This is a genomic window from Streptomyces filipinensis (assembly GCF_014649495.1).
In the GTDB taxonomy this organism is placed as follows: Bacteria; Actinomycetota; Actinomycetes; order Streptomycetales; family Streptomycetaceae; genus Streptomyces; species Streptomyces filipinensis.
Genome location: NZ_BMTD01000003.1, coordinates 170,977 through 285,863, shown reverse-complemented (window position 1 = coordinate 285,863; position 114,887 = coordinate 170,977). Strand labels below are relative to the sequence as shown.

The following is a 114,887-nucleotide window of genomic DNA, read 5'->3' as shown; positions in this document are numbered from 1 at the left end:
CCATCTGGATCTGCGGGTGGAACTCGAAGACGTCGGGCGCGTTCTTCGTGAGCAGGGTGGCGAAGAGCTTGCTCTCGTAGTCGGCACTGGTGATCCACTGGGTGGTCACGTTCGCCTTCTCGTACGCGGCGGCGTAGCGCTTGACCGCCTGCTCCGTGCCCGCCTCACCGTAGGCGTGGAACATCTGGGTGAGCTGCGTGCCCGATCCGCTGCCCGCGCCCCGGCCGTTGTTGCCGCCGCACGCGGCGAGCGGCACGGCGACGGCCAGACCGACGGCGGCCCGGAGTATCGAACGGCGGTCCCAGTTGCTGCTGCTCACTGCCGACATGCTGACGTCCTTGTCTGTCGAAACGCGGCTGACGCTGGGGCGGGACGCTAACCTTCGGCTAAGGCTTCGGCAAGGGGTTGGACGAAGTCGGTGCGAAGCGTTGTGTCCGGTTCGGCATCCCGAACGACCGGCGGGGGAAAGGCAGATGAGGGCCGCGGGGCCAGTGGAGTGACCGGCGGCCCCCGGCCGGGGAAGGAGGGAGGGGCCCGGTGACGGCCGGCGCGGCCGAGGCCGTCAGCGGCAGGGATGTCCAGCGGGGCGCGGCACGTCCATCCCGTCCGTCGTCATGAAGGCGGCGCGGTACGGCTCCGTGCGGGGGCGGTGCGCTTGGGAGTGCCCTTGCTGGGGGCCTGCCGCTGCCCGACGGACTGCAGCGCCCCTTCCAGCGCGAAGGTGGCCGCGCCGAGGGACACCGGGTCGGTGGGGATCGGGGAGAGGACGATCTCGGTCGCTGCCAGCGGCCGGCGCAGCGCGTGCCGTGCGACGGCCTGGCGGACCTCGCCGAGCAGGGGCTCGCCCAGCCGGGCGGCGACCCAGCTGCTGAGCACGACCACTTCGGGGTTGAGCAGATTGATCAGGTCGGAGATGCCCGCGCCCAGGTAACGGGCGGTGTCCCGGACCGCCTTGACCGCCACCGGGTCGTCCGCGGCGACCGCGCGGGCCAGCGCGTCGATGGTGGCCGTCTGGTCCTCGGGGTGCAACAGCGCGGAACGCGGGCTCAGTTCGCGCAGGTTCTGCATGATGCCGGGGGCGCCGACGTACGTCTCCACGCAGCCGTTGTTGCCGCAGTGGCACAGCCGTCCGTCCAGCACGAGGGTGGTGTGGCCCCACTCGCCGGCGCTGTTGCTCACGCCCCGGTGCAGGCCGCCGCCGAGGGCGAGACCGGCGCCGACACCCGTGCCCAGATTGACCACGACCGCGTCGCCCCGGCCCCGCGCGGCCCCGAACCACAGCTCGGCCACCGCGCAGGCGCGCAGCGGGTTGTCCAGGTGCAGGGGGTACGCGATGTGCTCGGCCAGGAGGTCGAGCAACGGCACGTCGTGCCAGTCCCAGTTGGGGGCGTACTCCGCGACGCCGGTGTCCCGGTCCACCTGGCCCGGCACGCTCACCCCGACGCCGAGCACCCGGGCCGCCTCGATGCCGGCCTGTGCCACCACCGAGCCGACGGCGGCGGCCACATGACCGACCACCTGCTCCGGGCGGCTCTCGCCGGGCCGCATGTCCTCGTCGGCGCGGGCCAGCACGTTCAGCGCCAGGTCGAACAGCTCGACATGGACGTACGTCTCCGCGATGTCGACGCCGATCAGCGCGCCCCCCGACGCGTTGACGGCCACCAGGCCGCGGGGCCGGCCGCCGGCCGAGTCCTCGAACCCGACCTCGGTGATCATGCGGAGGTCCAGCAGCTCGCCGACCAGCGTGGCCACCGTGGCGAGACTCAGCCCGGTGGCGGCGGCCAGGTCCTGCCGGGAGGTGGGAGACTCGGCGATGATCTGGCGCAGCACCTCGTAGCGGTTCGCGGTGCGGATGTCACGTGATGTGCGCTTCACGCGGCTGCCCCTCCCGTCCCGTCCAGGCCAGGCCGGGGCGACATCGGCACCGGCGCGGGCGCCAGGCTATGGGCTCGGAGGGACTTTCGACAAGGGTTTTGGAAAAGGGTTGTAGAAAGTCCGGCCGCGCCGCGCCGGTCCAGCTGGCCGTCAGCCGTCAGCCGTCAGCCGTCAGCCGTCAGCCGCCAGCCCTCCGCCCTCAGCCGTCAGTCGTCCAGGAGATCCCGCACAAAGGCGTTCGTGAACTTTCCGGCCGGATCCAGCGAGCGGGCCAGGGCCCTGAAGGCGGCGAGACGTGTATACCGTCCACGGACGACCGCCGACGGGATCTCGTACACCTTCCCCCAGTGCGGACGCGGAGCGAACGGCGCCAGCGCCTCCTCCAGCCGGCGCACCACCGGCAGCACGGCCGCCTCGTCCCGCACCCAGGTGAAGTGCAGTGCCACCGAGTCCCGTCCGTGCGCGGGGCTGAGCCACTGTGCGTCGGCGGCGACCGTCCGCACCTCGCAGGTCTGCAGGACCCCGGCGACCGTCGACCGGATACCGTCGACCGCGGACAGCGCGTCCATCGCGGCCGGCCTCGGCAGCAGATACTCCGACTGGATCTCCTCCCCGCTGCTCGGCGTGAACTCCGCCCGGAAGTGCGGCAGTCGTTCGTGCCACGGGCCCGGCACGCCCAGCTGCCCCGTGCAGTTCCCCGCGGGCATGCCCGGCACCGGGTGCAGCGGCGTCTTCGCGGGCGCCGCCCACGGAAAGCGGACCGGCGGCTGGTCGGTGCGCCGCTTGACCCACACCTGCCGAAAGCCGGGCTCACGCCAGTCGGTGAACAGGCTGACGCTGTATCCGGCGGCGGCGACGGCGGCGAAGTCCAGCCCCTCCAGCGGGAGTTCCGTGAACACGTGCTGCTCCACCTCGTACGCCGGCTCCAGGGCGAGGGTGAGCGCGCGGACGACGCCGAGAGCGCCGAGCGAGGTCACGGCTCCGTCGAACCGCGCGTCCCCCCGCCCGATCGTCACCGTCGAGCCGTCCGCGACGACCAGTTCCACCTCGCGCACGGCCGAGGCGAGTGGCCCGTTGCCGACCCCCGAACCGTGGGTGCCGGTCGCCACCGAACCGGCGACCGAGATGTGCGGCAGGGACGCCATGTTGGGCAGCGCGAGCCCGTGGGCGTGGACCGCGCGGGCCAGTTCGGCGTAGCGCACCCCGCCGGACACCCGGACCGTGCGCGCGGCCGTGTCGACCTCGATCACCGGCGGCAGCCCGGCGGTGGACAGCAGTACGCCGTCCGGGCCGGGGTCGGCGATCCGGTTGAAGGAGTGCCCGCTGCCCAGCACCCGCACCCGCGCACTGCCCGCCACCAGCGCCGCGAGGGCGTCCAGCGTGTGCGGACGGTGGAAGCCCCGCGCGGTGTACGTGATGGTGCGCGCCCAGTTGGTGACCGTCCCGGCGGTCCCGGCCGTCCCTGTCACAGTTGCGTCCCTCCTGGCGAGTGCGTGTGGGCCGACCCTCTCACCCGCCCTGACCGAGGAGGGAGGCCGTCTGCGGATTTCGTCGCATTCGATGGTCTTGCCAGGCGTATACAGAATTTCACTGGCCGATCGTCTGCGGAATCGGTACCGTCGCGCTTCATGATCGAGGAACCGCTTCCCGCCCGGCTGCCCGTCACCGACCGCACCCGTCACCGTCGCCTGCGCGAGCAGGGCAGCCGGGAGCGGGCGGAACTGGAGGCGATCCTCGATGCCGGGTTCGTCTGCCATCTCGGAGTGCTGGTCGACGGCCGGCCGGTCGTCGTGCCCACGGTGTACGGGCGGGACGAGCGACGGCTGTATCTGCACGGGTCCGTCGCCAGCCGCAGCCTCGCCGGGGACACCCCCGTCTGTGTGACCGTCACCCACGTGGACGGACTCGTGCTCGCCCGGTCCGTCTTCGAGCACGGCGTCAACTACCGCAGCGCCATGATCCACGGCGTGGCCCGCAAGGTCACCGACGGCGAGGAGAAGCTGGCCGGCCTGCGCCTGCTCACCGAGCATTCCGCGCCGGGCCAGTGGTCGTACGCCCGCCGCCCCAGCCGCAAGGAGCTGGCGGCCACCACCCTCCTCGCCCTCTCCCTCGAAGAGGCCTCCGTCAAGATCCGCACCGGCGCCCCGGACGACGGCGACGGCCCCGACGCGTCCCTCGGCCTGTGGGCCGGCGTCCTGCCGCTGACCACCGTCTGGGGCGTCCCGGAGCCCGACCCGGCGCTGCCGGCCCGCACCGCCGTACCGGAACACATCGCACGCCGTGCGGGGACCCGGCACGGCTGAGGTCCGGGCGGGGGCATACGGTGTGAGACGTACGCCTGAACCGGGAGGAGACAGACGGATGGGCAGTCGTACCGCGCTGGTCGAGGATCTGATGGAGCGGTTCCCGCAGGTGCCGCGGGAAGCCGTCTTCAAGGAGGACCTGCTCCGCGGCGGCGTCGCCTTCGAACCGTCCGCCCTCAGTGACAACGAGGGCGGCGAGGTCAAACCGAAGTCGTACTTCATCTTCTCCTTCGACCACGGCACCCTGCCCGAACTCGGCGAGGCGGCGCTCAGGCGCCCGCCGGAGGAGATCATCCTCACCGGCGGCCCCTACGACCTGCGCCGCACCGTCGTCTCCGTACGGGTGAACCCCGCCTCGCCGTACCGGGTGGCCGCCGACGACGAGGGGCTGCTCGGGCTCTACCTCGACGGGAAGCGGATCGCCGACGTCGGCGTGCCGCCCATGCCCGAGTACTACCGGCACACCCTCTCCAACGGGAAGTCCGTGATGGAGGTCGCCCCGACCATCCAGTGGGGCTATCTCATCTACCTGACCGTCTTCCGCGTCTGCCAGTACTTCGGCGCCAAGGAGGAGTGCCAGTACTGCGACATCAACCACAACTGGCGCCAGCACAAGGCGGCCGGGCGGCCCTACACCGGCGTCAAGGACGTGGAAGAGGTCCTGGAGGCGCTGGAGATCATCGACCGGTACGACACGGCCAAGGCGTCCACCGCCTACACCCTGACCGGCGGTGCCATCACCAAGACCGTCGCCGGACGGGACGAGGCCGACTTCTACGGCCACTACGCCAAGGCCATCGAGGAGCGCTTCCCGGGCCGCTGGATCGGCAAGGTCGTCGCGCAGGCGCTGCCCAAGGCGGACGTGCAGCGGTTCAAGGACTACGGCGTGCAGATCTACCACCCCAACTTCGAGGTGTGGGACCGCCGGCTGTTCGAGCTGTACTGCCCCGGCAAGGAGCGGTACGTCGGCCGCGACGAGTGGCACAGGCGGATCCTCGACTCGGCGGAGATCTTCGGGGCGCGCAACGTCATCCCCAACTTCGTCGCGGGCGTGGAGATGGCCGAGCCGTTCGGCTTCACCACCGTCGACGAGGCGATCGCCTCCACCACCGAGGGCCTGCGCTTCTTCATGTCGCACGGCATCACGCCCCGCTTCACCACCTGGTGCCCGGAACCCACCACGCCGCTCGGCAAGGCCAACCCGCAGGGGGCGCCGCTGGAGTACCACATCCGGCTGCTGCAGGCCTACCGGCAGACGATGGAGGACTTCGGGCTCTCCTCCCCGCCCGGCTACGGCCCGCCCGGACCCGGCCGTGCGGTCTTCTCCGTCAGCTCCTTCATGGACAGCCTGCCCGCCGGCGAACCGGTGGCGGACGCCACGGAGGCAGCCGCCGAGGTGTGATCGCGCGCCGGACCGGTGAGCACGGCGGCGCCGCCGTCCGTACAGGAGGGCGCAGCTGGGGGTCCGTCGCGTCACGCGTCCGCACCGCCACCATCGGTAACCGGATGTGAACAGGCCGCTTGTCAGTTGTGTCGGGGACGTGAAAGGCTCGGTGCCTGCCGCGAGGTTTCCTGCAACTCTCTTCCTCCTTTGGTGAGTTGACCTCGCTCGTGGATGCAGGAGTCCCATGTCCGACCTGCCGACCCCCCAGGACGCCACCGAGACCGCGCTGTTCTCGGAGGGCTGGGACGCGGTGCTCAGCTACGCGGACCTGTGCACCTCCGGGTCCCTGACGGCCCATCAGCTCGCGACCGAGGCGTTCACCCGCGGTATGCGCGAGGTCCGCGCCGCCGCGCGCACCCATGTGCGCGGCGCGGGCCGGCGCACGGCACGGCTGCCCACGATCCCGGCCCTGCTCACCGCCGTGCGCGACACCGCGGCCGGGTGGGAGGCCGACGGACAGGGTCACCGGCTCGACCCCGACCTGAGGCTGTGGCTCAACTCCGGGCGGGCCGCCCGGTTCTCGGGCCCGCCCCTGGAACGCCCGATCGCGCTGCGCGCCCTCAGGGACATGCAGGAGGCCGACGCCTCGCTGCTGTGGCTGGCCGAGGTGGAGGCGCTGCCGCTGCCCGCCGTCGCCCGCCGGCTCGGCCTGGACCCGGCCACCGTCGCCGACGAACTCGGCCAGGTCCGCACCCTGTTCCGGGACCGCTGCCACCGCGCCCACCTCGACACCCCGATGGGCGCGCGGTGCCGTTCCTACGCCCGCCTGCTGGACGCGGTCACCCGTTCGCCGGCCGCCGACGCCCCCGACGACCTCTCCCGGCACCTCGCGACCTGCGTGCGGTGTGCCGAGGCCGCCGCCTGTCTGCGGCTGCACGGCGGCGGGCTGCCCGCCGCGCTGGCCGGCGGCGTCGTCGGCTGGGGCGGCCTCGCCTACCTGGAACGCCGCCGCCGCGCCGCCGAGGTCCGCCTCGGCGCGGGCCGCCCCGGCGGCCCCGACCCCGCGGGCGGCGATCCGCGGGAGGGCACCGGCCGCAGCCGCGTCCTGCGCGGCGGCCTGCTCGCCGCCGCCGTGCTGCTGTCGGCACTGGCCCTCGGCGTGTCGATGATGCCGTTCGGCGGCTCCGGCGACGACACCGCCGCGGCCCCCGACGACCGGCAGCCGGTCGCCGACCCCAGCGTCTCCCGCCCCACCACCCGGCCGGCCTCGTCACCGCCCGCCCCCGCCGCCACGCCCTCCGCGCCGCGCACGACGGCCGGATCGCACCGTACGGAGCCCGACCCCGAACCGCAGGGCGCCTCCTCGGCCACGTACCGGCCCGGACCCGGCCCCCGGACCAGCGCACCCGGCGCCACCTGCCGGGTCGCCTACCAGCTCGTCAACCAGTGGCCCGACGGCTTCCAGGCCACCGTCACCGTCACCACCGACAAGGCGCTCACCGGCTGGCGGGTCGCGTGGAGCTTCCGCGACGGCCAGCAGGTCGGCCAGATGTGGGACGCCACCGCCCGGCAGGACGGCTCCCGCGTCATCGCCACCGCCGCCGACTACAACAGGACCGTCGCCGCGCACGGCAGCCTGTCCTTCGGCTTCATCGGCAGCCGGCAGGACGTGAACCGTTCTCCCCACGGTTTCACGCTCAACGGCACGGCCTGCGCGGGCGGTTGAGCACCGGCGCGAATAATGCTTTGACGCGTGGGCCCGCCCGCGGGCTACAGTTGCCGGGCACGCCGAGGTGGTGTGCGCGGACGCGAGCGGGACGAAGGAGGTGTCGACCGATGGCTGTCACTGCGCTGGGCGCTGCCCTCATCCAGGAACTCCTCAAGTCCACCTCCGTGGCCACCGGCTGAACCCACCGCGTCGTACGCGCCTGCCCGGGGCCACCCTGTGAAGGGTCTCCCTTGACTTCCACCTCTGCTGTGTCCTCCGCGCTGGCTCCCTACGGCTGGGACGCCGACTGGGCCGACGCGTTCGCCCCCTACGACGCCGAAGGGCTGCTGCCCGGCCGGGTGATCCGGGTCGACCGCGGCCAGTGCGACGTCGTCACTCCCGTGGGTACCGTCCGCGCCGACACCGAGTTCGTCGTGCCCCGCGACCCCATGAAGGTCGTGTGCACGGGGGACTGGGTCGCCGTCGACCCGGACGGTGACCCGCGGTACGTGCGCGCGTATCTGCCGCGCCGCACCGCCTTCGTGCGCTCCACCTCCTCCAAGCGGTCCGACGGGCAGATCCTCGCCGCCAACGTCGACCACGCCGTCGTCGCCGTGTCGCTCGCCGTCGACCTCGACCTCGGCCGCGTCGAACGCTTCCTCGCCCTCGCCTGGGAGTCCGGCGCCCAGCCCGTCGTCGTCCTCACCAAGGCCGACCTCGTGCCCGACCCGGTCACCCTGGCCCACCTGGTGGGGGACGTCGAGACGAGCGCGCCCGGCGTGCCGGTGCTGACCGTCAGCGCCCTGCACGGCGAGGGGCTCGACGTCCTCGTCGCGCTCGTCGGCTCCGGTACGTCCGTGCTGCTCGGCCAGTCCGGCGCGGGCAAGTCCACGCTGGCCAACGCCCTCGTCGGCGCGGACGTCATGGACGTGCGGGCCGCGCGGGACGTCGACGGCAAGGGCCGGCACACCACCACCACCCGCAACCTGCTCGCCCTGCCCTCGGGCGGGGTGCTCATCGACACACCCGGACTCCGGGGCGTCGGCCTGTACGACGCCGGGAACGGCGTCGGCCAGGTGTTCGCCGAGATCGAGGAACTGGCCGAGGGGTGCCGCTTCCACGACTGCGCGCACGAGAGCGAACCGGACTGCGCGGTGCGCTCCGCCGTGGAGAGCGGGCAGCTCGCGGTGCGGCGGCTGGAGAGCTACCGGAAGCTGGTGCGGGAGAACCAGTGGATCGTGGCGAAGACCGACGCGCGGGTCCGCGCGGAGCTCCGGCGGGACTGGAAGCGCAAGGGCGCCGAAGGGAAGGCCGCGATGGAGGCCAAGCGAGGGCGCTCCCGGTAGGGGCCCTGTGCCGCGGCCGGTCAGGACCGCGCGGTTCCCCGCACCTCTCAGGGCCGCGCGGTTCCCCGCACCCCTCAGGGGCGCGGGGAACCGGGGGTCCCGCCGCACACGACCCGCACCCGGCGCGGCGCGGACCCCGCCGCAGCCCGACGGCACGCCTTCGACGGCCCCAGCGCGAGGTCCGAATCCCGCTGGCTCCACCTCCCGGCCCCACCGCACACTGGAGTCGTGATGGACGAGGACACCGGGTACGAAGCCGTACGCAGCAGGGACGCCAGGTTCGACGGAGCCTTCTTCTTCGCCGTCGAGACCACCGGTATCTACTGCCGGCCCAGCTGCCCGGCGGTGACGCCGAAGCGGCGCAACGTGCGGTTCTTCCCGACGGCCGCCGCCGCACAGGGCTCCGGGTTCCGGGCCTGCCGGCGGTGCCGGCCGGACGCCGTGCCGGGGTCGGCGGAGTGGAACGTGCGGGCGGACGTCGTAGGTCGGGCCATGCGGCTGATCGCCGACGGGGTCGTGGACCGCGAGGGCGTCGCCGGGCTCGCCGCGCGGCTCGGGTACAGCGCCCGGCAGGTCCAGCGCCAGCTCACCACCGAGCTCGGCGCCGGGCCGGTGGCGCTCGCCCGGGCCCAGCGGGCGCACACCGCGCGGCTGCTCCTGCAGACCACCGACCTGCCGGTCACCGAGATCGCGTTCGCGTCCGGGTTCGCCAGCGTGCGGCAGTTCAACGACACCGTGCGCGAGGTGTACGCCTCGACGCCGACCGAGCTGCGGGCCGCCGCCCACCGCTCCCGGGGCACCGCGCGCACCCGGGGCGCCGGCCGGGCCACGCCGGGCGCCGGGATACCGCTGCGGCTCGCCCACCGCGGCCCGTACCAGAGCGGCGCCGTCTTCGACCAGCTCGCGCGGGAGGCGGTAGCCGGTGTCGAGGAGGTCTGCGGCGCGCCGGGCGGCCGTACCTACCGGCGCACCCTGCGGCTGCCGTACGGTACCGGGCTCGTCGCCGTCGAGGAGCGCACCCGGGCGTCCCGCACCGGCGCCGGCACCCGTTTGGGCGGCTGGCTGGACGCACGGCTGCACCTGACCGACCCCAGGGACCTCACCACCGCCGTGCAGCGGCTGCGGCGCCTGTTCGACCTGGACGCCGACCCGTACGCGGTCGACGAGCGGCTCGGCGCCGACCCGAGGCTGGGCCCGCTGGTCGCCGCCCGGCCCGGACTGCGCTCGCCCGGCACGGTGGACCCGCTGGAGCCCGCGGTCCGCGCCCTGGCCGGGAAGGAGGGTGCCGAGGAGCTGGTGCGCCGGTACGGCAAGCTGCTCGACGCGCCCTGCGGCAGCCTCACCCATCTCTTCCCCGAGCCCGCCGTGCTCGCCGAGGCCGAGCCCGGCGGACCGCTGGGCGCGCTGGCCGCCGCCCTCGCCGACGGCACCGTCCGGCTGGATCCGGGAGCCGACCGGGACGAAGCCCAGGAGGCCCTGCTCGCCCTGCCCGGCATGGACCCGGCGACCGTCGCCGCGATGCGCGTACGCGCCCTCGGCGATCCGGACGTCGCCCCGCCCGGCACGGAGGTGCCCGACGGCTGGCGGCCCTGGCGCTCGTACGCCGTCCAGCATCTGCGCGTGGCAGGGGAGTGGAGCCGATGACGACCGTGTACTGGACCCGGCTGGACGCCCCGGTGGGGCGGTTGCTGCTCACCGCCGACGCGGACGGGGCGCTCACCTCGCTGTCCGTCCCCGGGCAGAAGGGCGGCCGGACGGTGCGGGAGGACTGGCGGCACGACGGCGGGCCGTTCCGTGCCGCAGCGGACCAGCTCACCGCCTACTTCGCCGGTGAACTCAAGGAGTTCCGGCTGCCGTTGAGCGCGCACGGCACCGAGTTCCGGCAGCAGGTGTGGGCCGCGCTGGACGAGGTGCCGTACGGCGCCACCGTCACCTACGGACAGATCGCCGCACGGATCGGCGCGTCCCGCGCGGCGGTGCGCGCGGTCGGCGGAGCGATCGGCGCCAACCCGCTGCTGATCGTGCGCCCGTGCCACCGGGTCATCGGCGCGAACGGGGCGATGACCGGGTATGCGGGCGGAGTCGAACGCAAGGTGTGGCTGCTGACCCTGGAGGGCGCGCCCGCCGCCGGCACGCCCTAGGGCGGGTCCGCGGCCCCGAAGATCCGGTCCAGGTGGCAGGCGAGGACGGCGGTGGCGGAGTCCGCGTCCCGCCGGCCGACCAGGACGCTGGTGCCGATCCCCGCGGACACGGCCAGCAGCCCGACCGCCTCGGCGTGACGGAGGAGCCCCGCGTCCGCCGCCGACCGGCTGATGCCGGACTTCATGAACTCCGCCGGGCGCGGCCTGCCCGCGCCGCGCTAGACCCCCGGTCCGCTCCGCCTCCGGCCCCCGGCTGTGCACCCTCGCCACTGGGCCGACGGTGGCCCTGCGGCCGGGCCGTCGCGACGCCGGACACGCGCGCTCCGCCGCGCTGAGATCCGGTCATGACAGCAGCCAGGCACGCCCGCCCGCCCCGCGCTTCGGCTCCGCGCCCGGGGGCTTTCGGCGGGGGACCGGCGACGAGGCGGCGGAGATGCGGCCCGGCCCCCGCGGCTTGGGCAGGATCCGGCCGCCGCGCCACGTCCGTTGGGCCGAGCGGGTGGACCGCCGTCGAAGGTACGGTGGCGCGGCCCGGCCGTATGGCACGGTCTGCTCCGACGGACAACGGGGAAGGGCGGGTGCGGAGATGGCCGGGGTCGGACGGATCCTCGCGGTGCTGCTGCTGGCGATGCTGCCGGGGACGGCGACGCCCGCCGTCGCGGAGCCGGTGCCGCCGCCCCGGACCGGCGGTGGTACGGCGATGCCCGCCGTCGCGGAGCCGGTGCCGCCGTCCTGGACCGGCAGCTGGGAGACCGCGCCGTCGGGCACCACTCCCGCACTGCCCGGCGCCGCCGTCCGCAACGTCGTCCACCTGAGCGCCGGCGGCACGGCCGTGCGCATCCGGCTCAGCAACCGGTTCGGCACCGCGCCGCTGCAGCTCGGCGCGGTCACCGTCGCGCTGCGGGCGGCCGGTCCGAACGCCGTGCCGGGCAGCCTGCGCACCGCCACCTTCCAGGGCGCCCCGGCCGTCACCGTCCCGCCCGGCCAGGACGCGGTCACCGACCCGGTGCCGCTGCCCGTCCCGGCCGCCGCCGACCTCCTCGTCACCGTGTACACCCCCGGCGACAGCGGCCCCGCGACCTACCACCAGACCGCCCTGCAGACCAGCTACGTGGCCCCGGCCGGGGCGGGCCGGGCCGGCGACGAGGGGGGCGCCGCCTACACGACCGCCATCAGCCGCTGGTACTACGTCACCGGCGTCGACGTCCTCGGCGGCGCCGCGGGCAGCATCGTCGCGTTCGGCGACTCCCTCACCGACGGCAACGGGTCCACCCCCGACACCAACCACCGCTGGCCCGACCGGCTCGCCGAACAGCTGCGCGCGGACCGGCTCGGCGTCCTCAACGCCGGCATCTCCGGAAACCGCCTGCTGCACGACGGCGCCGGCCCGAACGCCCTCGCCCGCCTGGACGCCGACGCGCTGGACCGGGCCGGGGTCCGGGTCCTGGTCGTCCTGGAGGGCATCAACGACATCAAGGGCACACCGACGGCCGACGACGTCGCCGCGTACGCCGCCGCCTACCGCACGCTCGTCGCCCGCGCCCACGCCCGCGGCGTCCGGGTCATCGGCGTCACCCTCACCCCGTACCGCGGCTTCTCCGCCTACACGACCGCCCGGGAGGCGGTACGTCAGCAGGTGAACGCGTTCATCCGCACCGGTGGCGCCTTCGACGCGGTCGCCGACGCCGACGCCACCCTGCGCGACCCGGCCGACCCGACCCGCCTCCTGCCCGCCTACGACCCCGGCGACCACCTGCACTTCAACGACACCGGCATGGCGGCGGTCGCGGACACGGTCCGGCGGGTGCTCGGCGGAACGGGCTGAGGCGCCGGGGGAGGGTCCTCGTCGTGGCGGGCTTGTCGCGGCGGGGCGGCTCAGCCCCACAGCACCGCCCCCAGCCACGCCGCCGCGATCAACAGGCAGGCGAACAGCTCCGTCAGCACACTGGAGCCACCCGAACGCATCGTCGTGCGCAGGGAGGCCATCGCCTCACCGTGCCCGCCGAGACGGAGCCGCTCGTGCAGGTAGATCCCCGCCACGAAGCCCGGCAGCGCGCCCAGCACCGGCAGCAGCACGAAGCCGAGAAGGGCCCCGGCACCCGCGTACACCGCCATCCGCGGCGTGGCCCCGCTCTCGCGGAGCCGGCGCCTCGGCAGGGCCGCGCGCACGGCCAGCGACAGCAGCAGCACCGCCCCGGCGCCCACCAGGACGGCCCAGGCCAGCGGCCGTGGATCGGTCAGCGCCCACCACAGCACCGCGGCCCACACCAGCCACGATCCCGGCACACCGGGCACCAGCACTCCGCACAGGCCGAGCACGATGACCACGCCGACCAGCAGGAGTTCCCGCACTCCCATCTGCCCAGAGTGCCGGAGAAGCCGCGAAGCCGCAGGTCAAGGACGGGGCAGCGGGGGAGAGGAGGGGGAGGGAAGGGGATCCGCAGGGCACCCGCAGGACACCAGGAGCGGGTCATCCAGCCCCGCTCGTACGCGTGCCAGCCCAGCCGCAGCCGGGTCGCCACCCCGGCCAGCTCCATCAGCCGCCGCATCCTGCGCTGCACGGTCCTGAGGCCCAGGTCGAGCTGCTCGGCCACGCTCGCGTCGGTCAGCCCGGCCAGCAGCAGCGACAGCACCTCCAGGCCGGTGGCGTCGGGGCCGGCAGACGTCGCCGGGCGGTCCTCCCGTGGGGGGTGGGACCGCCCGGGGGCCATCTCCCGTGTCTCGCACGGCTGTTCAGCCCGTCACCCGACGCGCCGTCGGGCGCGGCCGGTGCGCCGGATTTTCCCGATGCCCCGTTTTCATACCGCCCGTGCGGTGGACAATGAGCGGCATGAGCCAGCAGGGGGGAAGGCCCGGCCGTCCTGAGGACGACTGGTGGGGACAGCTGTACGACGACTCCACCGAGGACACGGGGCCCACGGCGGCGCCCGATTCCCTGGACGACCGGTTCGCCTCCGCGAAGCGCACGGTGACGGGCCGGCCGGTCACGGGAGCGCCGTCCGGACCGGGTACGTGGGACGGCACCGCCGACGCGGGCGGCGGCACCGGCGGGCCGCCCCGACGGGACGACCCCCCTGGGCGGCCGCTCCCCGGCCAGGCCGCGCTACCGGCCCAGCGCACCCCCGAGCCCCAGAACCCGCCGGCACCCCCTGGTCGCACGGGGCAGGAGCAGGCCCCCGCCGCGCCGCCCGCGGGCCGGTACGCGGACGACGGGCTCGCGTCCGCGCCGCCCCCCGAGCCGCCGGACCCGGCGGCGGCCGCCGCGCCCCCCGCGGAGCGCATCGCGCCGGAGCAAGCGCCCCTCTCGCCCCCCGAGCCGCAAGACCGGCCGACGCACTTCCCCTCCCCACCCGCGCCCCTCCCCGCCACCACCCCCCACCCGCCGCAGCCCACGGCCCCCGCGCCCGCACCGGCTGCTGCGCCCGCCCCTGCGCCCCCCACCACTCCCCACCCGCCGCAGCCCAGCCCCGCCACGCCCCCGCAGGCTTCCGCGCCCCCCACCGCTCCTCACCCGCCAGAGCCCACCACCCCCGCGCCCGCCCCGGCTCCCACGCCCGCGCAAGCCCTGGCCTCCGTGCCCCCGCCCACCCTCGCGTCCCTCCCCCTCCTGTCGGCTGTCGCCCCGCCTCCCTCCGCGCTCGACTACGTGGGCTCCGGACCGCCCACCTACGATCCCGAGCCCACCGCCCTGCCGGGTGCGGATCCGGACGGACTGGCGGAACTGGTGGCGGACACCGTGCTGGACGGCGCCCGGTACGGGGCGTGCACACTGCGGGCCGTGTCGCTGCGCGGGGACTCGGCGCGCTACCGCGGCGAGCCGCGCCGGGACTCGCTGCTGACCGCCCGGTTCGGCACGGGGGAGCAGGCGCTGGTGCTGGTCGCGATGGCGACCGGGGTCCGGGGCACGCCGGGCGCGCATCTGGCGGCGGCCGAGGCGTGCCGGTGGATCGGGCGGGCCGTGGGCCGCAGCCATCACCGGCTCGCGGAGGACATCAGGGCCGCCCGCCGCGGCGACCTGAAGTCCGGACTGCACCGGCTGACCGACCGCAGCCTCGGCAGGCTCCGGGCGAGCGCCGCCGAGCAGGGCGTCGACCCGGAGGAGTACGCGGCGAGCCTGCGCTGTCTGCTGCTGCCCGCCGACCCCGACTGCCGTACGCGCGTGTTCTTCGGCGTCGGCGACGGCGGCCTGTTCCGGCTGCGGAACGGCGAGTGGCAGGACATCGAGCCGCGCCCCGCGCCCCACGACACCGGCGGCGCACCCGTCGTCGGCTTCGGCTCCCGGCCCGCAGGCGCGCCCGCCGAGACCCCCGAGGGCGACCGGCTCACCATGGACCTCGGCATCCCGACCCCGCCGAGCCCGTACGAACCGGCGCCCGAGCCGCCCCGCGAGCCGTTCCGGTTCCGCGCCTCGGTAGCCCGCCCGGGTGATGCGCTGGTGATGTGCACCGCGGGCCTGGCCGACCCGCTGCGCGGCGAGGCCGCTCTCCCCGCCTACCTGGCCCGCCGCTGGTCCGGCCACACCCCGCCGGGGCTCGCCGCGTTCCTCGCCGACGCCCAGGTACGGGTGAAGGGCTACGCCGACGACCGTACGGCGGCGGCCGTGTGGGAGGCGTAACCGCTTCCCCCGTGCTCCATGCCCAAGAGGATCGACGCCGCCACGGCGGCCGTGCTCGCCTGGCGGAGCCCATGCGGCTCGCCGGCGCGCTCAAGGACGCCCTCAGGCGCCGGGGACCGGCCCCGGTGGACATCGTCACCGATCCCGACGCCCTCTCCGTCCCGCCGAGGATCAGCGCCGAGATGGTCACCGGGTTCGCCCTGCCGGCGGGGCTCCGGGATCGTGCTGGACGGCGCGGCGGGCCGGATGCTCCGGACGGCCCGCGCCGCCCCGCGTAACGTGCCCCGCCCCTGAAGCCACCGGCGGAGGAGCGGATTTCGGCCACTTTCACGGCGTGTGACGGCGTGCCGACGGCCGGTGCCGGACGCATCTGCCTTGCCGTCCCGGGGCGTCCGTGGCGCCCAGCGCCGTACGGGAGGCCGGCGGACGGGGCGCGGCGCGGCCCGGCGGACGGTCCAGGCGCCGTACGGCCGTGGCCGAACCGCCGGTCATCGGGCATGTGCCAGGACTGCCCGGGTTCGTGCTGGGCAAGCATCCCCCGTGAACGTGTTCGACCAGGAGGGGCAGGGTCCAGCGGCGTGCGGGCGGGGGTCATGAAGAGTCAGGCACGAGGGGGCGGTCCCGCGGTCGTCGGGGGCTCCTCGGCGACGACGGGGGAAGAGGCCGACACCACCACGGAACACGCGCACCGGCTCCGGCGCAGGCTGGGGCGGGCGGATCTCAGGGCGGTGCCCGAGGCACGCCGGGAGTTGCGCGAGCTGTTGCGGCACTGGGGCAAACCGGGCCGCTCGGAGATCGCCGAACTGCTCACCAGCGAACTGGTCACCAACGCGCTCGTCCACACCGACGACGACGCGGTCCTCACGGCCGTCGTGGAGGCGGGCGGACTGCGGGTGGAGGTACGGGACTTCGTGTCCCGCAGACCGGACCTGAGAGGCCCGGACTCGGACGACGACACCCATGGGCGCGGCCTGGTGCTGGTGCAGTCCCTCGCGGACGCCTGGGGTGTACGGCCGCACGGGGTGGGCAAGTCGGTGTGGTTCGAGCTGGGCGCCGAGGCCGCGTGAGGCTTTTGCGGGAGGCGGGCTCATGGGTGCGGGTGAGTCGTGGCCGGTCGCGCCCACGCGGGGGAGGCGTACCGGCAGCAGAGCCCCGTGGCCCTGGGGGAGGTGCGGTTCCACCGCCCGGAGACGGACCGGGGGCGTGACCCGCGCGGTCACGCCCCCGGCCCCTCGAAGCGAGGGTGCTAGCCGAACTGCTGCTCCAGGTCCTTCAGCTTGCGCTCCAGGGAGTCCAGGCGCGGCAGGGCCATGGTGTCGTCCTCGGCGGTGAGGTCGACGGTCACCTGCTCAGCGGATCCGGCGCGGACCGGCTGCAGGGAGGGGCGGGCGCGTACGGGCAGCTGTTCCGCGCTGGATATGGCAGGCTCCGCGGTCGCCGGGGCGGGGCCACGCTCCACCGCCTGTACCTCGACCTGCCGTCCTCCGCGGCCGACGAAGCCCCGGTGCCCCCGGCTGATGGCCTTCAGCTGAGCCCGCTCGATCCGCTGCTGGTCGCGCCGGCGCTGCCGCGTCTCCTCCTTCTGCCGCCTGTCCTCGCGGGCCTCCTCGACGGCCTCGTCCAGGCTGCGCACGCCCTCCAGGAGCATCAGCGACCAGGCCCTGTAGGTCTCGCGGGGGGCCCGCAGCCAGCGGACGATACGGATCTGCGGCAGCGGGCGCGGCACCAGGCCCTGCTCGCGCAGCGCGGCCCGTCGGGTCTGCTTCAGCGCCCGGTCGAACAGGACGGCCGCCGACAGCGACATACCGGAGAAGAACTGCGGGGCGCCCGCGTGCCCGGCGCCCCGGGGTGCGTGCACCCAGTTGAACCACGCCGCCGCGGCGGCGAACAGCCACACGAGGATCCGGGAGCCGAGGGCCGCGTCACCGTGGCTGGCCTCGCGCACCGCGAGGACGGAACAGAACATCGCCGCGCCGTCCAGGCCGAACGGCACCAGGTACTGCCAGCCGTCGGTCAGTCCCAGGTTCTGTTCGCCGAAGCCGACGAGGCCGTGGAAGGAGAGGGCGGCGGCGACCGCCGCACAGCAGAACAGGAGCACATACGAGGCCGTGCCGTAGATGGCCTCCTTGCGTCTGCGGCGCTCCTCGCTGCGCTCCCAGGAGTCGTCCGAGCTCGCGTTCTCCCCGGAGGAGCGCTTGCCGCGCGCGAGCACCGCCACCGCCGCCAGCATCCCCAGGAGCAGTACGGCGCCCGGAAGCAGCCAGTTCAGCGATATGTCGGTCAGTCTCATCAGGGGTCCCTTGCATTGGGATAGGGCGTAACGCCCGCCATAGTGGCCCACTCCCGAGGGCCCTCAGGGGGTTTCGGGGCAAGAGGCCGCCAAGGAAGTGCAAGGGAATGCCCAGGGCGGCGTTCTGCTCGAACTGCCGCGTGAGGGGCGGGAGTTGAGTTCGAATAAGACTACCCGTACGGATGGTTCCCCGGATAGTTCCCGTGGCGGGTGGGGGAGTTGTGAAGCACCGCCGGTGATGATCTTACTGGCGTTGATCGTAGTGGTGGCCGGACCGCACCCGGCCCGGGGTGGGTGACCGGCGGCGGGCGGCCCCCGCGTGCGAAGGTAAGGCTGGCCTTACCGATACTGGGGCGAATTTGCACGGCCGCCTCGGGCGCCTAAGGTGCTTGACGGACCAGTGACAACCCGTCGTTAATGACCCAAGTGCCGACAAGCCCGCCAGGAGGAGCCGTGAAGCAGCGCGCACAGGGCTCCGCAGAGGTGGGGAGACCGCAGACGCCCGAGGACGCCCGGGTCCCGGCCCAGGCGCGACCGGCCGACGCCCCGGACGGCTTCCGGGAGTGGGACACCGCCCTGCCCGCCGCACGCGGCGAGCACACGCACGGTGAGCGGCCGATTCCCGGCCCGCGGCCGGTGCGGCGTTCCTCGGTACGCGCGCAGGTCCTGGACGCGCTGCGGACGGCGCTGGTCACCGGGGAGCTGAAGCCGGGCGAGGTCCACTCGGCGCCGGTGCTCGGCGAACGGTTCGGGGTCTCGGCCACGCCCGTGCGCGAGGCCATGCAGCAGCTCGCCCTGGAGGGCGCCGTCGAGGTCGTGCCCAACCGGGGGTTCCGGGTCGTCGAGCGGGGAGCGCGCGAGCTGGCCGAGCTGGCGGAGGTGCGCGGGCTCATCGAGGTGCCGGTGGTGCTGCGGCTCGCGCGGACGGTGCCGGGCGAGCGGTGGGCGGAGCTGCGGCCGCTGGCGGAGGAGACGGTACGCGCGGCTGCCGCCGGCTGCCCCGCGACGTACGCGGAGTCCGACCGGGCCTTCCACCGGGCGCTGCTCGCCCTGTCCGGGAACGAGCAGCTGGTGCGGATCGCGTCGGACCTGCACCGGCGGTCGCAGTGGCCGCCGGTACGGCGCGGCAGGGCCGACCTGGTGGCGGACGCGGCGGAGCACATGACCCTCCTGGACGCGCTGATCGACCGCGACCTGGACGTCGTCCGGGAGCTGGTGGAAGAACACTTCGCGGGCGCGACCTGAGCCGGTACGGCGGGCGTGCCCGGGTACGAGGGTCCGTCGTGGTCACTCACACCCACCCGGTGGGGGCCGCGGCTCGTCTGCGGTCTGGCGTCGCTGCACCCGCTGAGGCTCGCCAGGGGGTGCGGCGTGGGCGCGGCCGGCTTCCGGGCTCGGGCGCGGGCTGAGCGGGTGCGGTGGGCGTGGCGGGGTGCGTGGGTCCGTGTCGTGGGGTCGTGGATCCGTCGTGGGCGTTCGGGCCCGCCGGGTGGGGGCCGCGGCTCGTCTGCGGCCCCGCTGAGGCTTCCCGGGAGGTGCGGGGCCGCCGGACCGTGCCCCGGCGGTGAGGTGGCGCCCGCGCGTCCCTACGCCGTGGCCACCCCCGGAGCCGGCGGAGCCAACTGGCGGGCCAGCCACGTCGGTACCCCGCCCAGCAACCGGAACAACCGCCGGGCCTCCTCGCGCAGGCGGGACGCCTCCGGCTCGGACTCCGCGTCGGCCAGCGACGCCAGCGCGGGGGCCGTACCCACCAGGTAGCCCAACTCCTCGCGGATCCGCAGTGATTCGGCGAAGCCGTGCCGCGCCTCCGCCAACTCCCCGTCCCGCAGCGCGAGTCCGGCGAGATGGCGCCAGGTGAAGGACAGCAGCAGCGGGTCGGTGTGCGCGGCGGCGCCCGCGTGCGCCCGGCGGTACGCGGCGCGAGCCGCCTGCGGGGAGCGGGTCAGGTTCTCGGCGATCAGGCCCCGGCGGAAGTCCAGCAGGGCCCGGCCGGGCGCCCCCGGAGGGACCAGCGCCGCCGCCCGGCCCAACGCGGCCCGCGCCTCGTCCGCGCGGTCCCGGACGCCGTGCAGGGTGGCCGTGTAGGCGAGTTGGCCGCGTTCGCAGGCGGCGGCCCCCCGCTCGTCGTCGGTGTGGGCCAGTGCCTCCGCCGTCCGCAGGGCGTCCTCCGCCTGCTCCCAGCCCCGCTCGGTGTACAGACACCGTTCGACCAGCAGCGCGGCCCGCTGCAGGGCCGTGCCGGGGGAGTCGGCCGGCAACAGGGCCGCCGCGTCCGCCCAGCAGGCCCGCGAACGCAGCCGCCATACCGCGGTCTGGAGCGGATCGTCACCTGGGGTCGTTCCGTTACCAGACATGGCGGTATGCGCCACGTTGCCCTCCCCGAGCACGCCATCGAGCTGTTGAGTGGTGGCCGCATTCCAGCACCAATCGCGGCACCGGGCCAAGAGGGTGGGTGAAAATTTTCACAAAGTCGTGGGGCGCGGGCGTGACCGGGTTTGGCCGCCACACGCCCCCGCTGACCTCAGCTCATCCGCAGGGCCAGGAAGAAGTCCAGCTTGTCCTCCAGGCGCGAGAGGTCCCGTCCCGTCAACTGCTCGATCCGGCCGACCCGGTAGCGCAGCGTGTTGACGTGCAGGTGGAGCCGGGTGGCGCAACGGGTCCAGGAGCCGTCGCAGTCCAGGAACGCCTCCAGGGTCGGGATCAGCTCGGCCCGGTGGCGGCGGTCGTAGTCCTTCAGCGGGTCCAGGAGACGGGCCGTGAACGCGCGGCGGACGTCGTCCGGGACGAACGGGAGCAGCAGGACGTGGCTGGCCAGTTCCTGGTGGCCGGCGGCGCAGACCCGGCCGGGGCGGGCCGCCGCCACCCGGCGGGCGTGCCGGGCCTCCTCCAGGGCGCCGCGCAGGCCCTCCGCCGAGTGCACGGCCGCGCTGACGCCGAGGGTGAGCCGCCCGTCGTCGTTCAGGCCCGCCGACAGCGTCTCGCGCACCGACTGCAGCAGGGAGTCGGCCAGCAGGCCGGTCTCCGAGCCGTCGTGCTCGGAGGAGACCGCCGGGAGGGGGACGAGCGCGATGGCCTCGTCGCCGGTGTGCGCGACGGCGATCCGGTCCGAGGGCTCGGGACCGGTGGCCAGCGGGTCGACCAGCACCTCCTCCAGCAGCGACTGGGCGACGGGTCCGCCCTCGACCTCCCCGCCGTCCCACTCCACGCGGGCCACGACCACCTGCCAGTGCGGGGCCGCGCCGAGTCCGGGCAGCAGCACGGGAGCGGCCACCCGCAGGCGCGCGGCGATCTCGGCGGGCGCGGCACCCGTCTGCACCAGCTCCAGCACCTCCTGGGCGAGCCGGCGCCGCACCGTGCGCGCCGCGTCCCGCCTGTCGCGCTCGACCGCGATCAGCTGGGTCACGCCCTGCAGCAGGTCCAGCCGCTCCTCGGGCCAGTCCCCGGCGTCCGCCTCGACGGCCAGCAGCCAGTCCGACAGCACCGACTCGCGCACGTCGCGGGCGGCCTGCGGGGAGCGGCCGGAGGAGCGGATCGGGAACAGCGAGTACGTCGCGCCGCCCAGCAGGAGCCGGTGCGGGCCGCGACGGCCGGTGCGGGTGGCCGCGAGGTGCTCGGCGGCCAGCCTCGCGCAGATCTCCGCGGCCAGCGCCGGGCCCCCCACCTTGGAGCCGGCGATCAGCCGGCCGGTGGGGGAGAGCACCCAGGCGCGCAGGTCCAGGTCGGTGCCGAGCAGGTCCAGGACCACGTCCGGGCCGCCGCCCGCCGGGCCCGAGGTCATCATCCGCCGGTGCCGGTCCACGACGGCCGCCAGGTCCCCGGCACGCTCGCTGGAGACCTGCCGTACGACGTGCTCGGTGATCGTGGCGAAGGCCACCGACTCGTGCACCGCGAACAGGGGCAGCCGGTGCTTGACGCAGGCCAGCACCAGGTCGTCAGGGATGTCACCCAGCTCGGCCTCACCGGCCGCGAGCGCCGCCACCCCGGCCTGCACCAGGATCCGTACGAACGGCTCGGAGTCCCCCGCGTCCCGGCGCCAGGCCAGGCCGGTCAGCACCAGCTCGCCCCCGGAGAGGTACCGGCTCGGATCGCGCAGGTCGGTGGTCATCACCCCGCGCACCGAACGGTCCAGCTCCTCCTCGCCGCCGAGCAGCCGCAGGCCCAGCACATCGGTGTCCAGAAGTGCGCGCAGCCGCATCTCGTCGCCGCCGTTCTTTGTCTCGAAACCTACGATGGATCTTGGAGGGTGACGGGAGAAGGGCCCGGCACGGGCCGTACAGGGCACTCTCCGGGGTCTTCACGCTGTTTCCTGCGTTTCCCCAGGAAATCGGAGAGGTTACCGATGACCTCCGTTCATACGAATCTACAAGATGCCCACCGTGGCCAGCCAACTCCTTCATGGTTTCGGTGACTGACCGCACTGGAGTAAGGGGCGGTGTACTGAGTCCACTCCGCGTTAACAGCACATGAACGAGCCGGGCCCGCCGCACACGGATTGGCTCAATCTGCACGACCCACGAGACGAAGAAGAAGAGAGCCGGTCATGGACTTCCTTCGCCCCGCCAGCTGGGAGGAGGCGCTCGCCGCGAAGGCCGAGCACCCCACCGCTGTGCCGATTGCGGGTGGCACCGACGTGATGGTCGAGATCAACTTCGACCACCGCCGGCCCGAGTACCTGCTCGACCTCAACCGCATCGGCGACCTCACCGAGTGGGAGGTCGGCGAGGAGAGCGTACGGCTGGGTGCCTCCGTCCCGTACACCAGGATCATGGAGAATCTCCGTGCCGAGCTGCCGGGCCTCGCGCTCGCCTCGCACACGGTCGCCTCCCCGCAGATCCGCAACCGCGGCGGCGTCGGCGGCAACCTCGGCACGGCCTCGCCCGCCGGTGACGCCCACCCCGCACTCCTCGCGGCCGGCGCCGAGGTCGAGGCGGAGTCGGCGGCCCGCGGCACCCGCCTCATCCCGATCGACGACTTCTACACCGGCGTCAAGCGCAACGCGCTCCAGCCCGACGAGCTCATCCGCGCCGTGCACGTCAAGAAGGCCGACGGCCCGCAGCAGTACTCCAAGGTCGGCACCCGCAACGCCATGGTCATCGCCGTGTGCGCCTTCGGTCTCGCCCTGCACCCCGAGACCCGGACCGTGCGCACCGGCATCGGCTCGGCCGCGCCCACGCCCGTCCGGGCCAAGGCCGCCGAGGAGTTCCTCAACGCGGCCCTGGAGGAGGGCGGCTTCTGGGACAACGGAAAGATCATCACCCCGTCGGTCGCCAAGCAGTTCGCGGAGCTGTGCTCCGGCGGCTGCAACCCGATCGACGACGTCCGGGGCACCGCGAGCTACCGCCGCCACGCGGTCGGCGTGATGGCCCGCCGGACGCTCACCTGGACCTGGGAGTCGTACCGCGGCGCCCGCCGCGCATCTGAGGGAGCTGCGTAATGCGCGTCAACTTCACCGTCAACGGACGTCCGCAGGAGGCCGACGACGTCTGGGAGGGCGAGTCCCTGCTGTACGTCCTGCGTGAGCGGCTCGGTCTGCCGGGTTCGAAGAACGCCTGTGAGCAGGGCGAGTGCGGCTCCTGCACCGTGCGGCTCGACGGCGTGCCCGTCTGCTCCTGCCTGGTCGCCGCCGGTCAGGCCGAGGGCCGCGACGTCGTGACCGTCGAGGGCCTGGCGGACTTCGCCAAGCAGCGCGCCGAGGGCGGCTGCGCGAGCGGCGCCTGCGGCACGACGCTGCAGGACGCCCAGCAGTGGAAGGCCAAGGGCACCGACTCGCAGACCGGCGAGGGCACCGAACTGAGCCCCATCCAGCAGGCGTTCATCGACGCCGGCGCCGTCCAGTGCGGCTTCTGCACCCCGGGCCTGCTCGTCGCCTCCGACGAGCTCCTGGAGCGCAACCCGAACCCGTCCGACGCGGACATCCGTGAGGCGCTGTCGGGCAACCTGTGCCGCTGCACGGGCTACGAGAAGATCATGGACGCGGTCCGCCTCGCGGCCGCCCGCCAGTCCGAGGAGGTCTGACGATGCCCACCAACGGCGCCCCTACGAAGATCACGCAGGGCTCCCAGACCAAGGGCGGCATCGGCGAGTCCACGCTGCGCCCGGACGGCACCCTCAAGGTCACCGGTGAGTTCGCGTACTCGTCCGACATGTGGCACGAGGACATGCTGTGGGGCCAGATCCTGCGCTCCACCGTCGCGCACGCCGAGATCGTCTCGATCGACATCTCCGAGGCCCTCGCCATGGCGGGCGTGTACGCCGTCCTGACCTACGACGACCTGCCCACCGAGGTGAAGAACTACGGCCTGGAGATCCAGGACACCCCGGTCCTCGCGCACGGCAAGGTACGCCACCACGGCGAGCCGGTCGCGCTCGTCGCCGCCGACCACCCGGAGACGGCCCGCCGCGCCGCCGCGAAGATCAAGGTCGACTACAGGGAACTCCCGGTCATCACCGACGAGGCCTCCGCGACCGCGCCGGACGCGATCCTCGTCCACGAGAACCGCGACGACCACCACGCCGGGCACGTCCCGCACCCCAACATCGTGCACCGCCAGCCGATCATCCGCGGCAACGTGGAGGAGGCCCGCAAGCGGGCCGACGTGATCGTCGAGGGCGAGTACACCTTCGGCATGCAGGACCAGGCCTTCCTCGGCCCCGAGTCCGGCCTCGCCGTGCCCGAGGAGGACGGCGGCGTGCACCTCTACGTCGCCACCCAGTGGCTGCACTCGGACCTCAAGCAGATCGCCCCGGTCCTCGGCCTGCCCGAGGAGAAGGTGCGCATGACGCTCTCCGGCGTCGGCGGCGCGTTCGGCGGCCGCGAGGACCTGTCGATGCAGATCCACGCCTGCCTGCTCGCGCTGCGCACCGGCAAGCCCGTCAAGATCGTCTACAACCGGTTCGAGTCCTTCTTCGGACACGTCCACCGGCACCCGGCCAAGCTCTACTACGAGCACGGCGCCACCAAGGACGGCAAGCTCACGCACATGAAGTGCAAGATCGTCCTGGACGGCGGCGCCTACGCCTCCGCCTCCCCGGCGGTCGTCGGCAACGCCTCCTCGCTGAGCGTCGGCCCGTACGTCGTCGACGACGTCGACATCGAGGCCATCGCCCTCTACAGCAACAACCCGCCCTGCGGCGCCATGCGCGGCTTCGGCGCGGTCCAGGCGTGCTTCGCCTACGAGGCGCAGATGGACAAGCTGGCGAAGAAGCTGGGCATGGACCCGGTGGAGTTCCGGCAGCTGAACGCGATGGAGCAGGGCACGATCATGCCGACCGGGCAGCCGGTCGACTCCCCGGCCCCGGTCGCCGAACTGCTGCGCCGCGTCAAGGCGATGCCGATGCCGCCGGAGCGCCAGTGGGAGTCCAGCGAGGGCGCCGACGTACGGCAGCTGCCCGGGGGTCTGTCCAACACCACGCACGGCGAGAACGTCGTACGCGGCGTCGGCATCGCCGTGGGCATCAAGAACGTCGGCTTCTCCGAGGGCTTCGACGACTACTCCACCGCCAAGGTGCGCATGGAGGTCATCGGCGGCGAGCCGGTCGTGACCGTGCACACCGCGATGGCGGAGGTCGGCCAGGGCGGTGTCACCGTCCACGCGCAGATCGCCCGCACGGAGCTGGGCGTCACCCAGGTGACCATCCACCCGGCGGACACCCAGGTCGGCTCCGCCGGCTCCACCTCGGCCTCCCGGCAGACGTACGTCACCGGCGGCGCCGTGAAGAACACCTGTGAGCTGGTCCGCGAGAAGGTCCTGGAGATCGGGCGCCGCAAGTTCGGCTCCTACCACCCGGCCTGGGCGACCGCCGAACTCCTGCTGGAGGGCGGCAAGGTCGTCACCGACGGCGGCGAGGTCCTCGGCGACCTGGCCGACGTCCTGGAGGGCGAGGTCGTGGAGATCGAGGAGGAGTGGCGGCACCGGCCGACCGAGGCCTTCGACCTGCGCACCGGTCAGGGCAACGGACACGTCCAGTACTCCTTCGCGGCGCACCGCGCGGTCGTCGAGGTCGACACCGAGCTCGGCCTGGTCAAGGTCATCGAGCTGGCCTGCGCCCAGGACGTCGGCAAGGCGCTCAACCCGCTCTCCGTCGTCGGCCAGATCCAGGGCGGTACGACCCAGGGCCTGGGCGTCGCGGTGATGGAGGAGATCATCGTCGACCCGAAGACCGCCAAGGTCAGGAACCCCTCCTTCACGGACTACCTGATCCCCACCATCCTCGACACGCCGACCATCCCGGTCGACGTGCTCGAACTCGCCGACGACCACGCCCCCTACGGGCTGCGCGGCATCGGCGAGGCCCCGACCCTGTCGTCCACCCCGGCCGTCCTCGCGGCGATCCGGAACGCGACCGGGCTGGAGCTCAACCGCACTCCGGTACGGCCCGAGCACCTCACGGGGACCGCGTAACAACCCCACAGCTCTCCGGGCGGCGCAGGGAACGTCACACACTCCGCCGCGCCGCCCGGAGGAACCCCCTTTGAGTTCCGCACCGCTCGCGGTCCTTGAAGTCCCAGGAAATTCGTTCGTCTCGGGCCGTCCCCCGGGTCGTCCATTCCCCAAATCCCGTGACCGTCAGGGCGGTTGCACGGGTGCCCCTGTGAACCTTGGGAGATGGCACCATGACCCAGCAGTCAGTGGAGCCCACGAACACCGCCGAAGACGCGGGCGCGGGTTCGCGTCCGCCGGCCGGCAGGTCGTGGCTCGACCGGTACTTCCACATATCCGAAAGAGGATCCACCGTCGCGACCGAGGTCCGCGGTGGCGTCACCACCTTCATGGCGATGGCGTACATCCTCCTGCTCAACCCGGTGATCCTCAGCGGCGCGGACAAGTCCGGCGACTCTCTGGGGCAGAAGGCGCTCATCACGGCCACCGCGCTGGGCGCCGCGGCCACCACCCTCCTCATGGGCTGGGCCGGCAAGGTGCCGCTCGCCATGGCCGCCGGACTCTCCGTGTCCGGGGTGCTGGCCGGTCTGGTCATGGGGACCAAGGACCTGACGTGGGCCCAGGGCCTGGGCATGTGCGTCGCGTACGGCGTCGTGATCATGCTCCTGGTGGTCACGGGTCTCCGCGAGATGATCATGAATGCGATCCCGTTGCCGCTCAAGCACGGCATCACGATCGGCATCGGCCTGTTCATCGCGTTCATCGGTCTGGTCAAGGCCGGGTTCGTGCACGCCGGAACGGCGACCCCGGTCACGCTGGGTGCCAACGGTGAGCTGGTCGGCTGGCCCGTCCTGCTCTTCGCCGTCACGCTGCTGCTCATCTTCGCCCTGCAGTCCAGGAACGTTCCGGGCGCGATCCTCATCGGCATCGTCACCGGCACCGTGCTCGCGCTGGTCGTCAACGCGGCCGGCCTCGTCGACGACAAGTCCTGGGCCAACGGCGAAGGCCCCGCACTGCACGGCAGCGCCGTGTCGATGCCGGACTTCTCGCTCATCGGCAAGGTGTCCTTCGGCGGCCTCGGCGACGTCGGCTACATGACGGTCACCTTCATCGTCTTCACGCTCGTGCTCGCCGGCTTCTTCGACGCCATGGCCACCATCATCGGCATCGGCACCGAGGCCAACCTCGCCGACTCCCAGGGGCGGATGCCCGGCCTGTCCAAGGCGCTGTTCATCGACGGTGCCGGCGGCGCCATCGGCGGTGTCGTGGGCGGCTCCGGCCAGACCGTGTTCGTCGAGTCCGCGACCGGCGTCGGAGAAGGTGCCCGGACCGGGCTGGCCTCGGTCGTCACCGGTGGTTTCTTCGCCCTCTGCCTCTTCTTCACGCCGATCACGGCGATCGTGCCGCGCGAGGTGGCCTCGGCCGCCCTCGTCACCATCGGCGCGATGATGATGATGAACGCCCGCCACGTGGACTGGGGAGACCGCTCCGTCGCGATACCGGTCTTCCTGACCGTCGTCACCATGCCGTTCACGTACTCGATCACCCCCGGTGTCGCCGCCGGTGTGATCTCCTACGTCGTCATCAAGATCGCCCAGGGCAAGTGGCGGGAGATCGGCCCCTTCATGTGGGGTCTGACGGTCCTCTTCCTCATCTACTTCTCACTCCATCCCCTCCGGGCGGCCCTGGGCGTGCACTGACGCCCGGACCCTCCGCGCATCCCTTGACCTGATCAGGAGGCCGAACATGCTGGACATCGCCGACGAGCTGAACCGGTGGGTCGAGCAGGGACGTGACTTCGCCGTCGCCACCGTGGTGGCCGTCGGCGGGAGCGCGCCCCGGCAACCGGGTGCCGCGCTCGCCGTCGACAGCGCGGGCACGGCCATCGGTTCGGTCTCCGGCGGATGCGTGGAAGGGGCCGTGTACGAGCTGTGCCGGCAGGCGCTGGAGGACGGCGAGACCGTCCTGGAGCGCTTCGGGTACAGCGACGAGGACGCCTTCGCCGTCGGCCTGACCTGTGGCGGCATCATCGACATCCTCGTCACACCGGTCCGGGCGGACGGTCCCGCCCGGCCGGTGGTCGCATCCGCGCTGGCCGCCGCCGCCCGTGGGGAGGCGGCGGCGGTCGCGCGGATCGTGGAGGGACCGGCTCAGCTGCGGGGCCGGGCCCTCCTCGTCCGCCCCGACGGTTCGTACGACGGCGGGTTCGGCGCCCATCCGGAACTGGACCGCACCGTCGCCGCCGAGGCCGGCGCGTTCCTGGACGCGGGCCGCACCGGCACGATGGAGATCGGCGAGCAGGGCTCACGCTGCGGCGCGCCGCTCACGGTCCTGGTCGAGTCCTCCGTCCCCGCCCCCCGCATGATCGTCTTCGGCGCCATCGACTTCGCCTCCGCACTGGTCCGCGTCGGCAAGTTCCTCGGCTACCGCGTCACGGTGTGCGACGCCCGCCCGGTGTTCGCCACGCGCACCCGCTTCCCCGAGGCCGACGAGATCGTCGTCGAGTGGCCCCACACGTACCTGGAGCGCACCGAGACCGACGGCCGTACGGTCCTGTGCGTCCTCACCCACGACGCCAAGTTCGACGTCCCCCTGCTGCGGCTGGCCCTGCGCCTGCCGGTGGCCTACGTCGGCGCGATGGGCTCCCGCCGCACCCACCTGGAGCGCAACGAACGGCTCCGCGAGGTCGGCGTCACCGAACTGGAGCTGGCCCGGCTGCGCTCCCCGATCGGGCTCGACCTCGGCGCCCGTACGCCGGAGGAGACGGCCCTGTCCATCGGCGCCGAGATCGTCGCCGACCGGCGCGGCGGCAGCGGCGTCTCGCTCACCGGGGCGCACACCCCCATCCACCACGACACGGCGTCCCGGCGGCCCGTGCGGATCGGGTCGGTGGCCTGAGGGCCCGGCTCACGCCCGCCTGAGGAGCCGGTTCGCCGCCCGGCCGAACATCACGCGCGCGGTGCGTTCCAGTACGCCGTCGAAGGCACGCGGCAGGAACCGCACCCGCAGCTCCTCCCGCCACACCACCCGGCTGCGGCCCCCGGGTCCCGCGAGGACCTCGATCTCCGCCCAGCCCCGCACGACCCGGCCGCGTTTCTCCAGGCGGCACAGGCCGCCCTCGCCGTCGGTGGGCGGCCGCCAGACCGTCACCTCCATGACGTCGTCGACGGCCAGCGGACCGAGGCCGGAACGGGCCACGAACCGCGTACCGACGCCGGTGGGCTCCGGTGTGAGCACCCGGACCCGGGTCAGCGGGACCGCGTCGGCGTGGCGGGGCCAGGTGGTGAGCCGGCGCCACGCCTCGTCGAGCGGAAGCGGGGCCGTGCGGGCGAAGGAGAAGGTCGGCACGGCACGATCGTAGGCAATGGCCGCCGGTCACCGGCGCGTTCGGCCCCGCCTCGGCCGGACGGCCGAGCGGTCAGGGCCGGTAGACCTTGCCCGGTTCCGCCTTGCCGGGCGCCAGCAGCTGAGGGACCGTCACGAAGACGTAGCCGCGCTTCTTCAGCGCGTCGATGATGCCGGGCACGGCGGGCACGGTGCCCGGGTAGATGTCGTGCAGCAGGATGATCCCGTCGCGGGAGGACTGGTCCAGGACGCGCTTGGTGATGAGCGCCGAGTCGTTGGTCGTGTAGTCCTTGGCGGTCACGCTCCACAGCACCTCCGCCAGGCCCAGCTCCTTGGCGATCTGGTGCACGTTGCTGTCCGTACGGCCCTGCGGCGGGCGCATCAGCGTGGGCTTGTGCCCGGTCAGCCGCTCGATCGCGTCGTCGGGCCGCTTCAGTTCCTCGCGTATCTGCGCGTCCGGTATCTCCGTGAGGATCTTGTGGTCCCAGGTGTGGCTCGCGACCTCGTGGCCCTCGGCGGCCATCCGCTTGACCAGCTGCGGGTACTTCTCGATGTGGTTCTTGCCGAGCAGGAAGAAGGTGGCCTGGACCTTCTTCTCCTTGAGGATGTCGAGCAGCCGCGCCGAGTTCTCGCTGGGTCCCGCGTCGAAGGTGAGCGCGATGCACTTGGCCTCGCGACAGTCCACGGTGCCGAACGTCGCCGGCGCCCCGTGTGCCGCCTCGGCCCGCACGGTGCTCGGTGCGGTGGTGTCGACCTGGGCGCAGCCGGACAGGGTGAGCGCCAGCCCGAGGGCGGCCGAGGCGAGCGCGGCCGGACGCAACCTCCGGGCGGTTTCGCGCATCTTCCTGTTCGCGGGCTTCGGCGTCGGGGTCTTGTGGGTCGCTTGAGGCATGCCGGGACTATACACGCAGTGTATAGATCTGGTGTGCGAATACCCCTCCCGGAAATCCGAGGAAGTGATCAGACCGGGAGGCCCGACCAGGAGCACCATGGAAGGAGAGGCTCCGCGGAGGAGGACGAGCCATGCGCTTCCGGGACCGTGCCGAAGCCGGGCGGGAACTCGCCGGACTGCTGAGTGACCTGCAGGACCAGGGCGCCCTCACCGACCCCCTCGTCCTCGCCCTGCCGCGCGGCGGCATCGCCGTCGCCGAGCCCGTCGCCCGCGCGCTCGGCGCCCCGCTCGACGTGCTCATCGTGCGCAAGATCGGTGCCCCGCACCACCAGGAGTTCGCCGTCGGCGCGCTCGTCGGGGACGACCCGCCCCTCTACAACGCCGGCACCCTGGACCGGCTCGGCCTGACCGAGGAATCCATGGCCCCGGTGGTGGAGCGTGAGCGGAAGGAACTGCGCCGCCGCGAGGAGCGCTACCGTGCCGGCCGTCCGGCGCCGGACCCGGCGGGCCGCACGGTGATCGTGATCGACGACGGCCTCGCCACCGGCGCCACCGCCCGCGCGGCCCTGCGCCACGTCCGGCGCCGGCGGCCCGCGCACCTCGTGCTGGCCGTCCCCGTCGGCGCCCCGGACTCCCTGGACCTGCTCTCCGCCGAGGCCGACACGATCCTGTGCCCGCACCGGCCGGCCGCCTTCTCCGCCGTCGGCCAGTGGTACGAGGACTTCGAGCAGCTCACGGACGCGGAGGTGCTGGCCGCGCTGCAGCTGCACCGGGCCTGACGCGGGAGTGGTCCCGCCCGCGGCGTGCCGTCGCCGGGAGCGGAGGCGTCCTGGCCGTGCTCAGTTCCCCGCGCCCCTTCAGGTGCGGCGCGCCGTCCCTTCGAAAGGGCCCCGCTGGGCAGCGCGCGGCGCGATCCGGACGTGCCCCGGACTCGGCGCCCGCGTCGGTCAGTTCGCGGTGCGGTCCCACGGGAGGGTCAGCGTCCTGCCCTGGGCCCGGCCCGCCCCGGCGGCCGGGGCGCGGGTGGCCGGGTCCAGCGGGTTGTCGCCGATCGCCGCGGCCGACGCCTCGTCGGGGGCGACGACCGCCACCTGCGCGCCCCCCTCGCGCAGTTCCCGCACCGACCGCTCCAGCGGCCGCTCGCTGGGGAACGGCTCGGCGGCGCCCAGCGGCACGATCACCAGCACCCGGTCCGCGCCGGCGGCCAGGTCGGCGTTGGCGATGGAGTGCACCCCGCCGTCGACGTACCGGCGTTCGCCGATCGTCACCGGCGGCCATACGCCCGGCACGGCACAGCTCGCCGCGACGGCGTCCACCAGGGGGACGCCCGAGGCGCGGTCGAACACGACCGGTTCGCCGGTCCCGGCGTCCACGGCGACGACCTTCAGCGGACGCTCGGGCCACTCGTGCCCCGGCAGCCGCGACTCGATCACGGCACGCCGCCTGGTCTCGGGCACGGTCCGCGCGCCGAGCGCCACCCGCCCCACCGCGCGCCGCAGTTCCGGCACACCGGCGGCGGAGCCGGTCGCTGCGCCGATCTCCGCCGCGAACGCCTCCAGATCCATCTCGGCCATGATCTCCGCGGCCTGCAACGCCGGGTCCACCTGCCGGGCGTACAGCGCCTCAAGGCCCAGCCCGCTGCCCAGTTGCGCGGCCACGGTCGACCCGGCGGACGTCCCCACGAGCAGATCGGCACCGCTGACGTCCTGCCCGGCATCGGCCAGTCCGGCGAGCAGCCCGGTCATCCAGGCGATCCCGCCCACACCGCCACCGCCCAGCACCAGCGCCTCGGTCATGTCGGCTCCTCTACAGCCAGTCCCGTTTCTTGAAGATCACGTACAGGGTCAGACAGACCACGCCCATCAGCCCGATGGCAAGGGGATATCCGAAACTCCAGCCCAGTTCGGGCATGTGCGTGAAGTTCATGCCGTAGATCGTGCCGACCAGGGTCGGGGCGAAGAGGATGGCCGCCCACGAGGAGATCTTCTTGACCTCCTCGTTCTGCTCGAAGCCCGCCTCGGCCAGCGCCCGCATCTCCGCGTTCTGCTGCTGCGAGACCAGGGTCGCGTTCACCGTGAGGATCTCGGTGAGGGCCTGGCGGAAGCCGTCGACGCGTTCGCTGATGTGCGTGACGTGATCGGCGACGTCCCGCAGGTAGCGCTGGAGTTCCTCGTCCGTCTCGTACTTGGCGAAGCCGGCCATCAGCCCGTGCAGCATGCCGACGAGCGGGCGGGTGGCGCGCTGGAACTCCACCATCTCGCGGGACAGTTCGTAGATACGGCGGGACACCTCGGGGTCGCCGCGGAACACCTCGGTCTCGATCTCGTCGATGTCGTTCTGGACACCGCAGACCACCGGGGCGTAGCCGTCCACGACCGCGTCGAGGATCGCGTACAGCACCGCCTCCGGGCCGAGTCCGAGCAGATCGGGGGAGTCCTCCATCCGGCGGCGGACCGCCGACAGGTCCGGGGCCGCGCCGTGCCGGACCGTGATGACGAAGTCCGGGCCGACGAACACGTGCAGCTCGCCGAAGTCGACCTCCTCCGGCGCGTCCAGGTAGCGGGCGGCGCGCAGGACGACGAACAGGGTGTCGCCGTACCGCTCCAGCTTGGGCCGCTGGTGCGCCTCCATCGCGTCCTCCACCGCGAGCTGGTGCAGCCCGAACTCGGCGGCCAGCGAGCGCAGATCGGCCCCGGTGGGCCGGGCCAGGCCGATCCAGGCCATGCCGCGGGGCCGCTCCCGCAGTTCGCGGTAGGTCTCGGCGAGCGTGGCGGGGGAGGAGACGCGGACGCCGTCGCGGTACAGCACCGCCTGGACGACGCTCGCCGGCTCGGCGCCGTCCGCCTCGGCGGGCTCGGGCGCCTGGGCCGGCGGCGGCGGGGCCGGGGCGGGGGTGCGGCGCCAGACGGACCTGCGCCCGCCGTTCCTGCCGTTGTCTCGCTCGGACATCGGACGCCTCTCCGTCGAGCCTGCGTACGCCTGATCACTCACCGGGGCCAGGGGCCGGAACAGCCCACAGGGACAGGAGAAGAAGGATATCCACGGGCGACCCGCCGGACCGCCGGGCGCCGGGGCGCGGGGCCGGTCCCGGCCCCTCTACAGTCGAGCCCATGGAACTCCGCCAGCTCAGCTATTTCGTCGCCGTCGCCGAAGAGCTGCACTTCGGCCGGGCCGCGGAGCGGCTGCACATCGTGCAGTCGGCCGTCAGCCAGCAGATACAGCGGCTGGAGCGGGAGCTGGGCGCCGAGCTGTTCGACCGCTCGCCGCGCCGGGTGCGGCTGACCGGGGCGGGGGAGCGGCTGCTGCCCGAGGCGCGGGCGGTGCTCGCGGCGGCCGAGCGGGCGCGGGCCGCCGTGGCGGCGCCCGCCGGGCTGCGCCTGGGCACCAGCACCGGGCTCGGCGCGCATCTGGACCGGGTGCTGGCCGCGTTCGCCGAGCGGGCGCCCGAGGTGCCGGTGGAGCTGTTCTCGCTGCCGGCCGGCGACCGGTTCGCGCGGGTCGCGGCGGGGCGGCTGGACGCCGCGTTCGTGCGCTCGGCCGAACCCCCGGCCGGGGTACGCGTGGTGCCGCTGTGGTCCGATCCGCTGGTCGCCGCCCTGCCGGCCACGCATCCCCTCGCGCGGCGGCCCGAGATCGACCTCGCGGACCTCGCCGGGCTGCCCCTGGCCCTCACCCCGCGCCGGAACAACCCCGCCCTGGTCGACCTGGTCGTCGCCGCCTGTCACGCGGCCGGGTTCGAGCCGGAGCCCGGACGGGCCGGCGGCACCCTGCACGACACCCTCGCCACCATCGGGGCCCGCCCCCTGTGGACGGTCGTCTACGCCTCCCACGCGCGCGTGCTGGCCACGCCCCGGGTGGCGTACATCCCCTTCCGGGCGCCCGGCCTGGCCCTGGCCACCGGTCTCGCCGTGCCCGCCGCCGCCCCCTCCCCACACCTGGAGAAACTGCTGCTGGCCTGCGGCGATCACGAGAGCTGATCGCTGCGGTCGCGGACTGGCCCTTGGTCACGCGGGCGCCTCGCGATGGACTGGACCCACCGAACAGGAACACCGGTCAAGGGAGTTCAGTCATGCCGATCGTCACCATCCAGCAGGGTCCCCGCGATGCCGAACTCAAGCGGGACCTGGTCAAGCGGGTCACCGACGCCTTCGTCGACGCGTACCGGATCCCGGCGGAGACCGTCCAGGTGTGGATCCACGAGGTCCCGGCGGACAGCTGGGGCGCGGCCGGGAAGCTCACGGCCGACAGGTAGCCACCGCGTTCCACGGGGGTGAACGTGGAGAGGGGGGCGTTGCGGGCCGCTCGTGGTGGCTCGCAACGCCCCCCTGGCATCTGCCCGAGGGGTGCTCGGGAGGTCTTCCGGGCTACGAGTTGACCTGCGCGGTCACCAGGTCCGAGAAGGTGGTCAGCCGGGTGTACACACCCGGGTGACCCGCCTCCGCGCACCCCTCGCCCCAAGAAGTGATCCCTGCCAGGACGCCCCCGATGAGCAGGGGACCGCCGCTGTCGCCCTGGCAGGTGTCTACGCCGCCGGAGCTGTATCCGGCGCAAACCATGTCGGACTGGACGTAGTCCGAACCGTAGGAGGAACGGCAGCTGGAGTCGGACACGACCGGGACGGTCGCGGTCCGCAGCTGGTTGGAGGAGCTGCCGTTCTCCGAGGTGGTGCCCCAGCCGAGGATCCGGGCCGTGGTGCCGGCCGCGTACACGCCCGTCTGGGAGGAGGAGACGTACGACGCCGGGGTGTACGGCATCGACGTCGCCAGGGTCAGGACCGCCACGTCGTCGCCGTTGGTGGCGTCCGTGTAGCCCGGGTCGACCCAGATCTTGCTGACCTTGCCGACCGTGCCGTCGGTGCCGTTCAGATAGGTCCGGCCGCCGACCACGCGAACGTTGCCGGCGGACTCGCCGGCCATGCAGTGCGCCGCCGTGACGACCTTGGTGGCGGCCACGAGCGTGCCGCCGCAGAACTGGTTGCCGGACGCGTCGGTGATCTGCATGACGAACGGGTACGCCGTCGTCGTGGTGGTCGTACCGCCGACGACGGGCTGCGGGGCGGCGCTCGCCGTGGGGGAGGCGAGCAGCGCGGTCGCCGCGGCGGCGGCGGTGGCCACCAGGGTCGCGGCGGTCTTTCTGGCACGTCTGAGCCCGAACATGAGTCTCCTCAGTGGGGTTGCACCGGTGGGGGGTCGCACGGGTGGTGAAGCACGGGGCGGGGGCGCCCCCTGCCTCGGGCGAGGCCGAGAGCTGGGGGAGGACCTACCCCGTGTGCCCGGGCGAGCGGCACGCCCCTTACGCTAGGACCCGGAACCCTCGGCTCCCAATGAGGGAACCCCCTAGGGGGTTGGGTGAGGGAAAACCCTCGGTCCGGCTCAGTTAACTAGGGCCGTGCTCGGCGCGCCCGCGAGCCGCCGCCAATCGGACGATGTCGACGCGCGAGCGGATCCCCAGCTTGCGGTAGACCCGGGTCAGGGTCGCCTCCACCGTCTTCACGCTGATGAACAGCCGGGCGGCGATCTCCCGGTTGGTGGCGCCCTCCATCACCAGCGCGGCCACCTGACGCTCCATCGCGGCCAGCACCGCCAGCGCGTCCAGGGCGCCCGGAGCGGCCAGCGCCGGTTCCGGCTCGGGGGCGGCGAGGGATTCGTCCACCTGGCGCAGCCAGGGCAGCGCCCGGCAGCGGCGGAACATCCGGGTGGCCGCATCGTACGCACCGGGGCGCCGGCCGCGCAGCCGGGCCAGCGCGAGCGCGGCCCGCGCCTCCTCCAGCCCGTAGCCGAGCTTGCCGAGTTTGTCCTGAGCGGACGTCAGCTGGGCCACGGACGCCTCCAGGTCGCCCCGGGCGGCCCGCACCAGGGCCTCGGAGCGGTCCAGGACGGCGAGGACGCTCTCCCGGCCGAGCCGGAGGGCGTGCTCGCGGACCGCGTCGATGACGTCCTGCGCCTCGGCCGGTTCACCGATCCGGACCAGGGCCTCGGCGAGATCCCCCTGCCAGCGGCCGCGCGCCGGGTCGGTGATGCCGAGCCCCAGCTCCAGGGCGCGTACCCGGCGCAGCGAGCGGACCGTGCCCGCCGGGTCCCCGGCCACCAACTGGGCGTACCCGAGCGCGCCCAGCGCCCGGGACAGGTACATCTGGTCGCCGTCCTCCTCGGCGTGCTCCACCGCCTCCCGGGCGAGGGCGAGGGCCCGGTCCACATCACCGCCGGAGGCCTCCGCGAGCGAGGTGAGCATCGCCGAGGCGGTCTCGCCGATCCCCGAGTCCCGGGCCAGCCGCAGGCTCTCGCGGGCGAGCTCCAGGGCACGCCCGCAGTGCCCGGCGCGCAGTTCGGTCTCGGCGAGCCCGCGCAGGAAGTGCACCTCGGACTCCACCGAACCGCGCCGGCGCACCTCGCGCAGCAGCGCGGTGACCGTTGCCCGGGCCTCGGCCAGCTGGTCGCCCATGACCAGCCAGCGGAACCGTGCGCTGCCCGCCCCGTTGTGGTGCCAGGCCACCCTCGGGTCCTGCGGCTCCCGCAGGGCGCGTTTGATGGTCCGGGGCGCCTCCGGGTGGCCCATCAGGGTCTCCGTCTGTGCCTGGAAGGCGAGGGAGAGCAGTTCGGTGCGCCGGTCCTTGCCGCGCGCGGCCAGCTCGGCGGCGTGCGCGGCGGCCTGACGGGCCTCGGTGAAGTCGCCCTCCACGATCAGCGCCCGCCAGGCCAGCTGGTAGTGCACCAGGGCCAGCAGCCGCGGATCGTCGCCGGCGTCCGCGAGGGCCTGCGGGAAGACGGCGTCGACCTCGGCCATGGTGTGGCCCGCGCTGTCGATGACGATGATCCAGGCCCGCACCCGGTCGGCGGGCACGGCCGCCCGGGCCAGCACCTCGCGGGCGATGTCCCGGGCCAGGTCGATCTCCCCCGCGGTGATCGCGTCCTCGGCGGCCTGCAGCCGGCGCTCCTCCTGGCTGGGCGCCCCGTCGGAGGGCGTGTGCCGGGCGGCGAGCAGCCCCAGGTGGGCGGCGACCGAGGGGGCGCCGCGGTCCCGGGCGAGGGCGGCGGCCTCGGCGAGCCGGGCGGCGACGTCCGGGTCGGTGCCGGTGGTGGCGAGGGCCAGGTGCCGGGCCCGTTCGATCGGGTCGGAGGCCGCCGTGGACAGGGCCGCGTGGGCGGCGCGCCGCTCGTGCGCGGGCGCCTCCGCGTACAGCGCGGCGGAGATCAGCGGGTGCGCGAACCGTACGGCCGGGGCGTCGGGCTCGGTGGCCAGCAGCCCGAGTTCGGCGGCCTGGGCGCACTCGGCCTCGGCGTTCTCCCGGCCGGCCGCGTGCAGCAGTGCCGGGGTGGGGCGGGCACCGGCGCTGGCCACCAGCAGGGTGCGGCGGGCCTCGACGGAGAGCATGTCCAGGCGGCTGAGCACCAGGGCACGCAGGCTGGTCGGCACCGGCAGCGGCTCGCCCGGCCGGGGCGGGGTGGGGCTGTCGGCGAGGGCGCGGCCGAGTTCCAGGGCGAACAGCGGGTTGCCGCCGCTGGTGCGGTGGATCTCGCGGACCGTGGAGCGGGGCAGGCCGCCGTGGCCGCGGTGGTCCAGCAGCTGGGCGATCTGGGCGCGGGAGAGCGGGCCGAGCCGGACCGCCAGGGTGCCCGGCGGGCAGGAGCGCAGGTGTGCGTCGTACTCCCGGCTCTCCTGGCCCTCGGTGCGCACCGCGCACAGCAGCTGCACCGGGGTGCCCTCCAGGCGCCGGGCGGCGAAGCCGAGCAGCTCGGCGCTGGCCGGGTCCAGCCACTGCAGGTCGTCGGCGACCACGAGGACCCCGCCCCGCGCGGCCAGCGCGCGCAGCGCGGACAGCACCGCGAGGCGCAGGGCGAGGCCGTCGCGCTGCAGGCTGGACTCGCCGCGGCCGGTGAGCGCCGACTCCAGGGCGGTGCGCTGGGCCAGGGGCAGCCGGGGGGAGACGTCGTCGAGGACCAGGCCGAGGAGGTCGGCGAGGGCGAGGAAGGGGAGGTGGGATTCGGACTCGGTGGCCGAGCAGCGCAACACGGTGCGCGCGGTGGCGCCGTATTCCTCGGCCAATGCCCGCAGGACGGTGGATTTCCCAATTCCGGCGGGGCCGTGGAGCAGCACACTGCCGCCCGAGGCGAGCTGGTCGCGGGCGCCGGCGAACAACTCCTCGCGGCCGATGACCAGGTCGGGGCGGCACCTGGCAGGCTCCTGGAAGTCCCGTCGCACGGTCACCGCTCCCCTCGTGTGTCGTGTCCGGGCCAAATTCTAGGCAACGATCCTTGAAATTCGGACGGAAGCCGTGGTGAGGGAAATAACAAACGGTCAAGCACAGGGAAATTCAAGGCGTCTGCGCTTGAATGGGCAGGTTTCCTTACCACCTCGTTTCACGGCAGCAGCCCCGCCCTGCGCGCCGCGGTCACCGCCTCCCCTCGGGTGTGGGCGCCCGGCTTCCGCATCGCCGCGCGCAGACAGCCCTCGGCCGTCTCCGGGCGCAGGCCCGGCCGCTCGGCCACGGCGGCGTTGGTCGCCCCCGCCGCCACCCAGGACAGCACGTCCGGTTCGCGCGGCGCCAGTGTCGTGCTCCCGGCCGGGCCCGGCGCGGTCAGCAGCCCGCACGCGGCCGGGGGTTCCCCCCGCAGCTCCGGATCGGCGATCCGGGGCGCGAGCGCGCGCGGCGCCGCGTGCGCCTCGCGCACCTGCCGCCAGGAGGCGCCCCACTCGGTGCCGGCCCGCTGCGGCCGGGCCGCCGCCGGCAGCCGCCGCGCCTCGTCCCGTACCACCAGCGCCTGCTCCACGTCCCGCGCCACGGCTGTCGCCGCGCCCAGCGCGCGGCCGCCGAGCGGCTGGGCCGAGCGCGGCGCGCCGTACAGCGCCCCGCGCACCCGGCGCCGTACCACCACCGGCACGGCGAGGACCGGGCGGATGCCCTCGGCGGCCCCCGGGATGTGGTGCTCGTGGCCGATCTGCCGGCAGCTGGAGCAGTCCGTCACCGCGCACGGCCGGGCGAGCGCCACCGCCTTGCCGCCGAGCCCGTTGCCGGAGGTCACCGCGAGCGAACGCAGCGCGGTCGTCGTGGTGCCGCTCAGCTCGCTGATCCGGATCCGTGGCCGGCCGGACTCGATCAGTCCGCCGAAGGCCACCGGCAGCCCCGTCGCCCGCCGCAGCCGGGCCGGCGCACCGCCGATCTCCACCGTGCCCGCCGCGACTGCCGTCACCTCTGCGCTCCTTCTGCCGTCCCCTGCCCCCGTTCGGGGGTGGTGAGACCTGCATCACGGATTAGACGATGCCAGAGAGCCGCCCGGCAATGGTCCGACACGGCGAGGAGGACACGATGACGACGGCGACGGAGTCGTTCCTGAGCCCGCGGGACTTCCTCCCGGAGCAACGCGAGGACCGCGCCGGCGCCTACGAGGACCTCGCCCGGCCCAGGCTCCGGCACTTCGACCGGGCGCCGGAGCGGTCCGGCGTGATCGCCCGATGGCCGGCTGTCCAGGCGACCCCGGCCGCACGGCGCAGGCCGTGGCGGGCGGCCACCGTCGCACCGAGGACGTCGCCTCCCGCGACGAGGACCGCTGTCCCACCCACGCCGGCCGCGCGGACGGCCCCTCAAGGCGTCCGGTTCCGGGGGCTTTCCATTTCATTGGCGGTGGGGTGCTTGAGCGCCCGTGGCGGTTGGTAGTCCCTGGTTGGTGTTCTTCGACGTCGTGGGCAGGGGAGAGAGCTATGCGGGTTCCGATGACCATCGCGGACTTCCTCGACCGGGCTGAACTGGGGTTCTCCTCCAGCCCGGGGGTGGTCGACGAGCCGGTCCAGCCGGCCGTGCCGGTGCCGGAGTCGACGTACGGGCGGTTCGGGGAGCGGGTGAGAGCCTGGCAGGCGGGTTTCGACGCGCTCGGCGTCGGCGAGGGCGAGCGGGTGGCGGTGATCAGCCACAACTCCGCGCGGCTGCTGGAGCTGCTGTTCGCGGTCCCGATGAGCGGCCGGATCTGTGTGCCGGTCAACTTCCGCCTCAAGCCCGACGAGGTCCAGTACCTGGTGGAGCAGAGCGGGTCCTCGGTCCTGCTCGTCGACCCGGAACTGGACGAGGCGCTGTCCGGCGTCAAGGGACGGCACCGTTTCGTTCTCGGCGAGCAGACGGAGAGCGAGCTGATGCGGTTCGGGACCGAGCCGCGCCCGTGGTCGAACCCGGACGAGGACGCGACCGCGACGATCAACTACACGTCCGGGACCACGGCCAGGCCCAAGGGCGTGCAGCTGACCCACCGCAACATCTGGGTCAACGGCCTGACCTTCGGACTGCACACCCGCGCCTGGGAGCGGGACGTCTACATGCACACGCTGCCGATGTTCCACTGCAACGGCTGGGGCATGCCGTACGTGATGGCCGGACTCGGCGCGAAGCAGGTGGTGCTGCGCAAGGTCGACGGCACGGAGATCCTGCGCCGGGTCGAGGAGCACGGCGTCACGCTGATGTGCGGCGCGCCCGCGGTGTGGAACGCGGTGCTGGACGCGGCCAGGGCCTGGAAGGGCGAGATCCCGGGCCGTGACCGGGTGCGGATCGTGTGCGCCGGGGCGCCGCCGCCGAGCAGGACGATCCAGCGGGTGGGCGAGGAACTGGGCTGGGAGTTCACCCAGATCTACGGTCTGACCGAGACGTCCCCGCTGCTGACCTTCAACCGTTCGCGTCCCGAGGACGAGGGGGCGCCGGCGGGGGAGCGGGCGCGGAAGCTGTCCCGTGCGGGGCTGCCCGCGCTGGGCGTCAAGTTGAAGGTCTCGGATTCGGGTGAGGTGCTGGCCCGCTCGAACGTCGTGCTGGACGGTTACTGGGAGAAGCCGGAGGAGACCGCGGAGGCGTTGGAGGGCGGCTGGTTCCACACCGGCGACGGCGGCACCATCGACGGGTCCGATGGTCATCTGACGATCTCGGACCGGAAGAAGGACGTGATCATCACGGGGGGTGAGAACGTGTCGTCGATCGAGGTGGAGGACACGATCTTCAGTCACCCGGCGGTCGCCGAGGTGGCCGTGATCGGGGTGCCGCACGAGAAGTGGGGGGAGACGATCAAGGCCATCGTCGTACTGGCCGAGGGGGCGACGGCGCAGGAGGCCGACATCATCGCCCACTGCAAGCAGCGGATGGCCGGATACAAGGCGCCCACCAGCGTCGAGTTCCGCGACTTCATCCCGCGTACGGCCACCGGCAAGATCCAGAAGTTCAGGCTGCGCGAGCCGTACTGGTCAGGCCTGAACCGGGACGTCAACTGACCGCCGGCCGGCTGTGATCGGATGGGCTGACGCCCTGTCGGCGCCGATCCCGCCACCGAATGGCTCGCCGGATCGGGCGTGGCCGTCCGGGACGGGGTGCTCTGCGACCCGTACCTGGCGGCCGGCACCCCGGGGGTGTGGGCCGCGGGCGACGTCGCACGCCGGCAGCACCCCGGGCACGGGCGCACGCTGCGGCTGGAGCACTGGACGAACGCCGCGGAGCAGGGCGCGCCGGCCGCACGCAACGCGGTCGGTCCGGGCCCGGCCCAGCCGTGCGCCACCCTCCGCGCCTGCACCGCGCCGACGCCGGTGGCCGTCGGCTGAGGGAGCGCCGGCCGGGCCCCGCCCCGGCCGAGCTCTTCGCCGCGCTCATGGGTAGGCGCCCCGGGGCCCTGCGGGGCATGCTGGACGCGATGGTCGGACCACAACTACCGCGCGGAGGACTCCCGGTGACCACTGAGCTGTCGTACACGCACGGGACGAGCCCGGCCGCCCTGCTCGGGGACACCATCGGCGCCAACCTCGACCGGGCCGTGGCCGCCTGGCCGGACCGCGACGCGCTGGTCGACGTGCCGTCCGGGCGGCGCTGGACGTACGCCGCGTTCGGCGCGGCGGTCGAGGAGCTGGCGCAGGCGCTGGTCGCGAGCGGCGTCGCCAAGGGCGACCGGGTGGGCATCTGGGCGGTCAACTGCCCGGAGTGGGTCCTGGTCCAGTACGCCACGGCCCGCATCGGCGCGATCATGGTGAACATCAACCCGGCCTACCGCACCCACGAGGTCGCGTACGTCCTCAAGCAGGCCGGGATCTCCCTGCTGTTCGCCTCCCTGAGCCACAAGAGCAGCGACTACCGGGCGATGGTCGAGCAGGTGCGCGGCTCGTGTCCGCGGCTGCGCGAGGTCGTGTACATCGGCGACCCGGGCTGGGAGGAACTGCTCGCGCGCGGCACCGGTGACGCCCCCTACGCGGAGCTGTCCTGCGACGACCCGATCAACATCCAGTACACCTCGGGCACGACGGGCTTCCCGAAGGGCGCCACCCTCTCCCACCACAACATCCTCAACAACGGCTATTTCGTGGGGGAGTCGATCGACTACACCGAGCAGGACCGGATCTGCATCCCGGTCCCCTTCTACCACTGCTTCGGCATGGTCATGGGCAACCTCGCCGCCACCTCGCACGGCGCCTGCATGGTCATCCCGGCCCCGTCCTTCGAGCCGAGGGCCACGCTGGAGGCGGTGCGGCAGGAGCGCTGTACGTCCCTGTACGGCGTGCCGACGATGTTCATCGCCGAGCTGAACCTCCCGGACTTCACCACGTACGACCTCTCCTCGCTGCGCACCGGCATCATGGCGGGCTCGCCGTGCCCGGTGGAGGTGATGAAGCGGGTCGTCGCCGAGATGCACATGGAGGAGGTCTCCATCTGCTACGGCATGACCGAGACCTCCCCGGTGTCGCTGCAGACCCGGACGGACGACGACCTGGAGCACCGCACCGGCACCGTCGGCCGCGTCCTGCCCCACCTGGAGGTCAAGATCGTCGATCCGGCCACCGGGGTCACCCGGCCCCGCGGCAGCGCGGGGGAGCTGTGCACCCGCGGCTACAGCGTGATGCTCGGCTACTGGAACGAGCCGGAGAAGACCGCCGAGGCCGTCGACGCGGGCCGCTGGATGCACACCGGGGACCTGGCGGTGATGCGCGAGGACGGCTACGTCGAGATCGTCGGACGGATCAAGGACATGATCATCCGGGGCGGCGAGAACATCTACCCGCGCGAGATCGAGGAGTTCCTCTACGCCCACCCGAAGATCAGGGACGTGCAGGTCGTCGGGGTGCCGCACGAGACGTACGGCGAGGAGGTGCTCGCCTGTGTCATCCCGCACGACGCGGCCGACCCGCTCAGCCTGGAGGAGCTGCGCGCCTTCTGCCAGGGCCGGCTCGCGCACTACAAGATCCCCAGCCGGCTGCAGATCCTCGACTCCTTCCCGATGACGGTGTCCGGAAAGGTGCGCAAGGTCGAACTGCGGGAGAAGTACCAGGTGTGAAACGGCCGCGAGCGAGCATCCGTCTGGTGCTCCACGGTGGATCCCGGACCGAGCGCGCTGTCGGCGGCACACTTGGCCGGGGTCCGTCGGAGACCGTCGGGTGCCCGCCGGCGGCCGCGCCCGTGAGGGGCGTCGAGGTGCGCGCCGGGCGTCAGCCCTGTCCGTCGGGTGAGCGGGTCTCCGGCTTCGGCGCGCCCAGGGAGTCCAGTGTGTCGGCCGGGTCGTTCAGCGGCTGCGGGACGCCCGCGAGGTCCAGGACGAACAGCGGGATGTCCAGCCGGTCCGCGCGGGTCCGGGCGTCCTCGGTGTAGCCGGCGAGGGAGAAGTACACACAGTCCGCGGACTCCGTCATCGCCGTCAGCCACAGGCACTCCACGTCGCGCGGCGCCGCCGGGCGCACGGTCGGGTCGACCTGAGCGAGGAGTCCGCGGGCGGCGAGCCCGATGCCGTTCGGAGGCCGCTGGTCGGCGCGGCGGATGTCCCGGTAGCCGAGCCAGCGCAAGTAGAGCGCGGCGACCGTGACGGCGTCGCGCGCGGTGCGGATGGCGCGCGGCTGGAAGGCGCCACGGCGGGCGGGGGACTTTGGCCCGGCCGGCGCGGACGGCGCCCCGGTGTCGGCGGGGGGCTGCGGCGCGGCGGACGGCGGGCGGGCCTTGGCCGGGGGCGTCCGGGTCACCGGGATGCGCAGGACCGTGCCGCACACGCAGCCCAGCTCCGGCTGCGGCCACTGGTTGCTGCGCCCGCAGCCGGCGCACGGCACGGCGATCCACTCGTCGTCCCAGGCCCGGTGCGCGGCCACGGCGGGCGCGGTGGACGGATCCAGCCGCGGGGCGGTGGGCGCGCCGCAGGCGCAGGGATACACGGGCGCGGTGTAGACGTGCTCGCGCCGGCAGGCCGGGCAACGCACCGGCACGCTCTCGGTCATGGCCCACCCCCAGGCGTCGCGTCGGAACAGCGTCGGGACAGCGGATCCCATCGTCCTCCTCCGCGGCCCCTCTTGTCCGGCGCTTGCCCTGTCCCGGCGTCCCTCGACGACCGAGGAGCTCTCTTGACGACAGAGGCGCACACTTCTACATTGATTCCAGATAGTAGAAGTTAAGTTCCGCAATGCGGAAGTTTTGAAAATCTGGAGACTGTGCTCACCGCGGGGCGCGACGGGAGTACGCATCCGACAGCCGAAGCAGGAGTACTCGATGGCTCGTATGACCGCTGCCCGCGCGGCAGTTGAGATCCTCAAGCGCGAGGGCGTCACCGACGCCTTCGGTGTGCCGGGCGCGGCGATCAACCCCTTCTACAAGGCGCTCAAGGAGGGTGGCGGCATCGGCCACACCCTCGCCCGCCATGTGGAGGGCGCGTCGCACATGGCCGAGGGGTACACCCGCACCAAGCCGGGCAACATCGGCGTCTGCATCGGCACCTCCGGCCCGGCCGGCACCGACATGATCACCGGCCTGTACTCGGCCATCGGTGACTCCATCCCGATCCTGTGCATCACGGGCCAGGCGCCCACCAGCGTGATCCACAAGGAGGACTTCCAGGCCGTCGACATCGCCTCGATCGCCAAGCCGGTCACCAAAATGGCGGTCACCGTCCTGGAGGCCGCGCAGGTCCCCGGCGTCTTCCAGCAGGCCTTCCACCTGATGCGCTCCGGCCGTCCCGGCCCGGTCCTGATCGACCTGCCGATCGACGTCCAGCTCACCGAGATCGAGTTCGACCCGGAGACGTACGAGCCGCTGCCGGTCTACAAGCCCGCCGCGACCCGCGCCCAGATCGAGAAGGCGATCTCCTTCCTGCTGGCCTCCGAGCGCCCGGTGATCGTCGCCGGCGGCGGCATCATCGGCGCCGACGCCGCCGACCTGCTGGTGGAGTTCGCCGAGCTGACCCAGACTCCGGTCATCCCGACCCTGATGGGCTGGGGCGCGCTGTCCGACGACCACGAGCTGAACGCCGGCATGGTCGGCGTCCAGACCTCGCACCGGTACGGCAACGCCAACTTCCTGGAGTCCGACTTCGTCCTCGGCATCGGCAACCGCTGGGCCAACCGCCACACCGGCTACAAGCTCGACGTCTACCGCGGTGAGCGCAAGTTCGTGCACGTCGACATCGAGCCCACCCAGATCGGCAAGATCTTCCCGCCGGACTACGGTGTCGTCTCCGACGCCAAGGCCGCGCTGGAGCTGTTCGTCGAGGTGGCCAAGGAGCTGAAGGCCGCGGGCAAGCTGCCCGACCGCGCCGACTGGGTCGCCTCCACCCAGGAGCGCAAGGCCACCCTGCTGCGCCGCACGCACTTCGACAACGTGCCGATGAAGCCGCAGCGCGTGTACGAGGAGATGAACAAGGCGTTCGGCCCGGACACCCGGTACGTCACCACCATCGGCCTCTCCCAGATCGCCGGCGCGCAGATGCTGCACGTCTACAAGCCGCGCCACTGGATCAACTGCGGCCAGGCCGGCCCGCTCGGCTGGACCATCCCGGCCGCGATCGGCGTCGCCACGGCCGACCCGGACTCCCCGGTCGTCGCCCTGTCCGGCGACTACGACTTCCAGTTCATGATCGAGGAGCTGGCGGTCGCCGCCCAGCACAAGGTCCCGTACGTCCACGTGCTGGTGAACAACGCCTACCTGGGCCTGATCCGCCAGGCGCAGCGGGGCCTGGACATCAACTTCCAGGTCAACCTGGAGTTCGAGAACATCAACACGCCGGAGATCGGTGTCTACGGCGTCGACCACGTCAAGGTCGCCGAGGGCCTGGGCTGCAAGGCGATCCGGGTCACCGAGCCGGACCAGCTGGGCGCCGCCTTCGAGCAGGCCAAGAAGCTGGCCGCCGAGTACCAGGTGCCGGTCGTCGTCGAGGCGATCCTGGAGCGGATCACCAACATCTCGATGAGCGGCACCATGGACATCAGCAACATCACCGAGTTCGAGGAGCTGGCCACCGAGCCGGGCCACGCACCGACCTCGATCAAGCCGCTGAAGGTCTGACACCGCTGAAGGTCCGACACCGCCGGACACACCAAGGGCGGCCCGTCCACTCGGACGGGCCGCCCTTTCGCGTCCCCCGTGGCGTCCCCCGTCGTCTCCCCCGTCGAGGGCCCGCCGCCCCCGTTCCGGCGGGCCCCCGGTGCACGTAACCTGCCCCGCCGCGGGGGCGGTTGAAGCCTCCTCCGCCGTCTTCAGAGCTTCATTTGAGGAAGGCGTAGCCCGTCTACGACCGCTGTCGTACGTCCAGCCGCTAGAGCTCGTGCTCGGACAGCCCCGGCCATTCGTCGGGCCCGCCGCCCTGCCACTCGATGAGGTCGCTCTCCTCGACCTCGATCCGGTCCAGATCGGCCAGCCGCAGGATCTCCACGACATCGTCCAGATGCGAGGCGATCCCCAGGATCACCTCCCCCTCGGTGACCCGCCGGGACCCGTCCAGGGCCGGGGAGTGGACCACGATGTGCGGGTAGTGCGTCGGATTGCCCATGGATTCAGCGTGCGACGAAAGGCGTCGGTACGCACGCCGGTGACGGTCGGTGCGGCGGTGCGGCGGTGCGGCGGTGCGGCGGTGCGGCGGTGCGGCGGTGCGGCGGTGCGGCGGTGCGGCCGGTGCGGAGGTGCGGCGGGCGCGGGGCGCTCGTCCGCGGGGAACCGCCCGACAACGCCGAACGCTCCCTCGCCGCCGGCGGTGAGCCGGCGTGGGGAGCGTTCTTCGGTGGTGACCGTCCGACGGCGCGAGGCTGGGCGCGACAGGTCGTTCGCGCCGCCGGACGGAGCGGGTGGCCCCCGGAGGGGGCTGGGTGGGACCGCGGCGGATGCGACGGAGCCGGGACCCTTCCCTCTGGTCGAGAAGGGGACTCGGTCCTTGACCACCGCACTGGCTCGCACGCCGCCACGGTCCTCGCCCTGCCCGCGCCCATCGCCGGACGACCACCCCTCATCCGGGCCGTCCGGCGTGCCGCGCGGGCCGCGTGCGGAGATCCCGACCTCCCGTCGGATTCCGTACGCTGCTTGTGGGTTACCGGGCTCAGTCCTCCCGCAGGGCGCGGACCGCCTCCTCCACGCGCTTGCCGTACTCCGGGTCGGCGGCGTGGAAGTGGGCCAGGTTCTTCTCGATCACGTCGTCGCGGGTGACCTGCGACAGGCCGCCGGCGATGTTCGCGACCAGGCGCGCCCTCTCCTCGGCCGACATCAGGCGGTACAGCTCGCCCGCCTGGAAGAAGTCGTCGTCCTTGGTGTGCAGGGGCGCCTCGTGGGTGCCGGTGTGGCCCGTCACCGCGAGCGGGGCCGACAGCGGGCGGCCGGTCTCCACCGGACCGTCGTAGGAGTTCGGCTCGTAGTTCTTGGCCTGGCGGCCCTGGGCGTTGGACGCCATGAAGCCGTCCCGGCCGTAGTTCTGCGCGGTCGTCGCCTTCGGGGCGTTGACCGCCAGCTGGGTGTGGTTCACGCCCAGGCGGTAGCGGTGCGCGTCCGCGTAGGCGAACAGCCGGCCCTGGAGCATCTTGTCGGGGGAGGGACCGATGCCCGGAACGAAGTTGTTCGGGGAGAACGCGGCCTGCTCGACCTCGGCGAAGACGTTGTCCGGGTTGCGGTCCAGCACCAGGCGGCCCACGCGCTGCAGCGGGTAGTCCTTGTGCGGCCACACCTTGGTCAGGTCGAACGGGTTGAAGCGGTAGTCCGCCGCCTCGGCCGCCGGCATGATCTGGACGTACAGGGTCCAGGACGGGTGCACCCCGCGCTCGATCGCCTGGAGCAGGTCGGTCTGGTGCGAGTTCGGGTCCTTGCCCGCGAGCTCGGCGGCCTGGTCGGCGGAGAGGCTGCGGATGCCCTGGTTGGTCTTGAAGTGGTACTTGACGAAGAAGGCCTCGCCCTCCGCGTTGGTCCACTGGTAGGTGTGCGAGCCGTAGCCGTTCATGTGCCGGTACGACGCCGGGATGCCGCGGTCGCCCATCAGCCAGGTCACCTGGTGCGTGGCCTCGGGGGCGTGCGCCCAGAAGTCCCAGACGTTGTCCGCCTCCTGGCGGCCCGTGAAGGGGTCGCGCTTCTGCGAGTGGATGAAGTCGGGGAACTTGATCGGGTCCTTGATGAAGAACACCGGGGTGTTGTTGCCGACGAGGTCGTAGTTGCCCTCCTCGGTGTAGAACTTCACCGCGAAACCGCGCGGGTCGCGGACGGCGTCGGCGCCGCCGAGGGAGTCGGCGACCGTGGAGAAGCGCAGGAACACCTCGGTGCGCTTGCCGATCGTGTTCAGGAAGTCGGCGTGGGTGAAGCCGGTGACGTCGTCCGTCACCTCGAAGTGGCCGTACGCGCCGGACCCACGGGCGTGCACCACACGCTCCGGGATCCGCTCACGGTTGAAGCGCGCGAGCTTCTCCAGGAGATGCTGGTCCTGGAGCAGCAGCGGGCCGCCGACGCCGGCGGAGGCGGAATTCTGGTTGTCGGCGACCGGGGCGCCGGACTCTGTCGTGAGCACGCGCTTCGACATCGTGGACCTTCCGTGCGGGTGTCAGCGGAAACCTGTTTCCGCTTTGTGGAGCCTAAAAGTGGGTGGACGGAGCGTCAACAGTTTGTTGAAGTTGATTCCGGACCGCGGCGCCGCCTGGGCGCGACAGGACAGGTGTCAGCGGCGCCGCGGCCCGGAAGTCTCTAGAGCTGAGCGCCCGAGAGGCGCTCGACCGCGCGCAGCAGCGCCGAGTGGTCCAGGCCGCCGTCGCCCTGGGCGCGCAGCGAGGCGACCAGCTGGGCGACCACGGCGCCGACCGGCAGGGCGGCCCCGACGTTGCGGGCGGCGTCGGTGACGATGCCCATGTCCTTGTGGTGCAGGTCGATGCGGAAGCCCGGCTTGAAGTCGCGGTTCAGGAAGTTGTCCTTCTTGCGCGTCAGCACGGTGGAGCCGGCCAGGCCGCCGTTGAGGACGTCCAGCGCGGCCTGCAGGTCCACGCCCGACTTCTCCAGGAAGACCACGGCCTCGGCGCAGGCCTGGATGTTCACGGCGACGATCAGCTGGTTGGCCGCCTTCACGGTCTGGCCGGAGCCGTGCGGCCCGCACAGCACGATGGTCTTGCCCAGCGCCTCGAAGATCGGCTTGGCCTGGTCGAAGTCGGCCTGCTCGCCACCGATCATGATCGACAGTACGGCCTCGATCGCGCCGGCCTCACCGCCGGACACGGGGGCGTCCAGCACGCGGATGCCCTTGTCCTTCGCGGCCTTCGCCAGGTCGACGGAGGTCTGCGGGGTGATCGAGGACATGTCGATCAGCAGGGAGCCCTGCCGGGCGTTCTCCAGGATGCCGTCCGGGCCGTAGGCGATGGCCTCGACCTGCGGGGACGCGGGCACCATCGTGATGACCACGTCGGCGTCGCGCACGGCCTCGGCGATCGAGGGGGCGGCCGTACCGCCGGCGGCGGCCAGCCGGTCCAGCTTGTCCTGCTCCAGCGTGAAGCCGGTGACCTGGTAACCCGCCTTGATCAGGTTCTCGGACATGGGGGAGCCCATGATGCCGAGGCCGATCCACGCGATCTTGGGAAGGTTGCTCATGACTGGGGGTGCCTCTCTCAACTGCTCTGCAAAGTCAGGGGGTTCAGCGCGCCGCGCGGGCTTCGCTCGGGAGCCAGTCGAAGGCCTCGGAGCTGGGGCGGTCGCCCGGCTTGTACTCAAGGCCCACCCAGCCGTCGTATCCGGCCTTCCTCAGCCGGCCGAGCAGCTCCTCCAGCGGGAGCGAACCCGTCCCGGGGGCGCCGCGGCCGGGGTTGTCGGCGATCTGCACATGGCCGGTCTTCGCCGCGTACCGGTCGATGACCGACGGCAGGTCCTCGCCGTTCATGGACAGGTGGTACAGGTCCATCAGGAACTTGGCGTTGCCGAGGCCCGTCGCGGCGTTCACCCGGTCCACGATCCCGATGGCGGCGGGCGCGCTCACCAGCGGGTACAGCGGGGACTCGGGCTGGTTCAGCGCCTCGATCAGCAGGATCGCGCCGATGCGGTCGGCCGCCCGGGCCGCCAGGACGAGGTTCTCCAGGGCGAGCGCGTCCTGCTCGGCCGGGTCGACGCCCTCGACGCGGTTGCCGTAGAGCGCGTTGAGCGCTTTGCAGCCGAGGGAGGCGGCGAAGTCGGCGGCCACGTCGACGTTGGCGCGGAACCTCTCCGACTCCTCACCCGGGAGCGACAGGGCGCCGCGGTCCGGGCCCGGCAGCTGTCCGGCGTAGAAGTTCAGGCCCGTGAGCGTCACGCCCGCGTCCTCGATCGCCTTCTTCAGGGCGTCGAGCTCGGACTGCTCGGGGGTGGGGGAGTCGATCCAGGGCCACCACAGCTCGACCGCCGTGAAGCCCGCCGCGGCGGCGGCCGCGGGGCGCTCCAGGAGCGGGAGTTCCGTGAAGAGGATCGACAGGTTGACGTTGAAGCGCTGGTCTGCGGCTGTGCTCAATCCAAAACCTGGCATTCGGGCCGCGCTCCCTTCCGTGGTCGATATTCCGTAATACGGAAGTTCGTTTCTGCGTAATGGAAGATTGCCGTCGTGTGTCGGCCCTTGTCAAGGGGGGTCGGTCCCGGCCGCCCGAAAAGCCCCGGCGGGCGCTAGGTTGAGCGCGTGCGATTGAGAGTGGAGTTCACGACCGAACCCTTCGACCTGGACGAGGCGCCCGCGCACGCCCTGGTGGCGCGGGAGGTCATCGAGACGGCCGAGCTGGACGCGGTCGACGTCGGCCCGTTCGGCAACACGGCCGAGGGCGCCGCGGGCCGGGTGCTCACCGCTGTGGACGCGCTGCTGCGCAAGAGCCTGGAAGCCGGCGCCACCCGGATCTCGCTCCAGGTCAACGTGATCGACGACGGGATCGGGGAGGGCGATAGGTGAGCGCGGACGAGCCCTTCATCGCGGCCGTGAAGCCGCTGGTCGACGCCATGGGCGGGGAGCTGCTCCCGCCGGACGAGGCCGGCACCGAGGACGTCGTCCTCTCCTGGGAGGGCGTCGACGTCGTCGCCGTACGCCTGCCCCAGCTGGCCGACTCCCTCGACCACATCCTGGCGGCCATGGAGCGCCGGCGCGGTCAGCCGCTGGCCGACCTGGACCGCAGGACCAAGCAGGAGATCGTGCGTACGCTGGAGGCGCGGGGCGCCTTCGCCGTGCGGCACGGCGTGGAGACCGTGGCCGGCGCGCTCGGCGTCAGCCGCTTCACGGTCTACAACTACCTCAACCGGGACAAGGGCGCGTAGCGCGCCACGGGGGCGGGCGGCATGCGCCGTCGGGGTGCTGCCGTCGCCGCGCGTCCGCGGCGCCGTCGTGACCGGTCGTGCGGTTCCCCGTGCCCCTTCGGGGGGACTCGGCTTGTTACGCGGATTTTTCAACAAAGTGTTGACGTGGCGTTTCCGGGAGCGTTAGCTATCGGCAGCCCGCTTCAGCACGAAGGCCGCATCCGGCCACGGAGGCTCCCGTGACTTCGACTTCCACGCCCCCGGGTCTGGCCCGGTTCAACGACCTGGAGGAGCCGGCGGCGCTCGCCGCCCTCCACGAGGCGTGCGCCTCCACGCGGTGGGCCCGGCGACTGCTCGCCGCCCGCCCCTACGCCACCGTCGAGGCGCTCTACGCCGCCGGCGACGCCGCCATGGCCGAGCTGAGCGCCGCGGACCTCGACGAGGCGATGGCCGGGCACCCGCCGATCGGGCGGCCCAAGCCCGGCGACCCGACCTCCGCGCGCGAACAGCGCGGCATGGCCGGCGCCTCCGAGGAGCTGAAGACCGAGATGCTCGACCTGAACCTGGCCTACCAGGAGAAGTTCGGCCATGTGTTCCTGATCTGCGCGACCGGCCGGACCGGGGAGCAGATGCGCGACGCGGTCAAGGAGCGGATCGGGAACTCGCCGGAGCGGGAGCGGGAGATCGTCCGCACCGAGCTGGGCAAGATCAACCGCATCCGACTGGCCCGACTCGTCGAAGAGGACGCCTGACACCATGAGCACCAGCACCACCGCCTCCGTGTCCACCCACATCCTGGACACCTCCGTCGGCCGCCCCGCCGAGGGCGTCGCCGTCGAGCTCAGCGCCCGCAGCGGCCGCGAAGCCGGCTGGCAGACGCTCGGCGGCTCCGCGACCGACGCCGACGGCCGGTGCAAGGACCTGCCGGCCCTGCCGGAGGGGACCACACACGTACGGCTCGACTTCGCTGTCGAGGCGTATTTCGAAGAGAAAACTGCGAAGAAGCAAGCCGATGCGCAGCAGGACGCCCCCGCGAATCGGGACAGCGGGCCGGCCGTGTTCTTCCCGGAGGTGGCGATCACGTTCGCCGTCGTACCGGGCGAGCACTACCACGTACCGCTGCTGCTCAACCCGTTCGGCTACTCCGTTTACCGAGGGAGCTAGCTAATGCCGACCATCCTGGGACAGAACCAGTACGGCAAGGCCGAGAACCGAGTCGTAAAGATCACGCGGGACGGCGCCACCCACCACATCAAGGACCTCAACGTCTCTGTCGCGCTGAGCGGCGACATGGAGGAGGTCCACTACTCCGGATCCAACGCCAACGTCCTGCCGACCGACACCACCAAGAACACGGTGTACGCGTTCGCCAAGGAATACGGCATCGAGTCCGCCGAGCAGTTCGGCATCCACCTCGCCCGCCACTTCGTCACCTCGCAGGAGCCGATCCACCGCGCCCGCATCCGGATCGAGGAGTACGCCTGGGAGCGGATCGAGACCTCCGACGCCAACTCCCAGTTCATCGGCGCGGACGAGGTCAAGCACTCCTTCGTCCGCAAGGGCCAGGAGACCCGCGTCACCCAGATCACCTACGACGGTGAGAAGTGGGAGGTCGTCTCCGGTCTGAAGGACCTGGTCGTGATGAACTCGACGAACTCCGAGTTCTGGGGTTACGTCAAGGACAAGTACACGACCCTGCAGGAGGCGTACGACCGCATCCTGGCCACCCAGGTCTCCGGCCGCTGGCGGTTCAACTGGACCGACGACGAGCAGAAGATGCCCAACTGGGAGAAGTCCTACGAGCAGGTCAAGAAGCACATGCTCCAGGCCTTCGCCGAGACGTACTCCCTCTCGCTGCAGCAGACGCTGTACCAGATGGGTGCGCGCATCATCAACAACCGCAGCGAGATCGACGAGGTCCGCTTCTCGCTGCCGAACAAGCACCACTTCCTGGTCGACCTGGAGCCCTTCGGGCTCAAGAACGACAACGAGGTCTACTTCGCCGCCGACCGGCCCTACGGCCTCATCGAGGCGACCATCCTCCGGGACGGCTGTGAGCCGAAGATCCCGGTCGACATGACCAACCTCTGACGCGGGACGCGCGTCCCCGGGGCCGGGCCACCCGCGCCGGGGACACGCCACACCGGAGGGAACACCATGGCACAGCCTGCGCGGGGGCCCGTCGAAGCCCCTTGTCCCACCCCGACGGTGCACACCCAGGACGCCGTCACGTCCGTGCACCCGGCCCTGGTCGCCGTGGCGCTGGGCGCCGGCATCCTCCCGCTGGCCGCACCCACCTTCTACGCCGGCTTCCCGGCCCGGGCACAGACCGTGCTCGGCTCCGGGATCAGCGCGGGCGCGCTCGTCGCGGTCCTGCTCAATCTGTTCTTCCACCATCTCGGCACCCGGAGCCGCCAACCGGCCCCGGCACTCAAATCCTCCTAGGGTCCTGCCGTGCCCTCCCGTGGACACCCCTTCAGTCCCTCCGTCCACGAGCCCGCCACTCAAAGACAAGGAAGCACGATGGCACCATCGGCAGACCAGCGCATCGTCATCGAGAACTGTGCGATCGCGACCGTGGACGCCGGCGACACCGAGTACGCCAGCGGACACCTCGTCCTCGCGGGCAACCGCATCGAGTCGGTCGGCGCGGGCCAGGCCCCCGAAGGCCTCGACAACGTGGTGCGGCGGATCGACGCGAGCGGCCATCTGGCCACGCCCGGGCTGGTCAACACCCACCACCACTTCTACCAGTGGATCACGCGGGGCCTGGCCACCGACCACAACCTGTTCAACTGGCTCGTCGCGCTCTACCCCACCTGGGCGCGCATCGACGAGCGGATGACCTACGCGGCCGCGCAGGGGTCCCTCGGCGTGATGGCCCGCGGCGGTGTCACCACCGCCATGGACCACCACTACGTCTACCCGCACGGCTCCGGCGACCTGTCCGGTTCGATCATCCGGGCCGCCGCCGAGACGGGCGTCCGCTTCACGCTCGCCCGCGGCTCGATGGACCGCAGCGAGAAGGACGGCGGCCTGCCGCCGGACTTCGCCGTCGAGACGCTGGAGGGCGCGCTGGCCGCGACCGAGGCGACCGTCAAGGAGCACCACGACGCCTCCTTCGACGCCATGACCCAGGTGGCCGTCGCCCCCTGCTCCCCGTTCTCCGTCTCCACCGAACTCATGCGTGAGGGCGCCCAGCTGGCCCGCCGCCTGGGCGTACGGCTGCACACCCACGGCTCGGAGACCGTGGAGGAGGAGAAGTTCTGCCACGAGCTGTTCGGCATGGGCCCGACCGACTACTTCGAGTCCACCGGCTGGCTCGGTGCGGACGTGTGGATGGCGCACTGCGTCCACATGACCGACTCCGACATCGCCGCGTTCGCCCGCACGAAGACCGGTGTGGCCCACTGCCCGTCGTCCAACGCCCGCCTCGCGGCCGGCATCGCCCGTGTCCCCGACATGCTGAAGTCGGGCGTCCCGGTCGGCCTCGGCGTCGACGGCACCGCCTCCAACGAGTCCGGCGAACTCCACACCGAGCTGCGCAACGCCCTGCTGATCAACCGTCTCGGCGCCCACCGCGAGGCCGCGCTGAACGCCCGTCAGGCGCTGCGGCTCGGTACCCACGGCGGCGCCGAGGTCCTCGGCCGGGCCGAGCAGATCGGCTCGCTGGAGCCGGGCAAGCTGGCCGACGTGGTGCTGTGGAAGATGGACACGCTGGCCCACGCCTCCATCGCCGACCCGGTGACCGCGCTGGTCTTCGGCGCCGCGGCCCCGGTCACGGCCTCCTTCGTCAACGGCAAGCAGATCGTCGAGAACGGCCGCCTGCTCACCGTCGACGAGGACGCCATCGCCCGCAGCACCCGCGAGGAGGCCCAGCGCCTCGCCCGGATCGCCGCCCAGGCCTGATCCCCACCCACTCCGCCGGCGGGCCGCCTCGGCCGAACACCGACAGCGGCCACGCCGGCCCGCGCGGCGACGACCCTTGCGGGGGCCCGTCGCAGAGCACGGCGGTCGCCTCCCCAGGGCGGCCCGCCGCAAGAACCAGGCAGGTCGGCCCACCGGGCCGAGGTGCCGCAGGACTCGGCAGGCCGGCCGACGCGGCCGGCCTGCCGGAAGGCTCCGGCTGGGAGGGACGGCTCCCAGCCGGTCCCGTGGACCCGAGCGGGGTCCACGGAGGCCGTCTCCGGGGCGCGTGTCGACACACGCGCCCCGGAACGGTCACCGCTCGAACCGCTCAGGTGCCACCCCCGTCCCGGTCCCGCACGACCACAACGCACCACCTCCATGAAACCCACGTCGACGACGACGTGTTACCCGCCCGGAGGAGCCGCCGTGGCCGCCCATCCTGTTGACGAGAAACTCCCCGCCCTCAAAATGGCGACCAGCGGCCTGCAGCACGTCGCCGCCATGTACGCCGGGGTCGTCGCACCACCCCTGATCGTCGGCGCGGCCGTAGGCCTGTCCGGCGCCGACCTCACCTTCCTCACCGGAGCCTGTCTGTTCACCGCCGGGCTCGCCACCTTCCTGCAGACGCTCGGCTTCTGGAAGATCGGAGCCCGGCTGCCGTTCGTCAACGGCGTCACCTTCGCCGGCGTCGCCCCCATGACGGCGATCGTCGCCTCCGCCAAGGACAAGTCCGACGCGCTGCCGGTCATCTTCGGCGCGGTCGTCGTCGCCGGCCTCCTCGGCTTCCTCGCCGCCCCCTTCTTCAGCAAGGCGATCCGCTTCTTCCCGCCCGTCGTCACCGGCTCGGTCATCACCCTGATCGGGGTCTCCCTGCTCCCCGTCGCCTTCGGCTGGGCCCAGGGCCCCGACCCCAGGGCGAGCGACTACGGTTCGACGACCTACCTCACCCTCGCCGGCATCACCCTCGCCGTCGTCCTGCTGCTGCGCCGCTTCACCCGCGGTTTCGTCAAACAGATCGCGGTCCTGCTCGGCCTGATCACCGGCACGCTCATCGCGATACCCTTCGGCGTCACGGACTTCGGTCCCGTCGCCGACGCCGACGTCGTCGGCTTCCCGGCCCCGTTCCACTTCGGCACCCCGCAGTTCCACATCGCGGCGATCCTGTCGATGTGCGTGGTGATGGTCGTCTCCATGACGGAGTCCACGGCCGACATGCTGGCACTCGGCGAGGTCGTCGAACGTCCCGCCGACGAGAGGACCATCGCCGCCGGCCTGCGCGCCGACACCCTCGGCTCCGCACTCAGCCCGCTGTTCAACGGCTTCATGTGCAGCGCCTTCGCCCAGAACATCGGCCTCGTCGCCATGACGAAGATCCGCAGCCGCTACGTCGTCGCCGTGGGCGGCGGGTTCCTCGTCCTGATGGGCCTGTGCCCGATGGCCGCCTCCCTCATCGCGGTCGTACCCCGTCCCGTCCTGGGGGGCGCCGGTGTCGTCCTGTTCGGCTCGGTCGCCGCGAGCGGCATCCAGACCCTGGTCCGGGCCGGACTGGAGAAGGACAACAACGTCCTGATCGTCGCCGTCTCCCTCGCGGTCGGCCTCATCCCCATCACCGCGCCGGACTTCTACCACGCCTTCCCGCAGACCGCGAAGATCGTCCTGGACTCCGGCATCTCCACCGGCTGCGTCACCGCCGTCCTGCTCAATCTCGTCTTCAACCACATCGGCGGCAACCGTGACGCCGAGGACGTCACCCACCCCATGGAAGCGGGCCAGGAACTCACGACCGCCCACTGAGAACCGGCGCGGGGTACGCAGGACGCCGTACCCCGCGCCGTCGCTGTGGCAGGCGGTCGACGCCCGGTGGCCGTCGTACGCGGCCTACGGGGTGGGCTTCCCGCCCTCGCCTCCCAAGCCCTGGGGTGGCACCTCACCCGCCCGGCGGAACCCGGCCTGACACGGGGTCAGCGCGGGCAGCCGGCCCATGGCGTACGAGCGGGGCGGGACCCCCATCAGGGACCGGAAGTCGGACGACATGTGCGCCTGGTCGAAGTAGCCGGTCGCGGCCGCCAGTTCGGCCCAGCGGGCACTGCCCGCCCGGGTGGCCACCGTACGGACACGGTCGATACGGGCGTAGTGCTTCGGGGACACCCCGACACCTTCGGCGAACAGGTTCCGCAACTGGCGTTCGCTGACGGCCAGTTCCCGGGCGACCTCCCTCACCCGGGCCGGCTCCCGGTCCGCCCGCACCGACAACGCCTCCACACCCGCGCGCAGCAGCGCCGCCCGCGCCGGATCCACGGCGGCGGACAGCAGCCCGGGCAGCACCTCGGCGAGACGCGGCCCCGCCTCCCGCGGATCCAGCCGGCCCAGCTCACGCGCGAGCCGGCGCCCCGCCGCGCCCGGCACCTCGTCCAGTGCCACGGCCCGGCCGAGCAGGGCGGCGGCCGGAACGCCCAGCAGGGGCCCGGCCGTACCCGGTGCCAGGCGCAGCTCCACACACGAGATGTGGGCCTTCCCCTCGTGGTACGAGGCCCGCACGCGCGGCCCGACGGCCAGCACCTCACGCCGCCCGTCCGCCGTCATCCGCAGCACCACCTTGGTCACCGCGTCGGGCAGCTGGACGAACGTCTCCTCGGGCGGCTCGGCGAAGGTCAGGGTCCGCAGCCCGGCGATCCACGGGCGCAGCACCTCGGGCACGGTCGGAGCCTGCTCGGCGGTGGTCATCGGCACCCCTCCACCGTAAGCGCCCCCGACCGTCGTCCGGGCGGGCCGAACGTGCCGGAATTTCCAAGAGCCGAGCCCCTCGACGGGCCCATCGTGGTCCTCATGATCCTGGTGACGGGTGCCACGGGCACCATCGGCGGTGACGTCGTACGACAGCTGGCCGCACGCGGTGAGAAGGTGCGCGCACTCACCCGCGACCCGGCGCGGGCACAGGTACCCGCCGGCGTGGAGGTGGTGCGCGGCGACTACCGCGACCCGGCGTCCCTGGACGCCGCGCTGGCGGGTGTGACGGCCGCCTTCCTGCTCCGGCCGCCCGGCCCCGACGAGGGACAGGACGCGGCGCTGGTCGCGGCGGCCCGCGCGGCGGGCGTCGGCCGGCTGGTGAAGCTCTCCGCGATCGGCACCGGGGACGCCGCCTCCGGGCCCTCCGGGCTCTGGCACCTGGACGGCGAGCGGGCCGTGCGGGACAGCGGAGCCGCATGGACCGTGCTGCGGCCGTCGTCGTTCGCCTCCAACACGCTGAGCTGGGTCCAGGCGCTCCGGGCGGGCGAGCCGGTGCCGAACATGACCGGGGACGGCGCGTCGGGTGTGGTCGACCCGCGCGATGTGGCCGCGGTCGGCGTGCGGGCCCTGCTCGACGGCCGGCACGCGGGGCGGACGTACACGCTGACCGGGCCCGAGGCGATCGGCGTCCCCGGCCAGGCCGCCGTGCTCGCCGAGGTCCTGGGCCGCCCCGTCGCGGCGCGGAACCTGTCGCCGGAGCAGACCCGCGACTTCCTGCGCACCACCTGGGGCTTCGACGAGACCCGGGCGGACGGCGTCCTGGCCGGCCTCGCGTTCGTCCGCGACGGCGGCAACGCGGTGGTCACCGAGGACGTACCCGAGGTCCTGGGCCGGCCGGCGCGGTCCTTCCGGGAGTGGGCGCAGGACCACAGGGCCGCCTTCGGCGAGGCCTGAGGGGCACGCCCGGGGGACTACAGGCCGAACAGGGCGAGGTCCGTGGTCAGTTCCTCGAACACCTTCCGAGGGTCGGACACGAGTTTGCGCTCCTTGAGGTCCAGGAGGCCGCCCACCGCGCTCACCTCGGCCGCCAGGGTGCCGTCGGCCTTCCGGATCTCCTGCACGATCCGGAAGGTCTTCCCTCCGTCCCACTCGAACCCGCAGCTCACGTCGACCTCGTCACCGGCGAGCAGTTCGCGCCGGAAGCGGATGGTCGTCTCCAGCGACACCGGACCGACCCCCTGGCCCATGAGGCGGGCCTGGCTTATGCCGGCCGCCTGCAGTAACGACCAGCGGGCGTGCTCCGCGTAGTTGAGGTACACGGACTGGTTCAGGTGTCCCTGGGTGTCGGTCTCGTAACCGCGGACGGTCACACGGACGGAAAAGGCCTCGGTCACTGCTTGTCCCTCTCGTGTTCGGAACTCGGATCGATCGATCTTGGCATGCCGCTCACACCCGGCGCGGCGAGGCCAGCAGATAGCGCACCCTCGTCCGCGGTTCGGTGTACTCCCCCGCCTGCCAGCCCGCGCCCGCGAGCGTCGCCGCGCAGGCCGCCAGGCTCTCCGGGTCCGGCGCGTACACGGCGACGGCCTCCGGCTGCGGGGTCGCGCGGACCCGGTAGCCGTCCGCGTCCCCGCCCGCCGGAGGGTGTCCGGCCGCCTCCAGGGCGAGCGCCACCGCCCGCACCAGATGCGTGCGCTCCCATCCGCACGGCCGGTCCACCGCGCCGTCGGAGTTGGTCATCCGGCGCAGCTCCAGCAGCCCCTGCCAGGCACTGCGGACCTCCCGCAGGCGTGCCGGCCCCGCCGCGTGCGGCCCCTGCTCGCCACCGGTCCGGGCCGCGAACACGCCCCCGGCGGGCGCGGGATCCGCGGCCACCGCGTTCTTCTCGGCCGCCTCGGGCTCCGCCTCCCGTGTCCGCTGCCCCGCCGGTGTCAGGAAGTACGCGTGCGGCGGCCGGGGGTGACGGAAGGCCAGCCCCCGCTCGGCCAGCGCCGCGAGCTGCGCCTGCGTACCGCGCAGCCGCCCGGTCACCGGATCGGCGGCCTCGATCAGACGCCGCTGCGCGGCGGTCGGCGGTCGTGTCACAGCGTGCTCCCCCCGGTGCCGTCCTCTGTCCGGGGCCGCCCGCCCGGACGGCCCATTCCGCAGAGTACGGTCCGGGTCCGACAACGCGGGGGCCCGTGGACAGAAGGCCGTATGCGAACGTCAGCGGGCAGGCTTCCGTATACGGTCGCCCGTGTACCGCCGCCGGTATGCCAGGGCCCGCGGCGCCCTACTCCCGCGGCCGGATGTTCCAGCCCGCCACCACCGGCCGCCCGTGCTCCGTGCCCAGCCGGCACAGTGCCCCCGTCGCCAGCTGGAACAGTGCCCCGTGCTGCGGCGGGAGGCCGAGGCGGCGCGCGGTCAGGACGCGCAGGAAGTGGCCGTGGGCGATCAGGACGACGACTCCCTCGGTGTTCGCGAGGGCGGCGTCGGCCTTGGCCAGCATCCGGTCGGCGCGCTCGCCGACCTGCTCCGGGGACTCGCCCGGGTGCTCCGGCGGCCCGGGGGCGACCCCGTCCGTGAACAGGAACCAGCCGGGCCGGTCCCGCTGGATCTCCACGGTGGTCACGCCCTCGTAGCCGCCGTAGTCCCATTCGCGCAGGTCGGCGTCGATCCGGGCGTCGTGGACCCCGATGAGTTCGGCGGTCTCCCGGGCCCGCTGCAGGGGACTGACGAACGCGGCCCCGATCCGGTGCGAGCGGATCAGCGGCACCAGCCCGCGGGCCTCCTTCCGCCCGTGCTCGGTGAGGGGTACGTCGGTCCAGCCGGTGTGCCGTCCGGACCGCGACCACTCGGTCTCACCGTGCCGGACGAGAAAGAGGTCACCCACGTCAGCGCCCTTCCCGCTCGCCTGTCAGCACGGTGTCACAGGGAGGCCGCGGCCCGCAGGACGGACTGCGCCAGACGGCCGTTCTCCACAGCGGCGCCCACCCCGGAGGGGAAGGAGAACCGGCGCCGGGTGTAGGCGTACGCGATGCCGTTCGCCGGGTCGGCGAAGCCCAGCGAGCCGGTCGCGCCGCTGTGCCCGAAGGTGCCGGGGTCGAGGAACGGGTAGAGCGCGGGGGTGTGCTCGAAGCCGCGCGCGAAGTGGTTCTCGCTGCCGGTGACCAGGTCCGGCCCGCCCGGGGTGCGCAGCGCGCCGAACAGGGCCGCGGTCGCGGGCGTGAGCAGCGGCGGCCGGCCGTCCACGGTGGAGATGGCGGCCGCGTACATCCCGGCGACGCCGCGCGCGTTGCCCACCCCGCCCGAGGAGGTCGGCCCGAGGGCCTTGACCCGGGGGTGGTTGCCGAAGGCCACCAGGTCGGTCGGAGCCGGGCCGTGCGCGTTGAAGGCGATGCCCCGGATGCTGTCCGGAGCCGCCGCCCGCTCCTTGAGCAGCGCGGCCTCCTCCGGGGTCGGCACCAGCGGCTGGACGTCCACCCAGCGTGGCTCCGCCGCGGCGGGCAGCCCCAGGTGGTAGTCGAGCCCGTACGGCGCCCGGATCCGCTCCTCGTACAGTTCCTGGATCGACCGGCCGGTCGCCCGGCGCACCACCTCGCCGGTGAGGGCGCCGATGACGAAGGCGTGATAGCCCCAGGCGCTGCCCGGCTCCCACAGCGGCCTGCGCGTCGCCAGCCGGGCCGCGACCACCCGGTCGTCGGCCAGCTCCTCGATGGTGAAGGGCTGTTCGGGGTCGCTGACGAGTCCCGCCCGGTGCTCCAGCAGCTCGCCCAGCGTCAGCCGGTCCTTGCCGTGCGTGCCGAACTCGGGCCAGTAGGCGGCCACTTCACGGTCGAGGTCGAGCACCCCGTCCTGGACGAGCAGGGCGACGACGAGGTGTGCCGCTCCCTTGGCGATGGAGTACAGGGTCGTCAGCGAGTCGCCGTCGATGCCGTCGCCGCCCCACAGATCCACCACGCGCCGCCCGTGCCGGTACACCACGAGCTGGGCGCCCGGGTCGTCCCGTTCCCCGGCGAGCACCGCCGCGAACTCCTCGCGTACGCCCTCGAATCCCTCCGCCACCGTGCCGTGCACATCGGTCGACATGTCGTTCCCCCTGTCCGGTGATCACCAACAGGGATCGTCAACGGCGGGCGGCCGCAGGGCATTCCCGGCGGCTCAGGTGCCTGGCAGGACCAGTGTGTTCTCGGTACCGAGCGTCTTGGCGCCGGTGTCGGCGTACAGCGTGGTCTCGCCGTCGGACCAGCGCACGACCAGGTCGTTGCCGGTGCGGTCGGAGGTGAGGTCGCCGGTGGTCATGACCTGGGCGTGCGGCCAGGTGCCGTTCGGGCCGAGCAGCCGGGACCGGGTTCCGGGCCCGGTGGCCGAGACACCGGTGTAGCTGTCGAGGGAGCCGTCGGACCAGCGCACGAGCAGGTCCGAGCCGGCCGTGCCCCTGAAGGCGCCGCCGCTCAGCAGCGCGGCCTTGGTCCAGGTGCCGTTCGCCGCGAGGAGCCGCCTGCCGGTGCCGAAGGAGCCGGAGTGGATCCCCGTGTACAGCATCAGCGTGCCGTCGGACCGCCGCGCCAGCAGATCGGTCGGGCCGTCGGCCCCGTGGAACTGCCCGGCGGTGAGCTGCACGACGTTCTCCCAGCCGGAGCGGGGCTTCGCCATCTGCACCTCCCTGCCGACCCCCGAGGCGCCGAGGTCCGGGTAGAGGGTCACCTCGCCGTCCGACCAGCGCACCAGCAGGCCCGGACGGCCGCCGGTGAACGTCCCGGCGGTGACGTTGCGGGCGTGGGTCCAGGTGGAGTTGGCCTTCAGCAGCCGCTTCTCGGCACCGAACGCGCCGTCGCCGTCTCCGGGGTACAGCGTGACCCCGCCGTCGGACCAGACGACGAGCAGGTCGCCGTGGCCGTCACCGGTGTAGTCCGCGGAGGCCATCAGCGCGGCCTTCTGCCAGCGGCCCGCCCCGCCGGGCAACTGGAGCCCCTGGTACGGGGGCAGACCGGCGGCCGGGTTCCGGTTCGCCACCGCGGCGGCGAGGAGGTTGGCGGCGTCGGTGCCGAACGCGGGGGCGTAGCTGATGTAGTCGACGTTCGCGTCGTTGCCGCCGCCGTTGTAGCCGCCGAGGTCACCGATGACGTGACCGGTACCCGCGTCGTCCTTGTAGTCGGTGATCCACGGGCTGCCGGACACGCCGCCGTAGTAGCCGCCGCAGGTCATCGACATCTGCCGGTAGCCGGGGAGCTGCTTGGTCGGCACGGTGCACTTGACGGCGCGTCCGGCGGCGTTGTGCCGGTAGGCGGGGTAGCCGACGACGGTGACGTTCTTGTGGGTGTAGCCGGACGCGCGGGTGAAGGTCAGCCCGCCGCCGACCGCGTCCTGGAGACTCTGGCCGCGCTGGTTGGCGGAGACCCGGGCGAACGCGGTGTCCAGGTCGGACGCGGGCTTCTTGGTGGTCGACGATCCCCTGTCGGGCACGTACCGGGGGTCGATGAAGATCCGCTGGATGTGGAAGATGCCGTAGGGCTGCCGGTCGGGGCTCGCGCCCTTCACGAACTTGGGGACGAAGACGTAGTCGCCCTTCATGTTCAGCGCGCAGTGGGCGGCCGTGAGGACGATGTTCCTCGCGGGGGTGTCGATCACGCTGCCGGTGCAGTGCCAGGTGGTGCCCCCCGGCCCGTCGGACCCGAAGAACGTGCCCACCAGCCGCGTCCCCTGGAACAGGGTGCCCTGCGGGCGGCCCGCCGCCGCGGCCGACGGACCGGGTCCCGCCGGCCGCGCCCGGTGCCCGTCCAGCGGCGCCGCGTCCGCCATCCGCTGCGCGGTCCAGAACCGCGCGGCCTGCCGCGCCTCCTGCCCGGCCGAAGGCGCCGGCGACGCGGCGGTCGCGGCCTGCGCGGGCGCCATCCCGCCCCCGAGGGCGGCGCCGCACACCACGGCGACGGCCGTCCGGCGTATGCGCGACGAGGACGGTTTTCTGGACGAGATCAACGGTGCTCCCCCTGGTCTGCTGCGGGTCTGCTGGAACCGGACCCGGGGGAACGGCGGCGCGGCGCTGGTCAGACGCGAAGATCCCCCGGTTCGTGCGGGGCGATCTTCGCACAGGCGAGCGAATGTGTGAAACGGGCTACTGCCGGTACCCGCCGAGGAACCGCCCGATCCGGCCGATCGCCGCCTCCAGGTCCTCCGCGTGCGGCAGGGTGAGGACGCGGAAGTGGTCGGGGGAGGGCCAGTTGAAACCGGTGCCCTGGACCACCTGGATCTTCTCGCGCAGCAGCAGGTCGAGGACGAACTTCTCGTCGTCGTGGATCCGGTGCACCTTCGGGTCGATGCGCGGGAACGCGTACAGCGCGCCCCTGGGCTTCACGCAGGACACGCCGGGGATCTCGTTGAGCTTCTCCCAGGCCACGTTCCGCTGCTCGTGCAGCCGGCCGCCGGGCAGCGTCAGTTCGCGGATGGACTGGCGGCCGCCGAGCGCGGCCTGGATGGCGTACTGGGCGGGCGCGTTGGCGCACAGGCGCATGGAGGCCAGCATGGTGAGGCCCTCCAGATAGTCCTTCGCGTGCTGCCGGGGGCCGGTCACGACCAGCCAGCCGGAGCGGAAGCCCGCCACCCGGTAGGTCTTCGACAGGCCGCAGAAGGTGAGGACGACCAGGTCGGGGGCGAGGGCGGCGGCCGAGTGGTGGACCGCGTCGTCGTACAGGATCTGGTCGTAGATCTCGTCGGCGAACACCATCAGGCCGTGCCGGCGGGCCAGGTCCAGGATGCCCTCGACGACCTCCTTCGGATACACCGCGCCCGTCGGGTTGTTGGGGTTGATGATGACCACGGCCTTCGTCCGGTCCGTGATCTTCGAGGCCATGTCGGCCAGGTCCGGGTTCCAGTCGGCCTGTTCGTCGCACAGGTAGTGGACCGCCTTGCCGCCGGCCAGGGTGGTCACGGCCGTCCAGAGCGGGAAGTCCGGGGCGGGGATGAGGATTTCGTCGCCGTCCTCGACCAGGGCCGTCACGGCCATGGAGACCAGCTCCGAGACGCCGTTGCCCAGGAAGACGTCGTCCACGCCGACCTCAAGGCCGAGGTTCTGGTAGCGCTGGGCGACCGCCCGGCGGGCGGAGAGGATGCCGCGGGAGTCGGTGTAGCCGTGCGCCTGCGGCAGCATCCGGATCATGTCCTGGAGGATCTCCTCCGGTGCCTCGAAACCGAAGGCGGCGGGGTTGCCGGTGTTCAGGCGCAGCACGCTGTGCCCGGCCTCCTCCAGCGCGTTGGCGTGCTCGATCACCGGGCCGCGGATCTCGTAACAGACCTCGCTGAGCTTGTTCGACTGCCGGAACTCCATGGACCCCTCCGGAAACTCGTGTTGCTTGGTTTTACCAAGTTCGAGCTTGGAAAGTCCAACAACGTGTCTAGACTGCGTCGCATGTCACCACGCCGAAGCTACGACCAGTACTGCTCCGCAGCCCGCGCCCTCGACCTCGTCGGCGACCGCTGGACCCTGCTGATCGTCCGGGAACTGCTGGCGGGCCCGCGCCGCTACACGGACCTGCACGCGGACCTGCCCGGCGTGAGCACGGACGTACTCGCCTCGCGGCTGAGGGACATGGAGCGCGACGGCCTCACCACCCGCCGCCGGCTGCCTCCGCCGGGTGCGGCCTACGTCTACGAACTCACCGCGCGTGGATGGGCGTTGCTCCCCGTGCTGCAGGCGCTGGGCAGCTGGGGCGAGGCCGAGCTGGGCGAGCGGCGGCCGACCGACGCGGTGCGCGCCCACTGGTTCGCGCTGCCGCTGCTGCGCGCCCTGGAGGGGGAGGGGATCGTGGCGGTGCAGCTGGAGGAAGGGGAGTTCTATCTGCGCGTCGGTGCGCAGGAGGGGCCGGTGTACGGCGACGGCCCCGCGCCCGGCGCGGCCGACGCCCGGCTGGCTCTGGACGCGGCGGTCTGCGAGGCCGTGGCCCGCGGGGAGTTGACGCTGGCCGACGCCGTCCGGTCCGGCCGGGTGACGGTGAGCGGTGAGGGCACGCTCGCCAAGGCGCTGCGGGAGGCGTGACACAGCGGAGGAAGGCCCGCCGGTGGGCGGGCCTTCCTCCGCGGCTGCTCAGACGTTCGGCGGCACCCGGGACGGCCGTCCCGATCCCCGCGTCAGCGCGTACCCGCCGATCCCGGCGAGCGCCGCGAGCACGCCACCGATCGCGGTCCACACCCAGCGGTCGGACCACCAGCCGGAGGACCAGCCGTCGTCGGAGCCGAAGCTGGACAGCACCGCCGTCTTCGAACCGTCCCCCTCCTTCCCGGACTTGACGGCAATCCCGGGCACCAGCGGCCTGCCCAGGGAGCCGTCCACCGCCGCCGCGCCGCCGATGTCCTTGGAGTCGACGCGGACGTCGGCGCTCACCGACTTGCCCAGGTCGGCGGAGCCCAGGTCCACGACCGTCAGCCGGATGTAGTACGTCCCCGGCAGCGGGTCGTCGGCCCACGGCTCCGACCAGCCGCGCACGGTCCGCAGCACACAGGCCAGGTCCACGGAGGACGCGTCCTGCCCGGCCGTACGGGACGCCGCCCCGTACTGGCAGGCCTGGCGCCGCCGCAGCCCGTCGTACACGTCGATCTGCCAGGTCTGCGCCCCGTGCGTCGCCGGCAGCTTCACCGTCGCCTTGACGGTGGGCCGCTGCCCGGTGTCCGCGGGGAACGACCAGTACAGGTAGTCACCCGTCGAACCGGACGCCGTGGCCTGCTGGCCCTGCCGCAGCTCCGTCGCCGTACGGAACGAGGTGCCCGCCTGCGTGGGCGCCTTGCCGTCGTCGGAGGCGCCGGGAGACGGGGAGGAGTCGGCCACGGCCGGTCCGGCCGCGAGGCCCAGCGCGAGCAGCGCCGTACTCAGCACACGTGTGATCCGCATCAGTTCGTCCTCCAGACCGCGACCCGCCAGCGCGACAGCCAGCCCCACAGCAGACCCGCCAGGAAGCCGGTCAGCACCAGCGCGCCCAGCAGCCACCAGCCGCGACCGAGACCGAAGGCGGCCACGTCATGGTGCCCGGACGGCCCGTCCACGACGTCGACGGTCAGCTCCAGCGGCAGACCCGGCGTGGTCTTCACACCCGCCGCGGCCGAGAAGGAGTGGGTGACCTGGAGGCACACCGTCTCCGCGGACGCCGTGTCGTCGTCGCTGTCCGCCTTCGGATAGCGCAGACCGGTGGAGATCACGTCCGTACGGCCCGTGCCGGCGGCCTCGCCGCGCACGATCTCCCGTCCGTGCGAGGTCACCGCCCGCAGCAGCACCCCGTAGTCCGGGTTCACGGCGCGGTCGTCGGCCACGCTCACCGAGGCCCGCAGTTCCTTGCCGGGATCGACCTCGACCTTGTACCAGCGCTGCTGCCCGAACTCCTGACGGTCCGTGTACAGCCCGGACTTCAGCGTCGGCGCCTTCTCGCAGCTCGCGGCGCCCTCGGTGGCCACCGGTGTCACCACCGGATCGGCCGCCCGGTCCACCAGCTGCCCGACGCGGTCCGACAGCTGCTCCCTGTGCCGGACGTCGGTGTAGGTGCCGCCGGTGGCGTCCGCGATGCAGCTGAGCTGGTCGCGGGTCTTGGCGTCCGGCACCAGGCCGAGGGTGTCGATGGTCAGTCCGATGCCCTTGGCGGCTATCTCGCGGGCCACCTCGCACGGGTCGAGCGGCTGGCAGGTGTCCTCGCCGTCGCTGATCAGGACGATACGGCGGGTCCCGTCGCCGCCGTTCAGGTCGTCCGCCGCCTTCAGCAGCGCGGGCCCGATCGGCGTCCAGCCCGTCGGCTGCAGCGTGGCCACCGCCGTCTTCGCGTCGGTCCGGTTCAGCGGGCCGACCGGGTAGAGCTGCGCGGTGTCCTTGCAGCCCTCCTTGCGGTCGTCGCCGCGGTAGTTGGCGCCCAGGGTGCGGATGCCGAGCCGGACCTCCTCGGGGGTCGCGTCCAGCACCTCGTTGAACGCCTGCTTCGCCGCGGCCATCCGGGAGTCGCCGTCGATGTCCCGCGTGCGCATCGAACCGCTGACGTCCAGCACGAGTTCGACCTTCGGGGCGGCCGCCTGCGTCTCGTCGGCGACGGCTCCGCCGGGGAACGCGACCCCGGCCGCCAGGGCGGCGAGCAGAGCACAGACGCCCGCCGCCAGCCGTTGTCTTGTGATCATCGGCGGATCCTATGGAACGGACGGGCCGGGCTCCAAAACGAGCGGGTTCGGCAGGGACGTCCACTGGTCGCCCGGGATCCGCGGGGACAGCCGCATCAGGGTCAACGCCTTGGCCGGCAGCGGGCCTTCGCGCAGGGCACGCACGTCGGCGGTGTCCGGGAGGTCCGCCACGGCGGCGGACAGGGCCGCGCCCAGCGCCGCGCCCGAACCCGCCGTACCGGCCAGCGCACCCGCCACCAGGGAGCCGAACAGCTTGCGGCGCAGGGCCGTTTCGTCGTCGGTGATCAGGCGCCCGGTGAGCGCGGGCGGGACGATGCCGTGGCGGATCAGGCGGGCCGGGCTGATCCGGATGTCGGCCAGGTCGCGGTAGACCAGCCGCAGCGGGGTGCCGTCGGCGGCCAGCACCACCAGCAGGTTCTGGCCGTGCGCCTCCAGGGCCACACCGAGGTCGAGCAGGCGCAGGCCCACCGTCAGCGCCAGGCGGGCGAACGCGGCCGTCCAGGCGGGCGTGTCCGGCAGGCCGGTGGCGGGAAGCGCGGCCACCGGCAGGACCCGTTCACCGGGGCCCGCGTACGCCCCGGGCGACTCGCGCAGCAGCGCGGCCAGGTCGGGGGAGTGCGCCGAGACGGCGCCCAGCGTGCGGGTGATGTGCAGCAGGCCGTCGGTGCGCGCCGCCAGCTGTGCGGCGAGGGCGGACAACGGCGCCGCGGCCTGGACCGAGTACAGGGAGATGTCCCGCACCGAGGACGTCAGCCGGGCGCTCAGCGCGGTCTTGACGTGTACGCCGCCCGGCAGCGCGAGGGTGCGCAGGGACAGCAGCGGACGGCCCGGACGCCAGGGGTCGTACGACCGCTTCAGGACGTGGCCGGCCTGCCACGGGTGGACGGGCACCAGCAGCCGTCCGCCGTCGCGCAGTTCCTCCGGCCAGTCACCGCTCACCAGGCACTCGGCCGCCGGCACCGGCACCGTCCCCAGCTCCACCACCGGCCGGTGCTCCGGTCCGTACGCCAGCTGGTCGGCCACCGAGAAACCGGGCCGGGAACGGCAGGCGGGGTGGTACGGATGCCCGTCGGTCACCCGCTGCTCCCACTCCCAGTCCTCGGCCGGGGGGACCTCCGGCGGCCACTCCTTCGAGTGATCCGCACCGGCCCGCGACAGCGCCAACGAGGCGACGCTGCCCGCCAGTTCGGCGGCGAACGCGGCGCCGTGCGGCACCGCGAGAGCGCTCATCAGCCGGGCCGGATCGACATGGCGCTCCCGGTCGAGGCGGACGCCGGTGACGTAGGCGCTCGTGGCGTACGGGTCCGCGTGCGGGCCGTACAGCGTCCGGCCGTCGGCGAGTCGCAGCGCCAGGCTGTGCGCGCCGTGCACCCGGCCGGTGACCCACGCCAGCGGCTCGTGGGCCAGCGCCCGCCACAGCCGGGTGAGCACGGCGGCACGGGCACCCGGCAGTTCCGCCGTGTACCGGGGCAGCAACGCCGGCCGGACGACGGCCAGCTCCTCGGCGACCTGGGCTTCGGTCGTGGGGGGACGGTGCACGGTCGGCTCCTCGGTTGCCCGCTGCACGCGGGACGATTGTCAGGGACGACAGACATACTGAGCGCGACGACCCCCGATGAAACGAACGGATCGCGTGGACCCCACACCCCCCACCGACGCCGTCGGCCGCCGCGCCGACGCCTACGCGGCCGCGCCGCTGCTGAACTGCCTGCTGCGCGAGGTGGCCGAGCCGCTCCCGGACCCCGGTGACCGGCGGGTGCACCGGCTGCCGAGCGGGCGGCTGCTGCGCGTGCGCGCCGGCCGGCGTCCCACCGACCCCGAGGTGCGCGCGGCCGGGGGCTGGCACCGCGTCGGCCACACCGAACTGGTCAAACTGGTCGCCGAGGAGCTGCGCCGGCACACCGGGCTGCCGGGCGGCGACCTGCCCGCCGAGATGGTCGACAGCCGGGACGCGGTCGCCGCGCTGCTCACCGCCCGCGCCCGGGCGACGCCCCCCGCGGACCCCTATCTGCTGTCCGAGCAGTCCCTGATCACCGGGCACCCGTGCCACCCCGCCCCCAAGGCGCGCGGCGGCGGCCCGGTCGCGTCCTGGCTGCCGTACGCACCCGAGGCGCACGCCCGTTTCCCGCTGGTGCTGCTCGGTGTCCGCGAGGACCAGGTGGCCGAGGAGGGCGACACCGGCGCCCTCGACGCGCTCGGCACCGCCCCGCCCGGCTACCGGCTGCTGCCGGCCCATCCCTGGCAGCTGGACCTGGTGGGCCGGGAGCTGGCCGAGGCCTTCGCCGACGGCCGTCTGCTCCGCCTCGGCGAGACCGCCTTCGACGCCTGGCCCACGGCGGCGGTCCGCACGGTGTACGCGCCGCGGCGCGACCTGTTCCTGAAGTTCAGCCTGGACGTCCGCATCACCAACGACATCCGCCGCCTGTGGCGCCATGACCTGCGTCGGCTGCGCCGCACCGACACGGCGGCCGAGCACGCCTTCACGGCGCTGGCCCCGCCCGCGGCCTGGCTGAGCGACCGCGGCTACCGCACGGCCGCCTTCGCCTTCGAGGAGCTGGCCGTCCTCGTCCGCGACGGCCTGCGCGAGCGTCTGCTGCCTGGCGCCACCCCGCTGCTCGCCGCCGCCCTCGCCGAGGGCTTCGACGGCAGCCCGCTGGCCGGTGCGGCCGACCCGGCGGCCTGGTGGGCGGCGTATCTGCGCCAGGTCGTCCCGCCCGCCCTGGCGGCCTTCGACGAGCACGGCGTCGTCCTGGAGGCCCACCTCCAGAACACCCTCGTCGCCGTGGACGCGGCCGGCACGCCCGTCCAGGCGCTGTTCCGGGACGCCGAGGGCGTCAAGCTGCTGCCGGACGTGAGCAGGGCCGCGGGCTGGGAACGGCTGGTCTACTGCCTGGTGGTGAACCACCTCGCCGAGATCGCCGCCGCCCTCGGCGCACACCACCCGGGATTCGACCCCTGGCCCGCCGCCCGCGACGAACTCGCCCGGCACCCGCTGCCCGAGGTCCCCGCCCTGCTCGCCTCGCCCACCCTGCCCGGCAAGACCAACCTGCTGCTGCGCTGGACCGGCGCGGACGGCGCGGACGCCCGCTACCTGCCCCTGCCGAACCCGCTGGCGGGCCGCTGACCCGCGCCCTCTACCGGGCGGTGCCGAAGTCCTGGGTCCAGTAGCTGCCCGGCTGCGCGAGACCGACGCCGATCTCCTGGAACGAGCAGTTGAGGATGTTGGCCCGGTGTCCGGGGCTGGACATCCAGCCCGCCATGACCTCGTCGGCGGTGGCGTAGCCGTAGGCGACGTTCTCGCCGTAGGCGCTCCAGTTGTAGCCGGCGCCCGTGATGCGGTCGCCCGGGGAGGAGCCGTCGGACCCGGTGTGCGACATGTTCTGGTGGGCCGCCATGTCCGCGCTGTGGGCCTGCGCGGCCTTGGTCAGCGCCGGGTTCAGGGTCAGGGCCTGGCAACCGGCCTTGGCGCGCTCGGCGTTGACGAGCTGCACGATCCGCGCGACGACCCCGGACGCCGTGGCGGTGGCCTTCGGGGTGCTCGGCGTGGCCTTCGGGGTGCTCGGGGCGGCCTTCGGGGTGCTGGGTGCGGCCTTCGGGGTGCTCGGCGCGGCAGGGGCCGCGGGCACGGCGGTGGTGGCCCTGGGCGTGCGGGGAGCAGGGGTCCGCGCGGGCGTGTGGACCGTGACCTTCGTGCCGGTGCTCGGGTGAGCGGTGGCGCGGGGCTCGGGGGACACGGTGGCCCGAGGTGTGCCGGCGTGGTGGTGATTGCGGTGGTGATGCCAGTGGGCGTGCTGCCACCGCTGCTGCGGCGTGCTCGTCGCGGCGACGTCGGACGGGCCCGCCGTGCCGTACGGCCAGTCGGAACAGGCCAGGGCGACGGACGGCACCCCCACCGCGCCGATGGCGACGGCGGCGATGACTATCCGCCGGAGATGCTGTGTCCTGCGGTGCTTGCCCATGCGTGAACCTCACTCGGTGATCGCCGGGCGCTCATTCTCAGGACGCCCTCACAAGGAGCGCAAAGGGCTGTGCCACTACCCCGGCTAGTAGGTCCGGCCGGCCCTTGCCAGGCGAGCCGAGGAATGCAGGCTTCGCGTTCGCGATGTTTGCTCGTTTCTGGCGGCGCGTCAGAAACGCGCGGGGGGAGAGGAATCCGGGAGGCCGGCGGGTGGGCGGTGAACCGGCACCTGAAGATCACCGCAAGTCCACGGCAAGCCGGACAAATCCCATATGTCGCCGTGGCTGTCTCTACTAGCCCGCATGGTTAGTAGCCCGGGTCCGTGTGACAGACCTCACCCTCGGCGCCCCTGAGAGGTACAGCGCCTACCCTGAACCACGTGCTGCGCGACGTGACTGCTGTTCGATACGTGACCCCGCTGCGCTCCGGCGGCTCCGTGCCCGGAGTCGTCGAGGCCGACGACGACGGCACGTACGTCGTGAAGTTCACCGGCTCGGCACAGGGGCACAAGGCGCTGGTCGCCGAGGTGATCGTCGGCGAGCTCGCCCGCGCGCTCGGCCTGCGCTTCCCCGAGCTGGTCCTCGTCCACTTCGATCCGGCCATCGCCGCCGGCGAACCGCACCAGGAGGTGCGGGAGCTGCACGGCGCGAGCGCGGGCGTCAATCTCGGCATGGACTATCTGCCGGGTGCCCGGGACTTCACCCCGGAGATCGCGAAGAGCTTTCCCGTCGACCCGCTGGAGGCCGGCCGGATCGTCTGGCTGGACGCGCTGACCGTCAACGTCGACCGCACGGTCCACAGCTCCAACCTCATGGTCTGGCCGACGCTGGGCACCGCACCGCCGCGCCTGTGGCTCATCGACCACGGCGCCGCCCTCGTGTTCCACCACCGCTGGGACACCACGACGCCGGGCAAGAGGTACGACTTCCGCGGGCACGCCCTCGGCCACTACGGCCCCGACGTCCGCGCCGCCGACGCCGAACTCGTTCCACGGGTGACCGAGGAACTGCTGCGTGGGATCGTCGCCGAGGTCCCGGACGCCTGGCTGGCCGAGGACGCCGGCTTCGCGGCCCCGGACGACGTGCGCGCCGCCTACGTCGACTACCTGCTGGCCCGTGTCCGCCTGTCGCACCAGTGGCTGCCCGCCGACTTCCCGGACCGCGAGCAACTCGCGGCCGAGGAGGCCGCCCGTGCGGCGAGGACGCAGGCGGGCCGTCCGGACTGGCTCAAGCGCGTCCCCGACCTGCACGGCAAGCCGGCGGCGGAACAGGACTGGTCGGCGCACCTGGGCTGAGCGCGCGCGAGCGGCTCCGGGACGCTGCCCGGAGCCGCTCGACGCGCCGTACCGCCCGGTGGGTCAGCCCTTGAGCTGCTCGTACGCCGGCAGGGTCAGGAAGTCGGCGTAGTCGTCGTCCAGGGAGATGTGCAGCAGCAGGTCGTGGGCCTCCTGCCAGTGGCCGGCCGCGAAGGCCTCCTCGCCGATCTCCTGGCGGATGCCGGACAGCACCTCGGCGGCGACCTTGCGGGCCAGTTCCGGCGTGGCCTGGTCGCCGTTCTCGAACTCGACGCCCGCGTTGATCCACTGCCAGATCTGGGAGCGGGAGATCTCGGCGGTGGCCGCGTCCTCCATGAGGTTGAAGATGGCGACCGCGCCGAGCCCGCGCAGCCAGGCCTCGATGTACCGGATGCCGACCTGGACGGCGTTGACCAGCCCGGCGTACGTCGGCTTCGCGTCCAGCGAGTCGATGGCGATCAGGTCGGCCGCCTCGACGTGGACGTCCTCGCGCAGCCGGTCCTTCTGGTTCGGCCTGTCGCCGAGGACCTTGTCGAAGGACTCCATGGCGATCGGGACGAGGTCGGGGTGGGCGACCCAGGAGCCGTCGAAGCCGTCGTTCGCCTCGCGGTCCTTGTCGGCGCGGACCTTCTCGAAGGCCACCTTGTTGACCTCGGCGTCCCGCCGGGAGGGGATGAAGGCCGCCATGCCGCCGATCGCGTGCGCGCCGCGCTTGTGGCAGGTGCGGACCAGGAGTTCGGTGTACGCCCGCATGAACGGGGCCGTCATCGTGACCGCGTTGCGGTCCGGCAGGACGAACCTGGCGCCGCCGTCACGGAAGTTCTTGACGATCGAGAACAGGTAGTCCCAGCGGCCGGCGTTCAGCCCCGCGGCGTGGTCGCGCAGTTCGTAGAGGATCTCCTCCATCTCGTACGCGGCCGTGATCGTCTCGATCAGGACGGTGGCGCGGACGGTGCCCTGCGGGATGCCGACGTAGTCCTGCGCGAAGACGAACACGTCGTTCCACAGGCGGGCTTCCAGGTGCGACTCGGTCTTCGGCAGATAGAAGTACGGGCCCTTGCCGAGGTCCAGCAGCCGCTGGGCGTTGTGGAAGAAGTACAGGCCGAAGTCGACGAAGGCGCCCGGGACGGCACGGCCGTCGGCGTCGGCCAGGTGCCGCTCGTCCAGGTGCCAGCCGCGCGGGCGCATGACGACGGTGGCCAGCTCCTCGTTCGGCCGCAGGGCGTACGACTTCCCGGACGCCGGGTCGGTGAAGTCGATGCGGCGGGTGTAGGCGTCGATCAGGTTGACCTGGCCGAGGACCACGTTCTCCCAGGTGGGCGCGGAGGCGTCCTCGAAGTCGGCGAGCCACACCCGTGCGCCCGAGTTGAGCGCGTTGATGGTCATCTTGCGGTCGGTGGGGCCGGTGATCTCGACGCGCCGGTCGTTCAGCGCGGCGGGCGCCGGGGCGACCTTCCAGGAGTCGTCCGCGCGGATGGCGGCGGTCTCGGGCAGGAAGTCGAGCGTGGAGGTGCGGGCGATCTCGGCGCGGCGGTCGGCCCGGCGGGCGAGGATCTCGTCACGGCGCGGGGTGAACCGTCGGTGCAGCTCCGCCACGAAGGCGAGCGCCGCGTCCGTGAGGACCTCTTCCTGTCGGGGCAGGGGCTCGGCGTCGACGATGGCCAGCGGAGACGGCGCTGGTGCGGACATGAGCTGTCACTTCCTTCAGCGGTGGCACCGGGTGCCAAGAGGCACGAAAAGGGCAAACAGCGCCCGCTGTGCGGTCAGGCGCTTCTGAACAGTGGATAGTAGTTTCCTCATTGTGGAACTTCAATGGTTTGTTGATGTCGAGATTCTCTGGGTCGAGGCAAGGTGGCGCCCAGTGCCACCCTCTTCACTCAAGGTGGCGCAGGTCGGCCTCGGTGTCGATGTCGAACGGCTCGGCCACGTCCGCGCACTCCACGAGCCGGATGTGCCCGGCGTGCTCCTTCAGGTAGGCGCGGGCCCCGCGGTCCCCGGTGGCCGTCGCCGCGATGCCCGGCCAGTGGGCCGCGCCGAAGAGCACCGGATGCCCGCGTGTGCCGTCGTAGGCGGCCGAGACCAGCGATTTCTCGTCCTCGTACGCGCCGAGCACCCGCGCCACGGCCGCCACCCCGATACCCGGCTGGTCGACGAGGCTGACCAGGGCGGCGCGGGCCCCGGTGCCGGCCAGCGAGGCCAGTCCGGCCCGCAGCGAGGAGCCCATGCCCTCGGCCCAGTCGGAGTTGTCCACCAGCACGCAGCCGGTCAGGTCGGCCCGCGCCCGCACGTCGCCGGCGCGGGCGCCCAGGACGACGTGTACGCGCGCGCATCCGGCCGCGCGCAGCACCCCGACCGCGTGCTCGACCAGCGGGCGCCCCCGGTGCTCCAGCAGCGCCTTGGGGCGCCCGCCGAGCCGTCTGCCCCCGCCGGCGGCGAGCAGCAGCCCGGCGACCTCCTCGTGATGCTTGTCCGTCATGCGTCCTGCATACCTGACGCGCCCGGCGGCGGCCCGTTTCCTTGGGCTGAATTTCGGTCCGCGCTGTGGCGCTCCCGGACGCGGTGGCGTTTACTGGCCCGCGCACGACGGCGTGTGAGGGGGAGGGCTGTGTTGCGGAGCTTGGGGCAGAGGCCAGTGACCGGCAGTGGCGAGGACCCGAGGGTGGCGGAGCTGCGGACCGCGGTGTCCCGGCTGCGCCGCGAACTCGCCGCGCTCCCGTCCGAGTTCCCCGACCGCGCCATAGCCGAGGACGAGCTGGCGGCCCTGGCGGCGATGGCCACGGACGGCCGCCCGGAGATCCCCCGCCTGCGCAGCTCGCTGTTACTGATCGCCGGAGCCATCGGCTCGGTCAGCGCCCTGGCGAGGGGCCTGACGGGCGTCCGGGAGGCGGTGGATCTCTTCGGGGAGCCGACGCAGCGGGGCTAGGTGTGCCGATCCGGCGGGAACCGCCCGAACGACCACGACCCAGCCGCACCGGCGACGGTGAACGCCCCTGCGGACTCTCAGGCGCCCGAACTCGCCAGCGCCTGGGACAGCTCAAGGGCGATCTCCTGCAGCACCGGCACGATCTTGTCGGTGGCCGCCTCGGTGACCCGCCCGGCCGGCCCCGAGATCGAGATCGCCGCGGCCGTCGGGGACTCCGGCACGGACACCGCAAGGCACCGCACCCCTATCTCCTGCTCGTTGTCGTCGACGGCGTACCCCGTCCGCCGTACGTCCTCCAGCGCCGCGAGGAAGCCCTCCGGCGTGGTGATGGTCTTCTCCGTGGCGGCCGGCATGCCCGTGCGGGACAGCAGGGCCCGCACCTCGTCGTCCGGCACCCCGGCGAGCAGTGCCTTGCCCACCCCGGTGGAGTGCGGCAGCACCCGGCGCCCCACCTCGGTGAACATCCGCATCGAGTGCTTCGACGGCACCTGGGCCACGTACACGATCTCGTCGCCGTCCAGCAGCGCCATGTTCGCCGTCTCGCCGGTCTCCTCGACCAGCCGTGCGAGGTACGGCCGCGCCCACGTGCCGAGCAGCCGGGACGCCGACTCGCCGAGCCGGATGAGGCGGGGGCCGAGCGCGTACCGCCGGTTCGGCTGCTGGCGGACGTATCCGCAGGCGACCAGGGTGCGCATCAGCCGGTGGATGGTCGGCAGCGGCAGGCCGCTGGTGGCGGACAGCTCGCTGAGGCCCACCTCGCCGCCGGCGTCCGCCATCCGCTCCAGCAGGTCGAAGGCACGCTCCAGGGACTGGACCCCGCCGCCGGCGGAGGGCTTGGCGGAGTCGGTGGTGCTGGCGCTGGACGTCGGCACGGCGCGTTCCTTTCGGGGCTGGCGGGAGGGCAGAAGCCTACCCGGCGGCCGGTTGACTCCCTGCTTGTACGTAGCTACGTTCTGCTTGCTGGAATTCTAATTCCGCTTTGTGGAAACGTCCAGAGTGTGTGCGGTCGTGTGCTGACCAGAAGTGTGCCCCTTGACGGCGGAGAAGTGGGAGTGAAGACTCCTTCAACAGAACGTTGAAATCCGTTACGTGAGTGTAAATCCCGTTTCCTGGGCGTAAAACGGCGGTACAGAGAGGGGTTCGGGTGTCCGACGCTGAACTGGTCCTGCGCTCGACGCGCGTCATCACTCCGGAGGGGACACGGGCCGCCGCGGTCGCCGTGTCCGCCGGGAAGATCACTGCCGTCCTGCCGCACGACGCCGAGGTCCCGGCCGGCGCGCGGCTGGAGGAGCTCGACGACCAGGTCCTGCTGCCCGGCCTGGTCGACACCCACGTACACGTCAACGACCCCGGCCGCACCGAGTGGGAGGGCTTCTGGACCGCCACGCGGGCGGCGGCGGCAGGCGGCATCACCACCCTGATCGACATGCCGCTCAACTCCCTCCCGCCGACCACGACCACCGGGAACCTGCGGGTGAAGCAGGACGTGGCCCGCGACAAGGCGCACATCGACGTCGGCTTCTGGGGCGGCGCCCTGCCGGACAACGTCAAGGACCTGCGCCCGCTGCACGACGCCGGTGTCTTCGGCTTCAAGGCGTTCCTGTCCCCGTCCGGCGTGGACGAGTTCCCGCACCTCGGCCAGGAGCAGCTCGCCCAGTCCCTGGCGGAGATCGCCGGTTTCGGCGGACTGCTGATCGTGCACGCCGAGGACCCGCACCACCTCGCCGCCGCCCCGCAGCAGGGCGGCCCCAGGTACGCCGACTTCCTCGCCTCCCGCCCGCGTGACGCCGAGGACACCGCCATCACGAACCTGATCGCGCAGGCCCGCCGTCTCCACGCGCGCGTGCACGTCCTGCACCTGTCCTCCGGTGACGCGCTGCCGCTGATCCGCGCCGCCCGCGCCGAGGGCGTGCAGATCACCGTGGAGACCTGCCCGCACTACCTCACCCTGACCGCCGAGGAAGTCCCGGACGGGGCCAGCGAGTTCAAGTGCTGCCCGCCCATCCGCGAGGCCGCCAACCGGGACCTCCTGTGGGAGGCGCTGGCCGACGGCACCATCGACTGTGTCGTCACCGACCACTCGCCCTCCACCGCCGACCTGAAGACCGACGACTTCGCCACCGCCTGGGGCGGCATCTCCGGCCTCCAGCTCAGCCTCTCCGCCGTGTGGACCGAGGCCCGCAAGCGCGGCCACACCCTGGAGGACGTGGTCCGCTGGATGTCCGCCCGGACCGCGGCCCTGGCCGGCCTCGACGCCGTCAAGGGCGCGATCGCACCCGGCCGTGACGCCGACTTCGCGGTCCTCGCCCCCGACGAGACCTTCACCGTCGACCCGGCCGGTCTCCAGCACCGCAACCGGGTCACCGCGTACGCCGGCAAGACCCTGTACGGCGTCGTGAAGTCCACCTGGCTGCGCGGCGAACGCATCGTCAACGGCGGCGAGTTCACCGAGCCGAAGGGCGCGCTGCTCGCCCGCCCCCAGTAAGCCACTCCCGCATCCACACCCGGCCGACTCCGGAAAGGACCCCCTGATCACCGTGACGGCGCTGCATCAATCTTCACCGGCTCGCTTCACCGGCGACGCGAACCCCTACGGAGGCGGCGACCCGTACGCGGACTACCGCACCGCCGACTTCCCCTTCACCCAGTACGCCAACCTCGCCGACCGGCAGCTCGGCGCCGGGGTCATCGCCGCCAACGACGAGTTCTTCGCCCAGCGCGAGAACCTCCTGGTGCCCGAGCGGGCCGAGTTCGACCCCGAGCACTTCGGGCACAAGGGCAAGATCATGGACGGCTGGGAGACCCGCCGCCGGCGCGGCGTCTCCGCCGCGCACCCGTGGCCCACCGCCGAGGACCACGACTGGGCGCTGGTCCGGCTCGGCGCCCCCGGTGTGATCCGCGGGATCGTCGTCGACACCGCCCACTTCCGCGGCAACTACCCCCAGGCGGTCTCCGTCGAGGCCACCTCCGTGCCCGGCTCCCCGTCCCCGGAGGAGCTGCTGGGCGACGACGTGAAATGGACGACGCTCGTCCCGCGCACGCCCGTCGGCGGCCACGCGGCCAACGGCTTCGAGGTCACCGTCGAACAGCGCTTCACGCACCTGCGCGTCAACCAGCACCCCGACGGCGGCATCGCCCGGCTGCGGGTGTACGGCGAGGTCGTCCCCGACCCGGAGTGGCTCGCGGTCCTCGGCACCTTCGACGTGGTCGCCCTGGAGAACGGCGGCCGGGTCGAGGACGCCTCCAACCTCTTCTACTCCCCGGCGACCAACACCATCCAGCCGGGCCGCTCCCGCAAGATGGACGACGGCTGGGAGACCCGCCGCCGCCGTGACCAGGGCAACGACTGGATCCGCTACCAGCTGGCCGCCCAGTCGCACATCCGTGCGATCGAGATCGACACGGCCTACCTGAAGGGCAACAGCGCCGGCTGGGCCTCCGTCTCCGTCAAGGACGGCGCGGACGGCGAGTGGACCGAGATCCTGCCGCGCACCCGCCTGCAGCCCGACACCAGCCACCGCTTCGTGCTCCCGGAGCCGGCCGTCGGCACGCACGCGCGGATCGACATCTTCCCCGACGGCGGCATCTCCCGCCTGCGCCTGTTCGGCTCGCTGACCGAGCAGGGCGCCGCGCAGCACGCCGCCCGGCACCAGGAACTGGGCGGCTGACCCCCCCGCGCGCGTGGGGCGCCCCGGCCCGGACAGCACCGGGGCGCCCCGCGTGTCACCCGTACGGACCCGGCTGACGCCCCGGCTTCACGGTCCCTGGAACTTACCGGTCCGCCTCCCGCGTTCTTCTCCACGTGACCCTTCAGCAAGAGATCGTCGGCAACGCCATGCAGATGGCGGTCGTCAACCTGCAGCCCGGCCAGACCGTGTACTGCGAGGCCGGAAAGTTCCTGTTCAAGACGACGAACGTCACCATGGAGACGCGCCTGTCCGGCCCCTCCGGCAACGGCGGGCAGCAAGGGCAGGGCGGCGGGGGCGGCATGGGCGGGCTGCTGCGCCAGGCCATGGGCACCGCCATGCAGGTCGGCCAGCGGATGCTCGCGGGCGAGTCCCTGGCGTTCCAGTACTTCACCTCCCAGGGCGGCGAGGGCACGGTCGGCTTCGCCGGCGTGCTCCCCGGCGAGATGCGCGCCCTGGAACTCGACGGCACACGCGCGTGGTTCGCCGAGAAGGACGCCTTCGTGGCCGCCGAGTCCACCGTCGACTTCGGTATCGCCTTCGCCGGCGGCCGCACCGGCATGAGCGGCGGCGAAGGCTTCATCCTGGAGAAGTTCACCGGGTACGGCACGGTGATCATCGCCGGCGCGGGCAACTTCATCGACCTCAACCCGGCCGACTTCGGCGGCCGCATCGAGGTGGACACCGGCTGCGTGGTCGCCTTCGAGGAGGGCATCCAGTACGGCGTCCAGCGCGTCGGCGGCCTCAACCGCCAGGGGATCATGAACGCCGTGTTCGGCGGCGAGGGCCTGTCCCTGGCCACCCTGGAGGGCAACGGCCGGGTGATCCTGCAGTCCCTCACCATCGAGTCCCTCGCCAACGCCCTGAAGAAGGCCCAGGGCGGCGACAAGCAGGGCCCGACGGGAGGCCTCTTCTCGACACACTCCGGCTGAACCGATGAGTTGTGGGTGCGTGCGGGGTCTGAGCTGATGACACAGACCCCGCCCCCGGAAAGAAGGCACCCGCCATGGGCAAGCTCGTCTCCACCGTCTTCGTCACCCTCGACGGCGTCTACCAGGCACCCGGCGGCCCCCGGGAGGACACCCGGGGCGGCTTCGAGCACGGCGGCTGGAGCTTCACCTACGGTGACGACGACTTCGGCCGGTTCGTCACCGAGGTCTTCGCGCGCGCGGGCGCGTTCCTGCTCGGCCGCCGTACGTACGAGATCTTCGCGTCGTACTGGCCGAGGATGACCGACCCCGCCGACCCGATCGCCACCAGGCTGAACGCCCTGCCGAAGTACGTCCCCTCGTCCACCCTCACCGACCCCGGCTGGTCCGGCACCACCGTCATCGGCGGCGACCTCGCCAAGGAGGTCACCGCTCTCAAGGAGCGCACCGACGGCGAGCTCCAGATCCACGGCAGCGGCGCCCTGGTCCGCTCCCTGCTCGACCTCGGCCTCGTCGACACCCTCCACCTGGCCACCTTCCCGGTGGTGCTCGGCACCGGCCTGCGCCTGTTCACCGAGGGCGCCGTACCGACCGCCTTCACACACACCGCCGGCCGCGTCACCCCCGCCGGTGTCTCCCTCCAGTCGTACGACCTGGCGGGAAGGCCGCGGTACGGCTCGTACGAGCTCCCGGAAAACGCCTAGCCGAAGATCGTCACCGCCGGTACGGTGAGCGCGCCCCGTGCGAGCCGCCGACGTCTGCGCACCCCCGCCGAAGACCGGGAGAGCCGCCCCCATGTCGTCGATCGCCGTACCGGGTGCCGCCGCCGCGCCCCGCCGCGCCTGGCACACCGACCTGCCCGTACTGCTCGTCGCGGTCTGCTGGGGTGCCAGCTATCTCGCGGCCAAGGACATCACCACCGCCCGTACGGTGCCGGCCGTCCTGGTGCTGCGCTTCGCGCTCGCCCTGCCCGTCCTGGCCGTCATCGCCCGTCGCGCCCTGCGCGCGCTGACCGCCGCCCAGTGGCGCGGCGCGGCCCTGCTCGGGCTGGTCCTCAGCGGGATCTTCGTGCTGGAGACCTACGGGGTGGTGCACACCTCGGCGACCAACGCGGGGCTCATCATCAGCCTCACCATGGTCTTCACCCCGCTCGCCGAGGCCGCCGTCACCCGCACCCGGCCCACCCCCGGCTTCCTCGGCGCGGCGCTGCTCTCCGTGCTCGGCGTGGTGCTGCTCACCCAGGGCGGTGGCTTCACCCGGCCGAGCGCCGGCGACCTGCTGATGCTGCTCGCCGCGCTGGCCCGCACGCTCCACGTCCTCGCCATGTCCCGGATCAGGGCAGTACAGGGCGCCGACGCGCTGCCGCTCACCACGGTCCAGCTCGGCGCGTCCGTCGCCGTCTTCGCCGTCCTGTCCACCGTCTGCGGCGGCCCCGCGCCCTGGACGGCCGCGGCGGCGTTCGGCGCGCGGGACTGGGCGGGGCTGCTGTTCCTGTCGGCGCTGTGCACGGTGTTCGCCTTCTTCGTGCAGATGTGGGCGGTCCGCCGCACCTCGCCGTCCCGGGTCGGTCTGCTGCTCGGCACCGAGCCGCTGTGGGCCGCCGCGGCCGGTATCGCCCTCGGCGGGGAACGGCTCGGCGCGCCGGGGCTCGCGGGCGGCGCGCTGGTGCTGGTGGGGACCGCGTGGGGACGCCGAGCGGCAGGTTAACTTCCCGAGAACTCATCGGACTTGACGGGAGAAATTTCAACTTTGTCGTTGACATGACAACGTCTACGCGCGTCATCATGAAGCCATGAGAATCCCCCCACGCGCCAGTCGTATCGGCGCCGCAGCCGCCCTGCTGTCCGCCCTCCTCGTGGGCGGCACCGTCACCGCCACCACGGCGGACGCCGCCGCCGCGTCGGTCGGCAGCATCTGCTACGGCGCCCTCCCCTCACAGGCCCACGACACCCTGGACCTGATCGACCAGGGCGGACCCTTCCCCTACTCGCAGGACGGCACCGTCTTCTCCAACCGCGAAGGCGTCCTGCCCCGCCAGTCGTCCGGCTACTACCACGAGTACACCGTGATCACCCCCGGCTCGCCCACGCGCGGTGCCCGGCGCATCGTCACCGGTGAGGAGTCCCAGGAGGACTACTACACCTCCGACCACTACGCCACGTTCCGGCTGGTCGACTTCGGTTGCTGAACCGGTCGGCGGGACCTGGAGGAACAGCGCGACAGCCGTGACGTGAAACGCCCCGCCCCGTGATCGCCCCCCACCGGCGGCCGCGGGCAGGGCGTGAGCACGACGTCACCGGCGGGCCGCCGGGAGCCGTCCCGGCGGCCCGCCGCCGTCCGGGGAGCGGGCCCGCGGCCGGCATCCCGGACGGCGGGACACGGTGGGCGTCCGCCGAAAGTCCACGCGTGCGCGACTTTGGTAGCCGAACGTGCGCGCGGTGCGGACGGCACCCCGCAACCCGCATAGATTGGTCGACCGTGACAGAGAACGGGCTCGGCCACACCGTGCCGAGCGGTGCGGGTCTTCGCCGTTGGATGCTGCCCTCCGCCCTGCTGCACGGGCTCGACCCGGACGCCGGCCCCGACGGCAGGCCGCCCCGGCGCACCGCACGGGACTGGGTCGTCGACACCTGCTGCTTCCTGGCGGCCCTCCTGCTGTTCCTGGCGGACGCCGTCAGCCTGCTCCGGCACCCGGACGTGCCCCGGAGCCTCGCCGTCGCCGACGTGCTGCTGGGCGCCCTGTCCTGCGGCGCCGTCTGGCTGCGCCGCCGCTGGCCGGCCGGCCTGGCCGCCGCGATGGTCGCCGTCGGCTTCGTGTCCTCCTCCGCGGGCGGGGCCGCCGCGGTCGCCCTGTTCACCCTCGCCGTGCACCGGCCCTTCCGCCACGTCGCCTGGATCGGCGGTGTCGACCTCGCCCTCGTCCCCGTCTACTACTGGCTGCGCCCGGACCGCGATCTGCACTTCGTGGGTGCCGTCGTGTTCACGACCCTGCTCTCCGTCTCCCTCATCGGCTGGGGCATGTTCGTCCGCTCCAAGCGGATGCTGATGCTGAGCCTCAGGGACCGGGCCCACCGGGCGGAGACCGAGGCACGGCTGCGCGCCGAACAGGCCCAGCGCCTGGCCCGCGAGGCCATCGCCCGCGAGATGCACGACGTCCTCGCCCACCGGCTCACCCTGCTCAGCGTGCACGCGGGCGCCCTGGAGTTCCGGCCGGACGCACCGGGCGAGGAGATCACCCGGGCGGCCGGGGTGATCCGGGAGAGCGCACACGAGGCGCTGCAGGATCTGCGGGAGATCATCGGAGTGCTGCGGGCCGGCGAGTCCGAGGAGTCGGCCGGCGAGCGGCGCCCGACGCTGGCCGCGCTGGACGCCCTGGTCGCCGAGTGCCGGGAGGCGGGCATGAAGGTCGAGCTGGACCACCGCGTCGCCGACCCGGCCACCGTCCCGGCCTCCGTCGGCCGCACCGCCTACCGGATCGCCCAGGAAGCCCTCACCAACGCCCGCAAACACGCCCCCGGCGCCGCGGTCACGCTCAGCCTCACCGGCACACCCGGCGACGGCCTCACCCTCGCGGTCACCAACCCGCCGCCCACCCAGGAGCCGGCGCCCGTCCCCGGCTCCGGCCAGGGCCTGATCGGCCTCACCGAACGTGCGACCCTGACCGGCGGCCGGCTGGAGCACGGCCGCACATCCGACGGGGGCTTCACGGTACGGGCGTGGCTGCCGTGGGCACAGACCGCACCGGCGCGCTGACGCCGCCGTCGTACGCCGGCCGGACCCCGCGGCCCGCCCACCCCGTGGTTACGTAAGGCCCATGACGCCGATCAGACTCCTCCTCGTCGACGACGACCCGCTCGTACGGGCCGGGCTGGCCCTGATGATGGGCGGGGCCGAGGACATCGAGATCGTCGGCGAGGCCGCCGACGGCGCCCAGGCCGAGGAACTCGTCGCGCGCACCCGGCCGGACGTCGTCCTCATGGACCTCCGGATGCCCTCGGTGGACGGACTCACCGCGACCGAGCGGCTGCGCGCGCGGACCGACGCCCCGCAGGTCGTGGTGCTCACCACCTTCCACGCCGACGAGCAGGTGCTGCGCGCCCTGCGCGCCGGCGCCGCCGGATTCGTGCTGAAGGACACCCCGCCCGCCGAGATCGTCGACGCCGTGCGCCGGGTCGCGGCCGGCGACCCCGTCCTGTCGCCCGCCGTCACCCGGCAGTTGATGCGGCACGCGGCCGGCGGCGCCGCCGACGCCCGCCAGGCACGCGCCCGCGCGCGGCTCGCCGTCCTCAACGACCGCGAACGCGAGGTCGCCGTCGCCGTCGGCCGCGGCCTCGCCAACGCCCGGATCGCCGCCGAACTGTTCATGAGCGTGGCCACCGTCAAGACGCACGTCTCCCGCATCCTCGCCAAACTCGGCCTGGACAACCGCGTGCAGATCGCGCTGCTGGCCTACGACGCGGGACTGGCCGACGGGGACGGGCACTAAGCCCGTACACCGCGCGTTGTCCCGGTACCGGGAGGTGCCCGGCGAGCCTCGGGGGAGTCCGGAAGGGGACCGATGGACAGGCAACACGTGGTCGATCTGCGGGAGTACGGAGACGCGCTGCGCACCGATCCCCATCCGGTGTACGCCAGGCTGCGCGAGCAGGGCCCCGTCCACCGTGTGCAGCTGCCGGACTGGGAGGACCTGGCCTGGCTGGTCGTGGGGTACGAGGAGGCGCGCGCGGCCCTGGCCGACCAGCGGCTGGCCAAGGACACCAGCAAGATCGGTGTGACCGTCATGGACCAGGCGATGATCGGCGAGCATCTGCTGGCCACCGATCCGCCCCAGCACACCCGCCTGCGCGCGCTCGTCACCCGCGCGTTCACGATGCGCCGGGTGGAGCAGCTGCGCCCGCGGATCCAGCAGGTCACCGACGAGCTGCTGGACGAGATGCTCCCGGCCGGCCGCGCCGACCTCATCGCCTCCCTCGCCTACCCGCTGCCCATCACCGTCATATGCGAACTCCTCGGCGTCCCGGACATGGACCGCGAGGAGTTCCGCAAGACGTCCACGGAGGTGGTCGCGCCGACCAACGAGCAGACGGGGTACGAGGCGGTGGTCCGCCTCGGCGCGTACCTCACCGAGCTGATCGAGGACAAGCGCGGCTCCGGCCCCACCGACGACCTGCTCAGCGATCTGATCCGCACCACCGCGGAGGACGGCGACCGGCTCTCCGCGCAGGAACTGCGCGGCATGGCCTTCCTGTTGCTGATCGCCGGCCATGAGACCACCGTCAACCTCATCGGCAACGGCGTCCACGCCCTGCTGACCCACCCCGCCCAACTCGCCGCGCTGCGCGCCGACACCAGCCTCCTGGACGGCGCCGTCGAGGAGATGCTGCGCTACGAGGGCCCGGTGCAGAGCGCCACCTACCGGTTCGCCGCCGAGCCCCTGGAGATCGCCGGTGTGCCCCTCGAACGGGGCGACCATGTGGTGATCAGCCTCACCGCCGCCCAGCGCGACGGCGAGCGCTACGACGACCCGGACCGCTTCGACATCCGCCGCGACACCCGCGGCCATCTCGCCTTCGGGCACGGCATCCACTACTGCCTCGGCGCCCCCCTGGCCCGGCTGGAGGGCCGCACGGCCATCGGCACCCTCCTGCGCCGCGCCCCCGGCCTCACGCTCGACGGCACACCGGGCGAGTGGCTCCCCGGCCTGCTGATGAGAGGAATGCGCAGCCTGCCGGTGCGCTGGTAACCGCGCACACTCCGGGCCGCGGAGCCGTCCGCCCACGCGAGCCGAGGGGGCGACTCGGACCACCCCGCCGGAGGGCAACCGGAAACCGGGGCGGGCTCACCCGGCAGGGGCCGCCCCAGGCGGCCGCCGTGTCCGGTGCCCCGGTCTCCCGGACCGGCCCGGCCGACGGCCCGGTCCTCGGGGCCGGTCGCCGGGCGGGCGCGGGCGCTGCGGTCTTCGGGGTCAGCCGTCGGACGGGCGCGGGTGGTCCGGGATGTCGGTGAGGGGCACCGGGCGGTGCTCGCGCCGGGAGAGTTCGCAGGCCTCGGCGATCCGCAGGGCCTGCAGGGCCTCGTGGCCGTCGCAGGGGTTGGGGCGCTCGCCGCGGATCACGTCGACGAAGGCGTTCAGTTCCGCCTCGTACGCGGGTCCGAACCGCTCCAGGAAACCCGTCCACGGCTTGTCCGCGGGCGGCGGACCGGTGGGCTCGGTGGACGCGAGCGGCGTACGGTCGTCCAGGCCCACCACGACCGTGTCCCGCTCCCCGGCCAGCTCCATGCGCACGTCGTAGCCGGCGCCGTTCAGCCGGGTCGCCGTCGCCGTGGCGAGCGTGCCGTCGTCCAGCGTGAGCAGGACCGCGCCCGTGCCGACGTCACCGGCCTCGCGGAACAGCGGGAGGCCGCCGTCCGTGCCCGTGGCGTACACCTCGGACACCTGCCGGTCCGTCACCCAGCGCAGCACGTCGAAGTCGTGGATCAGCGTGTCCCGGAACAGCCCGCCGGACAGCGGCAGCCACTCGGCCGGGGGAGGGGACTGGTCGCAGGTCATCGCGCGCACGGTGTGCAGCGGGCCGAGCCGTCCCGAGCGCACGGCCTCGCGGGCGCCCGCGTACCCCACGTCGAAGCGCCGCTGGAACCCCATCTGCAGGACCGTTCCGGCCGACTCCACCTCGGCGAGCGCCTGCAGCGTGCCCGGCAGGTCGAGCGCGATCGGCTTCTCGCAGAAGACCGGCAGGCCCGAGCGGGCCGCCCGGCCGATCAGTTCGGCATGGGCCGGCGTCGCCGTGGTGATCACCACCGCGTCCACGCCCCAGGTGAAGATCTCGTCCACCCCCGGCGCCGCCGTCTCGCCCAGCCGGTGGGCCAGTCCCTGCGCCCGCGCGGGATCCGCGTCCGTCAGGATCAGCGAACCCACCTCGCGATGGCGGCTGAGCGTTCTCGCGTGAAGGGTGCCGATGCGGCCCGTACCGATGACCCCGATGCGCATGGAAACAAAGTGAGGGCCGACCCCGTACCCTGTCAATGTGTATGTCCGGACAACCGGACTACACAACTTCCCGTCAACCGATCACGGGACTACGCTCGGGGCCGTGCCGAAACCAGATGTGGACCCGACCGTGTCGCTCGACCTCCGTGTGGACCGTAGCTCCCCGGTGCCGTTGTACTTCCAGCTCTCCCAGCAGCTGGAGGCCGCCATCGAGCACGGCAGCCTCACCCCGGGCAGCCTGCTGGGCAACGAGATCGAGCTGGCCGCACGGCTCGGCCTGTCCCGGCCGACCGTCCGCCAGGCCATCCAGTCCCTCGTCGACAAGGGGCTGCTCGTGCGCCGCCGCGGCGTCGGTACGCAGGTGGTGCACAGCCAGGTCAAGCGCCCGCTGGAGCTGAGCAGCCTCTACGACGACCTGGAGGCGGCCGGTCAGCGCCCCGCGACCAAGGTCCTGGTCAACACCGTCCTGCCGGCCTCCGCCGCCGTCGCCGCCGCGCTCGGCGTCCCCGAGGGCAGCGACGTGCACCGTGTCGAGCGGCTGCGTCTCGCGCACGGTGAGCCGATGGCGTACCTCGTCAACCACCTGCCGCCCGGCCTGCTCGACCTGGACACCGGCCAGCTGGAGGCCACCGGTCTGTACCGGCTGATGCGTTCCGCCGGGATCACCCTGCACAGCGCCCGCCAGTCCATCGGCGCCCGCGGGGCCACGGCCGCCGAGGCCGAACGGCTCGGCGAGTCCGAGGGGGCCCCGCTGCTCACCATGCAGCGCACCACCTTCGACGACACCGGCCGCGCGGTGGAGTTCGGTGACCACACCTACCGTCCCACCCGCTACTCCTTCGAGTTCCAGCTGCTCGTCCGGCCCTGACGGCACCCCCGGTTCGTCGCAATGTCCGGACAACCGGACGGGGTCGGTGATCCCTGCTGTGTCATGACTGTCACCCGTGTTCGATACTGGAGCGTTTGGGGCCGCCGAGGCGATCGGCGGTCCCTCTGTCCGTCGGAACGCAGCAAGAACACAGCAAGAAGGGGCACTGCCTCGTGGCACGGTTTCGGACCTGGGTAGGCATCGCGCTCGCGGGGGCACTCTCGCTGTCCCTGGGAGCGTGCAGCAGCACCGGAGGCAAGCGGGCCGAGGACGCCCGCAAGGCCGCCGCGGCCCAGGGGAGGGCGGCGGTGAACACCCCGCGCTGGACCTTCGCGATGATCACCCACTCGGGAGACGGCGACACCTTCTGGGACATCGTGCAGAGCGGCGCCAAGCAGGCCGCCGTCAAGGACAACATCAACTTCCTGTACTCGCACGACGACGAGGCCCAGCAGCAGGCCCAGCTGGTGGACGCTGCGGTCGACAAGAAGGTCGACGGCATCATCGTCACCCTCGCCAAGCCCGACGCCATGAAGGCCGCCGTGGCCCGCGCCGAGAAGGCCGGCATCCCGGTCATCACCGTGAACTCCGGCTCCGAGGAGTCCAAGGCCTTCGGCGCGCTCACCCACATCGGCCAGGACGAGACCATCGCCGGCGAGGCCGTGGGCGACGAGCTCGACAAGCGCGGGAAGAAGAAGGCCCTGTGCGTGCTGCACGAACAGGGCAACGTCGGCCACGAGCAGCGCTGCGACGGCGTCGCCAAGACCTTCCACGGCACCCTGCGGAAGCTCTACGTCAACGGCACCAACATGCCCGACGTCCAGTCCGCCGTCGAGGCCAAGCTCCAGGCCGACCCGTCCCTCGACGCCGTCGTCACCCTCGGCGCGCCCTACGCGGACACCGCCGTGAAGGCCAGGGCGGACGCCGGGAGCAAGGCCGAGATCGACACCTTCGACCTCGACGCCAAGGTCGCCGCCTCGCTGAAGGACGGCACCCTCGGCTTCGCCGTGGACCAGCAGCCGTACCTCCAGGGCTACGAGGCGGTCGACCTGCTGTGGGCCTACAAGTACAACGGCGACGTCCTCGGCGGCGGCAAGCCGGTCCTGACCGGCCCGCAGATCATCACCAAGGACCAGGCCGCCGCGCTGGCCGAGTACACCGAGCGGGGCACGCGATGACCCAGACCGCCGATGAAAGGATTCTGCGGAGCTCGCCGCTGCGCAGGCTGCTGCTCTCCCGCCCGGAACTGGGCTCGGTGGTCGGCGCGCTCGCCGTCTTCGTCTTCTTCGGCGTCGCCGCCGACGGCTTCCTGCGCGCCTCCAGCCTGAGCACGGTCCTGTACGCGTCCTCGACCATCGGCATCATGGCCGTACCCGTGGCCCTGCTGATGATCGGCGGCGAGTTCGATCTGTCGGCGGGCGTCCTGGTGACGTCGTCGGCGCTGGTCTCCTCGATGTTCAGCTACCAGATGACGGCGAACACCTGGGTGGGCGCGGGCGTCTCCCTCCTGGTCACCCTCGCGATCGGCGCCTTCAACGGCTTCGTGCTCACCCGCACCAGGCTGCCCAGCTTCATCGTCACGCTCGGCACCTTCCTGATGCTGACCGGCATGAACCTCGGCTTCACCAAGCTGATCGACGGCACGGTCTCCACCAAGACCATCGCCGACATGGAGGGCTTCCCCAGCGCCCACGCCGTCTTCGCCTCGACCCTCACCCTCGGCGGTGTCGACTTCAAGGTCACCATCCTGTGGTGGCTGGGCCTGGTCGCCCTCGCCTCCTGGATCCTGCTGCGCACCCGCGCGGGCAACTGGATCTTCGCCGTCGGCGGCAACCAGGACGCGGCCCGCGCGGTCGGCGTCCCGGTCGCCAGGACCAAGATCGGCCTCTACATGGGCGTGGCGTTCGGCGCCTGGATCTCCGGCCAGCACCTGCTCTTCTCCTTCGACGCCGTCCAGTCCGGCGAGGGCGTCGGCAACGAGCTGATCTACATCATCGCGGCCGTCATCGGCGGCTGCCTGATCACCGGCGGCTACGGCAGCGCCATCGGCTCCGCCGTCGGCGCCCTGCTCTTCGGCATGACCAGCAAGGGCATCGTCTTCGCCGAGTGGAACCCCGACTGGTTCAAGTTCTTCCTCGGAGCGATGCTGCTCCTCGCGACCCTGCTCAACGCCTGGGTCAAAAAGCGCGCGGAGGCGACCAAGTGACACTCGTGGAGCTGACCGGCGTCAGCAAGCACTACGGCGGCGTCCGCGCCCTGGAAGGCGTCTCCCTGGAGGTCCACGCGGGCCGGATCACCTGTGTCCTGGGCGACAACGGCGCGGGCAAGTCGACCCTGATCAAGATGATCGCGGGCCTGCACCGCCACGACGGCGGCACCCTGCGCATCGAAGGCGAGGAGACGCACCTCGCCTCCCCGCGCGAGGCCCTGGACCGGGGCATCGCCACGGTCTACCAGGACCTGGCCGTCGTCCCGCTGATGCCGGTCTGGCGCAACTTCTTCCTGGGCTCCGAGCCCCGCAAGGGCGTCGGCCCCTTCAAGCGCCTCGACACCGGCCTCATGCGCCGCACCACCCGCGAGGCACTGCTCCGCATGGGCATCGACCTCAGGGACGTCGACCAGCCCATCGGCACCCTGTCCGGCGGCGAACGCCAGTGCGTGGCGATCGCCCGCGCGGTCCACTTCGGCGCGAAGGTCCTGGTCCTGGACGAGCCGACGGCGGCACTGGGCGTGAAGCAGTCCGGAATGGTGCTGAAGTATGTGGCGGCGGCACGCGACGAGGGCCTGGGCGTCGTGCTGATCACCCACAACCCGCACCACGCGTACCTGGTGGGTGACCGTTTCGTTCTGCTCCGGCGCGGCACGATGGTGGGCAATTACACACGAGACGAAATAACGCTGGACGAACTGACCCAGCAGATGGCCGGCGGCTCCGACCTGGACGCTCTACGCCATGAACTGCGGCGGAACTAGGGGGCACGGGGAACCACGCGACAGGCCACGGCGCACCCGCACCGGGCGACGGTCGCGCACCCCCTCCCCCCGCCCGCGCGCAGCACGCGGCGAGAGCGTGCGGCACAATCGAGCCCGATGAGCACCTACCGCGACCTCACGGCCCCCATCGGCTCCCGCCGAGCCCCGGTCCTGCGCACCGTCGGCACAAGAGAGCGCCGGTCCCACCTGACGGCACCCCGGGTGCCGACGGTGGGCATCGACATCGGCGGCACCAAGGTCATGGCGGGCGTCGTGGACGCCGACGGCAACATCCTGGAGAAGCTCCGCGCGGAGACCCCGGACAAGTCCAAGAGCCCGCAGGTCGTCGAGGACACCATCGTCGAACTGGTCCTGGACCTGTCCGACCGGCACGACGTGCACGCGGTCGGCATCGGCGCGGCCGGCTGGGTCGACGCCGACCGCAACCGCGTCCTGTTCGCGCCCCACCTGTCCTGGCGCAACGAGCCCCTCCGCGACCGCCTGAGCGGTCGCCTCTCCGTGCCGGTCCTCGTGGACAACGACGCCAACACCGCCGCCTGGGCGGAGTGGCGCTTCGGCGCCGGCCGCGGCGAGGACCACCTCGTCATGATCACCCTCGGCACCGGCATCGGCGGCGCCATCCTGGAGGACGGTCAGGTCAAGCGGGGCAAGTTCGGCGTCGCCGGTGAGTTCGGCCATATGCAGGTCGTCCCCGGCGGGCACCGCTGCCCGTGCGGCAACCGCGGCTGCTGGGAGCAGTACAGCTCCGGCAACGCGCTGGTCCGCGAGGCCAAGGAGCTGGCCGCCGCCGACTCGCCGGTGGCCTACGGGATCATCGAGCACGTCAAGGGCAACGTCGACGACATCACCGGCCCGATGATCACCGAGCTGGCCCGCGAGGGCGACGCCATGTGCGTCGAGCTGCTCCAGGACATCGGCCAGTGGCTCGGCGTCGGCATCGCCAACCTCGCCGCCGCCCTGGACCCGTCCTGCTTCGTCATCGGCGGCGGGGTCTCGGCCGCCGACGACCTGCTCATCGGCCCGGCCCGGGACGCCTTCAAGCGGCACCTCACCGGCCGCGGCTACCGCCCCGAGGCCCGCATCACCCGCGCCCAGCTCGGCCCCGAGGCCGGCATGGTCGGCGCCGCCGACCTGGCCCGGCTGGTCGCCCGCCGGTTCCGCCGGGCCAAGCGCCGCCGGGTGGAGCGCTACGAGCGCTACGAGCGCTACGCCCAGGCCCGCCGCGACCAGGACACCGCATGACCGCGTCGCTGCCCCGCCAGGCCGCCCCGCCGGACGAGCCGCACCGGCCCGCCGAGAACTCCGGGCACAAGGCCAGGCGCCGGGCGCTCACCCTGCTGATCATCGGCCTGCTGATCGGTGTCCCGGCCGGCTACCTGGTGATCTCCGCCAACCAGAGCCGTGACAGCGGGAAGGACAAGGAGGCGAAGTACTCGGCGACCGGCCTGACGCCGGGCTGGCCGTCGAAGGTGCAGCGCCGCCTCTACCAGGTGACCGTCCCGCACCCGGCCGACCAGGTCGCCTCCTACGAGACGAACAACTGGAAGACCAGCCGTCTCTACGTGCAGTTCCACACCAACGCCGCCGGCCTGGACAGCTTCCTGCAGACCACGGGCACGCGCCGGGACAAGCTGACGAAGGGCGACATCGCCATCGGCACCCGCGACCAGAAGGTCAGCGGCTGGCACTTCACCGGGCCCGGCCCCTGGTGGGGACTGACCCACGAGCAGAAGAACCCTGCGCCGACCCAGGACGTGGTCGTGAACATGTCCGACCCGCAGAACCCGATGGTCTACGTCGTCTCCCGCACGGTGCCGTGAACACCGGTCCCGGCCGGTCCCCGGGACCGATTGTCAGACCCCGCCCGTAGAGTCGAAGACGTCTGATCCGGCACACGGGCGGGAGGTGGCAGGACGTATGAGCGCAGGCACGGCCGCGGTGGCCGAGCACACGGGAGGTTCCGGCCCGGCCGGGGACCCGGCCTCGGTGCGCCTCGCCTCCGTCTTCCTGCCCGCGCCCCTCCCACGCGAGGGCCGCGTCGCCTTCTGGGACCCCGACGGCGGTTCCGTCGAGGGCGGCACCGCCGAGCTCACGGTCGTACGACGGCACGGTGCCGGTGTGCGCCGCCGGCAGGTGCCCGCGCTGACCCTGCCGCTCGACGAGGCCCTGCCGCTGCTGGTCCGGGCCCGCCGCGACCCGGCCGCGCATCCGGCCACGGCCTGCTGGGGCGCCGCCGCGCTGCACGCGCTCCGGCTGGTCGCCCGCGGCCGCCTGCTGCCCGGCCTGACCCCCGGCGGTCAGGACGCCTGGCGGGCCGGCCCGCTGGAACCCGACGACATCGCCCACCTGCGCGCGGTGGCGGCGGCGCTGCCCCCGGAGGGCCACGCCGTGCCGCTCCCGGACCCCGGCCCGCTCCGGCTGCCCGAGCCGGAGGCCCTGGTCCGCTCCTTCCTGGACGCGGTCGCCGACACCCTGCCCCGCACCCCGGCCGCCCCGTTCACCTGCGGCCGCCCCTTCGCCGCCCGGGAGCCGGTGGCGCTGCCCCAGGCCCAGGAGTGGGCGGCCGAGGTCGCCGCCGGCATGGACGCGGGCGTCCGGATCTCGCTGCGCCTGGACCTGTCCGCGTACGACGTCTTCGACGCCGGCGAACACGACGGCGCCCGTGCCGCGGGCGCCGCCATCGTGCAGGTGCACAGCCTCGCCGACCCCACCCTGGTGGCCGACGCGGCGGCCCTGTGGGCGGGGGAGGCCGACCCGGCCTTCGGGCCCCGCGCGCGGGTGGACGCCGCCCTCGCCGTGCGGCGCGCGGCACGCGTGTGGCCGCCCCTGGACCGGCTCGCCGAGCACGACGTGCCCGGTGTGCTCGCCCTGTCCGAGGAGGAGCTGGGCGACCTGCTCGGCGTCGGGGCCACCCGGCTGGCCGCCGCCGGGGTCGCCGTGCACTGGCCGCGGGACCTCGCCCGCGACCTCACGGCCGCCGCCGTGGTCCGCCCGGCGCCCGGCTCGGCCACCGACGGCACCGGCTTCTTCGAGAGCGAGGACCTGCTCCAGTTCCGCTGGCAGCTGGCGCTCGGCGGAGATCCGCTCAGCGAGGCCGAGATGGACGCCCTCGCCGAGGCCCACCGCCCGGTCGTACGGCTGCGGGACCGCTGGGTGCTGGTCGACCCGGCACTCGTCCGCAAGGCCCGCAAGCGCGAACTGGGCCTGCTCGACCCGGTGGACGCGCTGTCCGTCGCGCTCACCGGCACCGCCGACGTCGACGGCGAGACCGTCGAGGCCGTCCCGGTCGGCGCGCTGGCCGCGCTCCGCGACCGGCTCACCGCGGGCCTGCGCCCCGCCGACCCGCCCCCGGCCCTCGCCGCCACCCTCCGCGACTACCAGCTGCGCGGTCTGGCCTGGCTGGACCTCATAACCTCCCTCGGCCTCGGCGGCTGCCTCGCCGACGACATGGGCCTCGGCAAGACCGTCACCCTCATCGCCCTGCACCTGAAGCGCGCCCGCACCGAACCGACGCTCGTGGTCTGCCCGGCCTCGCTGCTCGGCAACTGGCAGCGGGAGATCACCCGGTTCGCGCCCGGCGTGCCCGTCCGCCGCTTCCACGGCCCCGATCGCACCCTGGACGGACTGGACGGCGGCTTCGTCCTCACCACCTACGGCACCATGCGCTCCACCGCGGCCCGCCTCGCCCAACAGCCCTGGGGCATGGTCGTCGCCGACGAGGCCCAGCACGTGAAGAACCCCTACTCGGCCACCGCCAAGGCGCTGCGCACCCTCCCGGCCCCCGCCCGCGTGGCCCTGACCGGCACCCCGGTCGAGAACAACCTCTCCGAACTGTGGGCCCTCCTCGACTGGACCACCCCCGGACTCCTCGGCCCCCTGAAGTCCTTCCGCGCCCGGCACGCCCGGGCGGTGGAGAACGGCGAGGACCAGGAGGCCACGGACCGCCTCGCCCGTCTGGTCCGGCCGTTCCTGCTGCGCCGCAAGAAGTCCGACCCGGGGATCGTCCCCGAACTGCCGCCCAAGACGGAGACCGACCACCCGGTGCCGCTCACCCGCGAACAGACCGCGCTGTACGAGGCGGTGGTGCGTGAGTCGATGCTGGCCATCGAGACCGCCGAGGGCATCGCCCGCCGGGGTCTGGTCCTGAAGCTGCTGGGCGCGCTGAAGCAGATCTGCGACCACCCGGCGCTGTACCTGAAGGAGGAGACGCACGCCGGTCGGCCGGCCGCCCGCTCCGGCAAACTCGCCCTGCTGGACGAGCTGTTGGACACCCTGCTCGCCGAGGACGGCTCGGCGCTCGTCTTCACCCAGTACGTCGGCATGGCCCGCCTCATCACCGCCCACCTGTCCGCCCGGGCCATCCCGGTCGACCTGCTGCACGGCGGCACACCCGTCCCGGAGCGCGAGCGCATGGTGGACCGCTTCCAGAACGGTGAGACCCCGGTCCTCGTCCTGTCCCTGAAGGCGGCGGGCACCGGCCTGAACCTCACCCGGGCGGGCCATGTCATCCACTTCGACCGCTGGTGGAACCCCGCCGTCGAGGAACAGGCCACCGACCGCGCGTACCGCATCGGCCAGACCCAGCCCGTGCAGGTCCACCGCCTGGTCACCGAGGGCACGGTCGAGGACCGCATCGCCGAGATGCTCGCCGCCAAGCGCGCCCTGGCCGACGCCGTCCTCGGCTCCGGCGAGGCGGCCCTCACGGAACTGACCGACCGCGAGCTGTCCGACCTCGTCTCCCTGCGGAGGACCGCATGACGGCCGCCACCCCCCGCCCAGGCGACGCCGCCCGCCGCGCCCTGCGAGCGGCACGGGCACGGGCCGAGCGGACACCTCAGGCATCGCAGGCAGCGGCACCGGAGGGACAGGGCATGTCTGCGGGGGCGGCTCAGGAGGGGCCGGGGGCGCCTGTGGGGCCGCTTCAGGCTGGGGCGGACGCCTCGGAGGGGGCGGTTCACCTTGCTCCCGGTGCCTCGGCGGCGCCGGTTCAGCGCGCACCAGGTGTGGCAGGGGGGTCGGCGGAGCCGGCGGAGAGAGGGTTCGCGGACACGGGCTCGCGAGCGGAGAGCAGGTCCGAAGGCACCGCTCAGCGCGCGGAGAGCGAGTCCGAGGGGGCGGTGCCGCGGGCGTCGGCGGCTGTGTTCGGCGCGTCTGTCCGGCGTGGCGAGGAGGCGCCGGCGGAGGCCGTCGAGCGAGCGGCGGGCGTGGGCGAGGCGGCTGTCGCGCAAGCGGCGGCGGGCGCCCCCGAGACAACCGGCTCCGGCGCGGCGGGGGCGACGGACGCGGTGGCCGAGGCGACGTCGGCACGGCCTGCGGTCACCGGCCCCAGGCCCGGCGACGCGGCGCGTGCGGCACTCCGGGCCGCGGTGATCGCGCGGCGCGGCGAGCGCGAATCCGCGACGGCTGCCGTGCCCCCGAGCCGGGGCGACGAAGACGTGCAGCGGGCCTCCGCTCCGCCCGCCACCCCTTCTTCCCCCGCCACCCCTTCTTCCCCGGCCACCGCTTCGGCGCCGGCCGGTGCGGGCGGTCCGGGTCAGGACGACGCCCCGGACCGTGTCGGTACCGTGCCGCCGGCCCGCTCCGCCGCACCGGCGGGCGCCCGCCCCGCCGACGCCGTCCGGGAAGCGCTGCGGGCGGCCCGGCGTGAGGCGCTGCGGGCGGAGGCGGACGAGGCCGCCCGGCGCGGGACAGGGGCGGGGGAGCCGCATGGCCGCCTTGAAGCGCGCACGACGCGGAGTCCCGGCTCGACGGCTCCGCGCACCGGGTCCGCGTCCGGCCCGGACGCGGCCTCCCGGGCCACCCGGATCAAGGCCGCCCAGGACATGCGGCATTACCTGGCGAACGCCTTCCGGATGCCGGCGTGGTCCGACACACCGCAGGACGACACAAGCACCACCGGAACCGGTGACACCACGGAGAGCACCGACGGCGCCGAACCGCGCCGCGCGACCCCCTCGACCACGCCCCCGCACACACCGCTCACCGACCCCGCCGAGCCGCTCCCCACGCCCGCCGAGCCGCCGACCCCGCACACGCTGCCCGCGTCAGCCATCCCCACCGGCCGGCCTCCGACGCCCCCGCACCCCACTTCCGCGGACCCCGCCACCCCCTCAAGCCGCTCCACGGCGCCCCTCACGGCCCCCAGCCACTCCACCCCGCACCCCACCTCCTCGGGCAGCCCCACCACCGCGCCCCCCACCTCCCCCGAGCCCTCCACCCCCCACCGCACCACCCCGACCTCCTCCACCCCCGCCTCCCCCCACGTGCCGTCCACCATGGCCACCCCCCACCGCGACACCGAACTGCGCCGTACCTTCCCGGCGTTCCCGCCCCGCGCGGCGGGTGCCGAGGGGGACCCGTTCGCCGGGACCTGGTGGGGCAACGCCTGGGTGGGCGCGCTGGAGCAGGGCGCGCTGGACCCCAAGCGACTGGCCCGCGGCCGCGGTTACGCGGACCAGGGCCACGTCGACGCGATCACCGTCACCCCGGGTCTCGTGCTGGCGTACGTGCGCGGAAGCCGCCCCCGGCCGTACCGGGTCCAGGTGCGGCTCCGCACGCTGGAGGACGAGGACTGGGCGCGGTTCCTGGACGCGGCCGCCGACCGCCCCGGGCACATCGCCGCGCTGCTCGACAAGGAACTGCCCCAGTCCCTCGCCGACTGCGGTGTCCCCCTGCTGCCCGGCCCCGGCGACCTCGCCCCGCGCTGCAGCTGCCCCGACTCCGGACACCCCTGCAAGCACGCGGCCGCGCTCTGCTACCAGACGGCACGGCTGCTCGACGCCGACCCGTTCGTGCTGCTCCTGCTGCGCGGCCGGGGCGAGAAGAACCTGCTCGACGCGCTGTCCCGGCGCAGCGCCGCCCGCGCGGCCCGCGCCGTCCAGGAGCGGCAGCCGCAGTCGCTGCCCGGCGTGCGCGCCACCGACGCCCTCGCCCCGCGCCGACTCCCGCCGCTGCCACCGCCGTTGCCCGCACCCCCGCACCCCGAGCAGCCACCGGTGTACCCGGCGGCACCCGGCGGCCCGGACCCCTTCGCGCTGGACCAGCTGGCGACGGACGCCGCCGCCCGCGCCCACGCGCTGCTCGGCACCGGACGCGACCCGGTCGGCGAACTGACCCTGTGGCAGGACGCGGTGCGCCTGGCCGCCGCCCGCCCCGGTTCCGGCCTCACGGCCGGCACCCGCACGCTCTACGCCACGCTCGCCGCGGCCGTCGACCGCACCCCGGCCGACCTCGCGCGTGCCGTGGCAGCCTGGCGTCAGGGCGGGCTTGCCGGCCTGGCCGTACTGGAGGAGCCGTGGGATCCGCCGGCCGGCCGCTTCGACCGGGCCCGCCCCCTGCTGCTCGCCGCCGACCTGCCGGCGTTCCGCCCCTGGCGCAACCGCCTCACCCACCCGCGCGGCCACGTCCAGCTCCGCCTGGGCCGTGACGGGCTGTGGTATGCCTACGAGTCGGAACCCGGCCACGACGACTGGTGGCCCCGCGGCACCCCGGATCTCGACCCGGTGGGCGCCCTGACGGGTCTCGGCACACCGGACGACACCTGACCGAGACCGCGGGCGGCGCGGTGCCCGATACCGCGAAACCGGCGGTTTCCGGAAAACCGCACACAGAAGACACGGTTGTGCTGCTCCCCTTGACTGGACAGCCAGTGAATCCTAGAGTCGCGTTATTGCGTGTCAATTGAACGGGGGAATTGACGTGACGCAGCATTTACGCTCGGCCGTCACGATAAGTCGGAATGCCTCGACGAGCCTCTGCTCGGACGAGCTGGATGAAATCCGAACCCAACTCGACAAAAACGGATACTCGTACATCCGGGGCATCTCGCCGGGCGACTTCGACTATCCGTCCTTCGCCGCTCGCCTCGGGAATCCGATTCCCCATCACAACGGCGAGCTCATCTGGGACGTACGCCTTGATCCGACGATAGAGTCGATCTACCATGCCGGAAACATGGGTGCCCTGCTTCCGCATACGGAGGCCGTCGAACACCCCGGGCCGCCCCCGCGGTACATCATGCTGTGGTGCGTCAGGGAGGCGCGCGGACGGGGCGGCGAGACGACGCTCGCAGACGGCTACGCGTGGATGAAGAGCCTTTCGGAGGAGACGCGGCGGTCGCTGCACAGTAATCGCTACACGTGGAAATCGTCCGACGGCATCATTCAATCAGGTTACTATTCGAGCGCCGTCCACCCCATCCTCGAAGAGTTCGATGGGCGTCACATCCTGAGATATGACTACATCGACGTGGAGAGAGAAGACGACGGTTTACTCGATGCCGCACTCGAAGACGTGAAAGAGTTTTTCGGGGAGCAGCAGGTCGCCGTCAAAATCGAGCCCGGCTGTATCCTGGTCTGGGACAACTGGCGGATGCTGCACGGCAGAAACGCGTTCTCCGATCCTGAAAGGCACCTCAAGCGCATGCTCCTTTCCGGACGGTGAACCCCGAGGAGATACTCGACGCGGCCTTTCTGACCGATCCCTACCCGTTCTTCGCCGCTCTGCGGCGCCACGACCCCGTGCACTGGAACGCGCCGACAGGCGCCTGGTACGTCACCCGGTACGCCGATGTCTTCGACCTGCTGGTGGACCCTCGGCTCTCCGCCTCGGCCGAGGGCGAGACGCTCACCCGTACGCCGGCGGAACGCGACATCGCCGCCCGGGTGCACGACTTCTTCGGCCGCTGGATGGTGTTCTCGGACCCTCCCCACCAGACCCGTGTCCGCGAGACGTTGCGGCACGTCTTCACACCGTCCTCCGTGGCCTCCTTCCAGAGCGAGGTGGACCGGATCAGCACCGATACCGTGACCGCGTTCCGCGCCGCCGGCCGGGACCTGATGACGGACCTCACGATCCCGTTCGCGCGGGCGACCGTGAGCGTGCTGCTCGGGGTCGAACCGGAGGAGTTCGCCGAAGTCGCCCGGTGGTCGGAGGAGCTGATGGCGTTTCTGAACCGGTCCGCCCACGAGCCGCACGACGTGCGCTCCACCCTGCGGGCCGTCCAGGACCTGACGGACTACGTCTGCACGACCGTGCTGCCGCGCGGTCACGGCTTGGCGGCACCGGCACTGCGATCCGCCGTGCGGGACGGCGGCTGGGATCCGGTGACCACCAGCGCCACCTTCGCCCAGCTCCTCACCGGCGCCCTGGAACCGGTGTCCAACGGGCTGGGCGTCACGGTGACCGCCCTGCAGCGTCACCCCGACCAGCGCCGAGCGGTGAGCGAGGGTCAGGTGTCCTACGCGGACGCCGTCGAGGAGGCACTGCGTTTCGACGCGCCGTTCCACCTGGCCGCGCGCCGAGCCCTGGCGGACATCACCGTCGGCGGTGTGACGATCCACCGCGGCGACCGCGTGATGCTGGTCCTCGCGTCCGCCAACCGGGACGAGGACCGCTTCGCGGCACCGGACCGCTTCGACGTGCGGCGGGGGCCGGCGCGGCATCTGTCCTTCGGCCGCGGTGGCCACTACTGCCTCGGGTCCTTCCTCGCCAGGCAGGAGATGGCCGTGCTGCTGCGTGAGCTCGACCGCCAGTGGCCCGAGCTACAGGTGAACCTCGCCCGCACGGGCCGCTCGCCGGCCTTCGGAGCCACGCAACTGCGGCCCGTACCCATCCTCGTCTGAACGGAACGGAAGCGTCATGCATGTGTGTTTCGTATGCAAGGGCAACATCTGCCGGTCGCCCATGGCGGCGCTGGTCTTCCGGGAGCATCTGCGGCGTGCCGGGCTCTTCGACCGGGTCCGGGTGACCAGCGCCGGAACCATCGACTACTACGCGGGAGAGCCGGCCGATCCCAGGACCGCGGCACTGCTGAAGGAACACGGCTGTCCCGCCGACCACACGGCGGCCGTACTCGACGACGGCCACCTGTCCGCGGACCTGATCCTGGCCATGGACGCGAACCAGGCGAGCATCCTGCGGGACAGGCTGGACGACCACTCCAGGGTCCGTATGCTGCGCTCTTTCGACCCGGCAGCGGGCCCGGACCTGGACGTACCCGATCCGTTCTACGGCGAGGAAGCGGACTTCCGGGAGGTCCTGCGCATCATCGAGGACGCCCTGCCCGGGCTGCTGGAGTGGGTGCGCACGGCCGTCGAACAGGAGACGAGCACCACGAGCACCCCGTCGGCGACCCACGGTACGCCGGCCCGCCGGCGCCTTGAGGAGCGGCGCAGGCGCGCCGACGAACAGGGCGAGGCAGACCCGGCCGAGGCGGCCCGTCTCTTCGGTGAACTCGTTTTGGCCTACGAGGGGGAGTACGGCGCCGAGCACCTCGAAACGCTCACCACGCGCGACATCCACGCCCACTGGATCGGTGAGGCCGGCGATCCGCTGAAGGCGCTCTCCCTCTTCCGCACCTACGTGCCGCAGTGGGAGCGCATCGCCGGGCCTGAGCACACCGGCACCCTGCACAGCCGGCAGAACCTGTCCTTCTGGACCGGAGAGGCCGGCGACCCGGCGACGGCCGCGGAGCTCTGCGAGGCACTCCTGCCGGTAAGGGAACGGGTCCTCGGTCCCGAACACCCGGACACCTTGACCACCCGGCACCGTCACGCCTACTGGCTCGCGGAATCCGGCGACACCGCCGCGGCCCTGGCCCTGCTCCAGCAGGTGCTCGCGGTGAAGGAGCGATGCCTGGGCGCCGGGCATCCGGACACCCTGACCACCCGGCACGAGATCGCGCGGCGCGTGGGCGAGGCGGGTGACCCGGCCCGGGCCGTCGCGCTGTTCACCGAACTCCTCCCGGCCCGGGAACAGGCGCTGGGCAGCGGCCACTGCAGCTTCCTCACCTCCCGGCATGAGCTCGCCCGGTGGACCGGCGAGGCCGGAGACGGCGCGAGCGCCGTGGAGATGCTGCGCCAGCTGCTCCCCCTGCGCAGGAGCGTCCAGGGGGCCCACCATCCACGGACGCTGACGACCTGGCACGAGCTCGCGCGATGGTCCGCTCACTGCGGCGACACCGAGAGCGCCGTCGGGATGCTGCACGAGCTGCTTCCCCTCCGTGAGACCACACTGGGGGCCGGGCACCCGCACACGGCCGAAACCAGAGAGCTGCTCGCGCGACTGGCATGATCGCGGCCTGCGGAAGGGGCGGATGACGACACATGGACCTGACGAGCCGGAGGGTGCTGGTCACCGGAGCCTCATCGGGCATCGGCGAGGCGATCGCCCGCGACCTGGGCGCGCGGGGAGCCAGGGTGGCGGTGCTGGCCCGTCGTGAGCGGGAGCTGGCGCAACTGGCCCGGGAGATCGGTGGCACGGCCGTCGTCGCCGATCTCCGGGAGGCGGAGCGGATCGACGAGGCGGTGCGCACGGCGTGCTCCGCGCTCGGCGGCCTCGACGCGGTCGTGAACAACGTCGGCACGTTCCGCCTCGGTTATGTGGCCGACGGCCTCCTCGCGGACTGGCGGGACATGATCGAGCTCAACGTGCTCGGCCTTGCCGCGGTCACCCGGGCCGCGGTCCCGTACCTCACCGACAGCCCGTGCGCCCAGGTCATCAACATAAGCTCCATGAGCGGCCGTCGGGTGAGCCATCCGGCCACCGGAATGTACGCCGCCACCAAACACGCCGTCCACGCGCTGAGCGAAGCACTCCGAAACGAGCTGCACCCACGCGGAGTGCGCGTCACGGTCATCTCACCCGGAACCGTCGACACGAACCGCGGCGCGTACATCACCGATCCGGTGCTGCGCGCCGAGGCCGGGAGGGACCAGCAGGAACACGGCCTGCGGCCGGAGGATGTCGCGGCCCAGGTCCGTCATGTGCTGAACACCTCCCCGGACGTGCACCTGGTCGAGATCGCGATGGTGTCCACCCGGCAGCCCCCGGCCTGAGGGCTCCCGCACCCCCTTCGTCGTCCCCGTCTCCCGCCGCCGGGCCGACCCGCTTTCGGTTTTCGGTGGGGGACATGGGAGCGTGAACGGGTGAGCACGACGACTGAACTCCTGGAATACAGCTTCGACGGACCGGAAAGCGCCCCCGTCCTGGTCCTGGGACCCTCCCTCGGCACCACGCGCCACATGTGGGACCGCCAGGTGCCGGAGCTGACCAAACAGTGGCGGGTCCTGCGGTTCGACCTGCCCGGCCACGGCGGGGCCCCCGCCCACCCGGCCGGTTCCGTCGCCGAGCTGACCACCCGGCTGCTGGCCACGCTGGACTCGCTCGGTCTGCAGCGGTTCGGCTACGCCGGCTGCGCGCTGGGCGGTGCGATCGGCATCGAGCTGGCCCTGCGCCACCCCGAACGGCTCGCCTCGCTGGCGCTGGTCGCGGCCTCGCCCCGGTTCGGGACCGCCGACGAGTTCCGGCAGCGCGGGGTGGTCGTACGGACGAACGGACTCGACCCGATCGCCCGGACCGCGCCCGACCGCTGGTTCACCGGCGGGTTCGCCGCGGCCCAGCCGGCGATCACCGAGTGGGCGGTGCAGATGGTCCGCACCACCGACCCGGGCTGCTACATCGCCGCGTGTGAGGCGCTCGCCGCGTTCGACGTACGGCCCGAGCTGGCCCGGGTCGGCGTGCCGACGCTCGTGCTCGTCGGCGCCGACGACCAGGTCACCGGGCCTGCCGAGGCCCGCACCCTGGTCGCCGGCATCCCGGACGCCCGGCTCGCGGTCGTCCCCGGCGCCTCCCACCTGGTGCCGGTCGAACAGCCGGCGGCCGTCACCGACCTGCTGGCGCACCACTTCTCCACCGCCTGGCAGCAGCCCTTCGACACCGGCCAGACGGTTCTGCCGGCGGCCTCGGCCGTCCCGGTCCCGGCGGCGGTGCCGCCGGCCGTGCCGGTGGCCGAGATAGCCCCGGCCGCCGCACCGGCCCAGCCGGCCGCGCGGCCCGACCGGTACGAGACGGGCCTCAAGATCCGCCGGGAGGTGCTGGGCGACGCGCACGTGGACCGGGCGCTGGCGCAGGCCGACGGCTTCTCCGGGGACTTCGAGGACTTCGTCACCCGCTACACCTGGGGCGAGGTCTGGGACCGGCCCGGCCTCGACCGCCGTACCCGCAGCTGCGTCACGCTGTCCGTGCTGGCCGCGGGCGGCCATCTGGAGGAGCTGGCCGTCCACACCCGGGCGGCCCTGCGCAACGGGCTCACCCCGGACGAGATCAAGGAGGTGCTGCTGCAGACGGCCGTGTACTGCGGGGTGGCGGCCGCGGGCAGCGCGTTCCGGGTGGCCCGGCAGGTCATCCTGGAGGAGACCACGCCCGCCGAGTGAGCCGCGCGCCGCCGGGCCGGGCCGGCCGCGGGGTTCGGCAGGATGGTGAGCCATGAAGCTCACGAAGAAGTCCCACGCCTGCGTCCGCCTCGACAAGGACGGGCAGACGCTTGTCATCGATCCGGGCGGCTTCAGCGAGGAGGACGCCGCGCTCGGCGCGGACGCGATCCTGATCACGCACGAGCACCCGGACCACTTCGACGAGTTCCGGCTGCGCGCCGCCATGGAGAACAACCCGGCCGCCCGGATCTGGTCGCTGAAGTCCGTCGCCGACCAGATCTCGGCGGCCTTCCCGGGCCGGGTGCACACGGTCGGCCACGGTGACACCTTCACCGCGGCCGGCTTCGAGGTGCAGGTCCACGGCGAGCTGCACGCGGTGATCCACCCGGACATCCCGCGCATCACCAACGTCGGCTATCTGCTCGACGGCGGCAAGGTCTTCCACCCCGGCGACGCCCTCACCGTCCCTCACCGGGAGGTGGAGACGCTGATGCTCCCGGTGATGGCTCCGTGGAACAAGATCTCCGAAGTCATCGACTACGTCCGCGAGGTACGGCCGCGGCGCGCCTACGACGTCCACGACGCCCTGCTCACCGATCTGGCCCGGCCGATCTACGACCGCCAGATCGGCGCCCTGGGCGGCACGGACCACCAGCGGCTGTCGCCGGGGGGCTCGACCGAGATCTGAGTCCGTTGTCAGAGGCTCCGGGTAGGTTGTGAGACATGCGCATCGCCACCTGGAACGTGAACTCGATCACCGCCCGCCTTCCGAGGCTGCTGGCCTGGCTGGAGAGCAGCGGCACCGATGTGCTCTGCCTCCAGGAGGCCAAGGTCGCCGAGGACCAGTTCCCGTCCGACCAGCTGCGCGAGCTGGGCTACGAGTCGGCGGTCCACGCGACCGGCCGGTGGAACGGCGTGGCCGTGCTCTCCCGCGTCGGCGTGGAGGACGTCGTCAAGGGCCTGCCCGGCGACCCCGGCTTCGACGGCGTCACCGAGCCGCGCGCCATCTCTGCGACCTGCGGCCCGGTCCGCGTCTGGTCGGTGTACGTCCCCAACGGCCGCGAGGTGGAGCACCCGCACTACGCGTACAAGCTCCAGTGGTTCGAGGCCCTCAAGGCGGCCGTGTACGGCGACGCGCAGGGCAGCCGCCCCTTCGCGGTCATGGGTGACTACAACGTGGCGCCGACCGACGACGACGTCTACGACGTGGCCGCCTTCGAGGGCCTGACGCATGTCACCCCCGCCGAGCGCGCCGCCCTGGCCTCCCTGCGCGAGGCGGGCCTGGACGACGTGGTGCCCCGCCCGCTGAAGTACGACCACCCGTTCACGTACTGGGACTACCGCCAGCTGTGCTTCCCGAAGAACCGCGGCATGCGCATCGACCTGGTGTACGGCAACGAACCGTTCGCCAAGTCCGTCAAGGACGCCTACGTCGACCGCGAGGAGCGCAAGGGCAAGGGTGCCTCCGATCACGCACCGGTGGTGGTCGACCTCGACGTCTGATGCCACGCTGGGTCCATGAACCTTCCGTTCCTGGGCCACCGGCACAAGAAGAACGGTGACGACGGGGGCGCCCTCGTGCGAGCGCGTTCGAGCGCGGGGAGGCCGCCGGCCGACGCCGAGGCGGTCGCCGCGCTGCTCTCCGAGTGCGAGCTGCTGCGCTCGCAGGCGACCCGGGCGGGCGTCCTCCTCGACGACACCCCGGCCTCGCTGGAGGCGCTGGACCAGCTCGTCCCGCGCTGGCGCGACGACGCCGAGACGCTGCCCTGGCTGGGCCACGACGCGGGGCTGTACCTGGGCACGGTCGTGGTGCGCACCGTGCCCGGCGCCGCCTGGCGGATCCGCTCCGACGGCGAGCCCGTCGTACGGCTGGCCTCCGGCCGTGAGGTGGAGGTCGGGGCCGCCGGACAGGACTGGGCGGCGAGCGGTGTCCCCGAGCTGTCCCAGCTGTACGCGGAGATCGCCGAGACCTGAGCGCACCCTCAGCGGCCGTAAATACGGCTTATGCCCGAAAAGTGCGTGTCGTCCCTCAATGCCGCTGCCGTCTGGATAGTTTGCGGCAACCACGACACGGCTGAGAGCGAGTAGGGCTGCGTATGGCCGTCGATCCGTTGATCGAACCGCACCACGTCCGTACCGCTCGTGCGTCCCTCGCCCTGTTCACCCTCCTCGTGCTGCTCGCGGCCGCCTGCGGCAAGGAGGGCAGCCCGCCGGTCAAGGGCCCGGCGGCCGGCGAACTGCCGCACTACCGGGTGGCCCGGGGCTTCGGCCTGCCCGCGTCCGCCACCTGGACGCGGGCCAGGAGGCGCGGCCACTTCGTCGTCGGCGCCAAGGAGGACCAGCCCTATCTCGGCGAGCGGGACCCGGCGACCGGCACCTACTCCGGCTTCGACATCGAGATCGCCAGGATGATGTCCGCCTCCCTCGGCTTCCCACCGCGGACCATCCGGTTCCGGACCATCGCCTCCGCCAACCGCGAGACGGCCCTGCAGAACGGCCAGATCGACTACTACGTCGGCACCTACACCATCAATCCGGGCCGCAGGAAACTCGTCGGCTTCGCCGGCCCCTACTACCTGGCCGGCCAGTCCCTGCTGGTCCGCTCGGACGAGAAGGACATCCACGGTCCCCAGGACCTCGACGGCGAACGCGTCTGCTCGGCGGCCGGCTCGACGCCGTACCAGCGCATCAGGGCCGACTACCCGAAGGCGATCCTGGTCGCCTACGACACCTACTCGGTCTGCGTCGACAACCTGCTCACCTACCAGGTCGACGCGGTCACCACCGACGACGCCATCCTCATCGGCTACGCCGCCAAGGCCCCGGACGCACTCAAGGTCGTCGGCAGGCCCTTCTCCAGGGAGCCGTACGGCATCGGCGTCCCGCACGCGGACACCGCGCTGCGCCTCGCCCTCGACAACGCCCTGGAGGCACGGGAGAAGGACGGCGACTGGAGGAAGGCGTACGAGGCCACGCTCGGCCTGTCCGGCGTGCCCGCCCCCCGTCCGCCCGCGATCGACCGCTATCCGGCGAGCTGAGCGAGGACCGCGAGGACCGCATGAACGTACTGACGGACAACTTCTCGACCTACGGCGCCGGTTTCCTCGGAACGGTCCGGCTCACCGTCTACGCCTCCCTGCTGGCCCTCGCGCTGGGCTTCGTGACGGCGTCCTTCCGGGTCGCGCCCGTCGGCGCGCTGCGCGCGTTCGGCACGGTGTGGGTCACGGTCCTGCGCAACACCCCGCTCACCCTGCTCTTCTTCGCGGTGCTGCTCGGGCTGCCGCGGTTCGGACTCGTGCTGCCCTTCGACGTGTTCGCGGTCCTCGCCCTCGGCTGCTACACCTCGGCGTTCGTCTGCGAGGCGCTGCGCTCCGGCATCAACACCGTGCCCAAGGGGCAGGGCGAGGCGGCCCGCAGCCTCGGCATGACGTTCGGGCAGACGCTGAGCCTGGTCGTGCTGCCGCAGGCCTTCCGGGCGGTGATCCCGCCGATCGGCTCCACGCTCATCGCGCTCGCCAAGAACTCCGCGATCGCGGGCGCCTTCAGCGTCACCGAACTGCTCGGCACCTACAAGACCATCAACGAACTCGGCTACAACATCATCTGGACCTTCGTCTGGATCGCCGTCGGCTACCTGATCGTCACGCTCGCCATCAGCGCGCTGTTCCATGTGCTGGAGCGGACCTGGGGAGTCGCCCGGTGACCGGTGCCACCGCCCTCTACGACGTCCCCGGACCACGCACCCGGCAGCGGCACCGCGTCTACGGCGTCCTCGCCACCGCCGTCATCCTCGGCCTGGTCGCCTGGATCCTGTATCTCCTCGTCGACACCGGCCAGTTCACCACCACCAAGTGGACGCCCTTCGCGTACAAGGGGATCCAGGAGCTGTTGCTGCGCGGCCTCGGCAACACGCTGAAGGCCTTCGCGATCGCCGCCCTCCTCTCCCTCGCCCTCGGCGGGCTGCTGGCCGTCGGGCGGTTGTCGGACCACCGGCCGGTGCGGTGGGCGGCCGCGCTCGTCGTGGAGTTCTTCCGCGCCATGCCCGTACTCGTGATGATCTTCTTCATCTTCGTGGCGCTGAAGGTCCAGCCGCTGCCCGCGCTCGTCGCAGGACTCACCCTGTACAACGGCTCGGTGCTCGCCGAGGTCCTCCGCTCCGGTGTGAACGCCGTCGAACGCGGCCAGCGGGAGGCCGCGTTCGCGCTCGGCATGCGTAAGACCCAGGTCATGGCGCACGTCCTTCTCCCGCAGGCGGTGCGCGCCATGCTGCCCGCCGTCATCAGCCAGTTGGTGGTCGCCCTGAAGGACACCTCGCTCGGCTATCTCGTCACCTACGAGGAGTTCCTCCATGCCGGGAAGCTCATCGCCTCCAACCTCGACTACGATTTGCCGTTCATCCCTGTGGTGATGGTGATCTCGCCGATCTACATCGGGATGTGCATGCTGCTCTCGTGGTGCGCCGGCCGGGTGTCCCGCCGTGAGCAGCGCAGCCCCAGGACCGAGGCCGTGGCGGTCGCCGCGGCCGGCCCTGGGGCGCCGCTGCCGGGTGGGGAGCCCCCCATGGCCCCGAAACCCTAGGGGGACGGCAGTTCACGGGCCAGGCTCGTCCGGCGGCAGCCGGAGATCACTGCTCGCGCACGGGGACGGACACGTACGACGGGTCGTCCGAGGGCGAGGAGAAGGTCAGCTGCGCGCCGGACGGGTTGTGCTCGATGTACAGCGGGTCGACCGTGTCGACGACCAGCGCGAGGCGGTGCCCGGCGGGAACGTCGTAGGCCGTGGAGAACAGGTCCAGGTCGACGTCGAACGGCTCGCCGGGCGTCCGTCCGTGCCAGGTGTACGGCGCGTTCGTGACCAGCTTGCCGACACCCAGCGGCCCCACGTCGTACAGGTAGGCGATGAGGGTGCCGCTCTCCGCGGTCGGGGTGAGCGTGGTGTGCAGGGTGGCCGTGCCGCGCACCTGCTGCGCGCCGGCGTACCGCTCCGACTGCCACACCGCCGCCCAGCGGCGCGGCAGCAGCGGGATCGAGGCCATCGGCGGCAGCTGGGCGATCTGGTCGAGGATGCTGGAGAGGAAGACGATCCCGCCGTCCGCGCCGGAGTCGACGTTCGCGTGGATGGTGCTGGAGCCCGTGAGCGCGAACTTCCTCCGCGCCGCCTCGACCGACTTCCAGTCCGGGTAGCCCTCGTACCCCCCCGCGCTACGGGACTTCAGCTGGACCGGCTGTTCATGGTCGATGCCGTTGTCGGCTCCCTTGAGATAGTGGTCGAACCAGCGCCCGGTGTCCGTCCACACGTCGTTGGGCAGTCCGAACAGGCCCGGCAGCTCGGCGGTCGCGTGGTCGCCGGGCCGCAGTTCGAGCCGCTTGGGCCCGGTCAGCTTCTCGTAGAACCGTGCGTACTGGTTCACCGGGAAGACCGTGTCGCCCCAGGCGTTGGCGAGCATCACGGCCGCGCCGTTGCTGTTCAGCTGGTCGACGTAGGTCGCGGCGGAACGCTTCCGCCCCCAGTCGATCATCTGCTGTTCCTTCGACAGGTTCGAGGAGTACAGGTTGTCGAAGATCTCCCTCAGTTCCGGGCTCTCGCGGCCGGTGAGGGTGGCCGTGCCGTCCAGGACGGCGGCGGCCTGCACATGCTGGGTGCGGCCCGAGTAGATGGAGTCGATCAGGTCCGCCCAGCCGCTGAGCGCGGCCACGGCCTTGATGCGCTTGTCGTGCGCGGCGGCGAGCAGACTGATCCCGGCGCCGTACGACACCCCTGCCATGCCCACGTGCCGCGGGTCGGCCGGCGTGTGCGCGAGGGCCCAGTCGATGACCTTGGAGGCGTCCGCTACGTCCGGCGGACCGGCCACTTCTATCTGCCCGCCGGACTGCCAGAACCCGCGCACGTTGTAGGTGAGCACCACATAGCCGGCGTCGGCGAGCTTCTGTGCCTGGGCGAGGTACTCGACCTGCGGGAAGGACCAGCTCGTGGGCAGTACGAGCAGCGGGTAGCGGCGTGAGCCGTCGGCGCCGGCGGGCGTGACGACGTTCCCCTTCAGTACGGTGCCGCCGTCACCCGTGATGTCCACGAAGCGCACGGACGGGGCGGCGGCCTCGGCGGCGGGCGCCAGGCCGACGACGGTGCCGGCGATCAGCGCCGCCGAGACCGCTCCGGCGGTGGCGCCGCGCAGCGTGGTGCGACCGTGTCCCATGGGTCACTCCTTCACTAGTCAACAGTGCAAAGTGACCCGACGGTAACCTCGTTCCCTTACCGTAAGTAACCCGTCGGTAAGTTACGTGCCAGTAAAGAATGTTGAGACATCACTCGCCGACGGCGGCGGCCGGTTCGGGAAGGGGCGTCCGCGCCGCCCGCGTCACGTCCGCCACCAGTTCGACCACGTCGGGGCCGTACGCCTGGGAGTTGACCACCTTCAGCAGCAGGACGAAGGAACCGGTGCCGTACTTGCGGTGCAACCGCTCGTGGTGGCGGGCGAGATACCGGGTCGCGGCCTGGTTGGTGATGGCGCGCTGGCCGCAGAAGAGGAACACCGGGCGGGACTCCGCCCGGCCGTCCGCGCTGAGCCGGGCGAGCAGGACGTACTCGCACCGCCCGCGCTCCATGCGGTACTCCTCCCCGCCGATCCGCAGGGCGCCGAGCTCCGGACCGGCGTCGGTCTCCACGTTCATGCGCGCGCCCGGCAGCAGCGAGGAGAGATGAGCCGCCATCCGGCGGTTCGAGTACGGACCGCCGACGCAGAACTCCGTGCGCTCGCCGAAGCCCTGCTGGATGGCGTCGTGCGCCACCACCTGGACGTGCGCGTTGCAGTCCTTGATGAGCGCGGAGAGCTCCAGCAGGGCGAACACGTCGTACCGCTTCACCGACAACTCCGGCCCGCCCGCGGTGTGGTTGACCACCAGCAGCGACTCCGAGTGGTCCGGCATCCCGAAGAACACCTGTTTGCGGCGCAGTTTGCGCCGCCACAGGTACGTTCTGGCGAGCCAGCCGAGGGAGGCCGAGATCCCGGTCGCCACCAGCCCCAGGACGATGTTGCGTACGTCGTCGTTCATGGCCGCGCATGGTAGCGGGCCCGGGCCAAGGCCACGTACCCGTGTTCGACGCGCGGCGTTCGTGCGGCAGGGCGCGCAGGCGTACTGTCGGTACTGGACCGATCTGGTTACGCTGCGCGGACTGTCCCGACGGGAGGTACGCATGGGTCGCCCAGCTACGCGGAAACTGGCGGTTCTGGCGGTCTCGGCCGCAATGGTGTCGGTGGGGGCGGCGGCGCCGCCCGCCCCGGCGACGGCCCGTACGGGCGGCAAGGTTCCCGTGGCCGTCGGCTACGGCGGTGCCGTGGCCAGCGTCGACGCGGACGCCTCCGCCGCCGGCATCGAGGTGCTCAGACACGGCGGCAACGCGGTCGACGCGGCCGTCGCCACCGCCGCGGCGCTCGGTGTCACCGAGCCCTACTCCGCCGGCGTCGGCGGAGGCGGCTACTTCGTCTACTACGACGCCAAGACGCGCACCGTGCACACCATCGACGGCCGCGAGACGGCGCCGCTCAGCGCCGACTCCGACCTGTTCACGGAGAACGGCAAGCCGCTCGCGTTCGCCGACGCCGTCAGCAGCGGCCTGAGCGTCGGTACCCCGGGCACCCCCGCCACCTGGCAGGAGGCGCTGGACGAGTGGGGCAGCGACAGGCTCGCCACCGTCCTCAGGCCGGCCGAGCGGATCGCCCGGGACGGCTTCACGGTGGACGACACCTTCCGCGCGCAGACCGCGTCCAACGAGGCCCGGTTCCGCTACTTCCCCGACACCGCCAGGCTGTTCCTGCCGGACGGACAGCTCCCCGTCGTCGGCTCCACCCTGAAGAACCCCGAACTCGCCCGCACCTACGAGGAACTGGGCCGCAGGGGCGTCGGCGCGATCTACCGCGGGGACATCGGCGACGACATCGTCAAGACGGTCGAACACCCGCCCGTGGACCCCGCCTCCGGCTGGAACGCCCGCCCCGGCAAGCTCGCCGAGAAGGACCTCGCCGTCTACCGCGCCAAGCCCCAGGCGCCCACCAGGACGTCGTACCGCGGTCTGAACGTGTACTCCATCGCACCCTCCTCCTCGGGCGGCACGACGGTCGGCGAGGCGCTCAACATCCTGGAGAACACCGACCTGTCGAAGGCCGGCGAGGTGCAGTACCTGCACCACTACATCGAGGCGAGCCGGATCGCCTTCGCCGACCGCGGGCGCTGGGTCGGCGACCCCGCCTTCGAGGACGTACCGACGAAACAGCTGCTGTCGCAGCGGTACGCCGACTCCCGCGCCTGCCTGATCAAGGACGACGCGGTCCTCACCAGCCCGCTGGCCCCCGGCGACCCGCGCGACCCCGCGGCCTGCGCACCGGGCGGCACGGCGGCCCCGACGACGTACGAGGGCGAGAACACCACGCATCTGACCGTGGCCGACAAGTGGGGCAACGTCGTCGCCTACACGCTCACCATCGAGCAGACCGGCGGCAGCGGCATGACCGTGCCCGGCCGGGGCTTCCTGCTCAACAACGAGCTCACCGACTTCTCCTTCGTCCCGGCGAACCCGGCGGTGCACGACCCGAACCTGCCCGGCCCGGGCAAGCGGCCCCGCTCGTCGATCTCCCCCACGATCGTGCTGGACGGGCACAACAGGCCGGTGGTGGCGCTCGGTTCACCCGGGGGCGCGTCCATCATCACGACCGTGCTGCAGACCCTGACAGAGTTCCTCGACCGGCGTCTGCCGCTGGTCGACGCCATCGCCGCACCCCGCGCCAGCCAGCGCAACGCGGCCAGGACGGAACTCGAACCGGCCCTCTACAACAGCGACACGAGGAAGCAGCTGGAGGCCATCGGGCACTCCTTCTCACTCAACCCGGAGATCGGCGCGGCCACCGGCGTGCAACGGCTGCCGGACGGGAAGTGGCTGGCCGCCGCCGAGAAGGTACGGCGCGGCGGCGGCTCGGCGATGGTGGTGGACCCGGCGCCGTAGGGCCCGCCGAAGACGCTTCACAGCTCCGGTGCGGGCGGGCGGGCTTCCTCGGTACGGAAGTCCAGCCGCCCGTCCCGGGTGCCCACCGTCACCCGGCTGCCCTCGGAGATCGTGCCGTTCAGCAGCAGCCGGGACAGCTGGTTGTCCACCTCCCGCTGGATGGTGCGGCGCAGCGGCCGGGCACCGTACTCCGGCTGGTAGCCGCGCTCGGCGAGCCAGTCGACGGCCTCGGGCGTGAACTCGACCGCGACGCCCTGCCCGTCCAGCAGCCGCCGGGTGCCCTCCAGCAACAGGTCCGTGATCTGCCGCAGTTGCTCACCGGTCAGCTGGCGGAAGACCACGATCTCGTCGATGCGGTTGAGGAACTCCGGCCGGAAGTGCTCGCGCAGCGGACGCAGGATCTGCTCGCGGCGCGCCTCCTCGTCCGCCTGCGCACCACCCGGCCCGAACCCGATCCCGGCACCGCGCCGGGTGATCGCCTCGGAGCCGAGGTTGCTCGTCATCACGATGACCGTGTGGGTGAAGTCCACCGTCCGGCCCTGCGAGTCGGTCAGCC

General features: G+C 72.8%; 100 protein-coding genes and 4 pseudogenes (2 of these 104 only partly in view). 65 read left to right on the top strand and 39 right to left on the bottom strand.

The genetic code is table 11. The annotated features are described in order from the left end of the window. From IE244_RS09785 to IE244_RS09775, 3 genes are all read right to left on the bottom strand, one after another. Positions 1–328, bottom strand: partial view of an ABC transporter substrate-binding protein gene (locus IE244_RS09785; protein ID WP_191872541.1) — the start only. The gene continues 938 nt to the left of window position 1, outside the view; only the first 328 of its 1,266 coding nucleotides appear in the window; the start codon lies at positions 326–328; the stop codon falls past the left edge of the window. Between the two features lie 284 nt (positions 329–612). Then, entirely contained in the window at positions 613–1,875 is a 1,263-nt protein-coding gene (locus IE244_RS09780) for an ROK family transcriptional regulator (RefSeq protein WP_191872540.1), read from the bottom strand. Between the two features lie 206 nt (positions 1,876–2,081). Next, on the bottom strand, positions 2,082–3,344 hold the full coding sequence (locus IE244_RS09775; protein ID WP_191872538.1) for an FAD-binding protein: 1,263 nt from the start codon (positions 3,342–3,344) through the stop codon (positions 2,082–2,084). A gap of 159 nt (positions 3,345–3,503) precedes the next feature. Between IE244_RS09775 and IE244_RS09770 the strand changes: the two genes are divergently transcribed. From IE244_RS09770 to IE244_RS09745, 6 genes are all read left to right on the top strand, one after another. Next, positions 3,504–4,178, top strand: a complete 675-nt coding sequence (locus tag IE244_RS09770) for a pyridoxamine 5'-phosphate oxidase family protein (RefSeq protein WP_191872536.1) — start codon at positions 3,504–3,506, stop codon at positions 4,176–4,178. 58 nt (positions 4,179–4,236) lie between these two features. Beyond that, positions 4,237–5,580 carry a radical SAM protein gene (locus IE244_RS09765; protein ID WP_191872535.1) on the top strand — a complete coding sequence of 448 codons (1,344 nt, stop codon included), beginning with the start codon at positions 4,237–4,239 and terminating at the stop codon, positions 5,578–5,580. 226 nt (positions 5,581–5,806) lie between these two features. Further along, positions 5,807–7,288 (top strand): cellulose-binding domain-containing protein, encoded by a 1,482-nt coding sequence (locus IE244_RS09760; RefSeq protein ID WP_191872533.1) that lies wholly within the window; start codon positions 5,807–5,809, stop codon positions 7,286–7,288. Between the two features lie 233 nt (positions 7,289–7,521). Beyond that, a complete protein-coding gene (gene rsgA, locus IE244_RS09755) occupies positions 7,522–8,616 on the top strand; it encodes a ribosome small subunit-dependent GTPase A (RefSeq protein ID WP_191872531.1) in 1,095 nt (364 codons plus the stop codon). Between the two features lie 231 nt (positions 8,617–8,847). Further along, the gene (locus tag IE244_RS09750; protein ID WP_191872909.1) at positions 8,848–10,260 is read left to right on the top strand and encodes a DNA-3-methyladenine glycosylase 2 family protein; all 1,413 of its coding nucleotides are present in this window, start codon (positions 8,848–8,850) and stop codon (positions 10,258–10,260) included. Continuing rightward, on the top strand, positions 10,257–10,757 hold the full coding sequence (locus tag IE244_RS09745; protein ID WP_191872529.1) for a methylated-DNA--[protein]-cysteine S-methyltransferase: 501 nt from the start codon (positions 10,257–10,259) through the stop codon (positions 10,755–10,757). The genes IE244_RS09750 and IE244_RS09745 overlap by 4 nt, the downstream gene beginning before the upstream one ends. On the opposite strand, the gene IE244_RS09740 is transcribed toward IE244_RS09745, so the two are convergent. After that, positions 10,754–10,942 carry a hypothetical protein gene (locus tag IE244_RS09740; RefSeq protein ID WP_373305728.1) on the bottom strand — a complete coding sequence of 63 codons (189 nt, stop codon included), beginning with the start codon at positions 10,940–10,942 and terminating at the stop codon, positions 10,754–10,756. The genes IE244_RS09745 and IE244_RS09740 overlap by 4 nt on opposite strands. 401 nt (positions 10,943–11,343) lie before the next feature. On the opposite strand from IE244_RS09740, the gene IE244_RS09735 reads away from it, so the two are divergent. Continuing rightward, positions 11,344–12,582 (top strand): SGNH/GDSL hydrolase family protein, encoded by a 1,239-nt coding sequence (locus IE244_RS09735; RefSeq protein ID WP_191872527.1) that lies wholly within the window; start codon positions 11,344–11,346, stop codon positions 12,580–12,582. A 50-nt stretch (positions 12,583–12,632) separates the two neighbouring features. On the opposite strand, the gene IE244_RS09730 is transcribed toward IE244_RS09735, so the two are convergent. Continuing rightward, a complete protein-coding gene (locus tag IE244_RS09730) occupies positions 12,633–13,115 on the bottom strand; it encodes a DUF456 domain-containing protein (RefSeq protein ID WP_191872525.1) in 483 nt (160 codons plus the stop codon). Positions 13,116–13,222: 107 nt separating this feature from the next. Next, positions 13,223–13,417 (bottom strand): annotated as a pseudogene (locus IE244_RS41815) (hypothetical protein); the annotation flags it as partial. Between the two features lie 170 nt (positions 13,418–13,587). Here IE244_RS41815 and IE244_RS09725 point away from each other — a divergent pair. The 3 genes and pseudogenes from IE244_RS09725 (at position 13,588) to IE244_RS09715 (ending at position 16,439) form a co-directional block, all read left to right on the top strand. Continuing rightward, positions 13,588–15,372, top strand: coding sequence for a protein phosphatase 2C domain-containing protein (locus IE244_RS09725; RefSeq protein ID WP_191872524.1), 1,785 nt, complete (start codon positions 13,588–13,590; stop codon positions 15,370–15,372). 74 nt (positions 15,373–15,446) lie between these two features. Beyond that, positions 15,447–15,666 (top strand): annotated as a pseudogene (locus IE244_RS09720) (ubiquinone-dependent pyruvate dehydrogenase); the annotation flags it as partial. 299 nt (positions 15,667–15,965) lie between these two features. Continuing rightward, positions 15,966–16,439: an ATP-binding protein gene (locus IE244_RS09715; protein WP_031168538.1), complete on the top strand. Its 474-nt coding sequence runs from the start codon at positions 15,966–15,968 to the stop codon at positions 16,437–16,439. Between the two features lie 179 nt (positions 16,440–16,618). On the opposite strand, the gene IE244_RS09710 is transcribed toward IE244_RS09715, so the two are convergent. After that, positions 16,619–17,662 carry a DUF2637 domain-containing protein gene (locus IE244_RS09710; RefSeq protein ID WP_191872520.1) on the bottom strand — a complete coding sequence of 348 codons (1,044 nt, stop codon included), beginning with the start codon at positions 17,660–17,662 and terminating at the stop codon, positions 16,619–16,621. A 453-nt stretch (positions 17,663–18,115) separates the two neighbouring features. On the opposite strand from IE244_RS09710, the gene IE244_RS09705 reads away from it, so the two are divergent. Beyond that, on the top strand, positions 18,116–18,907 hold the full coding sequence (locus IE244_RS09705; RefSeq protein WP_229854027.1) for a GntR family transcriptional regulator: 792 nt from the start codon (positions 18,116–18,118) through the stop codon (positions 18,905–18,907). A gap of 341 nt (positions 18,908–19,248) precedes the next feature. Here the strand turns inward: IE244_RS09705 and IE244_RS09700 are convergent, their stop codons facing one another. After that, positions 19,249–20,016 carry a hypothetical protein gene (locus IE244_RS09700; protein WP_191872516.1) on the bottom strand — a complete coding sequence of 256 codons (768 nt, stop codon included), beginning with the start codon at positions 20,014–20,016 and terminating at the stop codon, positions 19,249–19,251. Between the two features lie 167 nt (positions 20,017–20,183). Further along, complete coding sequence (locus tag IE244_RS09695) at positions 20,184–21,857, bottom strand: PucR family transcriptional regulator (RefSeq protein WP_191872514.1); 1,674 nt, start codon at positions 21,855–21,857, stop codon at positions 20,184–20,186. 345 nt (positions 21,858–22,202) lie between these two features. Here IE244_RS09695 and IE244_RS09690 point away from each other — a divergent pair, with 345 nt between their 5' ends. The 5 genes from IE244_RS09690 to IE244_RS09670 all read left to right on the top strand — a co-directional run bounded on the left by IE244_RS09690 (position 22,203) and on the right by IE244_RS09670 (position 28,941). Then, positions 22,203–23,096, top strand: a complete 894-nt coding sequence (locus tag IE244_RS09690; protein WP_191872512.1) for an FAD binding domain-containing protein — start codon at positions 22,203–22,205, stop codon at positions 23,094–23,096. Beyond that, a complete protein-coding gene (locus IE244_RS09685) occupies positions 23,096–23,677 on the top strand; it encodes a (2Fe-2S)-binding protein (RefSeq protein ID WP_191872510.1) in 582 nt (193 codons plus the stop codon). Before IE244_RS09690 ends, IE244_RS09685 begins: the two co-directional genes overlap by 1 nt. Before the next feature lie 2 nt (positions 23,678–23,679). Then, complete coding sequence (locus tag IE244_RS09680; RefSeq protein WP_191872508.1) at positions 23,680–26,064, top strand: xanthine dehydrogenase family protein molybdopterin-binding subunit; 2,385 nt, start codon at positions 23,680–23,682, stop codon at positions 26,062–26,064. Positions 26,065–26,276: 212 nt separating this feature from the next. Then, on the top strand, positions 26,277–27,743 hold the full coding sequence (locus tag IE244_RS09675; protein WP_191872507.1) for an NCS2 family permease: 1,467 nt from the start codon (positions 26,277–26,279) through the stop codon (positions 27,741–27,743). 46 nt (positions 27,744–27,789) lie between these two features. Then, the gene (locus IE244_RS09670) at positions 27,790–28,941 is read left to right on the top strand and encodes an XdhC family protein (protein WP_191872506.1); all 1,152 of its coding nucleotides are present in this window, start codon (positions 27,790–27,792) and stop codon (positions 28,939–28,941) included. Positions 28,942–28,950: 9 nt separating this feature from the next. Here IE244_RS09670 and IE244_RS09665 read toward each other — a convergent pair whose 3' ends face one another. Together IE244_RS09665 and IE244_RS09660 are read right to left on the bottom strand one after the other, a co-directional pair. Further along, on the bottom strand, positions 28,951–29,391 hold the full coding sequence (locus tag IE244_RS09665; protein WP_191872505.1) for an SRPBCC family protein: 441 nt from the start codon (positions 29,389–29,391) through the stop codon (positions 28,951–28,953). A gap of 70 nt (positions 29,392–29,461) precedes the next feature. Continuing rightward, the gene (locus IE244_RS09660; protein ID WP_191872907.1) at positions 29,462–30,229 is read right to left on the bottom strand and encodes a polysaccharide deacetylase family protein; all 768 of its coding nucleotides are present in this window, start codon (positions 30,227–30,229) and stop codon (positions 29,462–29,464) included. 182 nt (positions 30,230–30,411) lie between these two features. On the opposite strand from IE244_RS09660, the gene IE244_RS09655 reads away from it, so the two are divergent. After that, positions 30,412–31,059, top strand: a complete 648-nt coding sequence (locus IE244_RS09655) for a phosphoribosyltransferase (RefSeq protein WP_191872504.1) — start codon at positions 30,412–30,414, stop codon at positions 31,057–31,059. Positions 31,060–31,227: 168 nt separating this feature from the next. Here the strand turns inward: IE244_RS09655 and IE244_RS09650 are convergent, their stop codons facing one another. Then, positions 31,228–32,076, bottom strand: a complete 849-nt coding sequence (locus IE244_RS09650; RefSeq protein WP_191872503.1) for a patatin-like phospholipase family protein — start codon at positions 32,074–32,076, stop codon at positions 31,228–31,230. A 10-nt stretch (positions 32,077–32,086) separates the two neighbouring features. Next, the gene (locus IE244_RS09645; protein ID WP_191872502.1) at positions 32,087–33,229 is read right to left on the bottom strand and encodes a magnesium and cobalt transport protein CorA; all 1,143 of its coding nucleotides are present in this window, start codon (positions 33,227–33,229) and stop codon (positions 32,087–32,089) included. 161 nt (positions 33,230–33,390) lie between these two features. Between IE244_RS09645 and IE244_RS09640 the strand changes: the two genes are divergently transcribed. Further along, complete coding sequence (locus IE244_RS09640) at positions 33,391–34,257, top strand: LysR family transcriptional regulator (protein WP_191872500.1); 867 nt, start codon at positions 33,391–33,393, stop codon at positions 34,255–34,257. Between the two features lie 92 nt (positions 34,258–34,349). Beyond that, positions 34,350–34,532 (top strand): 4-oxalocrotonate tautomerase DmpI, encoded by a 183-nt coding sequence (gene dmpI, locus IE244_RS09635; protein ID WP_031168505.1) that lies wholly within the window; start codon positions 34,350–34,352, stop codon positions 34,530–34,532. 112 nt (positions 34,533–34,644) lie between these two features. Here dmpI and IE244_RS09630 read toward each other — a convergent pair whose 3' ends face one another. The 3 genes from IE244_RS09630 to IE244_RS09620 all read right to left on the bottom strand — a co-directional run bounded on the left by IE244_RS09630 (position 34,645) and on the right by IE244_RS09620 (position 39,468). Continuing rightward, the gene (locus tag IE244_RS09630) at positions 34,645–35,436 is read right to left on the bottom strand and encodes a S1 family peptidase (RefSeq protein ID WP_191872498.1); all 792 of its coding nucleotides are present in this window, start codon (positions 35,434–35,436) and stop codon (positions 34,645–34,647) included. 220 nt (positions 35,437–35,656) lie between these two features. Beyond that, positions 35,657–38,485, bottom strand: coding sequence for an ATP-binding protein (locus IE244_RS09625; RefSeq protein ID WP_191872496.1), 2,829 nt, complete (start codon positions 38,483–38,485; stop codon positions 35,657–35,659). Between the two features lie 152 nt (positions 38,486–38,637). Next, positions 38,638–39,468, bottom strand: a complete 831-nt coding sequence (locus IE244_RS09620) for a helix-turn-helix transcriptional regulator (protein ID WP_191872494.1) — start codon at positions 39,466–39,468, stop codon at positions 38,638–38,640. A 508-nt stretch (positions 39,469–39,976) separates the two neighbouring features. Here IE244_RS09620 and IE244_RS09615 point away from each other — a divergent pair. The 3 genes and pseudogenes from IE244_RS09615 to IE244_RS09605 all read left to right on the top strand — a co-directional run bounded on the left by IE244_RS09615 (position 39,977) and on the right by IE244_RS09605 (position 43,560). Next, on the top strand, positions 39,977–41,518 hold the full coding sequence (locus tag IE244_RS09615) for an AMP-binding protein (protein WP_191872492.1): 1,542 nt from the start codon (positions 39,977–39,979) through the stop codon (positions 41,516–41,518). Positions 41,519–41,566: 48 nt separating this feature from the next. Then, positions 41,567–41,842, top strand: a pseudogene (locus IE244_RS09610) (FAD-dependent oxidoreductase); the annotation flags it as partial. 125 nt (positions 41,843–41,967) lie between these two features. Next, the gene (locus IE244_RS09605) at positions 41,968–43,560 is read left to right on the top strand and encodes an AMP-binding protein (RefSeq protein ID WP_373305725.1); all 1,593 of its coding nucleotides are present in this window, start codon (positions 41,968–41,970) and stop codon (positions 43,558–43,560) included. 151 nt (positions 43,561–43,711) lie between these two features. On the opposite strand, the gene IE244_RS09600 is transcribed toward IE244_RS09605, so the two are convergent. Next, positions 43,712–44,485 (bottom strand): hypothetical protein, encoded by a 774-nt coding sequence (locus tag IE244_RS09600; protein ID WP_191872903.1) that lies wholly within the window; start codon positions 44,483–44,485, stop codon positions 43,712–43,714. Positions 44,486–44,753: 268 nt separating this feature from the next. On the opposite strand from IE244_RS09600, the gene gcl reads away from it, so the two are divergent. Next, a complete protein-coding gene (gene gcl / locus IE244_RS09595) occupies positions 44,754–46,541 on the top strand; it encodes a glyoxylate carboligase (protein WP_191872487.1) in 1,788 nt (595 codons plus the stop codon). A 250-nt stretch (positions 46,542–46,791) separates the two neighbouring features. Here gcl and IE244_RS09590 read toward each other — a convergent pair whose 3' ends face one another. From IE244_RS09590 to IE244_RS09575, 4 genes are all read right to left on the bottom strand, one after another. Continuing rightward, positions 46,792–47,025, bottom strand: a complete 234-nt coding sequence (locus tag IE244_RS09590) for a hypothetical protein (protein WP_031168486.1) — start codon at positions 47,023–47,025, stop codon at positions 46,792–46,794. 540 nt (positions 47,026–47,565) lie between these two features. Further along, positions 47,566–49,023: a catalase gene (locus IE244_RS09585; RefSeq protein WP_191872485.1), complete on the bottom strand. Its 1,458-nt coding sequence runs from the start codon at positions 49,021–49,023 to the stop codon at positions 47,566–47,568. 161 nt (positions 49,024–49,184) lie between these two features. Continuing rightward, a complete protein-coding gene (locus tag IE244_RS09580; protein ID WP_031168482.1) occupies positions 49,185–50,075 on the bottom strand; it encodes a 2-hydroxy-3-oxopropionate reductase in 891 nt (296 codons plus the stop codon). Between the two features lie 43 nt (positions 50,076–50,118). After that, positions 50,119–50,976 carry a TIM barrel protein gene (locus tag IE244_RS09575; protein WP_191872483.1) on the bottom strand — a complete coding sequence of 286 codons (858 nt, stop codon included), beginning with the start codon at positions 50,974–50,976 and terminating at the stop codon, positions 50,119–50,121. 147 nt (positions 50,977–51,123) lie between these two features. Here IE244_RS09575 and IE244_RS09570 point away from each other — a divergent pair, with 147 nt between their 5' ends. The 8 genes and pseudogenes from IE244_RS09570 to IE244_RS09535 all read left to right on the top strand — a co-directional run bounded on the left by IE244_RS09570 (position 51,124) and on the right by IE244_RS09535 (position 57,428). Then, positions 51,124–51,387, top strand: a complete 264-nt coding sequence (locus IE244_RS09570; protein WP_191872481.1) for a hypothetical protein — start codon at positions 51,124–51,126, stop codon at positions 51,385–51,387. 47 nt (positions 51,388–51,434) lie between these two features. Further along, complete coding sequence (locus tag IE244_RS09565; RefSeq protein ID WP_107069369.1) at positions 51,435–51,746, top strand: helix-turn-helix domain-containing protein; 312 nt, start codon at positions 51,435–51,437, stop codon at positions 51,744–51,746. Between the two features lie 218 nt (positions 51,747–51,964). Then, the gene (uraD, locus tag IE244_RS09560) at positions 51,965–52,477 is read left to right on the top strand and encodes a 2-oxo-4-hydroxy-4-carboxy-5-ureidoimidazoline decarboxylase (protein WP_191872479.1); all 513 of its coding nucleotides are present in this window, start codon (positions 51,965–51,967) and stop codon (positions 52,475–52,477) included. 4 nt (positions 52,478–52,481) lie between these two features. Continuing rightward, entirely contained in the window at positions 52,482–52,889 is a 408-nt protein-coding gene (gene uraH, locus IE244_RS09555; protein ID WP_191872477.1) for a hydroxyisourate hydrolase, read from the top strand. Positions 52,890–52,892: 3 nt separating this feature from the next. Next, positions 52,893–53,816, top strand: coding sequence for a factor-independent urate hydroxylase (gene pucL / locus IE244_RS09550; protein WP_191872474.1), 924 nt, complete (start codon positions 52,893–52,895; stop codon positions 53,814–53,816). 156 nt (positions 53,817–53,972) lie between these two features. Continuing rightward, positions 53,973–54,170 (top strand): annotated as a pseudogene (locus IE244_RS09545) (purine permease); the annotation flags it as partial. A 78-nt stretch (positions 54,171–54,248) separates the two neighbouring features. Beyond that, positions 54,249–55,634 (top strand): 8-oxoguanine deaminase, encoded by a 1,386-nt coding sequence (locus tag IE244_RS09540; RefSeq protein WP_191872472.1) that lies wholly within the window; start codon positions 54,249–54,251, stop codon positions 55,632–55,634. 378 nt (positions 55,635–56,012) lie between these two features. After that, positions 56,013–57,428, top strand: a complete 1,416-nt coding sequence (locus tag IE244_RS09535) for a nucleobase:cation symporter-2 family protein (RefSeq protein WP_229854025.1) — start codon at positions 56,013–56,015, stop codon at positions 57,426–57,428. An 84-nt stretch (positions 57,429–57,512) separates the two neighbouring features. On the opposite strand, the gene IE244_RS09530 is transcribed toward IE244_RS09535, so the two are convergent. Continuing rightward, on the bottom strand, positions 57,513–58,358 hold the full coding sequence (locus IE244_RS09530) for a helix-turn-helix domain-containing protein (protein ID WP_191872901.1): 846 nt from the start codon (positions 58,356–58,358) through the stop codon (positions 57,513–57,515). A 102-nt stretch (positions 58,359–58,460) separates the two neighbouring features. Between IE244_RS09530 and IE244_RS09525 the strand changes: the two genes are divergently transcribed. Beyond that, complete coding sequence (locus tag IE244_RS09525) at positions 58,461–59,315, top strand: NAD(P)H-binding protein (protein WP_373305724.1); 855 nt, start codon at positions 58,461–58,463, stop codon at positions 59,313–59,315. A 17-nt stretch (positions 59,316–59,332) separates the two neighbouring features. Here IE244_RS09525 and IE244_RS09520 read toward each other — a convergent pair whose 3' ends face one another. The 6 genes from IE244_RS09520 to IE244_RS09495 all read right to left on the bottom strand — a co-directional run bounded on the left by IE244_RS09520 (position 59,333) and on the right by IE244_RS09495 (position 65,664). Beyond that, complete coding sequence (locus tag IE244_RS09520) at positions 59,333–59,755, bottom strand: acyl-CoA thioesterase (protein ID WP_191872466.1); 423 nt, start codon at positions 59,753–59,755, stop codon at positions 59,333–59,335. Positions 59,756–59,807: 52 nt separating this feature from the next. Then, positions 59,808–60,446 (bottom strand): hypothetical protein, encoded by a 639-nt coding sequence (locus tag IE244_RS09515; RefSeq protein ID WP_191872464.1) that lies wholly within the window; start codon positions 60,444–60,446, stop codon positions 59,808–59,810. A gap of 187 nt (positions 60,447–60,633) precedes the next feature. Beyond that, complete coding sequence (locus tag IE244_RS09510; RefSeq protein WP_191872462.1) at positions 60,634–61,233, bottom strand: histidine phosphatase family protein; 600 nt, start codon at positions 61,231–61,233, stop codon at positions 60,634–60,636. Between the two features lie 35 nt (positions 61,234–61,268). Beyond that, entirely contained in the window at positions 61,269–62,429 is a 1,161-nt protein-coding gene (locus IE244_RS09505; RefSeq protein WP_191872460.1) for a serine hydrolase domain-containing protein, read from the bottom strand. Between the two features lie 72 nt (positions 62,430–62,501). Further along, positions 62,502–64,319 (bottom strand): trypsin-like serine peptidase, encoded by a 1,818-nt coding sequence (locus IE244_RS09500; protein WP_229854024.1) that lies wholly within the window; start codon positions 64,317–64,319, stop codon positions 62,502–62,504. 136 nt (positions 64,320–64,455) lie between these two features. Then, a complete protein-coding gene (locus IE244_RS09495) occupies positions 64,456–65,664 on the bottom strand; it encodes a pyridoxal phosphate-dependent aminotransferase (protein WP_191872458.1) in 1,209 nt (402 codons plus the stop codon). A gap of 81 nt (positions 65,665–65,745) precedes the next feature. Here IE244_RS09495 and IE244_RS09490 point away from each other — a divergent pair, with 81 nt between their 5' ends. Then, positions 65,746–66,372, top strand: a complete 627-nt coding sequence (locus IE244_RS09490; RefSeq protein WP_191872456.1) for a winged helix-turn-helix transcriptional regulator — start codon at positions 65,746–65,748, stop codon at positions 66,370–66,372. A gap of 48 nt (positions 66,373–66,420) precedes the next feature. On the opposite strand, the gene IE244_RS09485 is transcribed toward IE244_RS09490, so the two are convergent. From IE244_RS09485 to IE244_RS09475, 3 genes are read right to left on the bottom strand one after another with little or no spacing between them, the layout of a single operon-like run. Continuing rightward, positions 66,421–67,221 (bottom strand): hypothetical protein, encoded by an 801-nt coding sequence (locus IE244_RS09485; protein ID WP_191872455.1) that lies wholly within the window; start codon positions 67,219–67,221, stop codon positions 66,421–66,423. Next, entirely contained in the window at positions 67,221–68,483 is a 1,263-nt protein-coding gene (locus IE244_RS09480) for a VWA domain-containing protein (RefSeq protein ID WP_191872453.1), read from the bottom strand. The genes IE244_RS09485 and IE244_RS09480 overlap by 1 nt, the downstream gene beginning before the upstream one ends. Before the next feature lie 9 nt (positions 68,484–68,492). Beyond that, a complete protein-coding gene (locus IE244_RS09475) occupies positions 68,493–70,022 on the bottom strand; it encodes an IucA/IucC family protein (protein WP_191872451.1) in 1,530 nt (509 codons plus the stop codon). 76 nt (positions 70,023–70,098) lie between these two features. Here IE244_RS09475 and IE244_RS09470 point away from each other — a divergent pair, with 76 nt between their 5' ends. Further along, positions 70,099–71,607 (top strand): IucA/IucC family protein, encoded by a 1,509-nt coding sequence (locus tag IE244_RS09470; protein WP_191872449.1) that lies wholly within the window; start codon positions 70,099–70,101, stop codon positions 71,605–71,607. A gap of 10 nt (positions 71,608–71,617) precedes the next feature. On the opposite strand, the gene IE244_RS09465 is transcribed toward IE244_RS09470, so the two are convergent. Next, positions 71,618–72,442 carry a CAP domain-containing protein gene (locus IE244_RS09465; RefSeq protein ID WP_191872447.1) on the bottom strand — a complete coding sequence of 275 codons (825 nt, stop codon included), beginning with the start codon at positions 72,440–72,442 and terminating at the stop codon, positions 71,618–71,620. A 378-nt stretch (positions 72,443–72,820) separates the two neighbouring features. Here IE244_RS09465 and IE244_RS09460 point away from each other — a divergent pair, with 378 nt between their 5' ends. Next, positions 72,821–73,735, top strand: a complete 915-nt coding sequence (locus IE244_RS09460) for a HipA family kinase (protein WP_191872445.1) — start codon at positions 72,821–72,823, stop codon at positions 73,733–73,735. 63 nt (positions 73,736–73,798) lie between these two features. On the opposite strand, the gene aceB is transcribed toward IE244_RS09460, so the two are convergent. Then, positions 73,799–75,424, bottom strand: a complete 1,626-nt coding sequence (gene aceB, locus IE244_RS09455; protein WP_191872443.1) for a malate synthase A — start codon at positions 75,422–75,424, stop codon at positions 73,799–73,801. 184 nt (positions 75,425–75,608) lie between these two features. Beyond that, positions 75,609–76,211: a nucleotidyltransferase family protein gene (locus IE244_RS09450; protein WP_191872442.1), complete on the bottom strand. Its 603-nt coding sequence runs from the start codon at positions 76,209–76,211 to the stop codon at positions 75,609–75,611. A 129-nt stretch (positions 76,212–76,340) separates the two neighbouring features. Here IE244_RS09450 and IE244_RS09445 point away from each other — a divergent pair, with 129 nt between their 5' ends. Continuing rightward, complete coding sequence (locus IE244_RS09445) at positions 76,341–76,658, top strand: DUF5955 family protein (protein ID WP_191872441.1); 318 nt, start codon at positions 76,341–76,343, stop codon at positions 76,656–76,658. A 77-nt stretch (positions 76,659–76,735) separates the two neighbouring features. Here IE244_RS09445 and IE244_RS09440 read toward each other — a convergent pair whose 3' ends face one another. Then, positions 76,736–77,530: an IclR family transcriptional regulator gene (locus IE244_RS09440; RefSeq protein WP_191872440.1), complete on the bottom strand. Its 795-nt coding sequence runs from the start codon at positions 77,528–77,530 to the stop codon at positions 76,736–76,738. A 272-nt stretch (positions 77,531–77,802) separates the two neighbouring features. Here IE244_RS09440 and allB point away from each other — a divergent pair, with 272 nt between their 5' ends. The 9 genes from allB (at position 77,803) to IE244_RS09395 (ending at position 87,016) form a co-directional block, all read left to right on the top strand. Continuing rightward, a complete protein-coding gene (gene allB / locus IE244_RS09435) occupies positions 77,803–79,143 on the top strand; it encodes an allantoinase AllB (RefSeq protein WP_191872439.1) in 1,341 nt (446 codons plus the stop codon). A 43-nt stretch (positions 79,144–79,186) separates the two neighbouring features. Then, positions 79,187–80,326: an allantoicase gene (alc, locus tag IE244_RS09430; protein ID WP_373305733.1), complete on the top strand. Its 1,140-nt coding sequence runs from the start codon at positions 79,187–79,189 to the stop codon at positions 80,324–80,326. A 134-nt stretch (positions 80,327–80,460) separates the two neighbouring features. Continuing rightward, positions 80,461–81,276, top strand: coding sequence for an AIM24 family protein (locus IE244_RS09425; RefSeq protein WP_191872437.1), 816 nt, complete (start codon positions 80,461–80,463; stop codon positions 81,274–81,276). A gap of 74 nt (positions 81,277–81,350) precedes the next feature. Next, positions 81,351–81,977, top strand: a complete 627-nt coding sequence (locus IE244_RS09420) for a dihydrofolate reductase family protein (RefSeq protein ID WP_191872436.1) — start codon at positions 81,351–81,353, stop codon at positions 81,975–81,977. A 91-nt stretch (positions 81,978–82,068) separates the two neighbouring features. Then, positions 82,069–82,980, top strand: coding sequence for a DMT family transporter (locus IE244_RS09415; protein ID WP_191872434.1), 912 nt, complete (start codon positions 82,069–82,071; stop codon positions 82,978–82,980). A gap of 85 nt (positions 82,981–83,065) precedes the next feature. Next, positions 83,066–83,461, top strand: coding sequence for a guanyl-specific ribonuclease (locus IE244_RS09410; RefSeq protein WP_191872432.1), 396 nt, complete (start codon positions 83,066–83,068; stop codon positions 83,459–83,461). A 347-nt stretch (positions 83,462–83,808) separates the two neighbouring features. After that, the gene (locus tag IE244_RS09405) at positions 83,809–85,026 is read left to right on the top strand and encodes a sensor histidine kinase (protein WP_191872896.1); all 1,218 of its coding nucleotides are present in this window, start codon (positions 83,809–83,811) and stop codon (positions 85,024–85,026) included. Between the two features lie 61 nt (positions 85,027–85,087). Then, entirely contained in the window at positions 85,088–85,759 is a 672-nt protein-coding gene (locus IE244_RS09400) for a response regulator transcription factor (RefSeq protein ID WP_191872430.1), read from the top strand. A 72-nt stretch (positions 85,760–85,831) separates the two neighbouring features. Then, complete coding sequence (locus IE244_RS09395) at positions 85,832–87,016, top strand: cytochrome P450 family protein (protein WP_191872428.1); 1,185 nt, start codon at positions 85,832–85,834, stop codon at positions 87,014–87,016. A 222-nt stretch (positions 87,017–87,238) separates the two neighbouring features. Here the strand turns inward: IE244_RS09395 and IE244_RS09390 are convergent, their stop codons facing one another. Next, positions 87,239–88,261, bottom strand: coding sequence for a Gfo/Idh/MocA family protein (locus tag IE244_RS09390; RefSeq protein ID WP_191872426.1), 1,023 nt, complete (start codon positions 88,259–88,261; stop codon positions 87,239–87,241). A 130-nt stretch (positions 88,262–88,391) separates the two neighbouring features. On the opposite strand from IE244_RS09390, the gene IE244_RS09385 reads away from it, so the two are divergent. The 19 genes from IE244_RS09385 to IE244_RS09295 all read left to right on the top strand — a co-directional run bounded on the left by IE244_RS09385 (position 88,392) and on the right by IE244_RS09295 (position 109,915). Next, complete coding sequence (locus tag IE244_RS09385) at positions 88,392–89,129, top strand: GntR family transcriptional regulator (RefSeq protein WP_191872894.1); 738 nt, start codon at positions 88,392–88,394, stop codon at positions 89,127–89,129. A gap of 173 nt (positions 89,130–89,302) precedes the next feature. Then, complete coding sequence (locus IE244_RS09380; RefSeq protein WP_191872424.1) at positions 89,303–90,307, top strand: sugar ABC transporter substrate-binding protein; 1,005 nt, start codon at positions 89,303–89,305, stop codon at positions 90,305–90,307. Next, positions 90,304–91,335 (top strand): ABC transporter permease, encoded by a 1,032-nt coding sequence (locus tag IE244_RS09375; RefSeq protein ID WP_191872422.1) that lies wholly within the window; start codon positions 90,304–90,306, stop codon positions 91,333–91,335. The genes IE244_RS09380 and IE244_RS09375 overlap by 4 nt, the downstream gene beginning before the upstream one ends. Continuing rightward, positions 91,332–92,102: an ATP-binding cassette domain-containing protein gene (locus IE244_RS09370; RefSeq protein WP_191872420.1), complete on the top strand. Its 771-nt coding sequence runs from the start codon at positions 91,332–91,334 to the stop codon at positions 92,100–92,102. The genes IE244_RS09375 and IE244_RS09370 overlap by 4 nt, the downstream gene beginning before the upstream one ends. Positions 92,103–92,219: 117 nt before the next feature. Beyond that, positions 92,220–93,365, top strand: coding sequence for an ROK family glucokinase (locus IE244_RS09365; protein ID WP_031168406.1), 1,146 nt, complete (start codon positions 92,220–92,222; stop codon positions 93,363–93,365). Beyond that, the gene (locus IE244_RS09360; RefSeq protein ID WP_191872418.1) at positions 93,362–93,943 is read left to right on the top strand and encodes a sugar kinase; all 582 of its coding nucleotides are present in this window, start codon (positions 93,362–93,364) and stop codon (positions 93,941–93,943) included. The genes IE244_RS09365 and IE244_RS09360 overlap by 4 nt, the downstream gene beginning before the upstream one ends. Before the next feature lie 97 nt (positions 93,944–94,040). Next, positions 94,041–96,881: an SCO1167/SCO6262 family helicase gene (locus IE244_RS09355; RefSeq protein ID WP_229854023.1), complete on the top strand. Its 2,841-nt coding sequence runs from the start codon at positions 94,041–94,043 to the stop codon at positions 96,879–96,881. Between the two features lie 446 nt (positions 96,882–97,327). Then, a complete protein-coding gene (locus IE244_RS41810) occupies positions 97,328–99,667 on the top strand; it encodes an SWIM zinc finger family protein (RefSeq protein WP_229854022.1) in 2,340 nt (779 codons plus the stop codon). A gap of 154 nt (positions 99,668–99,821) precedes the next feature. Next, positions 99,822–100,565, top strand: coding sequence for a TauD/TfdA family dioxygenase (locus IE244_RS09345; RefSeq protein ID WP_191872416.1), 744 nt, complete (start codon positions 99,822–99,824; stop codon positions 100,563–100,565). Continuing rightward, complete coding sequence (locus tag IE244_RS09340) at positions 100,562–101,746, top strand: cytochrome P450 (protein ID WP_191872413.1); 1,185 nt, start codon at positions 100,562–100,564, stop codon at positions 101,744–101,746. The genes IE244_RS09345 and IE244_RS09340 overlap by 4 nt, the downstream gene beginning before the upstream one ends. A 16-nt stretch (positions 101,747–101,762) precedes the next feature. Further along, the gene (locus IE244_RS09335) at positions 101,763–103,196 is read left to right on the top strand and encodes an arsenate reductase/protein-tyrosine-phosphatase family protein (protein WP_191872411.1); all 1,434 of its coding nucleotides are present in this window, start codon (positions 101,763–101,765) and stop codon (positions 103,194–103,196) included. Positions 103,197–103,228: 32 nt separating this feature from the next. After that, positions 103,229–103,960 (top strand): SDR family oxidoreductase, encoded by a 732-nt coding sequence (locus IE244_RS09330; protein ID WP_191872409.1) that lies wholly within the window; start codon positions 103,229–103,231, stop codon positions 103,958–103,960. Between the two features lie 90 nt (positions 103,961–104,050). Next, positions 104,051–105,337, top strand: coding sequence for a bifunctional 3-oxoadipate enol-lactonase/4-carboxymuconolactone decarboxylase PcaDC (pcaDC, locus tag IE244_RS09325; RefSeq protein ID WP_191872407.1), 1,287 nt, complete (start codon positions 104,051–104,053; stop codon positions 105,335–105,337). Between the two features lie 52 nt (positions 105,338–105,389). Then, a complete protein-coding gene (locus tag IE244_RS09320) occupies positions 105,390–106,025 on the top strand; it encodes an MBL fold metallo-hydrolase (protein ID WP_191872405.1) in 636 nt (211 codons plus the stop codon). A gap of 35 nt (positions 106,026–106,060) precedes the next feature. Beyond that, on the top strand, positions 106,061–106,840 hold the full coding sequence (locus IE244_RS09315) for an exodeoxyribonuclease III (RefSeq protein ID WP_191872403.1): 780 nt from the start codon (positions 106,061–106,063) through the stop codon (positions 106,838–106,840). 15 nt (positions 106,841–106,855) lie between these two features. Next, complete coding sequence (locus tag IE244_RS09310) at positions 106,856–107,311, top strand: DUF6278 family protein (RefSeq protein WP_191872401.1); 456 nt, start codon at positions 106,856–106,858, stop codon at positions 107,309–107,311. Positions 107,312–107,433: 122 nt separating this feature from the next. After that, on the top strand, positions 107,434–108,375 hold the full coding sequence (locus IE244_RS09305; protein WP_191872399.1) for a glutamate ABC transporter substrate-binding protein: 942 nt from the start codon (positions 107,434–107,436) through the stop codon (positions 108,373–108,375). A gap of 20 nt (positions 108,376–108,395) precedes the next feature. After that, complete coding sequence (locus tag IE244_RS09300; protein ID WP_191872397.1) at positions 108,396–109,040, top strand: amino acid ABC transporter permease; 645 nt, start codon at positions 108,396–108,398, stop codon at positions 109,038–109,040. Next, positions 109,037–109,915 carry an amino acid ABC transporter permease gene (locus IE244_RS09295; protein WP_191872395.1) on the top strand — a complete coding sequence of 293 codons (879 nt, stop codon included), beginning with the start codon at positions 109,037–109,039 and terminating at the stop codon, positions 109,913–109,915. Before IE244_RS09300 ends, IE244_RS09295 begins: the two co-directional genes overlap by 4 nt. A 46-nt stretch (positions 109,916–109,961) precedes the next feature. Here IE244_RS09295 and IE244_RS09290 read toward each other — a convergent pair whose 3' ends face one another. Beyond that, positions 109,962–111,530, bottom strand: a complete 1,569-nt coding sequence (locus IE244_RS09290) for a CocE/NonD family hydrolase (protein WP_191872393.1) — start codon at positions 111,528–111,530, stop codon at positions 109,962–109,964. 109 nt (positions 111,531–111,639) lie between these two features. Beyond that, a complete protein-coding gene (locus tag IE244_RS09285; RefSeq protein WP_191872391.1) occupies positions 111,640–112,386 on the bottom strand; it encodes a hypothetical protein in 747 nt (248 codons plus the stop codon). Between the two features lie 142 nt (positions 112,387–112,528). Between IE244_RS09285 and ggt the strand changes: the two genes are divergently transcribed. Then, complete coding sequence (ggt, locus tag IE244_RS09280) at positions 112,529–114,331, top strand: gamma-glutamyltransferase (protein WP_191872389.1); 1,803 nt, start codon at positions 112,529–112,531, stop codon at positions 114,329–114,331. A 17-nt stretch (positions 114,332–114,348) separates the two neighbouring features. Here ggt and IE244_RS09275 read toward each other — a convergent pair whose 3' ends face one another. Further along, positions 114,349–114,887, bottom strand: the final stretch of a protein-coding gene (locus tag IE244_RS09275) for an ATP-dependent Clp protease ATP-binding subunit (protein ID WP_191872387.1). It continues 2,002 nt past the right edge of the window; the window shows 539 of its 2,541 coding nt (coding positions 2,003–2,541); its start codon lies beyond the right edge, outside the window — the gene reads right to left on this strand; its stop codon occupies positions 114,349–114,351.

Excerpts from the sequence above, each read along its gene's own strand:
- IE244_RS09770 (WP_191872536.1), top strand. The coding sequence starts at position 3,504 with ATGATCGAGGAACCGCTTCCCGCCCGGCTGCCCGTCACCGACCGCACC.
- IE244_RS09765 (WP_191872535.1), top strand. The coding sequence starts at position 4,237 with ATGGGCAGTCGTACCGCGCTGGTCGAGGATCTGATGGAGCGGTTCCCG.
- IE244_RS09760 (WP_191872533.1), top strand. The coding sequence starts at position 5,807 with ATGTCCGACCTGCCGACCCCCCAGGACGCCACCGAGACCGCGCTGTTC.
- IE244_RS09750 (WP_191872909.1), top strand. The coding sequence starts at position 8,848 with ATGGACGAGGACACCGGGTACGAAGCCGTACGCAGCAGGGACGCCAGG.
- IE244_RS09745 (WP_191872529.1), top strand. The coding sequence starts at position 10,257 with ATGACGACCGTGTACTGGACCCGGCTGGACGCCCCGGTGGGGCGGTTG.
- IE244_RS09740 (WP_373305728.1), bottom strand. The coding sequence starts at position 10,942 with ATGAAGTCCGGCATCAGCCGGTCGGCGGCGGACGCGGGGCTCCTCCGT.
- IE244_RS09735 (WP_191872527.1), top strand. The coding sequence starts at position 11,344 with ATGGCCGGGGTCGGACGGATCCTCGCGGTGCTGCTGCTGGCGATGCTG.
- IE244_RS09730 (WP_191872525.1), bottom strand. The coding sequence starts at position 13,115 with ATGGGAGTGCGGGAACTCCTGCTGGTCGGCGTGGTCATCGTGCTCGGC.
- IE244_RS09725 (WP_191872524.1), top strand. The coding sequence starts at position 13,588 with ATGAGCCAGCAGGGGGGAAGGCCCGGCCGTCCTGAGGACGACTGGTGG.
- IE244_RS09715 (WP_031168538.1), top strand. The coding sequence starts at position 15,966 with ATGAAGAGTCAGGCACGAGGGGGCGGTCCCGCGGTCGTCGGGGGCTCC.
- IE244_RS09710 (WP_191872520.1), bottom strand. The coding sequence starts at position 17,662 with ATGAGACTGACCGACATATCGCTGAACTGGCTGCTTCCGGGCGCCGTA.
- IE244_RS09700 (WP_191872516.1), bottom strand. The coding sequence starts at position 20,016 with ATGTCTGGTAACGGAACGACCCCAGGTGACGATCCGCTCCAGACCGCG.
- IE244_RS09695 (WP_191872514.1), bottom strand. The coding sequence starts at position 21,857 with ATGCGGCTGCGCGCACTTCTGGACACCGATGTGCTGGGCCTGCGGCTG.
- IE244_RS09690 (WP_191872512.1), top strand. The coding sequence starts at position 22,203 with ATGGACTTCCTTCGCCCCGCCAGCTGGGAGGAGGCGCTCGCCGCGAAG.
- IE244_RS09685 (WP_191872510.1), top strand. The coding sequence starts at position 23,096 with ATGCGCGTCAACTTCACCGTCAACGGACGTCCGCAGGAGGCCGACGAC.
- IE244_RS09680 (WP_191872508.1), top strand. The coding sequence starts at position 23,680 with ATGCCCACCAACGGCGCCCCTACGAAGATCACGCAGGGCTCCCAGACC.
- IE244_RS09675 (WP_191872507.1), top strand. The coding sequence starts at position 26,277 with ATGACCCAGCAGTCAGTGGAGCCCACGAACACCGCCGAAGACGCGGGC.
- IE244_RS09670 (WP_191872506.1), top strand. The coding sequence starts at position 27,790 with ATGCTGGACATCGCCGACGAGCTGAACCGGTGGGTCGAGCAGGGACGT.
- IE244_RS09660 (WP_191872907.1), bottom strand. The coding sequence starts at position 30,229 with ATGCGCGAAACCGCCCGGAGGTTGCGTCCGGCCGCGCTCGCCTCGGCC.
- IE244_RS09655 (WP_191872504.1), top strand. The coding sequence starts at position 30,412 with ATGCGCTTCCGGGACCGTGCCGAAGCCGGGCGGGAACTCGCCGGACTG.
- IE244_RS09650 (WP_191872503.1), bottom strand. The coding sequence starts at position 32,076 with ATGACCGAGGCGCTGGTGCTGGGCGGTGGCGGTGTGGGCGGGATCGCC.
- IE244_RS09645 (WP_191872502.1), bottom strand. The coding sequence starts at position 33,229 with ATGTCCGAGCGAGACAACGGCAGGAACGGCGGGCGCAGGTCCGTCTGG.
- IE244_RS09640 (WP_191872500.1), top strand. The coding sequence starts at position 33,391 with ATGGAACTCCGCCAGCTCAGCTATTTCGTCGCCGTCGCCGAAGAGCTG.
- dmpI (WP_031168505.1), top strand. The coding sequence starts at position 34,350 with ATGCCGATCGTCACCATCCAGCAGGGTCCCCGCGATGCCGAACTCAAG.
- IE244_RS09630 (WP_191872498.1), bottom strand. The coding sequence starts at position 35,436 with ATGTTCGGGCTCAGACGTGCCAGAAAGACCGCCGCGACCCTGGTGGCC.
- IE244_RS09615 (WP_191872492.1), top strand. The coding sequence starts at position 39,977 with ATGCGGGTTCCGATGACCATCGCGGACTTCCTCGACCGGGCTGAACTG.
- IE244_RS09600 (WP_191872903.1), bottom strand. The coding sequence starts at position 44,485 with ATGACCGAGAGCGTGCCGGTGCGTTGCCCGGCCTGCCGGCGCGAGCAC.
- gcl (WP_191872487.1), top strand. The coding sequence starts at position 44,754 with ATGGCTCGTATGACCGCTGCCCGCGCGGCAGTTGAGATCCTCAAGCGC.
- IE244_RS09590 (WP_031168486.1), bottom strand. The coding sequence starts at position 47,025 with ATGGGCAATCCGACGCACTACCCGCACATCGTGGTCCACTCCCCGGCC.
- IE244_RS09585 (WP_191872485.1), bottom strand. The coding sequence starts at position 49,023 with ATGTCGAAGCGCGTGCTCACGACAGAGTCCGGCGCCCCGGTCGCCGAC.
- IE244_RS09580 (WP_031168482.1), bottom strand. The coding sequence starts at position 50,075 with ATGAGCAACCTTCCCAAGATCGCGTGGATCGGCCTCGGCATCATGGGC.
- IE244_RS09575 (WP_191872483.1), bottom strand. The coding sequence starts at position 50,976 with ATGCCAGGTTTTGGATTGAGCACAGCCGCAGACCAGCGCTTCAACGTC.
- IE244_RS09565 (WP_107069369.1), top strand. The coding sequence starts at position 51,435 with ATGGGCGGGGAGCTGCTCCCGCCGGACGAGGCCGGCACCGAGGACGTC.
- uraH (WP_191872477.1), top strand. The coding sequence starts at position 52,482 with ATGAGCACCAGCACCACCGCCTCCGTGTCCACCCACATCCTGGACACC.
- pucL (WP_191872474.1), top strand. The coding sequence starts at position 52,893 with ATGCCGACCATCCTGGGACAGAACCAGTACGGCAAGGCCGAGAACCGA.
- IE244_RS09540 (WP_191872472.1), top strand. The coding sequence starts at position 54,249 with ATGGCACCATCGGCAGACCAGCGCATCGTCATCGAGAACTGTGCGATC.
- IE244_RS09535 (WP_229854025.1), top strand. The coding sequence starts at position 56,013 with ATGAAACCCACGTCGACGACGACGTGTTACCCGCCCGGAGGAGCCGCC.
- IE244_RS09530 (WP_191872901.1), bottom strand. The coding sequence starts at position 58,358 with ATGACCACCGCCGAGCAGGCTCCGACCGTGCCCGAGGTGCTGCGCCCG.
- IE244_RS09525 (WP_373305724.1), top strand. The coding sequence starts at position 58,461 with ATGATCCTGGTGACGGGTGCCACGGGCACCATCGGCGGTGACGTCGTA.
- IE244_RS09505 (WP_191872460.1), bottom strand. The coding sequence starts at position 62,429 with ATGTCGACCGATGTGCACGGCACGGTGGCGGAGGGATTCGAGGGCGTA.
- IE244_RS09495 (WP_191872458.1), bottom strand. The coding sequence starts at position 65,664 with ATGGAGTTCCGGCAGTCGAACAAGCTCAGCGAGGTCTGTTACGAGATC.
- IE244_RS09490 (WP_191872456.1), top strand. The coding sequence starts at position 65,746 with ATGTCACCACGCCGAAGCTACGACCAGTACTGCTCCGCAGCCCGCGCC.
- IE244_RS09485 (WP_191872455.1), bottom strand. The coding sequence starts at position 67,221 with ATGCGGATCACACGTGTGCTGAGTACGGCGCTGCTCGCGCTGGGCCTC.
- IE244_RS09480 (WP_191872453.1), bottom strand. The coding sequence starts at position 68,483 with ATGATCACAAGACAACGGCTGGCGGCGGGCGTCTGTGCTCTGCTCGCC.
- IE244_RS09470 (WP_191872449.1), top strand. The coding sequence starts at position 70,099 with ATGAAACGAACGGATCGCGTGGACCCCACACCCCCCACCGACGCCGTC.
- IE244_RS09465 (WP_191872447.1), bottom strand. The coding sequence starts at position 72,442 with ATGGGCAAGCACCGCAGGACACAGCATCTCCGGCGGATAGTCATCGCC.
- aceB (WP_191872443.1), bottom strand. The coding sequence starts at position 75,424 with ATGTCCGCACCAGCGCCGTCTCCGCTGGCCATCGTCGACGCCGAGCCC.
- IE244_RS09450 (WP_191872442.1), bottom strand. The coding sequence starts at position 76,211 with ATGACGGACAAGCATCACGAGGAGGTCGCCGGGCTGCTGCTCGCCGCC.
- IE244_RS09420 (WP_191872436.1), top strand. The coding sequence starts at position 81,351 with ATGGGCAAGCTCGTCTCCACCGTCTTCGTCACCCTCGACGGCGTCTAC.
- IE244_RS09415 (WP_191872434.1), top strand. The coding sequence starts at position 82,069 with ATGTCGTCGATCGCCGTACCGGGTGCCGCCGCCGCGCCCCGCCGCGCC.
- IE244_RS09410 (WP_191872432.1), top strand. The coding sequence starts at position 83,066 with ATGAGAATCCCCCCACGCGCCAGTCGTATCGGCGCCGCAGCCGCCCTG.
- IE244_RS09405 (WP_191872896.1), top strand. The coding sequence starts at position 83,809 with ATGCTGCCCTCCGCCCTGCTGCACGGGCTCGACCCGGACGCCGGCCCC.
- IE244_RS09400 (WP_191872430.1), top strand. The coding sequence starts at position 85,088 with ATGACGCCGATCAGACTCCTCCTCGTCGACGACGACCCGCTCGTACGG.
- IE244_RS09395 (WP_191872428.1), top strand. The coding sequence starts at position 85,832 with ATGGACAGGCAACACGTGGTCGATCTGCGGGAGTACGGAGACGCGCTG.
- IE244_RS09390 (WP_191872426.1), bottom strand. The coding sequence starts at position 88,261 with ATGCGCATCGGGGTCATCGGTACGGGCCGCATCGGCACCCTTCACGCG.
- IE244_RS09375 (WP_191872422.1), top strand. The coding sequence starts at position 90,304 with ATGACCCAGACCGCCGATGAAAGGATTCTGCGGAGCTCGCCGCTGCGC.
- IE244_RS09365 (WP_031168406.1), top strand. The coding sequence starts at position 92,220 with ATGAGCACCTACCGCGACCTCACGGCCCCCATCGGCTCCCGCCGAGCC.
- IE244_RS09360 (WP_191872418.1), top strand. The coding sequence starts at position 93,362 with ATGACCGCGTCGCTGCCCCGCCAGGCCGCCCCGCCGGACGAGCCGCAC.
- IE244_RS09355 (WP_229854023.1), top strand. The coding sequence starts at position 94,041 with ATGAGCGCAGGCACGGCCGCGGTGGCCGAGCACACGGGAGGTTCCGGC.
- IE244_RS09335 (WP_191872411.1), top strand. The coding sequence starts at position 101,763 with ATGCATGTGTGTTTCGTATGCAAGGGCAACATCTGCCGGTCGCCCATG.
- IE244_RS09330 (WP_191872409.1), top strand. The coding sequence starts at position 103,229 with ATGGACCTGACGAGCCGGAGGGTGCTGGTCACCGGAGCCTCATCGGGC.
- IE244_RS09320 (WP_191872405.1), top strand. The coding sequence starts at position 105,390 with ATGAAGCTCACGAAGAAGTCCCACGCCTGCGTCCGCCTCGACAAGGAC.
- IE244_RS09315 (WP_191872403.1), top strand. The coding sequence starts at position 106,061 with ATGCGCATCGCCACCTGGAACGTGAACTCGATCACCGCCCGCCTTCCG.
- IE244_RS09310 (WP_191872401.1), top strand. The coding sequence starts at position 106,856 with ATGAACCTTCCGTTCCTGGGCCACCGGCACAAGAAGAACGGTGACGAC.
- IE244_RS09305 (WP_191872399.1), top strand. The coding sequence starts at position 107,434 with ATGGCCGTCGATCCGTTGATCGAACCGCACCACGTCCGTACCGCTCGT.
- IE244_RS09300 (WP_191872397.1), top strand. The coding sequence starts at position 108,396 with ATGAACGTACTGACGGACAACTTCTCGACCTACGGCGCCGGTTTCCTC.
- IE244_RS09290 (WP_191872393.1), bottom strand. The coding sequence starts at position 111,530 with ATGGGACACGGTCGCACCACGCTGCGCGGCGCCACCGCCGGAGCGGTC.
- IE244_RS09285 (WP_191872391.1), bottom strand. The coding sequence starts at position 112,386 with ATGAACGACGACGTACGCAACATCGTCCTGGGGCTGGTGGCGACCGGG.
- ggt (WP_191872389.1), top strand. The coding sequence starts at position 112,529 with ATGGGTCGCCCAGCTACGCGGAAACTGGCGGTTCTGGCGGTCTCGGCC.